Below are 113135 nucleotides of genomic sequence, written 5' to 3'. Positions count from 1 at the left end.
CTCGGGATCGAACTGGCCACGACGTTCCTCGGCGCGATCGTGGTGGAGAGCGTCTTCAGCCTGCCCGGCCTCGGCAGCATGTTGCTGAAGGCCATCGCGCAGCACGACTACGCGAACATCCAGGGCATCTTGCTCGTCAGCACGTTTGCCGTGCTCATCATCGGCTTCGTCGCCGACATCGTGCAGCGCCTTGTCGACCCACGCCTGCGCACCAGTGTGGCGGTGAGCTGATGAGTATGACGTCGCCCATTGATCCCGTTATCGATCCCGCTGCCGGCACTCAGCTGGTGCGCCGCCGAACCAAGCGTTCGGTCACGCTCACCATCGGCCTCGTGCTGGTTGGCATCATCGTGCTGATGGCTCTCGTGTCGCTTTTCTGGCTGCCGTATGACCCGTCTGACACGTCTGGATCCCGTCTCGAGAGTCCGAGCCCCGAACACTGGCTCGGAACCGACAAGCTCGGCCGTGACCTGATGACCCAGCTCATGATCGGCGCGCGGATTGCACTCATCGTAGGGTCGGCATCCGTCGCGATCGCTGCAGCACTCGGCATCCTGCTCGGTTTGCTCGCCGCATTCGCGACAGACTGGCTGGATGACACGCTGTCGGCGTTCCTCGACATCCTGATCGCGTTCCCGACGCTGCTGCTGGCCATGCTTATCGTCGCAGCGCAGGGGGCTTCACTCTGGTCGGCGGTGCTGGCCATCGGCCTGGCCATGTCAGCCATCGTCGCCAGACTCACCAGGGTGCTGTCCAAGCGGGTGTTGGCTGAGCAGTACATCACCGCAGCCCGCACCTCGGGCACCGGCTGGCTGTCGATCATCCGCACGCACGTGATGCCCAATATCTGGCCGACTCTCTCGGTCAATCTCGCGTTGCAGTTCGGCGTGGCCGTGCTGGCCGAGGCCAGCCTCTCGTACCTCGGACTCGGTGCACCGCCGCCCAACTCGTCCTGGGGTCGGATGTTGCAGGAAGCCCAGGGCACGGTGGCGACGGCTCCCATCGGCGCGATTGCCCCCGGCCTTGCCCTCGTCGCCCTGGTGATCGGCGTGAACCTGGTCGCCGATGGTCTGCGTGACGTGGCCGACCCGATCAGGAGGAGGTCACGATGACGCTGCCCGTTGCACTGAACCCGCGTGCTACCCAGAACCTGCTTGATGTCACGAACCTGTCGGTTTCAACCGATGACGGTCGCGAACTGGTGCGCTCGCTCACCTTCGGTCTGGCTGCCGGCGAACGCCTCGGACTGATCGGGGAGTCGGGCTCGGGAAAGTCGCTGACCTCGTTGGCGATCACCGGGCTGCTCGCGGCTGGTCTGACATCGTCTGGCAGCGTGAAGCTGGCAGGGACCGAGGTCATAGGCGCCTCGGAGCGAGCACTCATGCCGCTGCGGGGCAGTACTGCCGCGATCGTCTTCCAGGAGCCGCTCAGCTCGCTCGACCCGTTGATGCGCCTCGGAAAGCAACTGGCGGAGCCACTGCGACGGCACCAGGGTTTGCAGGGAGCCGCGCTCAAGGCTGCAGTGCTCGACGCCTTCGCCGAAGTCAGCCTGCCCGACCCTGAGCGGATCGCCCGGTCGTATCCGTTCGAGGTGTCTGGTGGGCAGCGGCAGCGTGTGGCGATCGCCATGGCTCTGGCCTGCCGACCGAGCCTGCTCATCGCCGACGAACCGACGACAGCGCTCGACGTGACGGTGCAGGCCGACGTGCTCGATCTGCTCGATCGCGTGATTGCAGAGCGGGGCATGTCGCTGCTGTTCATCAGCCACGACCTCGCCGTCGTGTCGCGTATGACCGACTACGTAATCGTGCTCAAGAACGGTGAAGCTGTGGAGGCGGGATCGTTGGAGACCCTGCTCACGGCGCCACGGCATCCGTACACGGCTGAACTCGTGCGGAGTGCACGCATCCTCGACGCGGCACTGGAGGTCTCATGACGGCCATCCTGGAGCTTCAGAAGGTGGGTTACTCCTATCGGGGTGGCGCCGAGGCGCTGAGCGATGTCTCGTTCGCCGTTACAGAGGGTCGCAGCGTCGGCCTGGTGGGGGAGTCGGGCGCAGGCAAGACAACACTCGTGCGGCTGCTGCTCGGCCTGGCAGCCCCGTCAACTGGCGAGGTGCTGTTCGACGGAGTCCCGCTGGTGACGACCGACCGCGCCCAGATGCGTCGGTTCAGGCGGAGCGTGCAGACAGTTTTCCAAGATCCGTATTCGTCGCTCGATCCCCGCCAGCGTGTGGGCCGAATCGTGTCTGAGCCGCTGACGTCGCTGGGCATCGCCCGCGGCCGGGCAGCGGATGCCCTGGTAGCCCAGGCTCTCGAATCGGTGGGATTGCCTTCGGATTCCGCCGATCGCTACCCGCACGAATTCTCCGGTGGTCAGCGCCAGCGCATCGCCATCGCCCGCGCCATCGTGCCAGGTCCGCGGCTGATCCTGGCCGATGAGCCGCTCAGCGCGCTCGACGTGACGACGCGCATCCAGATCATGGACCTTCTGGCCGAGCTCGGCCAGAAGCGTGGATTGACGGTGCTCATGGTCTCGCACGACCTTGGCGTTGTCGCCTCGCTCTGCGCCGAGACGATCGTGTTGCAGAACGGGCGTGTGGTCGAGCAGGGTGACACGCCCCAGGTGCTCGGTGAGCCACGCGAGGAGTACACGAGGCGCCTGCTCGCCGCAGTGCCACGACTGCCGAAGGCATAACAGGAGCACCGCGCGATGTGCGGCGCTCCTGTCAGGTCGGGTGTCTTGCGGCTTGTGCCTTGGCGGCGAATCCCCGTTGAGGCTCGGCCCGCTACTTACTTGTCGAGGCCGAGCTTCTTGCGAAGGCTGGCCACGTGCCCCGTTGCCTTCACGTTGTAGAGCGCGAGCTGGATGGTTCCTGATGCGTCGATTACGAACGTCGATCGCAGCACACCGGTGACGAGCTTGCCGTAGAGGTTCTTCTCGCCCCATGCACCGTATGCGTTGTGCACGGTGAGGTCTTCGTCGCTGAGCAGCGGAAAATTGACGCCGTCGCGCTCCTGGAACTTTTTCAGCTTGGCCGGGGCGTCCTTTGAAATGCCGAGCACCTGGTATCCGGCGGATTTCAGCGACGACAGGTTGTCACGGAAGTCGCACGCCTCGGTCGTGCAGCCCGGGGTCATCGCGGCCGGGTAGAAGTAGACGACGACCTTCTGGCCGGAGAAATCCGAGAGCGAGACGTGGTTGCCGTCCTGGTCGGTCAGGGTGAACTGCGGGGCCGTGTCGCCAGCCGCGAGGCGTGTTGAATCCGTCATGGTTCAACGGTACCCGAGGCGTAGCGCTGAATTGCTGCGTTGCTGCGACGCTTGCCCGGCTGTACGCGCATAACTCCTGCTGAGCGGGCCCCGGCCCGGGCAGTTGCCCGTGTTTCCGGTGGGCGTGCCAGGCGGGTCGATGGTTCTGCAGGAGTTATGCAACTCGTGGGGGTCTGGGCAGGCCGCTGTCGTCAGCACGGCCCTGCCAGCTCCCAGTTGCTCAGCCCTGACTTGGCCAGCTCCGATTTGTTGCCGGGATAGGTGTCTACCGCCCGAGGGTCGCGCATAACTCCTGCAGATTGGTGACGGCCGTCGGCTGTTCCCCGTGTTTCCGGGGGTGTGCCAGGGCGGGTCGATGATTCTGCAGGAGTTATGCACATCAGCAGCACCGCATTGAGCTAGCAGCACCGCATGGATGCGGCCCATCCACACTGCGGTATGGCCCTGGCTGTGCGGCGGGCGCCTCCACCACAGCTCGTGCGGGGTCGCCCGAACTAGTGCGTGGAAGGCGCCTTCGCGAAGGTCAGCAGCAGGCGCTGCAGCGAGTCGAGGCGCGCAGCACCCGTCTCACCGAGCTCACCTGCTTCGACGGCCTCGATGATGGCGCAGTCGGGCGAATCGGGCAGGTGCGTGCAGCCGCGCGGACACTTCTCTGCGATTGTCGCCAGATCGGTGAACGCTTTGAGGATGTTGTCGGTATTGATATGACCGAGCCCGAACGAGCGTACGCCGGGCGTATCGATCACCCAGCCGCGTCCCTGTGGCGTCTCCAGTCGCAGCGATACCGTCGAAGACGACGTGTGCCGACCGCGACCCGTGACGGTGTTCACGACACCGACAGCGCGCTTGGCTGCGGGAACCAGGGCGTTGACCAGCGTCGACTTGCCCACCCCAGAGTGTCCGACGAACACGGTGTCGTGTCCGATCAGCGCCTCGGAGATCGCCTCGATCGGCAGGTCGTCTTCCCTGCTGGTGAAGACCGTGAGGTCGAGACCGGCGAAGTTGCTGAGGAACTCGGCCGGATCGGCGAGGTCGGTCTTCGTGATGCACAGGATCGGAGTGATTCCGGCATCGTACGCTGCGACCAGATAGCGGTCGACGAGACGGATGCGCGGTTCAGGGTTCGCCGCAGCGACAACGATGAGCATCTGGTCTGCATTGGCAACGATGACGCGCTCGACGGCATCCGTGTCATCAGCGCTGCGACGCAGCAGCGTCGTGCGCGGAACGATCCGAACGATGCGAGCCAGGCTGCCTTCGGCCCCAGTGGTGTCGCCGACGATGTCGACGCGGTCTCCGGTAACGACAGCGTGCTTGCGCAGTTCACTGGCGCGCGCAGCGGTCACCTTGCGTTCATCTGGCGTGTTCTCGTCGAGCATCACCGTGTAGCGTCCACGGTCGACAGCGAGAATGCGCCCGGTCAGGGCATCCTCGTGCTCAGGCCTCGTCTTCGTGCGCGGCTTGTTGCCCTTGCGGTTGGGGCGCACGCGCACGCTCGATTCGTCGTACTCAGGCTCGTCTTCGTCTTCGTCGGTTGACCACCAGGACATCAGAACAGAATCCACATCTAGTGAGCGACCCCGACAAACAGCGAGTGCCATAGTTCGGTGAACTGGGGGAGGGTCTTGGACGTCGTGCCGATGTTCTCGATCTCGACGCCGGGAACCGCCAGGCCGATGATCGCACCGGTCGTTGCCATCCGGTGGTCGTCGTAGCTGCGCCACGTTCCGCCGTGTAGTGGACGCGGCTCGATGCGCAAGCCGTCCTCGAGTTCGGTGACCGCGCCGCCGAGGCCGTTGATTTCGGCGACGAGGGCTGCGAGGCGGTCGGTCTCGTGGTGACGGATGTGACCGATCCCGGTGATCGTGCTCGGTGAGTCAGCCAGCGCAGCAAGCGCCACCAGGTTCGGAACCAGCTCGCCACTGGTCGAGAGTTCAAGCTCGACCCCGCGGATGCTCTCGCCAGCGGTCACGGTGACCCGGTCGCCGTTGCGGATGACAGTTGCACCGAACTGCGGAAGCAGATCGATCAGCTGGGCGCCCACCTGGGTCGTCGATTCGGGCCAGCCCGTGATCGTGACGCTGCCACCGGCGACGAGCGCTGCGGCCAGGAACGGCGCGGCGTTCGAGAGATCAGGTTCAATGTCGACCTCGCGGCCGGCGATGGCACCTGCACGAACGATCCACTCGCCGACTGCAGGAGTCTCGACCTCGACGCCGCGATTGGCCAGGGTCTCGATGGTCATCTCGATATGGGGCATGCTCGGCAGGCGTTCGCCGCTGTGGCGCAGGTGCAGTCCGTTGTCGAACCGGGCGGCCGCGAGCAGCAGGCCGGAGACGAACTGGCTCGACGTGGAGGCATCGATGGTGATCTCGCCACCGGCGAGGGATCCGGTGCCATGAACGGTGAACGGCAGCGCGAGGCGACCGTCGTCGTTGATGTCGGCGCCGAGGGCGCGCAGGGAGGTGATGGTGGTGGCCATCGGGCGCCGGCGTGCGCCTTCATCGCCATCGAACGTTGTCGGGCCGAGCGCGAGGGCTGCGACGGGCGGCAGGAAACGCATCACCGTTCCGGCGAGGCCGCAATCGATCGTCGTTGAGCCGAACAGCTCGCCTGGCGTGATCAGCAGATCGTCGCCGTAATCTCCATCGCCCGGAACCTTCTCGATGGTTGTGCCGAGCTGCCGAAGCGCTGCAACCATCAGTTCGCTGTCACGCGAGTGCAGGGGTGACCGCAGCAGCGAGGGAGAGTCGGCAAGTGCCGAGAGCGCGAGTTCGCGGTTGGTCAGGGATTTTGATCCGGGTAGCGCGAGAACTGCCTCGAGCGGTGACGTCGAAACGGGGGCCTGCCACAGTGTGGCCTGCTCGTCGGGCGCGGAATCGCCGTACGGATTGAATTCTGGCTTGGAATATCTGGAGATCAGCATCGGTTATCAGGATAGTCGGTGATCACAGGATGAGGGAGGTTCGCTTGGTAGGGTCAGCAGTCTTGGAGCGACCAGCCACGGTCGCAACTGACGGCTTAGTATTGCCGTTGATGACTTCACAAACGCCAGACGTGCGCGATCTGTTCGAAGAGCAGGCGATGCCGTTTATTGACCAGCTTTACGCAGCAGCGATGCGCATGACGCGCAATCCGTCTGACGCGCAAGATCTCGTGCAGGAAACATTCGTCAAGGCGTTCGCTGCGTTCTCGCAGTTCGAGCAGGGTACGAACCTCAAAGCATGGCTCTACCGCATCCTCACGAACACCTTCATCAACACCTACCGCAAGAAACAGCGGGAGCCGTATCAGGGAACGATCGACGACCTCGAAGACTGGCAGTTGGGCGGTGCGGAGTCGACGACCGCAACGTCAAGCAGGTCGGCCGAGGCTGAGGCCATCGATCACCTGCCAGACAGCGCGGTCAAAGATGCGCTGCAGGCGATTCCTGAAGACTTCAGGCTCGCCGTCTATTTTGCCGACGTCGAAGGCTTCTCCTACCAGGAGATTGCCGAAATTATGAAAACGCCAATTGGCACCGTGATGAGCCGTCTGCACCGTGGCAGGCGTCTCCTTCGCGAGATGCTGGCGGGCTATGCGGCCGAGCGTGGGCTCGGCGATGGTCAGCCAATGTCCGGCCAAAAGAAGTCTGGGAGTAACCGCGCATGAGCGACTGTGGATGCGAGAAGGCGAAAGCCGAACTCGAAGAGTATTTGCACAATGAGTTGTGTAAAGAGGATGCCGCTGACATCCGTGAGCACCTGGCCAGCTGCCCGGATTGCAGTAGCGAGCATCACGTGGGCGTCACGCTCACCGAAGTGATGCAGCGTGCCTGCAAAGAAAGCGCGCCGGAAGACTTGCGCGATTTGGTACTGCAGCGGCTGCGCGACGTTCAGGCGACGCACTAGCCTTTTCGGCTCAGCGGGTGTCGGCTTGTCGGGTGGGTGCACTATGCAACTCTTCTGTCGACGTCAATCAAACTTTCGATTGACGTACGCCTAACTAAGTTAGGTATATCTTCGATACGTGATGAAAAAGCCTCGCTCTACTCAACCGTCCCGGGTTCCGACCTGGCTGCGCGTCCTGATTCCGACAGTCCTGATCCTTGTCTGGTTCGTCATGTTCGGCGCCGGAGGCGCGTCATTCGGCAAGATCAGCGACGTGTCGAGCAACGACGCGGCACAGCAGTTGCCGGCCAGCGCCGACGCGACAAAGGTGCAGGCGCTTGAGTCAGAATTCCGCGGGGGCGACACGCTCCCGGGCATCTTGATCTTTGAGAGCGAAAATAGGCTGACAGATGCCGACACCACGGCCATCAACGAGACGGTCACCGCCCTCTCCACGCTGAACGGTGTCGTCACCGACTCCGTCTCTCCCGTCATCATCTCCGACGATGGCAAGGCCGCAGAAGTCTTCCTGCCACTCGATAGCGAGATCAAGCCGGCGGACACCGTCGAAGAGATCCGCGCATACCTCGACGCGCATCACATCGACGGGGTGACCACCTACGTCACCGGACCCGCTGGCCTCATCGCCGACCTGACCGGTGCGTTCGCCGGCATTGACGGCATCCTGCTGTTGACCGCACTGGGCGCGGTCTTCATCATTCTGATCATTGTCTATCGCTCACCGCTGCTGCCGTTGATCGTGCTCGGCACCAGTTTGGCCGCGCTCTGTGCATCGGTACTCGTTGTCGTCTCGCTTGCCCAGGCTGGGGTGATCACGCTGACCGGACAGACGCAGGGCATCCTGTTCATCCTTGTCATCGGTGCGGCCACTGACTATTCGTTGCTCTATGTCTCACGATTCAGAGAGGCATTGCGCGACAACGAGCGTAAGTGGGATGCCACCTGGGTGGCGCTGCGCGGCGGATTCGAGCCGATCGTCGCCTCGGGCGGAACCGTCATTGTCGCCCTTCTCTGCCTGCTGTTCAGCGACCTCAACTCGAACAAGTCCCTCGGTCCCGTCGCTGCGATCGGCATCGTCTTCGCGCTGCTGTCCGCACTGACTCTGCTGCCTGCTCTGCTCCTGTGGGCCGGCCGCACCGCATTCTGGCCGATCCGCCCGAAGTTCGGTTCAGTACACCCCGACCTCACCGGACCCGGCGCCCGCGGCGTCTGGCCGAAGGTCGCGAGGCTCATCTCCAAGCGTGCCCGTCTGGTCTGGATCGCCTCAACCCTGCTGCTTGTCGTTGCATCCATCGGGGTCTTCCAGTTCAAGGCCGACGGGGTGTCGCAGAGCGATTTTGTTCTCGGTACCTCTGAAGCTCGCGACGGCCAGGCCGTGCTCAGCGAGCACTTCCCCGGCGGTTCAGGCACGCCGGCGATCGTGATCGGCCCTGAATCCGAACTGCAGCAGATGGCAGACATCCTGCTGGCCAGCGACGGTGTCGACTCAGTGAGCGTCATTGCAGCCGACTCGGTGAGCGGTAGCGCACCCGTCACCACTGAAGGCCTGCAGCCCGTCGGCCCTCCCGGCACGCCGGCGGCAGAACCGACAGTGGTGAACAATGATGTGATGCTCCAGGCAACACTGACGGATGCCGGAGACTCGACTGCTGCAGAGAACACAGTCAGAGACCTGCGTACCGAACTGTCCGCGCTCGACGAGAGCATTCTTGTCGGTGGAACGACAGCAATTGCTGTCGACAGCAATGACACGGCTATTCACGACCGCAACCTGATCATCCCGATCATTCTCGGCGTCATCCTGATCATTCTGATGCTGTTGCTGCGGTCTATCCTCGCCCCCGTGCTCCTCGTGGCGACAGTTGTGCTGTCGTTCGCCGCAGCCCTCGGCGTCTCTGCCTGGGTCTTCAACGGAGTGCTGGGCTTCCCCGGTGCAGATCCTGTCGTTCCGCTGTTCGGCTTCGTGTTCCTGGTGGCACTCGGTATCGACTACAACATCTTCCTGATGAGTCGAGTGCGTGAAGAATCAATCCTGCATGGCACGAGAGAGGGAATCCTGCGTGGACTCGTTGCAACGGGCGGCGTGATCACCTCGGCCGGTATCGTGCTCGCCGCGACATTCGCCGCGCTCGGAGTGCTGCCGATCCTGTTCCTCGCACAGCTCGCATTCATCGTCGCCTTCGGCGTGCTGCTTGACACCTTCCTGGTGCGATCGTTGCTGGTGCCTGCACTGGCTTACGACATCGGACCGAAGATCTGGTGGCCGTCGAAGCTGTCGAAGAACGAGGTGCAGCACGAGGATTCGGTGCTGGAAGAGCTCGCCCACTCTAAGCCGGCGAAGCACTAGCCGACCCAGCACTGGCCGGCGACACCACGAAGCTAGTGCCCGGCTCCACCCTCGTCGAGGTACTGGAGCCGGGACTCTTCGGCGTCGAGCATCCGTTGCGCACGATCGAGGATGCGTGAGCTGTATGAGCCCGTCGTCCTCGCGTCGAGGAGAGCCGCGCGCTCTGCTTCGAGTACGCGAAGCCGGAGCGCGCGTTGTTGTTCGTGCGGGCCTGCATGACCGTTAGCGTGATCCTCAGAGAGCGCCTCCTGGACCTTCATGCTCGCGACGCGCACCTGCGCGATAACACCGGGATCGAATGGGGCTCCGTCATCCTGCGCCAGGTTCGGATTATCGAGCGTCGCGGCTCCGACCTGGCTGATCTCACTCACCAATGATGAGAATTCAGCGCGGTCGGCTGCTTCATCGGTGCCGACGATTCCGAGCCGCTTGATCAGCCACGGAAGTGTGCCGCCCTGAGCGAGAAGCGTGACGACAGCAACAGTAAACGCGATCAGGATCAGCTGCGGGCGGTATGGGATGTCGAGGGGGAGCGATTGGGCGGCAGCGAGCGTGACGACGCCGCGCATGCCGGACCACGCTAGTACGGCGCCGCCTCGCCAGCCCAGGCCCTCCTTGGCGAGTGAATCGAAGTCGGCCTGCTTGCGACTGAGGATGCGCCTGAACCTGTTCTGCACTCTGGCCGAGCGCTCGTCCTGAACAGGTCTGGCATCCAGGCGGTCGAGTGCCTGAGCGAGGAATGGGGCCTGGGCGATGGCTCGCCGCTGGTCACGGCGCAGGATCGCGATGAGCGGAACGACGAACGCGACCCTGATCACGATCAACAACACGGTAACGACGAGCCCGAGTGCCACAGCATGCCAGACCCCGAGATTGTCGTCCTTGACCTGGATGATCAGCGACTGCAGCTCGAAGCCCATCAGGAGAAAGACGCCGTTTTCCAGCAGGAACTGGATGGTGCGCCAGTTGAAGCGCTCATTGATTCGGTCTCTGGCGCTGAAGTACTTGGCGCTCCGGTGCCCGGTGATGAGACCGGCGACGACAACGGCAAGTACCCCTGACGCGTTGATCTCTTCGGCCGGGATGAACGCCAGGAACGGCACGGCGAACGAGATCGTGGTGTTCAATACCGGGTTGTCCAGCTTCGAACGCACCCAGACGGTGACGTATCCGATCACGATGCCGACAACGATGGCCCCGATGACGGCAAATATGAAGTCGCCTGCGACCTGCCAGAGCGAGACGGCTCCTGCGGTTGCCGCGACAGCTGAGCGCAGCAGAACAAGGGCAGAGGCGTCGTTGACGAGACCCTCGCCTTCGAGCACGGTTACCAGTCGAGGGGGAAGGCCGAGCCGCTTGCCGATCGAGGTCGCGGCAACGGCATCCGGGGGGCTGATGACAGCGCCCAGGGCGATGGCCGCGGCCAAGCTGAGATCGGGCAGCAGCCAGTAGAGCAGCAAGCCGCTCACGAGCGCCGAGACGATCACGAGCAGTACCGACAGGCTTGTGATGGCCTTCAGATTGCGCCGGAAGTCGACCAGGGGCACGTTGACCGCTGAGGAGTAGAGGATCGGCGGCAGCACCAGGGCGAGGATGAGCTCGGGTGGGAATTCGACGACCGGAACCCACGGGATGAAACTGCACGCGATGCCGACAACCACGAGCACCAGCGGTGCAGCAACGCCGAGTTTGGGAGCTATCGTCGCCACGGCGACGATGATCAGGAGGCTGGCGAGTCCGAGAACGGCGTATTCCACTCGGCCAGTCTAGAAGCGCTCGGTGGCTGCGGTCGCTGCGGTGGTTGCGGTGTTATGCGCATGAGGTGCTTTGGTCCGTCGTTCGACAGAAAAACGAAGGGGCTGCGCCATCCGGCACAGCCCCTTCAGGTTCAGCAGAGTTACTTAGTCGAGCGTGAGTGCCCGGGTGATCAGATCAGCCTGCTCGATGGCGTGACGCTTCGCCGATCCGGCGGCCGGTGAGGCCGATGCCGGGCGGGAGAAGACGCGCACGTTGCGCGGGCCGAGCTTGTTGGTCTCGACGTAGAAGAACGGCCATGCACCCTGGTTCTCCGGCTCATCCTGTACCCAGGCGAGTTCGGCGTTGGGGTACGCCGCGGCAACCGACTTCAGCTCCACTGCGGGGAGCGGATAGAACTGCTCCATGCGCACCAGGGCGATTTCGGGATTCGGGTTCTTGTCCAGCTCGTTAAGCAGGTCGTAGTAGAGCTTGCCTGCCATGAACAGCACGCGCTTGACTGCGGCCTTGTCGGTGATGCGGGCATCATCGATGATCGGCTCGAACTTGCCACTGGTGAAGTCAGACACGGCACTCGTCGCACCGCGCAGTCGCAGCATCGCCTTCGGGGTGAAGACGACGAGCGGGCGCCGCGGACGCTGGTAGGCCTGACGGCGCAGCAGGTGGAAGTACGACGCTGGCGTCGATGGGCGGGCCACCGTCATGTTGTTCTCTGCACACATCTGCAGGAAGCGCTCGATGCGGGCTGAGGAGTGGTCGGGGCCCTGGCCTTCGTAGCCGTGCGGCAGCAGCAGGACGACGGATGACCGCTGTCCCCACTTCTGCTCAGCCGACGAGATGAACTCGTCGATGATCGTCTGGGCGCCGTTGGCGAAGTCACCGAACTGGGCCTCCCAGAGTACGAGCGCATCTGCTCGCTCAACCGAGTAGCCGTATTCGAAGCCCATGGCCGCGTATTCGCTGAGCAGTGTGTCATAGATCCAGAAACGGGCCTGGTTGTCGCTGAGGTTGGACAGCGGCAGCCATTCCTGACCGTTGACCCTGTCGTGCAGCACAGCGTGGCGCTGTACGAACGTGCCACGGCGGGCATCCTGGCCGGCGAAACGCACCGGGGTGCCCTCGAGCAGCACAGAGCCGAGCGCCAGCAACTCACCGAAACTCCAGTCGATGTTGCCGTTGCGGCTCATGTCGAGGCGCTTCTGCAACAGCTGCTGCAGTTTGTTGTGCACAGTGAAGCCGGCTGGCTTGTTGTTGAATGCGTCACCGATGAGCTGGATGACGGCTTCCTGCACGCCGGTCGTCTCCGGCTCGCCGACGGCGTCTTCGACAGGTTCACCGTTGGTGCCGATTCCCCCTGCGCCGATGATGCTCATCGAGCCGGTCTGGGCAGCGTGCGTCTCCATGAACGCGCGCTCAAGGCGGTCCTGGAAGTCGTGGTGCGCTGCTTCGTACTCTTCTTCGGTGATGTCACCGCGGCCGACGAGGGCTTCGGTGTACAACTTGCGAACTGAGCGCTTGGCTTCGATCAGGTTGTACATCAGCGGCTGTGTCATCGAGGGGTCGTCGCCCTCGTTGTGGCCACGTCGGCGGTAGCAGACGAGGTCGATGACGACATCGCGCTTGAATTCCTGGCGGTAGGCGAACGCGAGCTCTGCAACGCGCACGACGGCCTCAGGGTCGTCACCGTTCACGTGGAACACCGGCGCCTGGATTGTCTTGGCGACATCGGTCGAGTAGATCGACGTGCGACCCTCACCCGGAGGCGTGGTGAAGCCGACCTGGTTGTTGATGACGATGTGGATGGTGCCACCGACGCGGTATCCGCGCAGCTGTGACATCTGCATCGTCTCAACGACGACGCCTTGACCGGCCATTGCCGCGTCACCGTGGACGAGCAGCGGCAGGGTGGAGAACGTACCGATCGGCTTGCGGTCCTGCTTGGCGCGCACGAGGCCCTCGACGACGCCATCGGCGGCTTCGAGGTGCGACGGGTTCGCTGCGATGGAGACCTGGACCTCTTCGCCGTTGGCACCACGGAAGGTGCCCTCGGTGCCGAGGTGGTACTTCACGTCACCGGAGCCCTGCACGCTGCGGGGATCCTGGGTGCCTTCGAACTCACGGAAGATCTGACCGTATGTCTTGCCCGCGATGTTGGTCAGCACGTTGAGGCGGCCACGGTGGGCCATGCCGATGACAACTCCGTCGAGGCCGGTCTCTGCTGCACCCTGCAGGATTGCGTCGAGCAACGCGATGGTCGACTCGCCACCCTCGAGGCTGAAGCGCTTCTGGCCGACGTACTTGGTCTGCAGGAAGGTCTCGAACGCCTCTGCTTCGTTGAGCTTGCCCAGGATGCGCATCTGCTCATCGTGGGTGGGCTTGACGTAGTTCTTCTCGATGCGGTCCTGCATCCACTTGCGCTGGGCAGGATCCTGGATGTGCATGTACTCGATGCCGATGGTGCGGCAGTATGTGTCGCGAAGCACGCCGAGGATCTCGCGCAGCTGCATCTGGCGCCTCTCGCCGAAGCCACCGGTGATGAACTCACGGTCGAGGTCCCAGAAGGTGAGCCCGTGGGTCGAGATCTCGAGGTCGGGGTGCGTGCGCTGGTTGTACTCGAGCGGGTCGATGTCTGCCATCAGGTGACCACGCACGCGGTACGAATTGATGAGTTCCTGAACGCGAGCCGTCTTGTCGATGGCGCTGGCCAGGTCAACGCTGATGTCTGGTGCCCAGTGGATCGGGTCGTACGGGATGCGGATCGCAGCGAAGATGTCTTCGTAGAAGTTGTGCTGACCGATCAACAGCTCGTGGACGAGCTTCAGGAACTCGCCTGAACCTGCACCCTGGATGACACGGTGGTCATAGGTGCTGGTGAGTGTGATGGTCTTGGAGATGGCCAGGCTGGTGAGCGTCTTCAGGCTCGCGCCCTGGAACTCGGCCGGGTAGTCAAGGGCGCCGGCGCCGATGATGCAGCCCTGCCCCTTCATGAGGCGCGGCACTGAGTGCACGGTGCCGATTCCGCCTGGGTTGGTGAGCGACACCGTCGCGCCGGAGAAGTCGTCGGCGGTGAGCTTGTTCTTGCGTGCCCGACCGATGAGGTCTTCGTAAGCCGACAGGTATTCGCTGAACGTCATCGTGTCTGCCCGCTTGATGGCGGGTACGAGCAATGCCCGGCTGCCGTCAGGCTTCGGGATGTCGATGGCGATGCCGAGGCCGACGTGTGCGGGAGCGATGACCGATGGCTTGCCATCAACCTCGTCGTAGTACACGTTCTGGCTCGGGAACATCTTGAGCGCACGGATCAGGGCCCAGCCGATGAGGTGGGTGAACGAGACCTTGCCACCGCGCGCACGCTTCATGTGGTTGTTGATGACGATGCGGTTGTCGATCAGCAGCTTTGCCGGGATCGTTCGAACGCTCGTCGCCGTCGGCACGGTGAGGCTCTGGGCCATGTTGGCTGCCAGGGACTTCGACATGCCCCGAAGCGGAGTGGTGACATCCTGCTTCACTTCCGCGTCGTCGGTCTTGATGACCGACTGCGGGCTGGTGACAGGTGCGTCGGCCGGCACGGGCTCAGGCTTGGGCGCAACGGAGGTGGTGCGCGCTGTGGGCTGCGCGCCGATCACAGGGATCGGTGCAGTCGCAGGAGCAGGCGCCGGTGCCGCGGGGGCAGCAGCCTCCTGTTGGGGAGGGGGTTCAGACGCGGCATCACCCGATGCTGCGTTCTGCGCGCTCTGGTGGTAACTCTCAAGAATCGGCCACCATGACTGGTCCACCGAGTTCTTGTCGACGAGGTACCTTTCGTACATCTCGTCAACGAGCCACTCATTCGCTCCGAATTCACCCGACGTCTTTTCGTCTGGTGTTCCACCGGTCAACTGGCTTGACACAGCCGATCGCCCACTCTCTCCGTTGATTCAGGAAGTCTCACGCGACATGAAATCGCTATGGTCAGTCTGCTGATCAAGCCTAATCCCATTGAGAGATGGCTGCGTTCAACACGACGGGGAGCTAGCTTTATTCCCATGGAGTTCTATGGAGCGCAACCCAGTTTTGATTTGACGTACTCCGACGTGTTCCTGGTGCCGAGCCAATCGTCTGTCACCAGTCGCCTCGACGTGTCACTTGCCCCGAACGACGGCACAGGTATGACCATCCCGATCGTGTCGGCAAACATGAACTCCGTGACAGGGCCACGCCTCGCTGCGACGCTGGCCAGGCGCGGCGGACTCGGCGTGCTGCCGCAGGACATGAATCTGCAGGAACTCGACGCTGCCATCCGCTGGGTCAAGGATCAGTCGGTGAATTTCGACACCCCGCTGATTCTTCCGCCTGAGGCGACGGTTGCCAGCGCACTCACCCTGGTGCCGCCGCTGGAGGGCCAGGGCATCGTCATTCGCGACACCGAAGGCACCTATCTCGGCTGCATCGCTGCATATGAGCTCGGCAACGTGCCGCTCGACACTCCGCTCGGTGATCTCTTGCTGGGTTCGCGCGTGGCTCTCGACGCCGACGACATCGAGAACGCCCGACACGCCTTCGACGTGATGGCCGCTGCCGATATCGACTTCGCCCCTGTCTTGCACCATGGCGCGATCGTCGGCACTCTCAGTCGTACCAGCGCGCTCCGCTCAACGCTGTACACCCCGACCCTTGACGCTTCGGGTCGAATCAAGGTGGCAGCAGCCGTCGGTATCAACGGGGATGTCGCCGCGAAGGCACAGGCGCTTGTCGCCGCCGGTGTCGACGTGCTCGTGGTCGACACGGCACATGGCCACCAGTCCGGCATGCTCAGGGCGCTTGAGATCATCGCGGACCTCGATTTCGGCATCCCGATCGTGGCCGGCAACGTGGTGACGGCTGATGGGGTCTCGGATCTCGTCGACGCTGGCGCGAACATCATCAAGGTCGGGGTTGGGCCAGGCGCCATGTGCACGACTCGCATGATGACAGCCGTCGGTCGCCCGCAATTCTCAGCAGTACTCGAAACCGCGGCCACGGCCAGGGAACTGGGCGCGCACGTCTGGGCTGATGGGGGAGTGCGTTACCCCCGCGACGTGGCGTTGGCGCTCGCCGCCGGTGCCGCATCGGTCATGGTCGGATCGTGGTTCGCCGGAACCGTTGAGGCGCCTGGCGCGCTCAACAGGGATGCAGACGGTCGGCTCTACAAGGAGAGCTGGGGCATGGCGTCGACCAAGGCAGTGCAGGAGCGCTTCGATCGTCTCGACGCATACGAACTCGCGCGCAAGACCCTGTTCGCCGAGGGTATTTCGAGCTCGAAGATCTACCTCGATCCGCTGCGACCGTCTGTAGAAGACCTGCTCGACATGATCACGTCAGGTGTGCGCAGCTCGTTCACCTATGCAGGAGCGTCAGATATCGCGAGCTTCCAGGAGAAGGCGCTTGTCGGTCTGCAGTCGGCGGCTGGCTACGACGAGGGCAAGGCGCTCCCAGTCTCCTGGTAGGTCGATTTCTCAGTCAATTCAGTGTGACGTGCCGGTATAGTCGAACCCACAATGGACGACCCCCCTCCTGCATCCGCTTCATCATCCGCCCCCGGTCATAAACCCTCGCCCGTGAACGTGAGGGGTGAGCGCCTTGTATGAGCTGATCATGCTCGGCTTCGGTCTCATCCTGACCGTCGGTACGGGCCTGTTCGTTGCCAGCGAGTTTGCGCTGGTGAATCTCGATCGCTCCGAGCTCGAAGCGCGCCAAAGCCGCGGAGAGACGCGACTCGGCATGACGATCGCCGCGTTGCGCATCACGTCGACGCATCTCTCGAGCGCTCAGCTCGGAATCACGCTGACGACGCTGCTCACCGGTTACACCATGGAGCCTGCGCTTAGTTCACTCCTGGCCGGACCGCTGACGAGCATTGGCTTGCCCACTGCAACAGTGGCGCCGATCGCCACTGTCATTGCTATCGTGCTTGCGACACTTATCTCGATGATCATCGGTGAGCTTGTGCCGAAGAACTTCGCGCTCGCGCTGCCTATTCAGACCGCGAAACTTGTTATTCCTTTCCAGACCGTCTTCACCGCAGTGTTCAAGCCGGCCATCGTGCTGCTGAACGGCAGTGCAAACGGATTGCTGCGTTCTGTCGGCATCGAACCGGTTGAAGAGCTCTCAGGTGCCCGCACAGCGGAGGAGCTCTCGTCGCTCGTACGCCGTTCGGCCAGCGCCGGATTGCTGGAGAAAGACACGGCGACTCTGCTGCACCGCACGTTGCTCTTCTCTGCCCACACGGCATCCGACGTGATGACGCCGCGTCCACGCGTGGCAAGCATTTCGCGCACAGACTCGGCACAAGCCGTGCTCGAGCTGGCGCAGCAGACCGGTTATTCGCGCTTCCCTGTCGTCGACGATGGCATCGATGATGTCTCAGGCGTGGTGCACGTGAAGCAGGCAGTGGCGGTGCCGCGGGAGCGTCGAGCAGATGTTCCGGTGTCTGCGCTGCAGTCTGATGCCGTCCGCGTGCCCGAAACGATGAAGCTCGACGACCTGCTCGTTGAACTGCGCGCTCGTGGCTACCAGATGGCGATCGTTGTCGACGAGTACGGCGGAACCGCGGGCGTCGCGACCCTCGAAGACCTCGTTGAAGAACTTGTCGGCGAAGTCGACGACGAGCACGACAGGGCAAGAGCCGGAGTTGTGCTCTCGAGCGGCTCTCTCACCTTCCCCGGCATGCTGCGCCCCGATGAGCTCCTGGAGCGCACGGGCATCGTCGTTCCGGAGGACGGGCCGTATGAGACCGTCGCCGGCTACGTGATGAGTGTTCTCGGTCGACTTCCCGTTGTCGGAGACGTCGTGCGCGTCGCGACCGGCGAGCTGAAGGTCGAGCGCCTCGATGGGCGCCGCATCGACCGCCTGCGGTACACGCCGGATCCCGTTCTCGAGATTGATGCTGAGACATCCGACGATTCTCGGGGTAACAAAGACACCAAGGAAGCCAGAGAACCTCGGGAACCTTCCCGACGTTCCAAGGCGCGAGCCGAACAGGCAGAACAGGCCGAGTTGGCCAAGCAGGCGACCCAGACCAAACGAACAGAGCAGACCGAGGGTGAGGTGAGCGACCGATGAGCGACTGGGCTGGACTTGCCTGGCTTGTGATCCTGTTGATCGCAAATGCCTTCTTTGTCGCGGCGGAGTTCGCCGTCATCTCTGCCAGGCGCTCCCAGATCGAGCCATTGGCCGAAGCTGGAAAACGCAGTGCCAAGACCGCGCTCTGGGCGATGGAACACGCAACCCTGATGCTGGCGACCAGCCAGCTGGGTATCACCATCTGTTCGCTGCTCATCCTGAACGTGTCAGAGCCGGCGATCCACCACCTGCTCGAGATCCCACTGCACCTGACGGGGTGGTCTGAAGAGGTCATTGGAACCATCTCGTTCCTCATGGCGCTGCTGATCGTCTCGTACCTGCACGTGGTATTCGGCGAAATGGTGCCGAAGAACCTGTCGTTCTCAATCCCAGACAAGGCTGTGCTGATCCTGGCGCCGCCGCTTGTGTTGTTCGGCCGCATCTTCAAGCCGGTGATCGTTGCCCTGAACTCGACGGCCAACGGCATCGTTCGCCTGTTCGGCGTGCAACCGAAGTCAGAGGCCACGAGTACGTACACCCTCGAAGAAGTCGCGACAATCGTGTCGCAGTCAACGAGGGAGGGTGTGCTCCAGGACAACACGGGTGCACTCACCGCCGCATTCGAGTTCACGAACCTCAAGGTTCGCGATGTCGCGGTGCGACAGGATGCGCTCATCAGCCTGCCAGAGGGAGCCACTCCGGCCGATGTCGAGAAGGCAGTCACCAAGTACGGATTCTCGCGCTACGTGATCGTCAACCCAGCAGGGGAGCCCACCGGTTACCTGCACCTGAAGGACGTCATCGACCTTGATCTGGCTGCGCCTGACGACAAGGGCCGGGCGTATGCCGAGCCCGTGCCAGCCAAGCGCATCCGTCAGCTGGTTTCGATCTTCGAGGGCACCGATCTGGAAGACGCCCTGGCGACCATGCGACGCTCTGGTGCCCACCTGGCTCGCGCGTTCGATGAAGAGGGTGAGACCACCGGAGTGCTGTTCCTCGAGGACATCCTCGAAGAGCTCGTCGGTGAAGTTCAGGATGCGACCAGGCGGCTATAGCGCCTAACACCGGCCGACTGCGCCGCCGGGCGGGACGAAGTTTCGACTTCGTCCCGCCCGTTTCGCTATGCGGTACTCAGCTAACTGTGGTTCTCCCTGCGCCTGTGCGGCGTATCTCTCTGCGTCTGCGCGGCGTAGCGTTGGCAGTGAGAGAAAGGAAAACTCATGTTAGATGAATTGGAGGTTGTTGCAGTACTTCCGGTGCAGGACATGACCAGGGCCCGTGCTTTTTACAAGGACGCGTTCGGTCTGGACGCCACAGGCGAAGACGAGACAGGAGTGTTGTTTCGGCTGAAGAGCGGGACGAGTTTCATGCTCTACGAGACGCCGAACGCCGGCTCGGCCAAGAACACCCAGCTGTGCTGGATGACACCTGACCTGGATCGGGACATGGCAGAACTACGGTCGAAAGGTGTCACCTTCGCCGATATCGACATGCCTGGATTGAAGACGGAGAACGGCGTGGCAACGCTCGGACCGTCGCGTAGCGCCTGGTTCAGCGACAGCGAGGGCAATGTGCTCTGCATCGGGGAACGGGCCTGAACCAATCGACGCGCAGCAATTCGGCGTGCTGACAGCTGACCGGATCCCTCAGGCTTCCGGCCAGCGCGCCCTGCGATACTGCGGCGGCCAATAGCCGACGTTGACGCCGAGTTCATGGGCGGCTCGCAACGCGAAGTGCGGATCCCGCAGCATCTCGCGGCCGAGCATGACGGCATCCGCTTGCCCGGTTGCCACGATGTGTTCGGCCTGGGTCGCAGTCGTGATGAGGCCCACTGCGCTCACCGGCACACCGGCTGTTGCCTTGACGAATGTGGCGAGCGGCACCTGGTAACCGGGGCTGAGCGGAATCGTCACGCCGGCGACATTGCCGCCACTTGAGATATCGAAGAAGTCGGCGCCTGCCTCGCGTGCCCAGCCGGCGACCTGCGCAGTCTGTTCTTCGTCCCAGCCATTCGGCGCGTAATCGGTGGCAGAGAACCGCACGAACAGGGGCAGCTCGTTGCCGATAGCTGCCCGAATGCGTTCGATCACTCGCAGCAGCAGCTTGGCCCTGCCAGCCAGATCGCCGCCGTACTCGTCGGTGCGCAGGTTGCTGAGCGGTGAGAGGAACTGGTGAAGCAGGTAGCCGTGGGCTGCATGGATTTCAAGCACCCTGAATCCCGCAGCGACCGCACGGCGGGCGGCGGCCTCGAAGTTGGCAACGACCTCGTCGATGCCGTCGATATCGAGAGCAACCGGAGCGGCAAGACCGGTGAACGGCACGGCAGAGGCCGAGACGGTCTGCCAGCCTCCATCGGCGTCGGCCATTGTGCCGCGCTTGTCGTAACCCCACTCTGGCCAGACGGACGCCTTACGGCCTGCGTGGGCGAGCTGGATGCCGGCGACAGAACCCTGACTGTGGATGAAGTCGACGACCCGTCGCCACGCCGTCGCCTGCTCGTCGTTCCAGATGCCGGTGTCCTGGTCGGAGATGCGGCCGTCGGGACTGACGGCCGTCGCCTCCGCGATCACGAGGCCAGCGCCGCCAGAGGCCATCGAGCCGAGGTGCATGAGGTGCCAATCGCGCGGGATGCCGTCTTTCTCGACGATCGTGTACTGGCACATCGGCGCAACCCAGATGCGGTTGCGGAACGTGACGTCCCTGATGGTCAACGGTTCGAACAGGGCTGATGCGGCCACGGGGCTCCTTGCTGACGACTGGTATTCACGCTGATCTCCACCGAGAGGCGGCTCTGACGCTGTGCGGGGTGACCTGAACAACCTATCGTGGGGTGCATGGCGAAGTCAGAGGAAGTTGACACTAGCGCCCACACTGCAGGCCGAAGCGCAGACCGCCGTGCCGGATGGGACCAATGGTCGTTCGAGGACGCTGCGGCGTGGATCCGGAGACCGATAAGCACCGACGACAAGTACAGCAGGGGCGTGCTCGGGGTGCAGACCGGCTCCGAGCTCTACCCGGGCGCTGCAGTGCTCGGTGTCGAGGCAGCGATGCGCACCGGTGTCGGCATGGTCCGATATCTGGGACCGACGCGGCCCACCGATCTGGTGCTGGCCAGACGGCCCGAGACGGTGACAGCGCCCGGCCGCGTGCAAGCCTGGTTGCTGGGATCGGGAATGGATGCCGCCCACCGGCCCGCCCAGACGACGCGGTCGCTTGAGGCGGCGCTGGCCGAGGGGGTTCCGTGTGTCGTCGACGCCGGGGCGCTTGACCTCGTGGGGCAGCTCAATGCCTCTGTGCTGCTGCATCCGCTCGTTGTGACGCCGCACTACCGCGAACTCGCTGCAATGCTCACACTGCGCGGTGTCACCGTGACCGCTGACGAAATAGCGGCAAGCCCAGGGGAGTGGGCGGTGCAGGCATCCGCTTCGCTGAATGTGACGGTGTTACTGAAGGGGGCAGCGACCTACATCGCGTCACCGGGTGGCGCACGGCTCAGCGTGTCGATCGGCACTCCGTGGCTGGCGACCGCAGGCACCGGGGATGTGCTGGGTGGCATGCTCGGGGCGCTGGTTGCCACCCACGCCGAACTGATCCGCACGGATGTCGACGTGCTGGCCCCATTGGCTGCAACCGCCGCGTTGCTCCACGCGCTCGCCGCGACGCGTGCATCGGGCGGTGGCCCGATCGCGGCGCTCGACGTTGCGGAGGCATTGCCGTCGGTGATCGCGAGTTTGCTCGCGGGGTGAGATGGGTGCAGGCATCCGTTGCGCTGAGTCGCACTGCGCTGAGTCTCGCCGTGCTGTCACGAAAACAGGACAGATCGCGACCACGTGTTCGGGTACAGGACGAATTGTGCCAGCTCGAGCGATGCGTCCTGTTTTCGGCGCAGTACGCCCATGGTGTGGGAAAGTGAACACGTGCGTGTAGACGAAGAATCGGGACCTGAATCCCGTCAGACTCCGGTGATTACGTCTGCTGGCCCGCGCTGGTTTCGGCGCTCTGTCTCACTCTGGGCCGGCTTTGTCATTGTGCACGTCGTGCTCATTTGGGTGACGTTCGTCGCACGGGGCTGGCCGCTCGGTGATGTGTCACGGGTGTATCTCGGGTGGGCGGAGGCCGCAGCATCCGGTGAATTCGTCGTGGGCATCACCACCGAATTCGTCTATCCGGTGCTCGCGTTCATCCCGATCATCGCCGCACTCGCCTTCGGGGCTGACAATTACGCATTGACCTGGCTGATCCTGGTGACGCTTTTGAACGCCGGCGCATTCGCCTGCCTACTCGGCAGCTGGCGAAAGCCCTCGAACGTCGGCGCAGCCTGGTGGTGGCTGGGATTCCTGCTGCTGCTTGGCCCGATCGGACTGGCCAGGATCGACTCGATCACCGTGCCTCTCGTGGTGATGGCATTGCTCTGGCTGCGCACCCAGCCGCTCTGGGCGACAGCGTTGCTCACGGTAGCAACCTGGGTGAAGGTGTGGCCGGCTGCAATACTCGCTGCGCTTTTTCTGACAACCAGAGATCGCTGGCGGGTGCTGGCCGTCATGGCCGGCTCCAGCTCGTTGATCGTGCTGGTCGCGCTGCTGCTCGGCAGCGGGACGAACGTATTCAGCTTTGTCTCTCAGCAGACCGACCGCGGCATCCAAATCGAATCACCCATCGCGAGCTGGTGGATGTGGCAGGCAGCATTCCGTGTTCCAGGCAGTTACGTGTATTACGACCGCGAGATCCTGACCTATCAGGTGACGGGCGCTGGAGTCGAGTCAGTAGCGGCAGTGATGACGCCGATACTGGCCGTCGCGGTCGTCGCTGTGCTGCTGCTCGGCTGGCTCGCGCAGCGCCGCGGTGCACGACCCGAAGACCTGTTTCCGCCGCTCGTGCTCGCTCTGGTCGTCTGCCTGATCGCGTTCAACAAGGTCGGCTCGCCGCAGTTCATCAGCTGGCTTGCCGCACCCGTGATCCTGGGTCTGACCCTGCGTTGGCGGGGCTGGAGCATTCCGGCATTCATCGTCGCCGTCCTCGCTGCCCTCACCCAACTCGTCTATCCGTACCTGTATGACTACCTGTTGGTGGCCGACCCGCTGCTGGTGCTGGTACTCACCCTGCGAAACCTTCTGGAGTTCATACTGCTTGGATGGGCAGTGGTGCAGATCTGGAAACTGCGGGATCCGCACCGGCAATTCGCCACACTCGCACTACCTCTGAAGGAGTAATCATGTTGGTTGCATTCTCGGTCGCCCCGTCTGGCACGGGCGAAACCGATGGCTCGGTTCACGACGCTGTTGCGGCTGCCGTGCGTATCGTGCGGGAGTCCGGCCTGCCGAACCATACCGACGCGATGTTCACCACGCTCGAGGGCGATTGGGATGAAGTGTTCGCCGTCATCAAGGCAGCGACGGATGCCGTGGGCGCCTACGGATCTAGGGTGTCGCTGGTGCTGAAGGCCGACATCCGCCCCGGCTTCTCCGGCGAACTCACCGGCAAGGTGGAGCGGCTCGAAGCTGCGCTTGGTCAGGGATAGCCGAGAAACCAGAGCAGCACAATCGCCACGGGCTGCAGCGCCATGCCGCCGATCAGCAGAGTGCGCCTGACGCGCGGTGAGCCGGCGATCGTCGGATCGCCGAGCAACGGAGCCAGCGGCATCAGTAGGCGGAACAGGCTCTGCTGCGGGAGGAAGACCGCAACAAGGTATAGGCCATAACTGGCGCTGTACGCCAACAACTCAGTGCCGAGGGCGCGAGGGCCCCGACGGGTGAGCCACCACACGAAACTGCCGATCACGACGAACACCAGCAGGATGCCGACGACACCGAGGTACTTGCCGGTGAGCAGGAACCAGGGTGTGAGCGGGATGAACTCCTGTCGACCGACAAAACCGGTCCACCACGACAGCTCGGTCTCGAGATAGGCGCCGGGATGGCCGGTGGCAGCCGAGGCAATCATCGGCCAGGCCAGGCCAGCAATCGAGATCGCTGCACCCGCGACGAGGATCCGGATGCGCGCAGACCACGGGAACGGTTCGCCCCGCCGCCGCCAACCGACGTAGCGCACGATGAAGATGATGCCGAGCGCCAGAGCGATAGCCAGCCCACCTGGGCGGGTGAACGCGGCGATGACGGCGAACGGGATCATCAGCAGATAGCGTTGCTTGACCATCGCCCAGAGACTGCAGAACAGCAGGAACAGAAATAGGCTCTCGGCATAGGCCACCTGTAGCACGAAGGCGAGCGGACCGAAGCTGAACAGGGCGACGGCCCAGAGTGCCGGAGTCGCACCGACGCGGGATTCGACGAGCCGAAACAGTACGTAGGCTGCCGCCGCACCGAACACGGTTGCCACGAGGACCCCGGCCACGTAGAAGTCCAGGCCCGTCACATTCATCACGCCCCGGGTAACAGCAGGGAAGACCGGCAGGAATGCCCAGGCGTTGGGCATGACATTGCCGTCGGCATCGGTGGGAAGGTCGGTCGGATAGCCGTGCAGGGCGATCTGCCGATAGAACCAGGTATCCCAGGAACCGGAGAACGTGAAGAACGTGGAGTTGTCGCGGTGGCTGGCGAACGTCCAGCCCCGGCTGGTAGCCACCGTATACAGCGTGCCGAGCAAGACAGTGGAGAAGACCCGCGACAGCGCGTAGAGCCCGAGTACTGTGCCCCAGGTCGGCCAGGTGCGCCACACACGCCACTGCGTAGGTGCAAGCGAGCGTGTCGTGACCATCCCTTGATCCTTTCACACTGATCGCAAGGCGACACGAATCAGGGCTTCGGGCACGCGCACGTAGCGGCTATACGCCACGGACTCAGCGGATGTGTGGCGACAATCTGCGGATACGTTCGGGCGCCCGAAACCTAGGCCAAACCCCGAGCGTTTAGGCTATAACCCATGCCTGTGACCTCCAACGGGCCGACGCAGTTGTCGTCGGCCCGTATTCGTTTTGCCCTGCTTGCCCTTGCCCTGGGTGGCTTCGCCATCGGCGCCACCGAGTTCGTGGCGATGGGCCTGCTGCCGAACCTGGCCAGCGACCTGCTGCCCGACGTGTTTGCGTCGAATCAGGAGCATGCGACTGCACAGGCCGGATGGTTGATTTCCGCCTACGCCCTTGGCGTGGTGGTCGGAGCCCCAACGATCGCGGCATCCGCTGCCCGCTGGCCGCGTAAAAAGCTGCTGCTGGTGCTCCTGACGGCCTTCACCGTCGGCACTATCGCATCGGCGCTCCTGCCGACATTCGGGCTGGTTCTGGTCGCACGCTTCATCTCGGCGCTGCCGCATGGCGCATACTTCGGCATCGCCTCGCTGGTCGCCGCCGATCTGATGGGCCCTGGCAAGCGTGCCCGTGGCGTTGCCTTCGTGCTGTCTGGCCTGACGATCTCGAACGTCATCGGCGTGCCGACTATCACCTGGCTAGGGCAGGTCGCCGGCTGGCGCATCGCCTACCTCGCCGTCGCACTGATCTTTGCGGCAACGTTTGTCGCCGTTCTGCTGGCCGTGCCATTCCAGGCCGGCAACCCGGCAGCATCGATGCGCAACGAGTTGCGGGCATTCGGCCGTGCACAGGTGTGGTTCGCCCTGTCGATCGGCGCCATCGGCTTCGGCGGCCTCTTCGCCGTCTACTCGTACATCTCACCCATGGTGACCGAGGTCACCGGGCTGTCCGTGGGCGCAGTGCCCCTGGTGCTGATCGTGATCGGACTCGGCATGACGGTCGGAAACTTTGTCGGAGGATGGGGAGCCGATCGCAGCGTTCGACGCAGCATGTACGCCTTCTTCGTTGTGCTCATCGTCGCCCTCGTGGCGCTCGGGCTGACGGCGCACACCGTGCCTGGCCTGCTGGTGAGCGTCTTCCTGATCGGCGGGGCCGCCTCAGCCCTGTCACCGACCATCCAGACCCGGCTGATGGATGTTGCACACGACAGCCAGTCGATCGCTGCAGCCCTCAACCATTCGGCGCTGAACATCGGCAACGCCCTCGGAGCATTCCTCGGCGGCATCGTGATCTCGGCCGGGTTCGGCTACGTCGCACCGGTCTGGGTCGGCGTCGGACTGAGCGTCCTCGGCAGCATTCTGGCGACGGCTTCGTTCCTGCTCGACCGCAAGCGTCGCCGGAACGGCGTACCGGTGCCATACGGAACGCAGGGCATCCGCACGATCACGGGCTAAGGACAGCATCGTTACCGTGCAGCGAGTCGGCCTTCAGCCACAGCCCGCCTACAGGCCACGTCGGCCTGAGGCTAGTCGGTCTGCAGCAGGATGCCGTCGTGGATCGCGCGCTTGCGCAGGGCGACCTTGGTGCCGACGTCGTAACCGGCCAGACGGTACTTCTCGCGAATGCGCTTGAGGTACGACTTGGCCGTCTCTTCTGAGATGCCGAGCTGGTACGCGACTGCCTTGACCGGTTCGCCCGCACCGTAGAGAGCCATCACGCGACGCTCCTGAGCGCTCAGGCGAGGAGACCCGCCATCGGCGCCGGCGTTCAATGCCACGTCGAGTTCGGCCGAGATATACGACTGGCCCTTGGCCGCGCCGCGGATCGCCTCGACGATCATGCTGGCTTCTTCGCTCTTGACCAGGTAGCCGAGAGCGCCGGCCGCGAGGGCTTCGCGCACGACTGCCGGTTCAGAGTACGTGCTCATGAGCACCGTCTTGACCCCGGTGGTCTTCAACGTCGAGATCTTCAGCGAGATCGGGATGTTGTCTTTGAGATCGAGATCGAGCAGCACCACATCGACGGGAAACTCCGGGTGGGTCAACAACTCGGGCCACGTGGTCACCGCCGCCACCATGTTAATATCTTCCGCCGCGCTGCGGATCCATTCTGTTAATGCGCCGAGGAGCATCCGATGGTCGTCAACGATGGCCAAACGGATGATGCTGTCGGGGTTTGTCACTACTGCCTCCTGTGCAAAACGCTAGGACACGTTTCCTTGCGCTTGTGTGTCGGCGGGATTATCGACGCTGCATTCGATATCAACTTGCAGGCTGCCGTCTCGAATCGAGTCGACATGCGGGCCCACCACACGGATAGCTTGCCACGTCTCGGGGTCTACCCTCCGACGTGGCACACCCGAGGTGCGCAATTCGATAGGAAAATGAACCTTCTTGCGCGATGCAGTGCTTCGCGACGGCAGAATCGGGCCGAGTGTGAGTGACACGCTGGCGGCAGGACGGACTGCATCGCTGATCAGCAACCAAATTGTCAGCAGCAGAGCGTCGCGCTGTACCGGAGCCATCAACCCGGCAAGGCCATTGGGGTCGTACAACTTCACCGACGGCCCGAGAAACTCCGACTCGGCGATCGCGTGGTGCAGCCAGGTCTCTTTTCGGCCCTTGATCAAATGCAGGCGCAGCTGGGTGGCAAGCGATGACGCGGTGCCGGCCACATCCGATGGCAGGGGCAGCACCGTACGGCCCGCTGCGACATCGTCAAGCAGCTCTTCGGCGCCGAGGTCGAGCCTGGCAAGTTCTTCTGAAGCCAGCATGCCGACGGAGAACCGTGACTGGGTCACTGTGCTCTGCACCAGCACCAGGTCCAGCTCGAGCTGCACCATGCGACGGAATGTGCGCACGACGAAGACGCCGAGCAACGGTGGGATAACGGCGAGTGCGACAACCACGATGTCGACCGCGATGCTGGATGCATCGACACGATCGTGCATGAGGCCGTAGACGGTGAGCGCCGCGGCGAGCACGCCGGTAGCGGCAAGGATGGGCCGTGTCTCAAAAACGGTGACAAAGCCCAGGAGCAGAGCGCCGACTGCGGGCGCGGCTGTCAGGAAGACGCTGTTGGCGCTGCCGTTCCAGCTGGCAACCATGTCGAGGGCGACAACGATTGCACCGGCGGCGAGGGTTGCAGGGAAGATCCACTGCGGCAGGCTGGATGGTCGGCGGGAACCGATGATGAGGGCGAAGGTGCCTGCGGCGAGGCAGAGCAGCCAGGCCAGCACGATGATGCCGTGCTGCGGGTAGCTTGACCATTGCGTGACGGCTCGCCACAGCAAAAAAAGTATGGTGAACGATGCGGTGAAGAGAACACCGGTACTGAGGTGTCGGCCGCCGAGGCCACTCTGATTAGCCCGTGCGGTGCGAACTGTTCGTTCTGCCCGCCGAAACGATTCCGTCGATTCCGAATTGCCACGACGTTTGTCGCGGCGATGCCGGCCCTCACGACCGACGGCGATGCCCAGCGTGTTCTCGGTGATCGTGACCTTGCTCATTTCGGAACCTCGAGTACAACTGTTGTGCCTGAACCTGGCGACGAGAACAACCGGGCATTGCCGCCGACGTCGCGAAGCCTGGCAACGACCGATTCGGCCAGGCCGAGGCGCTCCGCGGCGACCTCGCCGAGATCGAAGCCGATGCCGGCATCCGTCACCATCGCCCTGACTGTCTTCTCATCGTCGGTGATCGTGACATCGGCGCGAGTGACGCCGGAGTGGCGACGTACGTTCTCCAGACACTCGCCCAGCGCGAGCAAAAAGGAGTCGAGCACCTCGCTCGGCAACAGCACCTGGCCGCTGCCGTGCCAGTCGACGTCGAGTCCGATACGGCCGAATCGTTGTTTGACCGATTCAAGCGTGTTGCCAAGAGTGAACTCGGTCGCCGGTTCGAGCGTGTACACACCGGACGTGCGTGGCATGGGCAGCCCTCCGAGGCGCAGCTGACGCAGCAGCCTGGCGTCATCGCCTGCCTGCTGCTGGAGAGCTGTGGGCGAGACACCGACACCCGAGTGGGCCAGCAGGGTCAGTGTGGCAAGCACGGTGTCGTGCAGCAATCTGGCATCCTGGCGCCGTTGGGCTTCAAGTTCGCTGGCGTGACGCTCAGCCCGGTGAGCACGGCCGATGGCGGCGATGCGCTGCATGGCACGCGGAATGCTCTCGCTCAGCCACCAGCCGCCGACAGCCGTGGCCAGCCAGATGCACAGCGTGAGGATGAAGGCGGTTGCCGATGTGCCGTAGGTGAGCGTGACAGCCAACACGGTTGCACTGGTGACACCGAGCATCGCTCCCAGGAGGATCATGCGCTGGGGGTTGATGACCAGCACGGGAACGACACAGCTCATTGCGCCGGCGGCGACTAGCGCGATGACGCACTGCTCGACCAGGTTCAGGGGCTGGCCGACATGGCTGACGACACCGACGACGATGACAATGCCAAGGCCAGCGACACCGATCAACAGCACCCAGCGGATGGCACCCGTCCGGCCGAGCATGTATTGCGAGACTGCAATGGCGATCATGAGCGGTATGCACCAGATCAGTGCTTCAACGCCGATGCCCCCTGGGACGAGCATGCAGAGCAGGGCTGCCGACGACCAGGCGAGTCCGTCTGCACGTGCGGCCTTGCGAAGAAGACGATCGCGCTCTTTGAAGATGCGTTGCATGGGGGCTGGCGGGATTCCTGTCGAGCGGGTGCTGGGCTAATTCAGGTGTCAGAACAATATCCACCTCGAACCCTATCGGCAGTCCGTCATGCGCGGCGTCAATCGGCCAGCAACCGACGCAAATGAGTGCCGACATCGTCAAGTTCGATGAGGAAGCCGTCGTGGCCGAATGCCGATTCAAGGACAACGGGCGCGCTGCCGTCGATATTGTTCGGTAGCAGCCTGGCGATCTCACGCTGACCGGCGAGCGGAAAGAGCCTGTCGCTGTCGATTCCGAGCACGAGGGTATCTGCGCTGATGCGACCGATTGCGGCCGCGATACCACCTCTGCCTCGCCCGACATCATGTGAGTTCATCGCCTCGACCAGCGTGATGTACGAGTTCGCGTCAAAGCGACGGGTGAACTTGTTGCCGTGAAAGTCCAGGTATGACTCGACGGCAAACCGCCCACCAGAGCCCAGCGGGCTGATCTCGCTCTGCCAGCTGCGCTCGAATCGGGTGTTCAGCTCCCCGGGGCTGCGGTAGTTGATCAGGGCCATTCGCCTGGCCAGGGCCAGTCCTCTGGTCGGTCCGTCACCGTCAGGAGCGTCGTAGTATGCACCGGAACGGAAGAGCGGATCGGTGCGGATCGCCTCGATCTGCACCGAATTCTGCGCGACCTGGTCTGCGGTGGTGAGGGGCGGTGCGGCCAGCACGGCCAGCCGCTCGACGCGGTCGGGAACCTCGATCGCCCATTCAAGGGCATGCATACCGCCCATCGACCCGCCGATCACCGCGGCGAAACGATCGATGCCGAGCTTGTCTGCCAAAACGATCTGCGCCGCGACCTGGTCACGAATCGTGAGATATGGAAATCGGATGCCCCACTCAACACCGTCGGGCGCAGGGGTCGACGGTCCGGTGCTGCCCTGGCATCCGCCGAGCATGTTGGGGGCGATGACGAACCAGCGGTCGGTGTCGATAACCCGGCCAGGTCCGATCATGCCGTCCCACCAGCCTCCCGTCGCGTGACCGTTGCCAGGGTCGCCGATGACGTGGCTGTCCCCGGTGAGGGCATGCAGCACGAGGATGGCGTTGTCGGCAGCGGGGGAGAGCTCACCCCACGATTCGTATGCGAGTCGCACGTGTGGGAGAAACCCGCCGGCTTCAAAGCCGAGCGGCCCAATGTCAACGAAGCGACGGTTGCCGACAGGGTCGCCGTCGCGCCAGGCACCCGTTGCCGGGGGCTTGCCGAGGAGCGACCGCGCCTGCGCCTCAGAGATGAAGCTCGACGGGACCGTGTCTGCCGATGATTGCCAATCCATACCGACTCCATTGTGCCGCTGAAAAAGAAACCCCCGCCGATTGTTACGGCGGGGGTATCGGTCTGCAGTGTCGGAGCAGCTGCAGGGGCTGAACTATGCGTTGGCGCGGGCCGACAATGTGACGGCGCGGGCGGCTGCGAGTCCGGATTCGAGGTCTGCCTTCAGGTCATCGATGTTCTCGATGCCCACGGACAGACGCACGAGGCCAGGCGTGACGCCGGCGGTCAACTGCTGCTCTGGCGTGAGCTGGGCGTGGGTCGTTGATGCCGGGTGGATGATGAGCGATCGCACGTCGCCGATGTTCGCCAGGTGGCTGAACAGCGAGACGTTGTCGACCAGCGCGCGCCCGGCATCCACTCCACCCTTGAGCTCGAACGAAAGTACCGCGCCGACGCCCTTAGGGGCGTATTTGTTGGCCTTGGCGTACCAGGGGCTGGTGGGCAGACCTGCGTAGTTGACCGAGGCGATGTCCGGGTGGTTCTCCAGCCACTCTGCGATGTCCTGGGCGTTCTGCACGTGTCGCTCGATACGAAGGCTGAGCGTTTCGATGCCCTGGATCAGCTGCCAGGCGCTCGCCGGTGCGATTGCCGCACCGAGGTCGCGCAGCAGCTGCACCCGAGCCTTGATGATGTATGCCAGCCCATCGCCGACCGCTGCCGTGTAGCTTGCACCGTGGTACGACGGGTCTGGCTCGGTGAGGCCGGGGAACTTCTCGACGTTCTTCGACCACTCGAACGCGCCGCCGTCGACGATGATGCCGCCGATGACGGTGCCGTGTCCGCCCAGGAACTTGGTGGCGGAGTGCACGATGATGTCTGCGCCGTGCTCGAATGGACGGATCAGGTACGGGGTGGCGATCGTGTTGTCGACGATCAGCGGGATGCCGGATTCGTGGGCGACGTCAGCAACGAGAGAGATGTCGAGCACGTTGATCTTCGGGTTTCCGATGGTCTCTGCGAAGAACAGCTTGGTGTTCGGTCGCACGGCACGGCGCCACTCGTCGGCGTCATCCTGGTTCTCGACGAACGTTGTCTCGATGCCGAGCTTGGCCAGCGTGTATTTGAAGAGGTTATAGGTTCCGCCGTAGATCGAGCTTGACGAAACGATGTGGTCGCCCGCCTGCGCGATGTTGAGTACGGCGAAGGTGGATGCCGACTGGCCCGAGGCGAGAAGCAGTGCACCCGTGCCACCTTCAAGCGCTGCGACGCGCTCTTCGACGACGGCCTGGGTCGGGTTCTGGATGCGCGTGTAGATGTTTCCGAACTCGGCAAGCGCGAACAGATTCTGCGCGTGCTCTGCACTGTTGAAGACGTACGAGGTGGTCTGGTAGATCGGCGTCGCCCGAGCATTCGTCGTCGGGTCCGGCTGGGCACCCGTGTGGACCTGCTTGGTTTCGAACTTCCAGTTTTCGGAGTTTTCGCTCATGAGGGGGTCTTCCTTTTCCTCGACGAGCGTGGACCATCCAGCGCTCTGCAGCGAGCCTAGGCACGCGGCAGGCGTCGATCAATGGCCTCCGCAACACGGCGTCATGAACCAGTGCCGTCTGATTTCGACACCGACCTGGGAACACGGATTGCGCCGGTCTTCGGCGCGATCGGGTCACGGAACATCCACTTCGCCCGCGGCTGCACGATGGGCTGGAACCACCGCTTCACGAAGGGAAGCGAGAGCAGTATTGCGATGCCGAGGCTGAGCAGCAGCATGGCAGGAAGCACCCATGGCGGCTGCGGCCCGTCGAGGATGCCGGTCTCCCTGAAGGGGTACAGCAAGAAGGTGTGCAGCAGATAGATGTACATGGTCGCAGCACCGAACGCGGTGAACCAGGTGCGGCGACGGGGCACGAGCATCAGAAACGCGATCACCAGGGCACTCGAGAGCAGGATGAGGCCCAGACGGATGCCGCCGGCCCAGAACTCGGAATAGCCGAATGACGGGTACGTCTCGTTATAGAGCAAGAAGCGCCGGACCTTGACCTCCCTGAGCCAGTCGATATTCAGCACGATGTAAACGGCAAGTGCCGTGAAGAGCGCGAGCGAGCCGGCTCGCCAACGCCAGATCGATGCGGACCCGAGCTTGAGCCAGTTGCCGGTGATTCCGCACTGACGGAGCTTCCAACCGAGGACGAAGAATGGCAGCAGCCCGAGCGTGCGCGAGAGGGCGAAAGTGCTGTCGACGGTACTCAGGTACCCGGCGGCTACCGATATCACGATGCTGATCAGTAGCGGATAGCGGAGCAGCGCGAGATATGGCAGTGCGATGCGCCAGAGTGCGAGGGCGAGGAGAAACCACAGGGTCCACGAGGCCGTCGCGTAGTCCAGCCAGAACTTGTCGCCACGAGCCCAGCGGATTGTCGTCCAGATCGTTTCGAAGATCAGGTACGGAAAGATGACGTCGGTGAGTAGCCGGCGCATCTGACGCATGCCTGGCGGACCGGCCTTCACGAAGTATCCGCTCACGGCCACGAAGAGCGGAACGTGGAAGGCGTATATGAAGAGATACAGCTCGTACGCCGGATCGGATTCGCCGATCAGTTTGAGGATCGCGTGGCCAACGACGACAAGCACGATGGCGATCCATCGCGCATTGTCCCAGTAGGGAACACGCTGCTTCTGGGGTGCTGACACGCTGAGTGGAGGAGCAATCATCAGATCCATTCTCCCGGCAGAATGGAGAAATGGGTGCAAAGAGAGTTGTCGTCACTGGTGCTAGCTCCGGAATTGGGGCGGCAACTGTACGTCTTTTCAGGCTTCGGGGCTGGGATGTCGTCGGCGTGGCCAGGCGGGCTAATCGACTCGCTGCGCTCGCCGAAGAGACCGGCGCGGACGTGTTCACCGCCGACCTGACGGTGCAGGCCGACGTGGATGCCCTCCGCGACTATCTGGCATCCACCGGCGCGGTGCACGCCCTCGTCAACAACGCCGGCGGCGCCAAGGGCATGGACTCGGTCGAGGAATCGAGTATCGACGACTGGGCCTGGATGTTCGAGATCAACGTACTTGCCGTGAAGCGGGTCATCACGGCAGTGCTTCCTTTGCTGCGGCAGACGCTGAGCACAGAGGCAGCCGGGTCAACCGCAGTCGCCTCCGCCGACATCGTGAACGTCACCTCGATCGCCGGGCATGTCGCCTATCTCGGCGGCGGGGGATACAACGCCGCCAAATTCGCTGCCCACGCCGTGACCGAGGTGCTGCGCCTCGAGTTGAATGGGGAGCCCATCCGTGTGATCGAGATCGCGCCAGGCATGGTCAAGACCGATGAATTCGGACTTGTGCGCTTCGACGGCGACGTCGAGAAGGCTGCAGCAGCATACAAAGACGTACCGAACCCCCTGACTGCCGAAGATATCGCCCAGGCCATCGTGTCAAGCGTCGAGCTTCCCGCGCACGTGAACGTCGACCTCGTGACAATCAAGCCTGTCGCTCAGGCCGCCCCGACACGAGTGGCCAGGGGTGAGTTGAAACCGCGGAGCTGACGCAGCTGCGGCTGCGCCGCGGTTATTCGGCCGCGGTGAGCTCTTCGCTCGTGCCCACGAGCTCTTCGTCAGGCACGACATCGGCGAACGCCAGCTTCGGCACGAAGAACAGCAGCACTCCGGCGACCAGTGCGCCAGCACCGCAGATCGTCCAGACCAACATGTAGCCGAACAGGCTCGCTGCTGTTGCGGTGGCCGTCGTCGCGACGCCGGCCAGCAGCACGACGCCGAACACAGCCGAGGCGAACGAGCCGCCGATGGTTTTTGTGGTGTTGGTAAGCGCAGCGGCAATGCCGGTCTGGCCTCGGGGCGCTGCTGCAGCGGCCGCAGCCGGCAGGGCGCCGACGAGTGCGCCAGTGCCGATTCCGGCGATCGCCATGTTGGCGAGCACCTGCCACATCTCCTGATGGAACGGGATGAAGGCGAAGTAGCCGACAGCGACGGTGAACGTGGCAATGATGAGCGCGATGCGCGGGCTGGCCCATCTTGACACCGGTGGGAACAGCAGGGCGCCGACGATCATCGAGATGAGGTACGCACCGATGAGCGTCGAGATGTCTGTGGCCTCGAGCCCGAGTCCGTATCCGTTCACCGGATCGGTGCCAGCGAAGGTGGAGAGTGGCGCCTGCACGCCGAGCAGGCTGATGCCGACGAGTCCGGCGGTCAACATCACCGGCCACATGGTGGGCTGGCGCAGTACCCGCAGGTCGATTGCCGGATCCTTCTGCTTCAGCTCGAAACGACCGAACGGAATGAACGACGCGATACCAATGACGATGAGAACCCAGGCCCACCAGGCGCCTGGCCCGTTGAGACGCATGAACGTGAGACCCGAGGTGATGAGCAGCAGGGCCAGTGTGAGCAGGATGAAGCCGCGGCCGTCGAGAGACCTGCCCGCGAGCGGCTCTGACTCCGGAACGCCGAAGAGGATGGCGAAGAACACCAACGTCACGGCGATCGCGGGCAGCATCATCGTCAGTGTGATGTTCTCGCCGAGCGCGACGAACAGACGACCTGCGCTCAGCGCCCCGATGATGGCGCCGGCTTCGAGGGCGACGACGAGAAGCCCGGCAGCGCGCCTGGTCTGAGAGGCCCCCGTGTTGGTGCGTCGGCCGCGGTCGAAGATCAGCGCGACTTCAAGCGGAAGCCACACGACATAAAACCCCTGAAGGGTCCATGCTGCGAGAAAGCTCCAAAAATCACCGGCGAAAGCGAGCCACCAGGTTGCTCCAGCTGTCAACACCGTCGTGATGAGCAGGATGCGCTTGTGCCCGTGCATGTCGCCGAGCTTGGCGAGAAACGGCACGACGATCGCGGCGAGAAGCAACTGGGATGCCTCGAACCAGTTGAAGTCAGCGTCGTGAATACCCAGATGGCGCACCAGATCCGGGATGAGCGGAACGTAGAAACCCTGCAGGATTCCACTGGTGATCTCGACTAGAAAGAGGAAACCGATGAGGCCGGCTGTCACGCCGACGGCCGCACTCGTGCGCACACGGGGAGCCTGAGGGATAGACGTCATGGAGGGATGCTAGTGGTCAATGAGCAGGCGACTGGGATCCGCGCGGTGCACAGAGGCGAAATCTCACAACTACCATTGGTGAATGGCATTTGACGCAGACGACGCAGCAATCGGTACCCCTGACATCGAACGAGAGATCCTGCAGTGGTCTGAGTTCGATGACGCATCACGAATTCTGGCGACGCGGGTGCGCGAAAGCGGCTTTGACCCGGATGTCGTCATCGCCATCGCCCGCGGCGGCCTGCTCCTTGCTGGTGCGATTTCCTACGCGCTCGGCACCAAGAACTGTGGCAGCATCAACGTCGAGTTCTATACCGGAATCGACGAGCGTCTGCCCAAGCCCGTGCTGTCTGCCCCGATGCTGGATGCCCCCGCGCTCGCCGGCAAGAAGGTGCTGGTCGTCGACGATGTCTCTGACTCCGGTCACACCCTGGCCCTGGTCGTCGGCCTGCTTCAGGAAACAGCAGACGAGGTGCGCTCTGCCACGCTCTACACGAAGCCGCGCACCGTACTGGTTCCCGACTTCACCTGGCGTGAGACCGCCGGCTGGATCGTCTTCCCGTGGTCGGCGAAGCCGCCTGTCTCTGTGACCCCCGCCGGAACCGCGGCAACGGTCTAGCGATCCTGCCCGCTCGGTTCGACGTCGTCGCACGACAGGACGACTGCCCAGCCATCGGCGGGCGCGATGGGGATGCGCACGATCTGCGCTGTCGCATCGGCTTCACAGGCAATGGCACCCGATCGGATGCTGTCTGACCATTCGGGTCCCGTTGCCCGGGTTGTTGCCGCTGGGGCAAAGTGCGCCAACAGCACGAGTGCGGCGAGCGAGATGGCGACGATCGCCGCTGTCCTGCTCCCGCGTGCACCACGCCAGAGCACCATGGCTGCCGCCGGCAGCAACGCCAGCAGCAGCATTGAGGATGTCACGCCGTAGCGCAGCAGGATGATCGCGTGTAAGTCGTCGACGGCATCCGCAGCAATCGTGAATGTCGGGTTCGGGTTCAGCACATAACCGGCCGAAAACGTGACGAGTGAGCCGCCGAGCAGCGCCGCCCCGAGCACCCGATCGGAGGTCGAGCCTTTCATCGCGATCACAATGCAGGCGGCAACGAACGGCAGTACCAACAGGGACGCCGTCAGCCAGCCGAACTGCGCAATGAAGCTTCCGACTGCCTGGCCGGATTCCAGGAACAGTGGCAGCACTGAGTTGACGAGATAGCCACTGGTCATCACGTCGGGCAGCGGAGAGACAACGCCGTGCTGCGCTCGGGGAAAAAGCAGTGTGGTGATGCCCTGCGCGATGACTCCCAGGATGATGCCCACGCGGATGGGCCACCGGATGCCATCACGAAACTTCCAGAGGATCAGCGGCAGAAAGAGTGCCATCTGGATTTCGCTGAGTGCGGCGATCAGCCCGACGACACCGAGCAGCCAGGCCGCCCAGCGGGATGTCGGTCGATAAAGCAGCAACCACGGGGCGAGCCAGAGAAAATACCAGTGCAGGTTCGCGGTGTTCCCTGCCACCTCGAAGAGCGCTGTCGGCACGAGGACTGTAATTGCAGCGATGACGACACGGGCCGGGAGCCAGGCAACGACTGTGCGCGAGAGCACGAAGACCAACGCGGTGACAAGACCGACAACGAGGCAGGACGCCACCGTTACGGCTACCGCCCAGTCGTCGACGGGCACTGCCCAGACAACCACAGCGGCAATGCTGCGCGGCACGACATGAACGTAGCCGTCGTACGGCGCGAAAAGGTCGAGAAGGGTCGTTGAATTCGCGGCGCCGGCGATGAACACCTGGCCATCTTCTGCCCAGAGTGTTCCGCGGGTGATCGCGGGGATCCGCAGCAATCCAACGAGTGCGGCACTGGCAGTGATCAGCAGGAAGAGCATCGTGCGCTGGGTCGCAGTGACCCATCGGGCTCCGATCCAGTGAGCTCCGATCTGCGGAGCCGAAGCAGGGGTCACAACCGCGAGAGCATCGTCGGTCATGGGGCACCGCCTCTCTCGATCCTCGTGTGGCGGAACAGCCTTCTGAACCTCATTGCATACTCCCCGAGTGGGGGGTCTGTCGCAAATCGACCGTCGGCCGCCGCGCGTGTCTGAGAAGTTCCAGAAACTGCCGCACCGCTTATTGCGGAGATTAGCCCTCGGCTGAAATAATCGAACGTTCTGTTCCCTAGCCAGAGTTGAGACTGTGAAGACCTACATCGGTTCCGCGCCCCTGTTCTTGCGCTGATCGACGCCCCATCGGGGTTCTCCGTCAGTGCACCACTGACATTTCGGAGACCCGTGTGGCTTTTTCTTCATCCCCCTCTGTCGTCCTGACCGATCTCGGCCTCACCTGGCCAGACGGCACTGACGCGATTTCTGGCATCACCGCCACCTTTGGCCGCGGCCGAATCGGACTGATCGGAACAAACGGATCAGGCAAGTCAACTCTGCTCAAGATGATTGCGGGGCAGCTGCTGCCGACGACCGGCACTATCTCGGTGACCGGTGATGTCGGCGTACTCCCGCAGGATCTCACCCTCGGCGTGACAGACACCCTGGCCGATGTGCTCGGGATCGACGAGGTCAGGCGTGCCCTGCACTCGATTCTGGCTGGCGAAGCCACCCCCGCCGACTTCGAGACAGTCGGAGACGACTGGGACATCGAGGAACGCGCATTGGCGGTGTTGTCCGAGCTGGGATTCGGCGCCAAGGATACGGTGCTCGATCGACAGGTAGGTACTCTTTCAGGTGGCGAGGTCGTCCTCGCCGGGCTGGCACGACTTCGCCTGGCCGCGACGCCGATCACTCTGCTTGATGAACCGACGAACAACCTTGATCGTCGGGCACGCGCGCTCCTCGCCGGCTTGGTGCGCACCTGGCCGGGCGTTCTGATCGTGGTCAGCCATGATCGGGAACTGCTCGAGCAGATGGATGAGACGGCCGAGCTCCACGACAGCGGCCTTCGTCTCTTCGGAGGTGGGTACTCGTCGTACGCACTGCAGATCGCTGCAGAGCAGGAGGCAGCCGAACGGATGGTTTCTGCGGCGGCGAACGATCTCAAGGTTGAAAAGCGGCAGCGTATCGAGGCGGAAATCAAATTGGCCAGGCGGGCCCGAACCGGAAAGTCTGCCTATGAGAACAAGCGCGTGCCCAAGATTGTGATGAACCAGCGCAAGTCGGATTCGCAGGTGACGGCGGGGAAATACCGGGTGCTCACCAGCAAGAAGGTCGCAGCTGCCGGTGATTCGCTGGCCGGGGCCGAAGCTCGGGTGCGTCAGTCGCTGCAGATCAGGATCGACGTGCCAGGCAGCGCGGTTCCCGAGGGGCGCACGGTGCTCGAACTCGCCGGTGCGTCAGGACGGCTCACTGTCAGAGGGCCGGAGCGGATTGCCCTGGTCGGACCGAACGGCTCTGGCAAGACGACATTGCTTGAGGCAATCGCCGGTCAGCGGACATCAGCATCCAACTCGCCGGTGTTGTTTCGGATCGACGCGGTGAGCTATCTGCCGCAGCGACTCGACATCCTGAACGACGACACCAGCGTCATCGAAAACATCAGGGCGGCAGCACCGGGCAGAAGCCCGAATGAGATCAGGAGCCAGCTTGCTCGATTCTTGATCGGAGCATCCGCTATCGAGCAGCCCGTGGTGCAGCTCTCGGGAGGCGAACGCTTTCGGGTTGCACTCGCGAGCCTCTTGCTTGCCGATCAGCCCCCACAGCTGCTGTTGCTCGATGAGCCAACGAACAACCTCGATCTGGCCAGCATCGATCAACTTGCCGACGCTCTCAATGGCTGGGAGGGAGCGCTATTGGTCGTCAGCCACGACTACGACTTCCTGGGCAGGCTGGGTATCGAGCGCTGGTTCGAGATGAGCGAGAACGCCGCGGTGTGCGAGACGAGCCGACCAGACGGCGTGCTTTCGGCTTAGGCTCGACTCATGAGCGTGCACCTGGTTGGCGGAGGCTGGACCCCCGAACATGATGAGAGCGTCTTCGGACCATTCCTTGAAGAAGCGACTGAGCATGCGGTGGCCGCCGGGCGAAATTTCGGGCCGCGCATCGCCATCATTGTCGTCAGGGATGGCGACGGTGATGAGCACGCTGGCCGACTTGCTGCCGCAGTGGGCGCCGGGGGGCTCGGGGGAGTCTTCGAGCCGGTTGTCACCACCCTCGCACTCACCGACTTAGCGACATCGGATGCCGTTGCCGGCGTCGATGGCATCCTGATCGGAGGCGGGCTCACTCCCGCATACCTCGCGGCGCTCAGCCCAATTGCCGCCCAGATCCGTCAACTGGTAGCCGACGGCATGCCATACCTCGGATTCTCGGCCGGAGCTATGATCGCTGCAGAGCGGGCGCTCGTCGGTGGCTGGCGTATCGGCGGAGTCGAGGTGAGCCCCGAAGACGGCTCTGAAGGCTTGGATGAGGTCACGATCGAGCAGGGCATCGGCCTCATCGACGTGAGCATCGAAGTGCATGCTGCCCAGTGGGGCAACCTGTCGCGGCTGATCGCCGTGACCGAGGCCGGTGTGATCGACGGCGGCCTGGCCATCGACGAGAGTACAGCGCTCATTGTGGGCAACAACGCCATACGCGTGACGGGCGCCGGGAGCGTTTGGCGTGTGACGCAGGCGGATGGTGGCGTGCTCGTGAGTACGTTCGGCGCGTAGTGCCCGCTCTGCCCACCCCTCTTCCCGCTGTCGATCTGGCCGTGGGTGACATCGATCCCGGCTGGGCGCGTGCCCTCGAACCTGTGGCCGACAATTTGGCATCCGTCACTGAGTTTCTCGGGGGCGAGAGCACGGCAGGCCGAGCGTGGCTGCCCGCGCCTCACGCTGTGCTGCGCGCATTCCGCGCACCGCTTTCGGGCGTGCGGGTGCTCATCGTCGGGCAGGACCCCTATCCGACCCCCGGGCATCCGATCGGCTTGTCGTTCGCCGTCGACCGCCATGTGCGGCCGCTGCCGCGGAGTCTGGGCAACATCTACACCGAGCTGCGCGACGACCTGGGTGTCACGACGCCGGCCCACGGCGACCTCAGTCCCTGGACCGACCATGGCGTGATGCTGCTGAACCGTGTGCTGACAGTCGGCGCAGGGGATGCCGGGTCGCATCGGCGGCGCGGCTGGGAAGCGATCACCGATCATGCCATCAGGTCGCTCGTCGCGCGGGACGCGCCCCTCGTCGCGATTCTCTGGGGAAAGGATGCCCAGACACTACGACCGCTGCTCGGCGACACGCCGATCATCGAATCGGCGCACCCCAGCCCGTTGTCGGCCAGACGGGGATTCTTCGGATCCCGGCCGTTCAGCCGCGCCAATGAACTGTTGCTCGAGCAAGGCGCAGCCGACATTGACTGGTCGCTCGGTTAGCCTTATCTCCGTGGCGTCGTTCGGGCGTGCTGACCTGCCAGACCGGACCGCCGACAAGTGACCTGCCTGATGCGGCAGTTCGCGTGAGCGAAGGGAGAGCGGCGTGCTCGAGGAGGAATACCAGCAGAGGCGAACTCTGCCCAGACACCTGAGGCAAGTCCCGGCTCCCGAAGCTCCGTTCGAGTACTCATTACGGGATGCCACCCGTGCCGATCTTCCGCATATCCGTGAGATCTACAACTACTACGTCGCCAACAGCACAGTCACGTTTGACGAAGACCCGATGACGCTGGCTGAATGGCGCCAGAAGTTCGACTACCTCACGAAGTTCGGCATGCCGTTCATCGTCGCGGAATCCCCCAGCGGGCAGATCCTCGGGTATGCCTTGGTCTCGCCGTGGAAGCAGAAGAAGGCATACCGCTTCACCGTCGAGAACTCCATCTACCTCGGTGCGGCATCCACTGGTAAGGGGCTCGGTCGCGTGCTGCTCGCTGAGTTGCTCGAGCGGTCGAAGCAGGCCGGACTGAAAGAGGTCATTGCGGTCATCGCGGACCAGGGAGCCGACGCATCCATCAAGTTGCACAGCGACTTCGGTTTCGAAGAAATCGGTCGCATGGGCAAGGTTGGCTTCAAATTCGAGCGGTGGCTCGGAATCGTGATGATGCAGAAGAGCCTGAAGTAGGGCAGCGCGGGCGCGCGACGTGACGTGTTTGGGGACTGACGACCAGTAGGGCTTCACCGCTAGTTTCAGCGTGGAGGAATTGTGGCTCACCCTAATATGCGCGATGTGCTGTCGTCCGCGACGGCATCCGAGGTTCCCGCTCCACTGCTTCGGGCCAAAGGTCCCGTCTATACCGGGATTCAGGATTGCCTTCGAATTCAGGCGCATGCGGTGCCTCACGGATGGATGGCCAAGCTGTTCGGTCGCTGCCCGCTCGACGCCGCGGCCCGGACGAGTTATTCGACGGCGCTCGCCGAAGGGGCAGTCGCCCGAGTTCTCAGGACGCTCTCGCCGGAGTGGACTGTGCTGCAGGCCGAACCGGCGCGCTCTGGCCACAACGTCGTCGACCATATGCTCATCGGCCCGAGCGGGCTGTACGCGATCACGACGATTGATCACGGTGGGCGTCGGGTCATCATTGACGGTGAATCAATCTCCATCGGTCGGTCGACGAGCGATGTGCTCGGACGCAGCCGCAGGGAAGCCGCCCGGATGGCGCAACAGGTTTCGGTCAGGGTCAAGACCGCCGTCGAGGTCACGCCCGTTGTCGTTGTGGTCACTCCGGTGTCGATGAAGGTCGGTGCCGCCCACGGGGTCGTCGCTGTGCTGCCTTCGACCGAGATGCATGATTGGCTGGTCGCCCAGCCGCGGGTCCACACGGGCAGTGCACTGGCGACCTACGAACGTGTGGTGCTCGACCAGAGCGCATGGAAGCCCGTCGTGCGCGTCACCGACGACACCATCAGGCACATCAATCGTTTCGACAGGCTGCAACAGGATGTGAACTCGGCCGGTGTCCGCGCACGCGCCTGGTCTCGCGTTGCGATGGCCGGGATCGTTGCCGGAGTGGGTGGACTGGCTGCGGTGCTCGGCACCATGTACGTCTCGGTGACCGGATAGCAAGACGGGCGATCGTCGGAACGACGCCAGGCGGCGGCATCCGCTACTTGTGTGCAGCCCCGAGTTCCAAGAGGCCGACGCCGACGATGACCAGCGCCATGCCGGCCAGCTGCGTCCAGGTGAGGGTCTCTTTGAAGAACACCCAGCTGACCACCGAGACCAGGATCACGCCGATCGCCGACCAGATGGCGTAGCCGATGGCGAGGGGAACTCCGCGACTGAGCGATTGCGAGAGCATCGCGAACGAGATCACGTAGCCGACGACCACCACGGCGTACGCCCACCATTTGGGTTCGGGGCCTGAGACCAGTTTCAGGAAGCTGGTTGCAATCACTTCGGTGACGATCGCAATGGCGAGGAACAGATAGCCCATGGTCAGCTCTCCCGAATAGTCGTGATGGGCCGAGATGTGGTCGGCGTGCCGGGCGAGGTCAGCGCCTCGGTCGTTCAATCTTGAGGGTAGCGGGTGCGTAAGGTCGAAGTATGAACGACCTCCATTTAGATCTTCCGGCCAAGCACACTGTTCTGCGCTCGTTCGCCGGACACCTCGAGGCGCAACCGGATGACGTCTACGCGCTCCTCGTCGGCTGGCTCAAGCAGGCAGACGACGATGCCAGCCGCCACATCCGCATGCTGACCGATCCCGACGAGCGCTTCATCGTTGTCGAGGGCGACTGGTGGTACCGCGCCGAATATCGGGTGCGACCCGAAGCAGAGCAGGTGTCGGAGGTCGAGGCCGAGCAGGTATCAGAGTCGGAAGTCGTTGCCGGCTCTGTCGTCGAATTCGAGATCATCAATGTTGCCCAGACTGCCCACTGGGTGGCGGGGATCAAGGCCAGGTCGGTGGTACAGAACGCGCCGGCTGAATTCGGTCGGCTGCTCACGGAACTGAGTGATGAACTGGGCGCTGAAGAGTAGCGTTCTTCGTCAGACCCACTCGCTTGATACATTCCTCGTCCGGTAGCTCGGAACGAGGGCGAAACAGTAAGGCATTCACTCCACATGCGAGAATTCACCGCAGAACAGATTCAGGCATCATTCGTTAACGTGTCACTCAGGGAGCGGCAGGGAATCGTGCTGCCGACCGACACTGATATTGCTTGGGACAAGCTCGACTATCTCGGCTGGCGTGACCGCAAGTCGCCGAACCTCGGTTACGTGGTCGTTGAACTCGATGATGCGCCCGTCGGTATTCTGCTTCGTCAGGCCCAGGGCACGATTCGCACCAGGCCGCAGTGTTCCTGGTGCGAAGACGTACGTCTGCCCAATGACGTCGTGCTCTACAGCGTTAAGCGCTCAGGCCAGGCCGGCCGCAACGGCAACACGATCGGCACGCTGGCCTGTGCCAACTTCCAGTGCTCGGCGAATGTGCGCAAGCTGCCCCCGGTCGCCTACCTCGGCTTCGATGTCGAGGCGGCACGCCAACACCGGATCGAGGCACTGCAGCAGCACGTGCAGAACTTCGTTCGAGACGTGCGCGACGGGTTGTAGCCGGCGCGTTGCGTCGTCGCCAACGCGTTACGAGACGCTGCCGACGAACGGCGGCACCGGTGGCTAGGCTCGAGCCATGGCCGAACTGCATGAACTGACAGCGCTCGAACAATGGCAGCACCTGCAGCGAGGCGACGTCAGTCCCCTCGAGCTGACCGAGCACTACCTGGCCCGCATTGAGAGGCTTAATCCCGAGCTCGGCGCATTCGCCACTGTCACGCCGGAGGCGGCGCGGCAACGGGCGCTGTATGTCGAGGCCGAGGTGCCGAAGACAACTCCACTCTGGGGACTGCCGTTCGGCGACAAAGACCTGCAGCTGCGCGCCGGCGTGCCCGCGCAGTTCGGCTCTCGACTGATGGCCGGGTTCGTGCCCGAGGAGTCTGACGAGCTGACCCAGGATCTTGATGACGCCGGCGGAGTCAGCCTCGGCAAGACCGCAGCCCCGGAATTCGGGCTTCCCTCATACACAGAGGGGCTGGCATTTCCACCCGCCCGCAACCCGTGGAACCCAGCACTGGGTGCCGGTGGGTCCAGCGGTGGTGCGGCGGTCGCCGTCGCGGCGCGGATGCTGCCATTCGCGCCCGGCTCGGACGGCGGCGGATCAGTTCGTATTCCTGCAGCGGCCTGCGGGCTTGTAGGGCTGAAGCCCAGCCGGGGGAGAATCCCGTCAGCCTCCGGCATCGACAAGCTCGCCGGACTGCCGGTTGCCGGACCGCTGGCTCGAACTGTAGCGGATGCCGCCCTCCTGCTCGACGCCATGATCACGCCACGGGGCACTCACCCCGACCACCACTTCGCGCTGCGCTCGCCGGCAGACGATGCGCCCCTGCTCGCTGCCGCGGTGCGGGGGGAGGGGCGTTACCAGCTCGGCGTCATGACGACATCCGCGTGGGACGACGCCTACGACATCCGAATCTCCGCCGAGGCTCACGACGCCCTGCAGCTGGCCGTGCGTGAGTTCGCCGCTCTCGGTCATGGAATCGAAGAGAGCGCGTTGGCGCCTGACGCGAGCTATGCGCCGGCGTTCCGCACGATCTGGCAGGCCGGAGCGGCCGGAATCCCGGCCGAGACCGACGAACAGCTCGCGCTGCTCGAACCGTTGACGGCGTGGCTGCTCAGGCGCGGCCGGGAGCTGTCTGCCCGCGATCTGGGCGAAGCACTCGCCACGCTGGCGGCATACGAGCGGTCGTTCATTAGCCAGTTGTCTCGGTTCGACGCAGTTCTCACTCCCGCACTCGCCCTGCCCCCGAGGCCCGTCGGCTGGTACGACCAGCACGACGGTGAACGCAATTTCGAGCAGCAGGTGCAGTACACCCCGTTCACGTCCATGGTCAACGTATCCGGACTGCCGGCCATCGTTCTTCCCGTCGCTGTGACGGCTGAAGGACTGCCGATGGGCGTCCAGTTGATCGGTCGTCCGGGCGGCGAAGCAACACTGCTTGCTCTCGGTGCCCAGCTCGAACGACGCCTGCGCTGGCAGCTGCGCACCCCGCCCGTACTCTGAGAGTTATTTTGAATGACTCAAAACAAGTGGTAGACTCTCTGTATGACGACACGGGAACCGGCCAGCGCCGCAGCTACGAATGTCGCTCCATCGGATGCCACGTCAACCGATGTGGTCGACAGTCTGCGTGCTGCCGGACTGAAGGTCACGGCCCCACGCGCCGCGGTGATGACCGCACTGGTCAACATCCCGCACGCCGACGCTGAGCAGCTGTATTCAGCTGTGCGCACCGAGCTGCCAGGCACCTCCCTGCAGGCGATCTACGGAGTGCTCACCGCGCTGACCGGAGTCGGACTCGTGCGGCGCATCGAGCCGGCCGGATCCGCCGCGCTGTACGAACGCCGCATCGGTGACAACCACCACCACGCGGTGTGCACCAACTGCAAGTCGGTCACCGATATCGACTGCGTGATCGGTGAAGCACCCTGCCTGGTGCCCTCGGACACCTCCGGTTTCGCCGTTCAGTCGGCCGAGGTGACCTTCTGGGGGCTCTGCTCTGCCTGCCAGGCCGAGCTCGCGGCATCCGCTCTCGACTGACACCAGACCCCATGAACTTTATCTTTCCTGCCCATCACGAAGTACAAGGAGAAGCATGACAACTGTGCCAACTACTACCCAGACCGGTACCCCGGTTCCGAGCGACGAGCATTCCCTCACTGCTGGCGCCAACGGCGCAACCGCGCTCCACGACCGCTACCTGCTCGAAAAGCTGGCGCAGTTTGCTCGGGAGCGTATCCCTGAGCGCGTAGTCCACGCCAAGGGCGGCGGAGCTCACGGTACCTTCGAGGTCACCGGAGACGTATCGAAGTACACCCGTGCAGCTGTTTTCCAGCCTGGCGCCGTCACCGAAACCCTGCAGCGCTTCTCCAGCGTCGCCGGAGAGCAGGGCTCGCCTGACACCTGGCGCGACGTGCGTGGCTTCTCGGTCAAGTTCTACACGACCGAAGGCAACTACGACATCGTCGGAAACAACACCCCGGTGTTCTTCATCCGCGATGGCATCAAGTTCCCCGATTTCATCCACTCGCAGAAGCGCCTCCCTGGCAGTGGTCTCCGCGACGCCGACATGCAGTGGGACTTCTGGACCCTGTCACCGGAATCCGCACACCAGGTGACCTACCTCATGGGTGACCGTGGCCTGCCGCGCTCGTGGCGTGAAATGCCCGGCTTCGGCTCGCACACCTACCAGTGGATCAACGCTGAGGGCGAGCGCTTCTGGGTGAAGTACCACTTCACGTCCAACCAGGGCAACGTCGAAATCGACGGCAGTGATGCAGAGCTGATCGCCGGTGCTGATGCAGACCACTACCGCCGCGACCTCTATGAGGCCATTGCGGCCGGCAACTTCCCCTCGTGGGACGTCCACGTACAGGTCATGCCGTACGACGACGCCAAGAGCTACCGCTTTAACCCGTTCGACCTCACCAAGGTTTGGCCGCACGCCGACTACCCGCTGATCAAGGTGGGAACCCACACCCTGAACCGCAACCCGGAGAACTTCTTCGCCGAGATCGAGCAGGCTGCATTCTCGCCCGCCAACACGGTTCCCGGCATCGACATCAGCCCTGACAAGATGCTGATGGCGCGCGTGTTCTCGTACCCAGACGCTCAGCGCTACCGCGTCGGCACGAACTACAACCAGATCCCGGTGAACGCACCCAAGGCTCCCGTATACAACTACTCACAGGATGGCGCGGCTCGCCACGGCTTCAAGTCCGCAGAGGCTCCGGTGTACGCACCGAACTCGCTCGGCGGCCCGGTAGCTGATGTCGCCGCAGCCGGCGTTGGTGGCTGGGAGAGTGATGGTGCACTGATCCGCACAGCAGCGACCCTGCACTCGGAAGACAGCGACTTCGGCCAGGCCGGAACGCTCTACCGCGAGGTATTCGACGATGCGGCCAAGGCTCGCTTCCTCGACACCATCACCGACGCCATCAGTGGTGTCACACGTGCAGAGGTCAAGGAACGCGCAATTTGGTACTGGACGAACGTTGACGCCGACCTCGGCGCCAAGCTTCGTGTAGCCCTGACGGCTGTCTCGGACCTCTCGAACAGCATCACCGAATAATTCGGGCGGCATTTGCCGCTCATCCATCCTCGAGTTGCCACCTTGGCACCTCGAGCGGGGCATCCGGTCGCCACACCGGTACCGGATGCCCCACCGTACGCCGTCCAAAGAAGCTCTGCGTTCACATGAACCCGCATGCATCACGCATGTGGACAAGGAGAAGAAATGAACTCATATATCTCAGTACCCACCGCTAGTTTTGCCGCCGTCGACGTGTCATCGGCTGGCTATGTGAGCACGACCAACCAGCGTCGTTCAGTCGTAGGCAGTTACGTCGGCACCTCTGCGACGACCGCTGTTGTCGGCAGCTACATCGACAGCGACCTCGGAGCATCGGCATTCGACACCTCGCGGTACGAACTGGCGAGCTAGTACGCGATAGTCAGGGATTTTCCTGAAACGCCCGGTCTTCTGGCCGGGCGTTTTGTCGTATCGCCGTGCGATCGAGAAAACACAAACGACGTATTTTCGCCAGCTGCACAGGCCTTTCCTAGCAAGAACAAGGTTAGGCATGCCATACTTAGGCAATGCTTACTTCGACCGCAGCCCGCGAGAACACTCGCTCTGAGCCCCGCAAGCCGAAGCCAAGCTTCCGGCTCTTCGACGTGTCGGTCGCCCGGATGACAAAGCTCTCCGCGACGTTCATGCGGGTTACCTTCACCGGTGAAGACCTGCACGAGTTCGGCACTGTCGGTCTCGATCAGCGCGTGAAAGTAGTGCTCCCTCTCCCGGGAATCGGTATCTCAGAGCTGCCAGATGGCCAGGACTGGTACATCGCATGGCGCAACCTCCCCGAGGAAGCCCGCAACCCGATTCGTACGTACACGGTCCGCGCGGTTCGCCAGGCTGAGCGCGAGATCGACATCGATTTCGTGCTGCACGGCGATGCGGGCCCGGCATCCCGCTGGGTGTCATCCGCTGCCGTCGGCGACAAGCTCATGATCGTCGGCCCCGACGCGCTGGGTGAAGACCCCCGCTCCGGTGTCGAATGGCGGCCAGGAGATGCCGACACATTCTTGATCGCCGGCGACGAAACCGCAGCTCCGGCAATCTGCTCGATCCTCGCCTCGCTGCCGCGCAATGCGACCGGATGCGCGTTCATCGAAGTGCCAGAACCGTCCGACTTCCTCGAGACCGATTCGCCAGAGGGCGTTCAGGTGACGTGGCTGGCCCGCAGCGAATCGAAGGTGCACGACGCCGCTTTCGACGTGGGCAGCGGCCATGGCTCAGGACTCGCGCCAGCTGTGCGCGACTGGACCTCTCGCTACCTCTCCGCGCCGGCCGCCGGCCCCGAGCTCGTTGACGTCGACATTGACGCCGGCCTGCTCTGGGAGGTACCGACGGAGAACACCACCCCGAGCGGCAACGGGCTCTACGCCTGGCTCGCCGGCGAAGCCAGCGTCATCAAGTCGCTGCGCCGTTTTCTGGTGACCGAGTCGGGAATCGACCGCAAGCAGGTGGCCTTTATGGGCTACTGGCGCCAGGGTCGCTCAGAGCTCAACTAGATCCCCCCCAATTTTGCCGAGCACTCAGTGTCGGCAGGCCAGCTGCGGGTTGTACAACGCCCGCAACACATAAAAGTGAAAGGAATTCCTGTGCCCAGGAACACACTGCCCCGCCGGATGAAAGGCGCCGGCATCATCGCCGCTGCCGCAGCCTCAGCGCTGCTTCTGGCCGGTTGCTCAACCGCAGCCGGTTCAGACTCTGCGACGGATGCTTCGACCGACGGATCGTTCCCCGTCACCATCACCAGCGCCCTCGGCGACGCAGTGATTCCCGCAGCTCCCGAGCGCATCGTGACGATCGGCTGGGGCACGGCTGACACCGTCGTCGCCCTCGGCGAGACGCCCGTCGGCGTCGAAGCTGCAACCTGGGGCGGCGACGACGACCTCTACTTCCCGTGGGTGCGCGACGCCATCGAGAAGTCGGGCGCTGAGCTGCCCGAGACGTTCAACGTCTACCCGGAGGTCGACGTCGAAGCGATTCTCGCGCTCAAGCCCGACCTGATCCTGGCCCCGCAGTCCGGCATCACTGCCGAGGACTTCAGCACCCTCACAGCTATCGCCCCGACGGTGGCATACCCCGAAGAACCGTGGCAGACCGGCTGGGATGACCAGATTGAGATCATCGGTTCGGCGCTCGGCAAGAGCGACGAAGCTTCAGAGCTGATCGATGGCATCCAGGACCAGCTTGCGACAGCTGCCGCAGAGAACCCAGAGTTCGCCGACCTCAGCTTCGCCTACGTCTACACGGCAGAGCCCGGCCAGTTGGCGCTCTACCAGGCGGGCGACCCGCGCGTCGACCTGATTTCCGGTCTCGGCCTGACGCTTGACCCGACGGTTGCAGCGGTTCCGCTCAGCGCCGGCACCTTCGCATCGACTGTCGGCCTCGAGCAGGCCGACCTGCTGAACGACGTCGACGTGCTCTTCACCTGGTTCAACGACGCAGAGAACCAGGCATCGATCGAAGCTCAGCCGCTGTTCGCACAGATCCCGGCATTCGCCCGTGGCTCTTATGTTCCGAACGTCGACAACCAGCTCGCTATGGCATCCAGCCTGCTCACGCCGCTGAGCGTGCCGTGGGCACTCGACGCCTATGTCCCGATGATCAAGGATGCAGCGGCCAACGTCTCCAAGTAGTCGGTCTGGTCGTAGCCTTAATCCTGCAGGGATTCTCCCGCAGTCCTCAGGGCGCAGAGTCAGAAATTAGCAATGCAACACATCAGCAATGACTGATACGCAGTCACACAGATCGGGCGCAGGACTCCCTGCGCCCGATCGTCGTGCGTCCGGACGCGACGCGAAAACGCGCCGCCGCGGCCCTGTGCCGAAGCTCGGACTGGCCGGGGGTCTCGTTGCCCTGGTCGTGCTGCTCGTCGTTGTTGTGCTGCTCAGCCTGGCCATCGGTAACAAATACGTGCCACTGCCCGATGTAATCGGTGCACTGTTCAATCCGGGTGACAGCTACGCGGATGCCGTGATCGCCAGCCGGATCCCGCGCACATTGCTCGGCTTGTTGGCCGGTGCGAGCCTGGCCGTTGCCGGCGCAGTGATGCAGGGCATCACCAGAAATCCGCTGGCCGACCCGGGCCTGTTCGGCGTCAACGCCGGTGCAGCTGCGGCGATCGTGACGGCATCCGCTTTCTTTGGCATGGGGTCTGCGGCCGTCAGTGTCTGGGTGGCACTGCCCGGAGCCCTGATCGCCGTCGTTGTCGTTTATCTGCTCGGCTCGGTGCGAGGTACGGCCACCCCGGTGCGCCTGGTGCTTGCCGGTGTCGTCGTCGGTGCCGTGTTGGCCGCGTATATCCAAGCCATCACCCTGAGCTTTCCCAAGGTGTTCGACAGCTATCGATTCTGGGTGATCGGCTCGCTCGCCGGGCGCGACCCCGGACTGATTCTCGACGTGCTGCCGTTCGTGATCGTGGGGTTGGTACTGGCGCTCAGCCTGGCCGGCTCACTGAACGCCCTCGCTCTCGGTGACGACACGGCGAGTGCCCTCGGCGCACACGTCGGGCGCACGCGCATCCTCGGGGCCATCGCCACGACGCTGCTCTGTGCTGCGGCCACCGCAGCTGTCGGCCCGATCGCTTTCATCGGTCTCGCCGTTCCGCATATCGTGCGGCCGTTCACCGGCAGCGACCATCGCTGGTTGCTGCCCTATTGCCTGGTGGCCGGACCGGCGCTGCTGCTGCTTGCCGACATCCTGGGCCGTGTGATCGCCAGTCCCGCAGAGCTCATGGTCGGCATTATCACCGCGTTCGTCGGTGCGCCCATCCTGATTTTTGCCGTGCGCCGGATGAAGGTGCACGCGTGAGCGCGCGAACATCAACGCCGCGGCGAGAACTGACGCTGCGGGCCGGCGGTTGGCTGAGCTTCCGCGTGTACAGTCGCAGCCTGATCGTCGCGGGCCTCCTGGTGCTCGGCATTCTCATCGTCGGTGTGCTCGCACTCACCCTCGGCCAGCTCGGTGTCTCGCTGTCCGGCCTGGTCTCGGCGCTGTTCGGCAACGCGACGGGCACAGATCAGATCGTGCTTGGCGTCATCCGTGGGCCCAGGCTCGCGGTGGCCATCGCGGCCGGCGCCGCATTCGGTGTTGCAGGGACGCTCTTCCAGACAGTCACTCGCAATCCGCTGGGTAGCCCGGATGTCATCGGCCTGACCTCGGGCGCTGCGGCGGGCGCCGCGGCATTCGGCGTGATGTGGACTGGCATCCTGCCCTTGCCTGTCGGCGCATTGATCGGGGCGTTCGTGGCGATGGGCATCGTCTATTTCGCCACGGGCACCGGTTTCTCCTCACCCTCGCGGATGCTGCTTGTCGGCATCGGAGTCTCGGCGATGTCGCTGGCCTTCGTGCAGTTCGCCATCGCCAGGACCGGACTCGAGCAGGCGACCATGCTGGCCGCTTACCTCAACGGCAGTCTCGCCTCACGCTCGTGGGAAAACGCAGCGATCATCTGGGGCGCACTCGTCGTGTTGTTGCCGCTCGCGCTGCTGCTCAGCCGACGCCTGCAGCTGGCCGAGATGGGTGACGAGCAAGCCGATGCCCTGGGTGGCCGGAGCGACAGTACCCGGCTGCTCAGCATCCTGACGGGCATCGGACTCGCCACCGCTGGCGTGAGTGTTGCCGGCCCGATTGCCTTTATCGCCTTGATCGCACCCCAGGTGGCCAAACGACTCACCAGGGCACCGGGCCCGAACGTCGTCATGTCGGCTCTCACGGGAGCATTCCTGCTGGCCTTCGCCGACCTGCTCACCCAGCAATCCCCATTCCCCGTGCAGCTGCCCGTCGGCATCCTCACCGCTGCACTCGGTGGAATCTACCTCGGCTGGCTTCTGCTCGGCGAGTGGAAGAAAGGATCCGCCTAGTGGCATCCTCACAACCGGCATCACGGCTGGCCGCGGAGCACCTGCGCCTGTCGTACGACTCTCGGGTCGTCGCCGACAACCTGTCTGTCGCGATTCCCGACGGTGGTTTCACCGTCATCATCGGGCCGAATGCCTGCGGCAAGTCAACCCTGCTCAAAGCACTGTCCCGCACCCTCAAGCCGGAGTCCGGCACGGTGCTGCTCGACGGACAGCCGATCGGTTCCTATCGCAGCCGTACGGTGGCGCGCGAGCTCGCGATGCTGCCGCAGAGTCCGATCGCGCCAGAGGCGATGACAGTGAAAGACCTCGTCAGCCGCGGACGCTACCCGCACCAGGGGCTGCTTCGACAGTGGTCAGCGGATGACGAACGCGCGGTCGCGGCCGCACTGGCATCCACGGGCATCACCGATCTGGCTGCACGCTATGTCACGGAGCTCTCGGGCGGGCAGCGTCAGCGGGCGTGGATCGCCATGGTGCTCGCGCAGGAGACTGAGCTGCTGCTACTCGACGAGCCAACGACGTTCCTCGACATCGCGCACCAGTACGAGGTGCTCGAACTCTGCAGTGCCCTGCACGAAGAGGGCCGTACGCTCGTTGCCGTGCTGCACGACCTCAACCAGGCGGCGCGCTACGCCACGAATCTCATCGTCATGAAGGCGGGGCGGATCGTCGCGACCGGAGCGCCGCAGGATGTCGTGACGGCCGAGCTCATCGACGACGTCTTTGGCTTGCCCTGCGTGATCATGACCGATCCTGAAGCCGGAACGCCCATGGTCATCCCACGCGTGAAGGGTGCTGCCCGGGCGCTGTAGGTCGTCGCGAATACAGGAAGAATCGAGCACCTGTCACCGTATACAGGATGGATCGCGCTCTCTGCAGCAACGTTTCCGGTTTTGGCGATATCCGTAGGGATGGTCAGGCTTTGGCAGCTGGCTTGCGAATGTAGCCGCCCTTTTCGAGACCAGCCTCGATCTCGAAGCGATTCTTCAGCGGATTGCGCCCGGCCACCAGGTACAGCAGCGGAAAGACCATGCCGTAGCGCTGCCACTGGCGCTTATGGACGGCTTCGTGCTCAATCACGTCATCCGACACATTCTGGTTGGTCAGGTAGCAGCCGCCGACGCAGGAGCCGCCGCGACCGAATGCCCATTTCGGCATGCCCCTGAACACGATCAGGCCGCCGCGACGCTCAACGCGCCCTGTGCTCCAGATGGAGCCCCAGATGATCCCGACGGTGGTGGCATACAGGTAGCCGGCCCGGCTGAGGGGGGAGTCGAAGAGGATGCTGCGCACGGCTCTAGCGTAGGCGGTCGGCCGGGCGACCATACTCTTCGAGCAAGCGCAGCCAGATCTCGCTGATGGTCGGATAGCTGGGCACCGCGTGCCACAGTCGGTTGATCGGAACCTCGCCGACCACCGCGATGGTCGCCGAGTGCAACAGCTCGCCGACATCCTGCCCGACGAACGTCACACCGAGGATCACTTCCCGGTCGAGGTCGATCACAGCCCGGGCCTGGCCCACGTAGCCATCGGCCTGGATCGTCGCCCCGGCCGTCCAGCTCATGTCATAGTCGACGGCTTCGATGCGATACCCGGCCTTCGCGGCTGCCGACTTCGTGAGTCCGACGGATGCCACCTCAGGGTCGGTGAACGTCACCTGCGGCACGCTTGCATGATCGGCGGTCGCAACGTCGGCACCCCAGGGCGTGTCATCGACTGGCCTTCCAGCCGCGCGCGCTGCGATTACGTCGCCGGCCGCCCTGGCCTGGTATTTGCCCTGGTGGGTGAGGAGCGCGCGGTGATTCACGTCGCCGGTGGCGTAGAGCCAATCGCCCTCCAGTGCGGGGGAGTCACCCTGCACGAGCAGGGTGTCGTCGACCGTGACCCAGTCCCCGTCGGACAGCCCCACGGTTGCAAGACCGAGGTCCATCGTGCGGGGCACGCGACCTGTGGCAACAAGAACTTTGGATGCCGTCACAACGCTGTCGTCGTCAAGCGTGAGGGCGACGTCGCCGTTCTCGGTCAGCATCGCCTGGCTGGTGGTGCGGCCGATGAGTACCGTGGCGCCGTTGGCGCGGAGGGCATCCGTCACCAGTTCGCCGGCGAACGGCTCCTGCCCGCGCAGCAGTGCGCTCCGGGCGATGATCGTCACCGCAGAGCCGAGCGAGGCGTATGCGGTCGCTAGTTCGGCGGCGACCACGCCGCCGCCGATGACGGCCAGGCTGTCGGGAATATCCTGGGCGCTGGTGGCATCCCGGCTGGTCCATGGGTCGACGGTTCCGATCCCGGGAATGTCGGGCAGCAGTGCGGACGAACCGGTGCTGATCACGACAGCATGCCGCGCGGTGAGCACGCGATCGCCATCCGCTGTCGTGACAGTGACCTCGCGGATGCCGCTCAGGCGACCGTGTCCGCGAACCAGCGAAATACCTGTCTTATCAAGCCAATCGACTTGGCTGTCGTCGTTCCAGTCGTGTGCGATGGTGTTGCGGCGCTGCAGCGTTGCGCGGACATCCGTTGTGCCGGTAACGGCTTCGGCGGCGCCGGGCACGCGCTTCGCTGCTGCCACTGCTGCCCCGCTTCTGAGCAGCGCCTTCGAGGGCATGCAGGCCCAGTATGAGCAGTCGCCGCCGACAAGTTCGGCCTCGATGATGACGGTGCTCAGGCCGCCCTGCACCGCGCGGTCGGCGACATTCTCGCCGACTGCGCCGCCACCAATGATGATGACGTCGTAGGTGTTCTGGTCGGTGTTGCCGGCGGTGTCGTGGGTTTCGGCGGCCATTGTTTCTCCCGTTCGCTTGGTGCCTTGGTGCCTTGGTGCCTTGGTGCTTGGTGCTTGGTGCTTGGTGCTTGGTGCTGGTGCTTGGTGCTGGTGCTGCCAATGGTGCTGCCAATGGTGCTGGTGTGGTCAGCGTTGCAGACGCTACGAGCGCTGCTGTGAGCGCTGCTGTGAGCACTTGCTACGAGCACTTCTATATTGCGCGACAGCCTACCCTCGCTGGCCGAGGCCTGGCGCGATTTTGGTAGGCCTCGCGCCACGCCTTCCCCGGCTGGGCGCGCGAAATTCCGTGGGGCGCGCGGAATATCCCGCGCCTGGCGGAATATCCGGCGCCCAGACTCGAGGAGTTCGTTCCTCCCGAGTTCTATGGTCCGGCGCTTGTCGGATTTGCGTACGAGTCAGCGGCCGACGCTCACTCAGCCTGTGGTAGCTGCAGCTCGATGCGTCGCCGAAGAATCGAACGCTCAATAAACGTCCAGGTCGTCGTGACGGCCAGATAGAGCGTCGCCGCCAGCGGCACTATTGCAGCGAAGATGACGGTGATGAACGGCATCCAGCTCAGGATGCCGTTCAGCTGCGGCAGGCTTCCTGGCTGGGCATCCGTTTGTGCATTCCCGGTGGCCAGGGGCGCGTTGGCCAGAGCCGCGCGCCGCGACATCCAGGCGACCAGCGCGATGAGCGTAAGCAGAACGGCGTACACCAGCAGGCCGGGCCAGGCCTGGCCGGCGCCAACCAGGTGCACAAGCGAGGTGCCGAGTGGAACCTGGAACAGGTGATCGGTAAGCAGCGAGTTCGGGTGGCCGTTGATCGCCGTGAGGATGAACAGTCCATACACAGTCGACAGAACGGGCGCTTGAGCGAGGGTGGGCAGACAACCGGCGAACGGAGACGCTTTCTCAGCGGCATACAACTCCGCAGTCTTTCGTTGCATCAGCTCGGGGTTCTTCTTATAGCGGCGCTGGATCTCCTGCAACTGCGGTGCAAGTCGGCGTCGGGTGTATTCGGCACGCACCTGGGAGCGGCCGACTGGGATGAGAGCCGCACGCACCAGCAGGGTGATCAGCACGATAGCGAGGGCGGTGGCGAATGTGCCAACAAAGGGCGAGAGGGATGACGCAAGTGCCGTGACGACCGCATAGGCGGCGTCAAGAATTGTCGCGATGGGCGCGAAGGTATAAATATCCACGGTGGGTGGTCCTCACAGTCAGAGGGAAGAGTGGTCGCGAGTGTGACTCGGGTGCCCTTCCGACCGACTGCTCAGGTCACTGAGCTGCTCGGAGCAAGGACTACGCGAGTACCTCTGACTGCGACGGCGCACGTGCTTGGGTGCGGCCGGGCGTGTTCGGATGCCGTGGAGCGGCAATCCGACTGAGCACCTCACGGTGCAGATGGGAACGGGCACCGATGGTGAGGGTGACCCAGGAAATGGCGATGGTGACGTGGCGAGCACCCGAGAATGCTGCGATAGCCAGCATGGCAACGCCGGTCACGATCACCGCGGCAGACGGATCGGATTGCGCAAGCGCGAGCACCAGGAACGACACGGTCATGACCATGACCAGCCTGGTGGTGAGAGATCTCACGAGTGTCCTCGGCTCAGCGGATGCGACGTGCGATAGGTGGGTGCTGCTGGCTCACATGCTAGCAACTAACGGGTGAGTGCTCCAATGATGCGCAGGATCACCGACAGGTCGTCGTTGGCCGCCTCCGGAGTGGATGGAGCGAAGCCGGCGATGGTGGCTCCGGCCAGGGTGAACTGTGATTTCAGTGCAGTAATCGCGGCGGTCAGCGCTTCGACGGTCAGCCCGAACGGCACAGCGTTGCCCAGCCCGGTCATCACCGACGGATCAAGAACATCGAGGTCGATGTGCACGTAGATCGCGGTGCTGCCCGTGGCGGTGACAGCGTCGATCAGGGCATCCGGAGTCTCAAGAGTGGCGACAGGGACTGCGGCGATCTCGCGGTCGCCGATCAAGTCAGCTTCGGCATCTTCGATGTCGCGCACCCCGGCGAGAACTATCCTCGAGAGCGGTACGGCGCCGTTTCCGGTCAGCGCAAGTCCTTCTGCGCCCTCGCCGCTGATTGCACGCAACACCATCCCGGTGAATGCACCAGACACCGAGGTCTGGGGAGTGTGCAGATCTGGATGGGCGTCGAACCAAACGACCGACAGGCCGTCAGGATGCTTGGCGGAGGCGTGTTCGACGGCGGTCAGCGACACTCCGCAGTCGCCCCCGATCGTCAGCGCCCAGTCGGACGTGGCGCGAAGCTCGTGCCCGAATCGCTCGCGCACCGTGTGCAGAGCTGAGTAACGGTGCACGCCGGTGTCGAGTGAATCGCCTGCCTCAACAGGGACGGCGACGTTGCGAGTGTGGGCTGCGGGCAGATCGCCGCTGATCGCCTCTGCTCCGTCGCTCAGCCGCATTGCGCGGGGGGAGACGGATCCTTGCCATTGCGGGACGACTATGAAGGTGGGAGGCACCTGACCAGTATCTCGTGTGAGGCCCTCCCGACTCTAGAGTCGCGTGGGTGTTCTGCTGCTGTTCGAGTACTGATCTCTGGCCGGGACGCAGTGATCGCCGACGGGAAATCCCGCCGGCGATCACTATGCGACAGACGGACTACTGCTCGAGCGACGCCGACGTGTTTGTCGAACCGGCCTTCAGCGCAGCCAGACGAGCATCGACCTCGGTGAGTTCACCGAGGTTCTCCAAGCTCTCGAACTGGGCGTCGAGGCTGGATGCCGCGAGCTCACTTGCGCCACGCACCTTCGCCTCTTCGCGACGGATCTTGTCTTCGAACCGGCTGACCTCACTGGTGGGGTCCATGATGTCGATGCTCTTGACGGCATCCATCACCTGAGCCTGAGCCTGGGCGGTCTTGGCGCGAGCGATCAGTTCATCGCGCTTGGACGAGAGCTGGTTCAGCTTCTGCTTCATGGCGTTCAGGCCATTCTTCAGCTGCTCCACAACCGCAGTCTGTGAGGCGATCTGCGGCTCGGCGGCCTTGGCTTCGTTCTCGGACTGCAGCTGACGGCCCAGTGCGACCTTGGCCAGGTTGTCGAACTTGTCGGCGTCGGCGGTGTTGCCGGATGCACGCAGTTCGTCTCCCTTGCGGCTGGCGGCCAGCGCCTTGTTGCCCCACTCCGCTGCGGCCTCGACGTCTTCGCGGTGGTCGTCTTCGAGCAGACGCAGGTTGCCGATCGTCTCTGCGATGGCGCTCTCGGCATCCGCGATGCTGTTGGTGTAGTCGCGGACCATCTGGTCGAGCATCATCTTGGGGTCTTCAGCGGAGTCCAGGAGTGCGTTGATGTTCGCCTTGGCGAGCTGGGAGATGCGGCCGAAGATTGATTGTTTTGCCATTTCGGTGTCCTTTCGGGAGGGGGCTGTCGTACTGGATGCGGTCAAGCGTGGTCAAGCGAGCTTTGGTAAGGCGGGGCGGGTCAGGCGGCCATGGCTGTTATTGCGGAGCCGAGATGTTCTGCACCGCGTGGACGGGCGCGGGCGCGGTCGTGGCGGTGGTCGATCAGAATCTGCCCCCGCCGCCGCGACGCGAGCGGGTTCCGCTTCCGCCGAAGCTACCGGCCGAGCGTCCGCCGCCGGAGCGCCCACCGCCTCCGCCACCGAACATGCCGCCGCCGCTGCGTCCGCCGCCACCTCCGCCGAGCATTGAATTGATCAGGATGCCGCCGAGGATCGCGCCCATTGCTCCGTTGCTACCGCCACCTGAACTGCCGCCGAACAGCCCGCCTCCGCCGCCATAGCCGGAGGGCTGGAAGCCATTCACATCGTTCTGGGCGAGGTTGATCGCCTCAGCGGCAAGCGAGTTCGCCCGTTGCGCGGTTGCCAGCGCGGTGGCCGGGTCTGAGGTCGACAACGATTCGGCCTGAACGACCAATCGGCCAGCCTCGGCCAGTCGGGTGCGGGCTTCTGCGCCTACAGCTCCGCGCCTGGCAGTGATGAAATCTTCGGCCGCCGACACCTGGCTCCGGGCCGAGAGCAACGTCTGGCTCAACGCGTCCCGCGCGCGCTGCGCCTGGATCTGGGCATCACGAACTCCCGCAAGCGCGGCGTCCATTTGCTGGTTGACGGCCTCAAGCGATTGCACAAGTTCGAGCGGATTGGTGCGCCCGCCGGCCAGACGTTGCTTGGCCTGGGCGACAGTTTGTTCAGTCGCCTGGACAACGCCGGGAAGCGGGCCGGCGGCGGGGGAACCAGCAGGCACGGCCTTGGCGGTGATGAGGTCGGACTCCAGATCGGCGATCGCCGAGTTCACCGTTGCAGCTGCCGTGTGCAGGTCGTTTCCGAGCCGGTCGACGGCGTCTATCAAGAGGCCAGCCTGTGACACGGCTTCTTCGGCAGCGCGGATGTCGACCGCCGCGCCCGCGGTATCGCCGGAGGTGATGCTCGTCTCCGCGTCGGCCAGGGTTGCCAGGGCGAATGCAATTCGATCGTCTGCCTGCGTGATGTTGTCTGCAACTGTCGCGATGGCGGCATCCGTGTATGCGTCGGCCAGAGACGCGAGCGACGCGGTGCCCTGGGCTGTGCGCTGAGTGAGTGCGTCGAGCTGGGACCTCAGCTCGGCAACGGCTTGAGGGGCACGCTTTTCTAGCTGGCGCAGTTCGTCGAACGCATCGGCCTGCTCGTCGAGGGTGGCATTGGCCTTGGTGCAGAGGTCGATGATCTCGCTGTACCAGGCACGTTGCTGCTCCTCGGTGTCTGGCTCGCTGTCGTCGAGCTTTTGCTGCAGCGTGAATGCCTGAGTGAGCCATGATTTGGCGTCGGCCAGTGCTGCGTGGAACGCAGTCGTTGCCTCAGTGCCGTACTGGGCGTCCGCGAAACCGACTTCTTGTTCGCTGGTCTTGACGGCGTCGTCGGTCTGAACCAGAGCGCTGCCCGCCCGCTGTTTGAGTGTGGCGGTTGGCACTGATTCAACACCGTCCGGCCCGCCAGCACTGCCGGTACCAGCGGTCATCCTGCGCCGACGTCTGACTACAAAGACGATGACGACGACAATCAGAATGGCGACGATGAGCACGCCCCAGAGCCAGCCCCAGCCGCTACCGGACGACGGCGAGGCGTCGCCGGGAGTGATGGCAGGGGCGACAACGGGCTCGCCTTTGCTCACCGCAGCGAGTCCGTCGGCCGCGCCGATGGCGGTAGCCGACCAATCGTTCTGGCGGAGGGCCGGTTCGATCGCCGTGGTCTCGACCTCACTCAGCTGGGCGTCAGTGAGGGGAAAATCGGGCGCGACGGAGAGCTGGTATTGCCGGTCGCCGGTGGCAATGGCCAACAGAACGTCATTCGTACCCAGGCCATTTTGGTCGGCGGTCTGGTCGGCCCACTGCTCTCTGTCTGAGACGCCGGTGAAGCTGTCGACGTATGCAACGAAGAGGTCGATGCGCGTGCTCGAATAGAGGGAATCGATCGCATCCTGCACCGCGGCGGTGTCGTTGCCGAGTGCGCCGACGGAGTCTTTGATATGGCTGGAACCAAAGGTGACAGGGCCCTCAGCGTGCGCCGCGGTCGGCATCCCGAGCATCAGCATTAACGCGACGAAGACAGTTCCTAGTGTCAACCGTGCGCGCATTGGCCTGCCTTTTCGCCTGTCTCGTCCTGTCCTGCCGAGCTTAGGGCCAGCCGCTGACACAGTCTAGGAATTCGCTGGGAGGTCACAGGTAGAACGGTGGCAGATCGCGGCCTCAGGCAGCACCCCTTTCGGTTGTGTTGCAGCCTGTTACGGCGGAGGTCGCATTGGCTCACAGTGCTTGGCACACTTGACTAACCGGCAGCCAGCACGATGTCACGAAAGGAGCGAGCATGAGCGAATACACCTCCCGCCCGCACCTCGCGATCATCGAAGTCACCGCGTCCAGGCCCGATCGTCCGGAGTACCACGCCAAGGTGCAGGTGCTCAATGGGCGAGTTGCGGCTGAGAGTATTGACGGCGGCTGGAATGTCTCCCGTCACGCCGCGGCCGACGTGACGCCGACTGAGTTGCTGGCTGCCACGGCATCCGCTGACGCCATCGTGCTCGTCGGAGGCGAAGACCTCACCCCACACTTCTACGGTGCGGCATCAGGTTACGAAGGCGAGACCGCGCACTTCGAGAATGCCGATGCCGGCCAGATCGCCGTGGTTCGGCGGGCGCTCGAACTCTCCACGCCGCTGCTCGGAATCTGCCGCGGCCTGCAGGTCATCAACGTCGCACTCGGTGGCACGCTCGTGCAGCACATCGAGGATGACGGCTTCCACAAGAACCTGAACGTGCCGATCGACCAGATCCTCGCCACTCACGGCGTGATGCTGGCTGACAATAGCGGTCTGGCCGCGAGCCTCGGTGCGACCGATGTACTCGTGCAGAGCGCTCACCACCAGAGTGTCGATGCGCTGGGTGCCGGTCTGGTTGCGGCCGCGGTTGCACCCGACGGACTCATCGAAGCTCTCGAGCACGTGAGTGCGCCGATTACCGGTGTGCAGTGGCACCCTGAGGCTCCGGATGCTCCGGCCGAGCAGCTCCCGCTGCTGCTCGGCGCACTGCAGCGCCAGGTTGTGCCTGCCCGCGTGCCGGTGTTCGCCTGATCTGAGCGCTTCGCGCCCCTTGGTTCGCGCCCCTTGGTTCGCGCCGCTGGTTCGCGCCTGATTTGTGCCTGCTCCGCGCTATTTCGCGGCTGGCCTGCGTTCGCCGCGCCCGTTGTGGCTCATTGCGCCCGCTATAGCGGGCGCGATTCGCCATAAGTGGCGCGGCGGTGGCCGCGACTGCACGCTGGAGAGCGGATGACGCAAGCCCGCAACCTCGCGAGAGCGGATGACGCGGTGCGACTGCACGCGCAACCAAGCGCCAGCGTTACGCGTTGATCTTCGCGACGCTCTCCAAAAGCTGATTGCGTACATCCACGACGAGTAGTTCTCGCGCCCCGGCGAGAATCGGGTTGCCCTTCACCGTGCTGGCCGCGACAGTCGGCGTCCATCGGGTTGTCTGGCGGATGCGATCGGACACGAGTCCGGCCAGTTGGTCGCCGCCGGCGATGCCGGTCGGTCCGCCGAGTACGACGAGGGCCGGGTCGAGCACAGCCAGCAGTGGGATGACGCCGAACGTCACCCGCCGGGCGAGCTCAGCGATCACGGCATCCCTGGCGGGACTCACGGCGAGAGCATTGAGAATGTCAGCGAGGGTACGACCATGGATATCGTGCTCGCGGGCCAGACGGATGACGGCCTTGGCGCCCATGACATCCTGGAGTTCCTTAGCCGGTCTGCCGTCCTGGCCGATGACCCCGCTCGGTGCTGGTAGGAAGCCGATCTCGCCCGCACCTCCGAACGTGCCGCGATAGACGGTGCCGTCAAGGTCCAGCGCTGCGCCCAGGCCGTTGCCCAGCCAGAACAGGGTGAAGCTCGACGCATCTGCCGCCACACCGCTGACGCGTTCGGCCACCGCAGCGAGGTTCACGTCGTTGTCGATCTGCACCTCAAGCTGGAGTTCATCTTCGAGCAGGCGGCGAACGCTGGTGCGTGGCCAGCCCGGCAGGGTCTCGCTGTCGAGGTGATCGTCATCCCGGGTGTCGAGATAGCCCTGCACGCCGATGCAGACCTTGCGCACCGCGGCCGGGTCGGCGCCGCTGACCGCGCAGGCCGCCTCGATCGCTTCACGAATCTCTCGCGGGGCATCACGCTTACCGGATGTCGCAGGAAGCGGGATTTCGATCGTCTCGTGATCGGTGCGGAGCGCGTCGACCAGGCAGGCCCGCATCCGCTTCGCGTCGATGTCGATGGCAACGCCGAGCACGCGGTCGGCGCGGGCAACATAGGTCATGGCGGGGCGGCCCTGGCCGGCCGTTCGTTCGCCGGCGACCGAAATGAGTCCGGCGGCTTCAAGTCGCGTGACGACGAGCGATGCCGTCGGCTTAGACATGTCGCCGAGCTCAGCGATGCGCACGCGCGAGAGCGGGCCGTGCTCGAGAAGGAGCGAGAGGGCCGTGCGATCGTTCCAGGCGCCTAGCCACGCGGGAGTGCCCGGGGCGGAAGTCGCTGCCATCGGCTCTCTTTCGTGTGGTGGTTCGTGCCGACATCAAACTTATCCGGAGCCCGGGTTCATGGCCGTGACGACACGGAAACACAGCGTCATCTGCATAAGAATCTCGGGTGAATGGGTTCGGCGCCCGGCTACATTGGCGGGAGAGAACGAGATCGACACGAGGCCAGAGATGCAACGGGCACAGAGAGCGGAGCGCAGATGCGGTTGACGATTGTTCCGGGTATCGGTGGGTCGGATTCAGCCCATTGGCAGTCGCTCTGGCAGGCACGGGATGCGACCGTCCAGCGGATCGCTCCCTCGTCGTGGGACGCGCCCGAGCTAGATGACTGGCTGCAGGCGCTGGATGTCGTGGTGGCCGACCGGGGTTTCGACACTGTCCTGGTTGCGCACAGCCTCGGAACGCTGGCCGCTGCCGAGTGGCTGGCCCGTAATCCAGGCAGCGTTGCCGGTGCGCTGCTCGTTGCACCTCCGGATCGCTTTGGCGCCGAGTTTCCTGCCGCGGCCCCGTCGTTCCGTGGCATCGAGCCGGTACCGCTCGGTGTGCCGGCTCTCGTCGTGGCCAGTGACGACGATCACTACTGCACGATTGACGTTGCCGGGCAGCTGGCACAGGCGTGGGGCGCAGAATTCGTGAACATCGGCAGCGCCGGGCACATCAACGTGGCAAGCAATCTGGGGGACTGGGCCGAGGGACACACTCTGCTTGACGGTCTCATTCGCCGAGTTCGCGGGGCGTAGCCGCTAAGCCACCAAGCCGCTGAGCCGCTGAACGGGGTGCTCCCAGACGTCGGTGCTACGTTGAGATTCCGCACCAATACTCCTGAAGGAGTGCTTTTCTCACGTGTCCTGGTTCCGACGTAAACGCACTACCCACGCCGACCTGGCACCTCACGATTCTTCCAGTCGCATCTCTGCATACGTCTACGGGAATGTGCTCATCCTTGCGGCACTTGTTGCCCTGCCACCGGGTGACCTGATATCCGGACGCGCAGCCGTCATCGTGATCGGTACGGGGATCACGACCTACCTTGCGCATCTGTTGGCTGAATCGGTGGGTCACCGCGCTCAACGCGCTGAGCGCCCCAGCCGGGCCGTCGTGCTCGCCGAATTGCGCAACGCGATGCCCATTGTGTCGTCGACGACGGCTCCAGCACTGTTTCTCGCCGCCGCATGGTTGGGCTGGATCACCCCGGTCATCGCCTTGAGCGGCGCAGTACTCGTGACAGTGGGGCGGATGGCGTTCCTCGGCGGGGTGCTCGCCCGGTTGCGCGGAGAGAAGAGTTCGCTCCGCATGATCTTTGCAGGAGTAGGCCTCGCCGTACTCTGTGCAGTCATTGCCGCGGTGAAGATGCTGCTGACTCACTGACTCACTAACTCACTACTCACTGACCCGCGGCCGTCACGCGCCGTTACATCCCGTAAGCGGGCGCAATTTTGTGGACCCGTAGCATCCGTTGACCTAGCGTAGAAGTCATCGCGGCGTGCCCGAGTGGTCGAAGGGGCCGGTTTCATATTCCGGTTGTCGCAGGTTCGAATCCTGCCGTCGTGTCTGAGCTGAATGTATGGCTAAAGACGCTACTGGGCAGCGCGCCAAGCCCGCGCGTGCTCGAGGATCAGCGTGACCACATCGGTCTTCGCATCGGCGTAGAGGTTCATATCGGCCCAGTCCTGCGTGGCCAGCCTGCGTTTCGTCGCGGCATAGAGTTCGCGATCATCGGAACTGACGCGAAGCCAGTCGCGGAGGTCCAGGTAATCCTGAATCTCAGTAGACCCGGGGCTCAGCACGTGCACGTGGACGTCTCTGTTGGGCGTCCGCAACAACCGATGCCCGGGTTCCCTCGCCCGCAACTCGAGGCCGGAATCTACGAGCTGCGGTACGAAGGTCGATTCGTCATCAACATCGGGCACAATAACCAGGATGTCGATGATCGGCTTGGCGGCAAGACCCGGAACTGACGTTGATCCGATGTGATCTATCGACAGCAGTAGCTGCGTGCCGAGCGCCGAGCTGATCAGTGTCGACATAGCGGCAAAGCGCGTCGCCCACTCCTCGTCGTAGTCGAGGATCTCAATTGTGCGCTTTTCTTTGCCGCCAATCAGTACTGAATCGAGGGTGTCATCCGGTGCGTTGTCCATGATCTCAGTCTGCCCGAACTGCCCTAGAGCAGCCGCAACCCAACCGACGTCGTGATCGGCTCCCTCTGGCCGCCGGAATGCACAATGTCGGTGCCGTGGACGGTCAGCTGCGTGGCGTGGCAGCGAAGTGCGGCGGTAACCGTACCCAGGTGGGCGCGGAGATCGAACCATTCGGCATCCGCTGCCTGGGTGCCACGCACCTCGGCGAATGGGACTGCGTTCTCGCGACAGGCCTGCACCGTGGCATCGTGCACCCTCACGTGATCGGGATGACCGTACCCGCCACCGTTGTCATAGCTGACGACAAGTGCTGGGCGCAGGTGGGCGATGAGTGCTGCAATATCGGCGGTAACCTCTGCCAGCGGGGCAACGGCCAGCGCGGCATCATCGCTGTCCGGGGCGGGCCCGGCGAGGCCGGGCCGAATCCAGGTCATGCCAGAGTCCAGGTAGCGCCGCGGCGCCTGAGCCGCGGCGCGGGCCGGTGGTTCACCCAACCAGAACTGGTCGGTGAGGCCGAGCGTTTCGATGGCACACCGTAGCTCCCGGTCGCGCTCGATCGACAGCTCTGCGGTTCCCTCCAGAGCAGAGAGCGGGCCAGCCACGACTTCGCCTCGCTCACCACGCGTAGCCGTCAGCAGCCATACCGTCGCACCGCGGGCCACGAACTCGGCGATGAGTGCTCCGGTGGAGATCGTCTCGTCGTCGGGGTGGGCATGCACAAAGAGCACAGATGCCGAATCAAGAATGTTCAAGCTCACAACAGCTCTCGCTTCCACGTTCCTGCCTCGGCGGTGAGCAGCGACCGATAGACGTGCGCGAGGAGTTCGGCCGATTTCGTCCAGCTCATACTCTCTGCGTGCTCGCGTGCGGCAGTCGAGAGCCGAGCCGCCAGTTCGGGCTGCGTCAGTATGCCGGTGATGGCATCCGCCCATGCGGTCGGCTCACGTGACTCGAGAACAACGCCTGTCACTCCATCGAGCACCGCTTCGCGCAAGCCGCCGGATGCCGCCGCGACCACGGGAACACCGCTCGCGCCAGCCTCGAGCGCGACCAGGCCATACGTCTCGGAGTGGGACGGTACGAGCACCAGTCGTGCTTCGCGCATGAGCGTGGCCAGGTTAGACCGCGACTGCGGCCCGACGAAGTGCACCCGATCCTCGATGCCGTTACGGGCGGCAAGCGCCTTGAGTTCGCCGATGTAGCCATCAAAGTCGGCGGAGGCGTCACCCGAAATGACAAGTTCTGGCCGCACAGCTTCCGGCACCGCGGCGATCGCCTCGATGGCCAGATCGAGTCCCTTGAGCGGCTGCAGTCGAGCGGCGACGAGCGCATACGGGGCGGCTTCCGGCAGGTGGAGAGCGACCGGGTGGAACACAGCGCTGTCGACTCCCGGGGGCACGACAACGACGCGATCAACTGCTCCGCCCAGGCGTGTCACCACGGTCTCGGCTTCAGCCTCGCTGATCGCCACGATGGCATCCGACTCGTGGGCAAGCCAGGATTCGCCGGCCAACCGACCGGGTGATTCCGGGCGTTCGCCAAACGACAGCGGAGTCGACTCCTCGGCCGCGATGCTGTGGAAGCTCTGCACATGGGGAATTCCGAGGTCTTCCGCCAGCGGCAGTGCCGCCATGCCGGAGAACCAATGGTGGGAGTGCATTAGGTCGTATGGCCCGTGGGCGGCGATGCCCAGCCGGAACTCGTCGATGAAACCTTCGTGCTCGCCCTTGGTCACGGCAGCTGCTGGTCCGGCATCGAGAAAACGTAGTGTCACGCCAGGGGCCAGTTCGATTGTGGCGGGGGTAGCGGATGACGACCGCCGCGTAAGGATCTCCACCGTGTGTCCCAATGCGCCCAGCGCTTCAGCCTGGTGTCGCACCACCACATTCATTCCGCCGGCGTCACCGGATCCCGGTTCTGCCCCCGGTGAGGTGTGGAGGGAAATGAGGGCAATGCGAAGGGGCTGCGAAGAGGGAGACACGTCCAAATCTTAACGCAGCAGACTGTGAGTGGCTGCGCCCGTCGATGCGCGCGGACCCGGGGCCAGGAGGCCTGGGCCTCGGTGTGTGGGCGATGGTCGGGGTGCCGAGCCCCATCCTAGGATGCTGAGAGCGCCACCGTGACTGTCGTGCCATCCCAGTTGATCTGAGTAAGCCCGTCTGCCAGTGCGAGACCGGTCTTTTCGAATTGCGCCGGGTCTACGCAGGTGAGCGCGTAGCTATCTGGTTGCGACGAACTGACCATGCAATAGGCGCCATCGCCATTGCCGCGGGCGAGCCAGATCTTGACTTGCGTCCCTGACTCATGCACGAGCCGTGTGCTCGCGAGGTCAATTGTGTCGCCCAAGGTCGACGGAACCTCGTCGTCGGCAGTCTGGTCGACATCGAACCAGGAGTTGGCAGCATCGAGATCGCCCGGAGTCAACTCTGAGGATGCACCGATGAACACGCGCGTCAGACCGGTTCCGACGGCCCCGGCTCCGAGGACACCACCGATCAGGAGTGCGACGAGAGCAACGCCGCCGACGATCAATCGTGTGCGTGCAGGGCGTTGGCCGTGCCGTGCGGCAGTGGTCGCATGGGCAGTCTGCACAGAATTGGGATGTGATTGGTCAGGCTCTGCGCCAGCGCCGAGGTCGAAACCCGAGAAGGTAGACCCAGACCCAGCCCCGTGTTCACCAGAGGCAAAGCCAAAGAAATCTGCGCCCGCGCCCGAACTCATTCCCGCATTGGGCTCCGCTCCGGCCGAGTCGTGCATGGTTGCTAGAGACGTGAGCGCCCGGTCGAGTGCGCCATCGACATCGTCCGGAACGGATTCCAGATCGCGAAGCCGGCCGAGGGCATCCGCTGCTGCCTGATGTTCTCCGTCAGTCGTGGTGCGACCGAACGCGAGCTTTCGGAGCTGTTCAATTACGAGGCGATCTGCGGCGGCCGTACCGGGATCGGCGGCTCGACGCAGTGCCTCCAGAACATCACCCGGACCATCGTAGGCAGCCGCGACGTCAGCCCTGGCTCGCTCATTGTGGGAGACGAGGTCGAGTACCCGCTGCGCGCGCAGCATCCGCTCGTGATCGCCCCCGGCAATCGGTGCGATTGATTCATTCTCCGAAATTGTCATTCGATGAAGCCCCCACTTCTCATTGCACGTTCTCGTCGGCAGCGACGCATGCGCACATATTCGATCAGACTAGGGGACAAAATCCGTGGCGGATGACAAGGCTGGTCGTAGTCTCGATCGCATGGCACTCGTTTATTCGGCTGAGATCCGACCGTCCAAAATTGAGCTCATCACCGACTGGGCTCCGACGCAGCCCTGGTTTGAGGGTGATGCCGCTGCCGGCTTCACGAATGTGGCCGCGTATCGCTTCGACGATCCGGAGGGGGAAGTGGGCATCGAGACGCTCCTCGTACGGGTCGGTGACGGGCCGCTGCTGCAGGTGCCGCTTACGTACAGGGGCGCACCGCTGGACGGAGCGGATGCCTGGCTCATCACGACGATGGAGCATTCAGTGCTCGGGAATCGTTGGGTGTACGACGGCACTGGAGATCCTGCGTATCTTGCGGCAGTGGCGACGGCCGCACTGACCGGTGGACGGCAGGCTGATGTGATGGCGGAGAACGGCGGCGAACTCACTCGACGTGACCCGACGGCTGTCGTCGCGGGCAGCGGAACAAGAAGCGAGCCCGTGGACCCACCGGCCATCGGCAGCGTATCGACCCGGCACGAAGACGGCACGACGGTGGTGGATGCCGGCGCTTTGACAATCAGCGTGCCTCGGGTGATTGACGGGGGAGCAGCCGGAGCCGCGGCGACGGTGACGGTGACGGCGGCTAGCGACGGTGACGGCGCCGCAGTGCTGCGCGGAACCTGGCCTGACCAGCCGAATCCACGAACTCTGGCAGTGGTGGTTGCGCGCTAAAAACAGGATTTCAGTGATTCTGCGTCGGAGCACACAGTGTCCGAGCACACAGTGTCGGAGCACACAGGAGGAGAGCGTCGATGACTGATCTGTCCGTCAGCTTGATTGTTATTCCGCTCCTTGCTGTTCTCGCGCCGGTGTTGGCTGCAGCGCTCGGCAGCGTCGTGAAGATCCCTGTCGTCGTCTTTGAGATCGTGCTGGGTATCCTGATCGGACCGAGCCTGCTCGATTGGGTGAATCCCACTGAGTTCATTGACACCCTCGCCAATCTCGGCCTGGCGATGCTGTTCTTCATGGCCGGGAATGAGATCAACTTCGCTGCGATCAAAGGGCGGCCGTTGAAACGGGCGAGCCTCGGCTGGCTCATTTCGCTCGGTGCCGGCGTCGTCGTCGGTATTCTGTTCGCACCGACGCCGACGGCCGGTGTCTTCATCGGGGTCGCCCTGTGCTCCACCGCGCTGGGCACCATCCTGCCGATGCTGCGTGACGCCCAAGAGCTCGAGACGCCGTTCGGCCGCGCGGTCACGGCGATCGGTGCAGCGGGTGAGTTTGGACCACTCATCGCGATCTCCCTGTTTCTCAGCGGTCGCAATCCCGGTCCGTCGACACTCGTACTCATCCTGTTTGCCGTGATCACGGCAGCGGCGATCTGGCTGGCCTCCCGCGGATCGCATCAGGGTTTGCATCGCCTTGTCGCCGCCACCCTGCATACGACTGGTCAGTTCGCTGTGCGATTTGTCATCCTGATCATGGCTTTGCTCGCGGCGTTGAGCATTGCTCTCGGGCTCGACATGCTGCTCGGAGCATTTGCGGCGGGCGTGCTCTGGCGAGTGCTGGTCGCGACCGCCGAGCCGCGAGCACGCGAAGTCATCGAGATGAAACTGGATGCCGTTGCGTTCGGGTTTCTGGTTCCGGTGTTCTTCATCAACACCGGCATCGCCTTCAACCTGACAGCACTCATCAGCAATCCAGCGACGCTGGCTCTTGTGCCGCTCTTCCTCGTGCTATTCCTGGTGATTCGCGGGCTTCCGGGCCTCCTGGCCAGCCCACCCGGAGCGACCAAGGCAGACAAGCGGGCCATCGTGTTATTCAGCGCGACCGGACTGCCGATCATCGTCGCGGTGACCCAGATCGGTGTCGACCACGGTCAGCTCGACACCAGCATTGCCGCGGCGCTGGTCGGCGCTGGAATGCTCTCGGTCTTGTTGTTCCCGTTGATCGCGCTCGGCCACCGCAAACGGAGTTCGGAGATCCTCAGTCGGCCAACTCATGGGCCAAGCTCTGGTCGTTGATCGCCTGGCCTCGCAGTGTCGTGAGCACCAGCCGAGGTCGTCGTGTGAGCAACGGAAGAATCAGGAGGGCAAGCCCGACACCCTTGAAAAACATGCCAAGCAGCCTGAACGGCACAACGAGTGCAGAGATCGCCGAACTTACTGTGATGGTGCCCAGCTGATTGCCGCCGGCAACCTGGAGGGTAATCGATCCGCCGGCACCGATCAGTATCAGTGATGAACCCAGCACCAGGGCAAGTGCCCCGCCGCTCAGAGTGAGAATTGTGCGCGTCCTGTAGCGCCGCAGCCACACGTCAACTGCGCGGTCCGCCACGGCGACGGCCACGGGCTGACGGGCGTTAGCCCAGAGGGTCAGCACCGTAGCCAGCACGAGAGCAGCAGCCCCGATCAGAATCGGAACCCCGAAATACCAGCCCAGGAAGGTGCCGCTGGCAGTCGAGCTGCCGAGCTGCACCATCAACGCTGCAGAGCGGCCGTCCATTTCTGTGCTCGAGGACAGACCAGCGAGAACAACGGTCGCGATCAACAGCGTCACCAGCACGCCCCAGAGAATGAACCACCACCGCTCACCGAACGACCACAGGGAGCGAGAACTCAGGTCGACGGCATGCACGCGCTCGCCGGGGAGGGGCGGCAGCGTCGTGTGGGCAAGCATCACGACGCAAATGCTCACGATTGAGGTGACCAGCGGAAGCACGTATTCATGCAAGCTGTACGGGTCATAGAGCTCCGCGAGGCTGGGGAGCCAGCGGTCCAGGAAGACAATAGCGACGGCGACGGATATCCCGCTTGCGATTCGGGCATAGAGCACCTGGCGGGAAATCGTGTGCGACCAGTCGACCTCGTCCTGATTCATGGATGTCGACGCCAGGAGTACCTGGTCGGCCTTCCGCCAGTAGTGCAGCAGGATCCCGAGTGGTACCAGCGCGAATGTCACGAATGACAGTTGATGTAGTGCCGTAAACAATTCAATAGTCATTTTCGCCCCCGCCGTTCGCCGTCGAACCTTGTATCAATCGGCTGGCCCTCTCGGTACGTTTTCCGATCAGTCCGCGAGAGCTTTGCTCTTGAGCTGCTCATACTCGGTCTGGTTGATCGCGCCGGCGTCGAGGAGTGCCTTCGCGTGGGCAATCTGATCGGCTGCGGACGTGCTGACGAAGGCCGTGCCAGAGTCGCTTTCTTTGTCCCAATTGCCGGTCGACTGATTCATGCTGCGATTGGCCATGCCGGTTCCGCGAACAATGAGGTAGACCAGTGCGGTCAAGAATGGAACGAAGATCAGAAAAATGATCCAAATGGCTTTGAGGAAGCCATTCAGATTCCTGTCCTGAAAGATGTCTCTCAGTATCGAGAACAAGACCATCAGGTAGGCAATGAAGATGAATGCCGACAGGAACCAGCCCACCAGATCCCAGAAGTCGAACGAGAGATTCATGATTGTCTCCAATACAGCTTGTGACGCTCGAGTTGTGGGAGTGACGACGCCTGGCCACAAGCTAGCAGTCAGCACCGCATCCACATGAGTTTTTGTCGGAATTGCGTGTCGGGAATCGGCGTCGGCGACCGTCGGAACGTGCCGAATGTCGTTCGCAGCGTCTCGCAGCGTGTTGTGGTCTTGGGTCGCGCGTCGCCCGTGGGTGCTTACGAACCACAAACGATGTCCGATAGTTGAGATCAAAGTCCTGGTCGATCCAGCGGCCTGGCGTTGCGTACGGAACAGAGGACCAATGAAGGCATTCGCACGACGCAAGAAGTCGCTCATCGCTGCGATCGCGGGCCTGTCGCTCGTGCTGGGCACTGCCGGAATTGCGGTCGCCATTCCCGCCGCGGCAGCGACGCCCGGTGTCACGGTGACCTGGACCAACACCAACGAGTGGACGACCGGCTTCCAGGCCGAGGTCGGCATCAAGAACGGATCGCAGGCAGCGCTCGCCGCCTGGCAGATTCAATTCACCTGGGGCAACTCGGTCAACTCGCTGTGGAACGGCGTGCTCGTGGCGTCGCCCGATGGATTTGCCGTGAAAGGCCCAACCTGGGCAACATCGTTGGCTGCTGGCGCCTCCACCTCGTTTGGGTTGTCCGCGATCAAGAAGGCAGGTGCGGCATTGGTTCCCACGTCCTGCACCGTTGTTGGATCAGCGGTTCCGTGCTCGGTGAATGGCAGTGTGCCAGCACCTACCCCGACGCCAACGCCTACCCCTACCCCTACCCCTACCCCTACCCCTACCCCTACCCCTACCCCTACCCCGACTCCGACGCCGACCCCAACTGCGACCCCGACCCCAACTGCGACCCCGACCCCAACGCCAGCGCCGACTCCGACTCCCACGCCGACTCCCACAGAGGGTGCTGTCGAGACCACATGGACGCAGACCGGTGAGTGGACGACCGGGTTCCAGGCCGACGTGTCGATCAAGAACGGCTCGAAAACAAAGCTCGCACCGTGGCAGATCCGCTTCACATGGGAGAGCGCCGTCAACTCGCTGTGGGACGGTGTGCTCGTTCCCGCAGCTGACGGCTTCGCGGTGAAGGGACCAACTTGGGCCACCTCGCTGGGCGCAGGGGCCTCTACGTCATTCGGGCTCACGGTTATCAAGGCTGCAGGTGCTCCGCTGGTTCCCACGGCGTGCACGGTTGTCGGCGCTGATGTACCGTGCACGGTCAACGGATCGGCATCGACTCCGACGCCGGATCCCACGCCCACCCCAACGCCGGATCCCACACCCACCCCAGACCCGACGCCAATTCCATCGACCGGTGACACCCTGGTGTCTCCCTACGTGGACATGGGGGTCTGGCCGAGCGCCGACCTGTCGGCGTTCGCCGCGGCATCCGGACTCACGGCATTCACCGGATCGTTCGTCGTCACCGATAGGAACAAGGCCTGCAGCCCCACGTGGGCGGGATACACCGAGTACTCGATCGGCGGAGCCGGAGACTTCACGGCGACCATTGCTGCATTCCAGGCCAAGGGCGGCCGGTTCACCGTATCGTTCGGTGGCGTCGCGAATACGGAACTCGCCCGGTCCTGCACGGATGTCGCCTCGCTACAGAAGGCGTACGCGAGCGTCGTCGAGCGCTTCGGTGTCGACCGCATCGACTTCGACATCGAGGGTGCCGATGTGAGCGATTCCGCATCCAACAAGCGTCGTGCCGCAGCCGTCGCTGCACTGCAGGCTCAGTACGCCGCTGCAGGCAAGCCGCTGCAGGTGACACTGACGCTGCCCGTGATGCCGACCGGACTGGTCAGCACCGGATTGCGTACGGTGACGGAATTCGCGGCAGCCGGCGTGAAGCTCTCTGCAGTGAACATCATGGCTATGGACTACGGCCTCGGCACCACAGACATGGGTGCAGCAGCCATCGCCGCGGCGAAGTCGACAGCAGCGCAGCTCGCTACGGTTCCTGCATACGCCGGGCTCACCGCGGCCCAGCGACTGTCGCTCGTCGGCCTCACCCCGATGATCGGCGCGAATGACACGGCGGGGGAGACGTTCACACTGGCGGATGCCACAACCGTCGGCGCCTTCGCGAAGGCGTCGGGTCTCGCGCAGGTTGCCTGGTGGGAGATGACTCGCGACCAGCCCTGTACGGCCGGAATCCCCACCTACATGTGTTCAGGTGTCTCGGATGCGAAGTGGTCGTTCGCCAAGGCGTTCATCGCGGCGACCAACTGACGCCAAACTAGCGACGAACTGGGGTCGAAGTAGCGCCGAACCAGCTGACCGGCCGTGAGGCTGGGTGGGGCCACTCTGGGCGCGGGGTTTTACGTGGGGCGCGCGATATTCCGCGCGCCCCACCGTATTTTCGCGCGCCAGCCCTCCGGGCTCACCGAGCAGGCTCGCGAATCTGCCCGAGGGTGTGAGATTCTCAGCAGCGAGGTGCAACGCTCATGCCAGCTCCACGCTCATGACTCGGCATTGCCGCGACTAGGACGTCGCTGTAGCGCGCGCGTCGAGCCGGGCTGCGGTCTCTGCGGGAAATCCACCGGTCGAGATCGGGCTCCAGCGCGTCGGCGTGATCCGAATCAGCGACTTGTCTTGAATGGCCATTGCTTCGCGATATTCATCCCAGTCCGGGTGCTCGCCAGAGATGCTGCGGAAGTACTCGACGAGACCGTCGGCAGCTTCCGGCATGTGCAGCACTTCGGCGTCGCCATCAACCTGGATCCATCCGCCGTCCCAGTCGTCGGAGAGCACCAGCACGGATGCCAGTGGGTCGCGGTCGGCGTTGCGGGTCTTGGCCCTGGCCGGGTACGAGGAGATGACAATTCGGCCCTCGGCGTCGACGCCGCCACTGACCGGGGACATCTGCGGACGTCCGTCGGCACGCGTCGTCGCCAACAGCATCCGGTGTCGGGGGCGGATGAAATCGAGCATGCCGGATTTGTCGACGACGGTGCTGCTTGCGATGCTTCTGACCATGGGTCCAAGGCTACTGGCCGCACGTGGCGTGTTCCGGTGGCCGCTGAAACAGCGCTGCTCTCCCGCACAAGGTACGCGGGAGAGCAGCGAGATTCAGCTGATGAGGCCGGACGCAGTTAGCCAGCCAGCGCCGACAGGTTGACCTTGCCTGTCGCGACGGCGGCGACGGCGCCACCGTCGACCAAGAGGTCTGCGCCGGTGATGAAGGATGCGGCATCCGAGAGCAGGAACGCTGCGGCCGCGGCGATGTCGTCGGCTGAGCCGACGCGTCCGGTGCCCGACCCCTCAACCATGGCGCGCATGCCGGCACCTGACGGGCTGGCGAGTTCTTGCTGGCCCATCTTGGTTGAGATGACGCCGGGGCTGATCGAGTTGATGCGAGCACCCTTGGCACCCCACGTCGTGCTGGCTGCACGCACACGCAGCTGGTTCGCGCGCTTGGCGAACGAGTAGGCCGCCCCGGGGTTGGGGAAGTTCTCCGGTGCAGTTGCAGGGAGGCTCAGCAGCTGGTCAGTCGGGGCAAGTGCCAGCTGGCCCTCAAGCTCGCGATCCATCGGGGGCATGAAGTATCCGGCCATGCTGGCAATGACCACGCCGGCACCGCCCGGTGCGATGACCTCGGCGAATTCGTCGAGAACGAGAGCAACGCCGAGCAGATCGACGTTGAGGATGGCGACTGTCGGTGCCTGCACCGGGGAGAGGCCGGCCGTGTGCAGTACCTGGCGCACCGGGCCGAGTCCGGCTGCCGTGCGGGCGAGGGCGCGCACCGAGTCGCGCGATGAAACGTCGACGACCTGGGTCTGTACCTGCTGGCCTTCTTCGATGAGCATCTCGGCGACAGCGTTGAGCGCCGTCTCGTTGAAGTCGGCGAGCAACACCGTCTTGCCTGCGCCGATTCGACGGCTGGCGGCAATGCCCATGCCACCGGTACCAATGACAACCAGAACTTCGTTCGGCATCCGCCGACCTCCAAGAATTCGTTTTACGAGACAAAATGCCTTGTATTTGAAACCTACACGCGACTGATGCTTCCCGCGAGTCCATAGACTGAACAAATGGCAGCCGGACGCAAGCGAAGCGAATCTTCACGACTCGCAGCCCTTGACGCGACGCGCTCCCTGCTCTTGGAGCTTGGCTACGAGCGGCTCACCCTTGACGCGATCGCCGCGCGTGCCGGCGTCGGCCGGCAGACGCTTTACCGCTGGTGGGGCGCGAAAGGTGCGATCGTTGCCGAGGCCGCCCTCGATGACGGCGTCATACCGGCACTTGGTCCCGTGTCTGACACGGGTGATGTTGTGCGCGATGTGCGCGACTGGATGCGACTGTGGGTCGACCACGTGACCACCCCGGTTGGCACCAGCCTGACTCTGGCGCTCGCCGCAGCGGCGGCCGACGATCAGGCCGTCGCCGACCAGCTCTTCGAACACTTCACCGGGCCGCACGAGCAGTTGCTCAAGGATCGCCTCGAGCAGGCGGCCGCCGCCGGACATCTGCGAGCGGAAGCGGATGTCGACACCCTGGCATCCGTTCTGATCGGATTTATGGTCTACCGCGTTCTTGGTCGCCAGCAGCTGCCGACGGCGCGGGATGTCGACGCACTCGTCGACCTGGTGATCGCGGCACGATAGGGTGTGCCCATCGGCCGCGGTCGGTGCAGCTCCAGATTCCTGTCGACGAATCCGCCTCTGCGAATTCGTTTCTGCAAATCAGTCTCCGCAAATCCATCTCAACGAAGAGAGTGTGACATGTCAGGCAAGTATGAACTGAGTGCCGATCGATCCGGTGGATACGTCTTCAAGCTCAAGGCGCACAGCGGTGAGGTTCTGATGACCTCCGAGAGCTACCAAACCAAAGCGGCGGCGCTCAAGGGCATCGAGGTCGTCAAGTCCGACGCCAAGTCGCGCGTCGTTGACCTGACCGACCCGCACTAAGCGCGCCCGTCGCATCCGCCGCCTTCTTGTGCAGTGCCGCCGCACTCTTGTGCAGTGCCGGCGCGCGATATCCCGTGGGGCGCGGGATATTTCGCGCGCCCCACGGGATATCGCGCGCCCAGATAGTCTTCTCCCGTTGACATGACAAGATCCACGGTGCTCCCGCCTCGGGGCCGGATGCATCCAGGTGCTGGTGTCACGTCCGAATCGAAAGCCGGGCAGCGAATGAGCGATGCAGCACATGGTGACGCCGCAACAACTGACGCCGCAACAGCTGAAGGCGCAACGAGCGGCGCTGGCTCGCCCCTGACCCGCATATGGCAGGCACTCGGCGAAGACCCCGCCGATCTGTCGCTCGTAGCTCCCGGCGGATACCCGGTCCTGCCCGCACCCCTTGCTGCGGCCTCGCTCATTCGAGATGCCGTCGTCGCCGCTTCATTGGCTGCCGCCCTCATGACGCTTGAGGATGCCACGCTCGCGGCGGGCGAGCATCTGGTCACCCTCGACGCCGATCGCATCCACACCGCTGTCACGAGTGAGCGGCACTTTAGGCTTAACGGCGAGGCACCGGATGTCTGGGCCGAGTTCTCGGGATTCTGGCCGGGCGCAGATGACCGGGGGCGCGGCTGGGTGCGCACGCACGCGAACTACCCACACCATCGCGCGCGCCTGCTCGCGGCCCTGGACCTGCCAGCGGATGCCACGGTCGCCACGTTCACCGCCCGCCTCGCCGGGCTCTCTCCGTTCGAGGTAGAAGACCGGGTCACCGCGGCCGGTGGCATCGCCGTCGCTGTGCGCACGCCAGAGGAGTGGGCGAGCCACCCACAAGCAATCGCTCTGCACGACCAGCCGCTTATTGGCAAGCGGCGTTACGAAACCACTGATTTAGAGTCAGTGGGTTCGGGCCAGACCCGTGGCACCGGCCAGACCCGCGGCACCGGCCAAACCCGTGGCACCGGCCACCCCCTGCCGAAGCCGACGGACCCAGCCGCGCCCCTCGCCGGTCTGCGCGTACTCGACTTCACTCGGGTGATCGCCGGCCCCGTCGCCACCCGCACCCTTGCCCTGCTCGGGGCTGACGTGCTGCGGGTCGACACCCCGCAGCTGCCAGAGCCGGAATGGCAGCACCTCGACACCGGGGCAGGCAAACGCTCAACGCTGCTCGACCTGACCCACACCGGCGACCGCCGCACACTCGACGACCTGTTGCAGCACGCGGATGTCGTCATATCCGGCTATCGCCCCGGCGCGTTGGCGGCATTCGGCCTGGCTCCCGAGCAGCTGGCCGAACGGTATCCTGGCCTCATCATCGGCACTGTCAGTGCGTGGGGGAGCGTCGGACCGTGGGCAGGGCGGCGCGGCTTCGACAGCATCGTGCAGGCGGCCTCGGGGATCGCGGTGCTCGAGTCAGCGGATGGCATCCGCCCCGGAGCGCTCCCGGCCCAGGCGCTGGACCATTCGGCGGGCTACTTGCTCGCCGCGGGGGTGATGTCGGCGCTCCGCAGCCAGCGCCGCGACGGGGGCGCCTGGTCGGTCGACGTCTCACTCGCGCGCCTAGCGCAGGAGTTATTGTCGCTCGTTCCGCAGGCGCAGGCGGGCACTGAAACCTCCGGCGAGCCGCAGACGTGCACACTCGAAGCCCCGAGCGGCCTGCTGACGACTGCCCTCCCAGCGCTGTCTTACATCGGCGGCCCGACCGAGTGGCCGGCGCCGAGTCGCCCGTGGGGTGCTGACCGTCCGGAGTGGCTTGAGCGACCGGTGAGCTAATCGATTTCGATGTCGTCCAGGTGCGCGCCGTAATACGCCGATTGGTCGGCCATAAGTGACTGCATCGACGTACCGGCTGATGTGCCGTACACGGTGTCCACAAAATTCAGGTCGCGCTGGATCGCCCAGATCTCGTCGTGTTTGTCGGGCGGCAGAATCTGGGCGGGGTCGCCGACCGCCACCCAGCCGATCGGTACCACGGCTCCGGCATCCAGTCGGGTATTGACCTGGACGACACCATTGATGCGCACCTCTGCGCCGTCACCGATGATCGAGCCGGGAAAGAGGGATGCGCCGGTCGCGATGAAAGCCCCGGAACCCACAGCGGCTCCGTTCACGTGTGCGTGCGGTCCGATCATCACGCTGTCGCCGACGACGACCGGGTGATTCGCGCGGCCGCGAATGAGGGCGTTCTCCATCACGATCACGTGTGCGCCCAGGCGGATATCGCCGTCTTCAGCCGTCACAACCGCACCGTGCAGGATGCGCGCTCCTGCGCCAACGACGACCGCTCCGCAGAGGACCGCCGACGGTGCGACATACGCTGATTCGTCGATGATCGGTCGTTTTCCGCGATGTTCAAGCAGCATTCCCACACTCTAGCGACGGAGGAACTCAGCCCGGAGGAGCGCGCTCCCACGCGCCGCAGAGCTGTGCGAGAAATGGAATGGTGTCGCGTGCCACGCTCGCCTCGATTCGACCTTCGTCATGCCAATCGCAAGAATGTTCTGATGGCTTCCGATGTCTCGAAGCGTGCTCTGCGCGTTCCCCGCGTTCCCCGCGTCCCCCTAAAAAAGTGGGTCACCCACTCCCGGGTGCTGCTGGCGGCCAAGACCGCCCTTGCCGTCGGCATCGCCTGGCTGATCGCCCCACTGGTTCCCGGCGTCGCCGATGATTACCCCTACTACGCGCCGCTCGGCGCCTTGGTGAGCATGACGCCGACCATGATGGGCTCGGTGCGCACGGGCCTGCAGACCCTGGTTGGTCTCGGTCTCGGCATCGTATTGGCTGGAGCCGTCCTCGTCCTCTGGGAACCGAACGTGTTCACGATCTCGCTCGTGGTTGGCATCGGCATGCTGATCGCCGGCAGTCGCTGGCTCACGGCTGGCGGAGAGTATGTGCCGACCGCAGCCCTGTTCGTGCTGATCATCGGCGGTGCGAACGCTGACAATTATTCAATTGGGTACCTCGTGCAGATGGCGGTGGGTATCGTGGTCGGTCTCGCCGTGAATCTGTTGATCTTCCCGCCCCTGACGGTGACGACCGCTGTGCTGCGCCTCAACGAGTTCCGAGAGCTGTTGGCCCGCCACCTGAACGAGATGGCGTCAGCACTGCAAGAGGAGTGGCCCCCGCAGACTGAGGATTGGGCCTCTCGAAACGACCTGCTCCGCGCTACGTCCGATGGAGTGCGCACTGCTCTGCACGAGGCGGATGAGTCGCGAAAAGCGAACCCGCGTGCGCAGCTGCACAAGCACGATCTCGGAGGTGACTACGCGGACCTCCGAGCTCTGGACGCGGTTACCTTCTACGTGCGAGACATGACCGAGGTGCTGGCCGCGTCCATCTGGGAGCGCGATTTCCCGGCGGTGCTGCCCGCCGATTTGCGCGAGCCCGTGAGCGAGGTGCTGAAAGCGGTAGCGGATGCGATTCTCGCCCGCAATGGCGGCGAGGGCGACCCCGATGCCAGCACCGTTGCTGACGAAGCTCTGACCATGTTGCTCGATCGCCTTGACCGCCTCGATTGGCTCGACGGTCGATCAGACACGGTGTCATCGACGCTGAGCGCTGCGCTGGCCGTTGCCATGAGTGCCCGCCGAGTGCTGGCCGCGCTCGCACCGAAAGAGCAGGACGCGCCAGCCCGCACGGAGTGATTCAGCTCTCTTGCTTCCAGCCGCGACGATTGGCGCGCACGAAAAGCACGACGCCGACGATCGGGAGCACGAAGTAGGGAATGAGGATCGCAAGATGCCAGCCGGCCAGACCCATGAACGACACCGCCGGGCCCGTGGACGCCGTTGAGGTCGCCTGCTGGGCAATGGCGGTCACGAAGTTAACCGCGGCGACAACGATCGCGACCGCTACAGGAACCAGCCAGGCGGCCAGCTTCTCCCGACGCGACCATGCGGTCGAGAACGAGACCCAGACGAGGCCGATGAGGGGGCCGATTATCGGGATGAGGAACGCACCAATGATCAGCACAAGCACGGCGACGATCGAGAGTGTGCGACCCGGGGGAGTGTCGCTTGGTCCAACGGTGGGCTCCGTGACGGGCGTGGCGGCCTTGGCTTCGGCGGCGATAAAGACAGGGTCGCCTAGATCGTTGATGCGCGCCGTGGCTGTTGCATCGTCTAGTTCGTCCAGTTCTTCGCGGATGCCGGCGACGATGTCCTCCCGCACCTCCGGTTGAACGTCGGCGAGAGCTGAGTCAAGCTGCGAGAGATAGTCGCGCACGGCCTGTGGGGTGGCTTCTGTCATGAGCTGTCCTTTCCGACAAGCTGGAGAACGGTGGCGGCGAACGGCTCCCACTGGAGCCGAAACGACTCGAGCTGCGCTGTGCCTGCGGCCGTCAGTCGGTAGTACTTGCGAACGGGCCCGGCTGTAGACGCCTGGTCAAAGGCTGTAACGAGGCCTTGGCTGCGCAGTCGTGCAAGCATCGGATAGAGCGTGCCGATGCTCGCGATCATGTCGGCGGCGACCAGCTGTTCCGAGAGCTGCCAGCCATACATTGGTTCGCGCGCGAGCAAGCCAAGCACGCAGTATTCGACCACGCCCTTGCGAAGCTGGGTGCCCACATCCGCTGTCATGCACTACAAGCTACCTTGCAATGCAAGCTATTGCAAGTAGTTCGGATGCTCGCGGCGGCACGGCCGTAGCCAGGCACGGAACCGGTGACATCCCGAATCGAGACCGCTAGAGTCGCATGCACAAGCTGATGAGGTAGCAACTGGCGAAGGGCGCCATGAGACGTACGAATTGGTTCGCGCGAAGTGGGCTGCTCGTTGCAGTCGCGCTGAGTATCGCCGTGACCGCGTGCAGCAGCCCAGGCGATCTCTCTATCAGCAACGAAAGTGACACGGACGTGACCGTCTCGATTGGCGACGACGAGGTCTCGATCTCAGCGTGGGGAGCGGCCAGCATCCTCGGTTCTGGCTGCAGCGAGGGTGACATCACCGTCGAGTTTGCTGCTGGCGACACAGTTGTGGTCGCAGGGCCGGTGTGCCCGGACCAGCGGATCATGATTCACGACGACTGGGTCGACCTGCAGCCGTCCTGATCAAGGGTCATTTCGCCTCGTTACGATTGAGCCATGACTACCGACGGGACCGCAGATACCGATCGCCTTCGCCTTCGGCCCGTCGACGGTAGTGACGCTGAGTCGATCTGGCTCATACACTCCGATTCGCGTACGAATCAATACAACCCGGCCGGCCCGATGACTGAGCGGCTGAGGGCGGTGGAACAGGCGCGGGAGTGGGCCGAGAACTGGGCGACCGACGGCCACGGATACTGGGCCATTGAAGAACTGCGCGCACCGGGCGTGGTCATCGGCTTCGGCGGCATCCGGATGGCACCCTGGCGCGGGCGACAGGTCTACAACCTGTATTACCGATTGTCGCCAGATGCCTGGGGCAAGGGCTTCGCCAGCGAGGTGGTTGCGGCGTCTGTCGAGCGGTGGCACGAACTCGGTGAACGCTTACCGCTCGTCGCGTACACGACGGCCGACAATGTGCCCTCACAAAAGACCGCAGTCGCAGGCGGTCTGGTTCGACGGCCAGACCAGGACAAGGTGAACAGCACGTACACCGACGTCGTCTTCGCTCTCGGTCTGGACTGACTCGCACGACGCTCGGTATCCAATAACCCGTCACCACCCTCCGCGCATCGGCGTGTGTCCCTTGCGCGCGTCATCCGGCATGGCCATTTCGGCACGCAGTCCCAGCAGCCGGATGGGGCGGCCGACCTCGATGACGCCAGCGAGGTCCAAGGCTCGGGCGAGGATGTCGTCCCGGTCGACGGTCGCAGGGATCTTCCGTGCGTGTGTCGTGGTCGTAAACGGCGCGTACCGCACCTTGAGGGTCAGCCCGATCACCGGCCGTCCTTCAGCCGCCACATCCGTCAAGACGTTTGCAACCAGCTCCCGTACGGCATCATCCACCTGGGCCGGGTCGGTTAGATCGGTTTGAAAAGTGGTCTCGCGGCTGTGCCCGCGAGCCACCCATGGGGTGTCATCCACGACGCTGGCGCCATCCCCGCGGCCGAGCTGCGCGTACCAGGGACCCATTTTGGGACCGAACTCCGGTACAAGATCGTTCGGATCACAGGCGGCGAGCTCGCCAACCGTGGTGATGCCGAGCGTTGCCAGTCGGCCAGACACCTTCGACCCGACACCCCACAGCTCTTTGGTGGGTCGGCTGCCCATCACATCCAGCCAGTTCTCGGCAGTGAGGCGGAAGATGCCGGCCGGCTTGCCCAAATCGGTGGCGTTCTTGGCCCGCACCAGCGTGTCTCCGATGCCCACGCTGCAGTGCAACCGTGTCTGCTCCAGCACGGCGGCCTGGATGTCCCGGGCATAGGCATCCGGATCGTCCGTCTGGATACCGACGAAGGCCTCATCCCATCCCAGCACCTGCACGACGGCGTCGGGCTGGCTGCGCAGGGTAGCCATCACCGTGTTGGATGCCGTGAGGTAGGCCTCGGAATCGACCGGCAGGATCACGGCGTCCGGCACCTTCCGGGCGGCGATCCGCAGGGGCATGCCGGAACCCACGCCGAATGCCCGAGCTTCGTAGGATGCCGTGGACACCACTGCCCGTTCAGTCGGGTCGCCCCGGCCGCCGACGATGATCGGTTTGCCCGCCAATTCGGGGCGCCGGAGCACTTCGACCGCAGCAATGAACTGGTCGAGATCGACGTGCAGCACCCACTGGTCTCCGCTCACGCCACCAGTGTGCCCCGAACGTGCATGCCAGGCACCGGCCTTCACTGAGCTGGGCTGTCGGTCATGACCTCTAGGTGGTCAGTCGCGGCGATGATTAGATAGCCGCATGCAAGCCGTGACGCCCGCCGACCCCGCGATTGGCTGGAGCGTCGACGGAACCACCCGCAGCAACGGTGCCCTGGATGAAGTCGTCATTACTGTGCACGCAACACCAGCTGCTCGTGAGTTCACCGCCCGAACCATGCTCAGGACCGGCGATCGCACGGGTCCGTATGGCTCGATCCTCGGCCAGATTACTGATCCTGCAACGATCGCGGCGCTCGCCGTTGGATCCTTGCTTCTCTCGGTCATCCCGGTGGGGCGGCCGGACAGCGAGACACGAGCCGCAATGCATACGGCGTTAGCGCGAGCTGCCGAACTGGGCGCTGACCGCGCGGGATGGGATGTCGGATCCATCGTGTTGGGCGGGGTCTCCTATGCGCTGTGGACACGCACACTGCCTGAGGGAGTAGCCGCGCACGCCGACCTCGGCTGGGCGACTCTGGCGATGTGGAGCGAAGGCGGCTTGCCCGACATCAACTTCCACGTGGATGCGCTGAACGACTACTTGTAGTTCGCTCCGCCGCGCCTCACATCCGTCAACGAGGCACGATGCAGTCGATAGAGATGATTTTCTGGGTCACAGTCCGAAGGATGTGATGCAGCCGGCCATGCCGGTCACTGTGACGTCGGGGTGCGGTCACGTCGGGGTGCGGTGCGCACAATTCGAGACTTCATGGGCAGAGCATCCCCATAGCCAGGTTAGAGAGACGGAAGTGATTCTGGGCGTGGGGTTTTCCGTTGGGCGCGCGATATATCGCACGCCCAACATCTTTTCGCGCGCCCAGCCTCGGGATGAGCATCGCCAGCCTGGGGATGAGCATCGTCAGCCTGGGGATGAGCATCGTCAGCCTCCGGATGAGCACCCGGCGCAGGTTGTGGCGCGGGGCGCAGGCTCGAACATGCGTCAGCTGCCACAACCTGCGCCAGGATCAAACGTCACTGACCGTTGGGTCCCTGACGGCGGCGAACCACAATCGAGATCGCGAATCCGATCAGCACCAAGCCAACAAGTAGAACAATGGGACCCACGGTGGCCCACAGTGACGAACCGCTCATCGCCGATCCGCCCAGAACGTTGAGACCCTGCAGGGTCCACACCAACCCGACACACGTCAGGATCACGCCGGGAACGAGGTACGGCCAGATTCGCTTCACGCACCCACCTTAGATCCGGAGCTGTCAATCAGGACAGGGGGAGTCGGCTCGTTCGCTGCCGCCTCTGCTGTGGTGAGAAGGCCTACATCGCGGCGGGGAGGGTGCGACCGCTGACGGCGGAGACGGCAGCGGCCGTGTCTTCCTCGATGAGCGAGACATTGACAGCGGATGCGGTCAGCAACCCAGCTGAGACAGACGCGGCTACCTGGGTGAACGGGTCGGTTGCATTGCCTGCCGCATACAGGCCCTGTACATCAGTGGCCCCCATCGGACCAGTCTCCAACCGGCTGCCGAAGACCGTGTCGCCCATCGTGAACGGCACCGGGTGCAGACCCAGCGGAGCCAGGAAATCTACTCGAGCATTCAAGGTGGTGCTGATTGCCAGCGCGTCGCAATCCACGACGTGGCCACTGGCCAGCCGCAGCCCGCTCAGCGCGTCATCGGTCACGACGAGCTCGCTCACGGTGCCCTCGACGACGCTGATCCCGCGCGCCGCGAATTGCTCCCACTGCTCATCGCTGGGCGAAACCCCCGGAGCGAGTACGACCGTCAACCGGTCGCTGAGCTGGCGCCACAACTGCACCGTGTGCAGACCCGCAGCTGCGGTGACGAACATGGCGAGATTGTGGTCACGAACCTCCCAACCGTGGCAGTACGGGCAATGCAGAACGTCACGCCCCCAGCGCTCGGCGATACCGGCGACGTCGGGAAGCTCATCCGTCAGTCCGCTGGCGACGAGTACCCGGCGAGCAGAAAGTGCGCGGCCATCGGCCAGCTCGACGGTGAACTGCAACGCCGGGCTATCGAGTGTCTTACGTACGGCAGTGACGGCGCCGTCGATCACGGCGGCGCCGTACTCGCGCAGGTCATCGCGACCGATACGCAACAGCTCGAGCGGCGGCAGCCCATCGCGAGACAAGTAGTTGTGGACCCCATGTGCCGGGGCGTTGCGGGGTGCGCCAGCATCAATCACGGTCACGTGGTGTCGGAACCGGGCCAGGGATGTCGCGGCAGCCAAGCCAGCAGCGCCACCGCCAATCACCACCACATCGAACACCTGGCTTCCGCCGATGCCGGCCGTTGAGTTCTGCGGTGCAGCGATTTGCTCGATCTCGTTGTTTTCGTACTGGGTCACGGTGACCACCTCCGGAATCGACGATAAGTACCTCCCTCCAAAACTGCAAAGATCTTTGCCAAATTGGCAAGAGTCATCACGTCGTCAGCGGATGATCTGACAGCGGACGTGTTCAATGGGCTTCCCGCCACCGTACGTTCCATCTGGTCTCGATCGCCTGCACACCTACTGCGCTGGGAGCAATCTTTCTCGCGCGACGACGGGAGCTTGCCGCTTCATGACGGCGACCGGTCAGACGCCCTCGCCTCTTATTGACCTCTGAGCTTTTTCGAAGCGGGCCTACGTGGCGACAGGGTGCGTGCGCGCATTGGTGGCGAGAGGTCTGAGTTGGGCTCTCTCAGAAGCGACGCTCAGTCGCGGCGAGACCCGTCTCACGTCGCGGAAGAGCTGGCAGGCCCGGGCCGGACCGGGGCGGATCGAAGCGACTAATCGTTCGAACTAGATGGCAGGAGTCCGAACTAGCGTGTCAGGTGACAAAATGTGCCCCCACGCAGATTCGAACTGCGGCCCCTGCCTCCGGAGGGCAGTGCTCTATCCCCTGAGCTATGGGGGCCAGGGTGTTCACTAGATTAGCAGCCTGCCCGGGGCAGCTTCGACACGCCTCCCGGCCCAGCCAGGCGCGCGCCTCACAAACAGGGGCGTCTCACGCCCGGGGATGCCTGCGGCTGCGGATGCCTACGGCAGGTGCGAAACGACAGCAGCCATGAGGGTCTGCGCGTCGCCAGGCTCACCGAAGTCAACGGAGCTGAGCGTCACCCAGTAGGCACCAGTGAACAGCTGAGCAGTACCGACACCCGAGTTCAGGCCGAAGAAGCCGAGCTCGCCATAGGTCGGGACTGCCTTGCTCGCACTGACCGCATCGGCCTTGAGTGCTGCCATCAACGTGTCGTTCGGCTGGGCAACTGAGACATCGAAGGTGTCACCGCTGGTCTGGTTGAGCCAGGAGCAAGCCACACCCTCATACTCAACCGCCGTCGCTGCCTTGCTTCCGTCAGCGGGCGTGTACTCGGGCGACGTGCCGAAGTTCGGGTTGAAGGCGTACACGTCGTCTGCCGTCAGGATCTGGTCGCAGGTCAGCGAAATCGGGGTGCCAGTCGGCACCGGCGCTTCCGTCGGTGCTGCGGTGTCTACCGGCGCTGATGTCTCGCCCGCGGTTGCGGTAGGCGTGGGAGTCGTCGTCGACGATGACTCTGGGGCGCATCCGGCGAGTGCGAAGAGTGCAAGTGTCGCTGTCGCGATGGCGACGCCGGCTCGCAGGCGAGAAGTACGGGTCACTGATGATGTCAAGGCAGGCACGCGTTTGACCCTATCAAGCGCGCCATGCCGAATCCGCCATTTTCGACGCACTTCGGCACCGGTTTTGGCCCGTTTCGACGGCCCATTGAGGAATAGCATGAGAACAGCGGCCACGTGCTCGCTCACTCACCTGCGTGGCCCTTGTCTTCTAAGGAGCTCCTCATGGCTGACAACGTCGTAACCCGACTTGAAGTCAAGTCCCATGATTCGCCAGACGAACGCCGCACGCCAGACAAAACCACTGTCGATCTCAACACCCTCGGTAATTACACCATCGGGCGTTTCACGTTCGAGCCAGGATGGCGCTGGTCCGAGTGCATCAAACCGGTGGTGAACACCGACTCGTGCCAGGTCAATCACGTCGGATACTGCATCTCCGGCACCCTCGACGTGACAACCAACGATGGCGCAACGGCCACAGTGATGGCGGGGGATTCGTACGCGATTCCGCCAGGCCACGACGCCCACGTCGTGGGAAACGAGCCGTTCGTTGGACTCGAACTCGTCGGTGCTCCCGACTATGCAAAACACGACGATCACCTGCAGCGACCGCGACTGCGGTAGTTCAGTCACCTCTGCTGCGTGCCCCTGGCCGACCCGCTTTCACAGCCACGCAGCGCACGCCCGTAAGATTAGGGGGTGACTCCAGCCGAACTTTCCCAGACCCTCTTCAACCTTGTGACCGATCTGGTGGATCGACGACGCCAGGCAGGCATCGAGGTCGCAGACCTGGGCCTCACTGTTGACGACGTGACCCTTGAGCGTCCGCGCAACCGTGACCACGGCGACTGGGCATCCAGCATCTCGATGAAGATCGCCAAGCCGCTCGGGTCGAACCCGCGCGAGATTGCCACTGAGCTGGCCGCCGGCCTCGAGCAGGTCGACGGTGTCGCATCCGTTGAGGTTGCCGGCCCCGGCTTCATCAACATCCGCCTCGACGCTGCAGCCGCTGGCGCCCTCGCCAAGACGATTGTCGAAGCCGGCGACAGCTACGGCACCGGCCACATGTACGACGGCATCAAGATCAACCTCGAGTTCGTCTCTGCCAACCCGACGGGCCCCATCCACATGGGTGGCGTGCGCTGGGCCGCCGTCGGCGACAGCCTCGCCCGCGTGCTGCAGGCCGAGGGAGCGGATGTCACGCGCGAGTACTACTTCAACGACCATGGCTCGCAGATCGACCGCTTCGCTCGCTCAGTGCTGGCCGCCTACCTCGGTGAGCCCACGCCGGAAGACGGCTATGGCGGAGCGTACATCGCCGACATCGCCGACCAGGTCGTCGCGCTCTACGACGGCGACATCGCCGCACTGCCGCGCGATGAGCAGCAGGAAGTCTTCCGCTCCATCGGCGTCGACCTGATGTTCAAGGAGATCAAGGAGAAGCTGCACAGCTTCGGCGTCGATTTCGACGTGTTCTTCCACGAAGACTCGCTGCACGAGTCCGGCGCGGTCGACCGCGCCATCGAGCGCCTGCGCGAACAGGGCCACATCTTCGAAGAAGACGGCGCCATCTGGCTGCGCACCACCACCTTCGGCGATGACCGCGACCGCGTCATCATCCGCTCCAACGGTGAGCCCGCCTACATCTCGGGTGACATCGGCTACTACCTCAACAAGCGTGAGCGCGGCTTCGACCAGAACATGATCATGCTGGGCGCTGACCACCACGGCTACGTCGGCCGCATGATGGCCATGGTTGCTGCATTCGGTGACGTTCCCGGTGTCAACCTGCAGATTCTCATCGGCCAGATGGTCAACCTGCTGCGCGACGGCGAACCGGTACGCATGTCCAAGCGCAATGGCACGATCGTCACGCTCGACGACCTCGTTGACGCCGTCGGAGTGGATGCCGGCCGCTACGCACTCGTTCGTTCATCGAGCGACTCGCAGCTCGACATCGACCTCGACCTGATGGGCAAGCAGACCAACGAGAACCCCGTGTTCTACGTGCAGTACGCCCACGCTCGCACCCGGTCGGTGGCGCGCAACGCCGCGGCTTCCGGTGTCGACCGCTCGGTCTTCCTGCCCGAACTGCTCACGCACGACAGCGAATCTGCACTGCTCGGTGTGCTGCAGGAGTTCCCTCGCGTCGTTGCTCAGGCTGCCGAGCTGCGCGAGCCGCACCGCATTGCGCGCTACATCGAAGAGGTCGCCGGCTACTACCACCGCTGGTACGACAACTGCCGCGTCATTCCGCAGGGCGAAGAACCTGTCACCGACGTGCACCGCACCCGCCTGTGGCTGAACGACGCCACCGGTCAGGTCATTCGCAACGGCCTCGGCCTGCTCGGCGTTTCAGCACCAGAACGGATGTAATCATGGCAGTCAAGCGCAAAGGGCTCACCGCACTCGTCGTCATCGGCTTGACGGTGGTTGCGCTGATCGCTGCCTACTTCATCGTCGACGCTGTGCTGCGCAACGTCGCCGAAAACAGGATCAAGCAGGAGATCACCAACAACCTGCCCGAGGGAGTCACCGGCGATGTGTCGGTCTCCATCGGCGGGATGTCGGTGATCGCCCAGTACCTCAGCGGCACCTTCGACAAGGTCGACCTAAGCGCACCGGCGCTGAGCGTGAACGGTGCGGATGCCGACGTGCGCATCGTCGCCATGGATGTTCCGCTCGACCAGAACAAGACTGTCGGGCACGTGCAGGGCACGGTACAGATCGATCAGGCCGCGCTGAACACGCTGATCCAGACATCCCCTGACGCACCTGACGGCGAAGTGGTGCTCGGCGACAACCAGATCTCGTACACGGGTGAAATCTCGGTGCTTGGCTTCCCGGTCGGCTACGAAGCGACGGCAACGCCAGAGGCGGCCGGTCCATTCGTGACGTTCACTCCGACCGGGGCGACGATCACGACAGGGCTCGGCACCCTCGATGCCAGCTCGCTCGTGCAGAAGGTGCTCGGCCAGTCACCGATCTCGGTATGTGTCGCGCAGTACCTGCCGAACGGCCTCGAGGTCACGGGCGTCAACGTCACGCCGGAGTACGCCCGCGTGACGGTGGCAGCGAACAACACGCTGAAGCTCAACTCGGAGTCGCTGAGCACCGTCGGTAGCTGCGGATAGCCGTGTCGGCCAGGTGCACCTGTCTCGTACTGCGGAGAATTTCTGTAATTCGCCTCTAACCGGCTCGTATCGGCCCGGTTTTGCGAGAATCTCCGCAGTACGAAACCCTGCAGGTTAGTTGGTGGCCATTCCGGGCGTGATGGGCACGAACTCGATGCTTTGCTTCGACTGCACAGTTTTCGCCGGGCGACGCGAGAAGCCCTTGGCGTCGAGGCCGTTCTCTGAGCGGAAGCTCGCGAGTGCGGCGTCATAGATCTCATTGAGGCGGCGGCCGGTGAACTGCTCAACTGTTCCGTCGTTGAACGTGACGGCGACGGCCGTATTCTGCGGGAAGTGCTTGTTCATGCGGATGTAGCCATCCGCGTCCTGCGTGAGAGTAATCATGGTGTGCTGCCTTCGTATGCGTGGGCCTCTAGTCTTGCGCATCCGTCCGCCCGCTGTTCCGGGCGGCGCTGCAGGCCGCACGGTGGGCCAGCAGACCGCACGGTGGGCCAGCAGATCACACGGTGGGGGAGTCAGCTTTCGGCAACGGGTCTACGCCGGTGATTTCGGCGCTGAGCGCCCACAGGCCGGCGGCCAGCTTGTCGTCTTTCGCCTGCTTGATGGTCCTGCCGTTTGGGCGTAGCCGATCGAAGTATGCGCCGCTCGCTGCCGGAACCTTGCGGGCGCTGGCAAGCTTGATCAGTGGTTCGGCCCCCGCCTTCGGCGTGAGGCTGAGCCCTGCATAGTGAACCTTTGACGCGAATTTCATGACGGGAGAGTCCGACCCGAAACTCGTGTTCACGAATCCGGGATGGAATGAGTATGCGTCGATTCCGGTGCCGGCCGTGCGCCTGGCCAGCTCACGCATGTAGAGGATCGTCGCTACCTTCGCGCTGCCGTACGGCCGCCATCCGCCGTTCCAGCGCCGCGTCGTCCAATCGAGGTCGTCGAGGCGCAGATCGCCCAACATGTTTGCACTGCTCGCCGTCGAAAGCACACGCACCCCTCGGCCAGCGGATGCCGTCTCGAGCAGCCGGGGCATCAGCAGGCTGGTGAGCAGAAACGGCGACAGGTGATTCGACTGGATGGTGAGCTCATGACCATCCTCGGTGAGCTGTCGAGTAGAGACCAGGCCGCCGGCATTGTTTGCGAGCACGTCGATGGTCTCATACCGAGCGAGCAGGGCGTCGGCGAGCGAACGCACCTGATCGAATGATGCGAAGTCCGCGAGGAATGGAGTGCCACCGACCTTCTCGGCGACATCCTTGGTGCGTTCAGGATTGCGCCCGACGACCGCGACATCTGCGCCCCTGTCGGCCAGCGCTAACGCGGCCTCCCGCCCCAGCCCTGAGCTGGATCCGGTGATGATGATGGTCTTGCCCTGAAGATCCGTTGCCATTTCGCCAGCGTACGTTGAGTTGACGTCAATCGAATGAATGCGTTGCTGTGGCGCACTATTTTTTACAATACTCCGGCGGTTTTGCGCGGCACAGGCCTTGAATTCGCCCCCGCACGGCGCGTAACTGGAGCAAGCCGATGCACGAGATTGCGGGGGATTGTCGTGACGCTACTTCGAATTCAACATCCGGTAGTCGACTTCGCTCGCTGGAAGGCCGCCTTTGATGCCGACCCGGCCGACCGACGTGGTTCAGGGGTGCGCCGCTACACGGTGCGGAGACTGGCCACTGATCCCAATTTCGTGATGGTCGACCTCGAATTCGATTCGGTTCGGGATGCCGAACTGATGCTGGGCAGCATGCATCGGATCTGGGCTGACCACGGCGGAATCCTGCTCAGCGATGCAGAGGCCTGGATCGTCGAAGACGTGGAAACTGTCGATCTCAGCTGAGTTCTCCCGGCCGAGGGCGGTTGTCCCGCCTGGCACATTGTCCTAGTTGCACTATGTTTAAGGTGGAACTTCGCGACAAGAGGAGACACGTGCTGCTGACGATCGACCTGGCGGGCAATACACCGCTGTTTGAGCAGATTGCTGCGGCCGTGCGTCGTGGCATCCTGGAGGGCACCATTCAGAGTGGTGAGCGGATGCCGCCGGCCGCTGAGCTTTCCGCATCGCTCGATGTCAATCGCAACACCGTGTTGCACGCCTATCAGCTGCTGCGCGATGAAGGGCTGCTTGAACTTCGGCGGGGCCGTGGCGCCACGATCACGCTCAAGGCAGACTCTCTCCGCGGGCTTTCGGCAGCGATGAGTCGTTTGGTTACCCAGGCGCGAGACCTCGGTGTCTCCGCCGACGCCCTCGCCAGCCTCGTTAAGGAGTCATACGCATGATCCGTCGCGCTATTCCCGGCTTTGCCACCGCCTCGCTCGTGCTGCCGACCGTGATCACGATTGTGGCCCTGGCCATCCAGGTCGTTGCCCTGCCCGCTGTGCCAGACACTATCGCCACCCACTGGGGAATCAACGGTGTACCCGATGGCTTCGCCCCGGCCTGGACGACATTGGTTCTTACTGCTGTGTTCGGGCTCGGTCTTCCTGGTCTGCTCGCGGCGACAACGCTTCCCGGTTTGCTGCGCGGGGAGCGTGGTCCGTCGTACAGGTTCATGGGTGCTGTGGCCACCGCCCTCTCTGCCGGCATCACGACGCTTGCCACGTGGATGATGGTTTCCCAGATCGGTCTGGCTGACCCGACGGATGCCCGCCTGTCAGCGCTGTCATTGCTGGCAATCGCTGGCGTGACGGCACTCGCAGGGGTCATCGGCTGGCTGATTCAGCCGAAACAACAGACCGTACGCAGCCCATCCGCTGCAGTCGTGTCGCATCCGCTGTCGCCCGGCCAGCGCGCCGTGTGGTCGGCAGAAACGTCCGTGCCATTGATCGGGCAGGTAGGCATAACCCTGCTCGTTGTGGCGGTGTGGGGTGGTGCGGTCTACATGTGGTTGTTGGGCGATCCCGCCTCTGCCGGCTGGCTCTTGGCAGCTGTCGGCCTGTTGCTGCTCGCGGCAGCCGCCACGACATTGGCGTTCAGGGTGCGCGTCGATAAAGGTGGCCTGAGCGTGACTTCGGTGTTCGGCATTCCACGCTTCCGGGTGCCGCTTGACGAGATCATCTCTGTTACGACGGTGCAGGTCGAGCCCGTGGGGCAGTTCGGCGGATACGGGCTGCGGATTGCGCCTGGCCGGTTCGGGGTCATCCTGCATCGAGGCGCGGCGATAGAGGTCGAACGCCGTTCAGGGCGACGATTCGTCGTTACCATCGATGACGCAGCGACCGGCGCGGCCCTCCTGCAGGGCCTGCTCGCCCAAAAGCCGGCCTAGGCGTTGAGGCCGCCGCCACCGCTCTGCTGAGCGCGGCGACATATGCCATTCGCGGCACGCGATGCGTAATAAACTGTGACCGCATCCTGACGCCTACGCAGTCCCACATCCCCGGGCCGGTGGCACACGGTTGGTTCGGCTCGCACACCACGCGTTCGCTAGAATTCCCGTATTCGTTTCGTTCAGACGACGATATTCATTCACTGGCTTCAGGGACCAATCCGGGTTCGCTCGCCACTCAGTGAGACACCCACTCGATCATCCCGTGAGGTTTTCACCCGTGGCCATCAATCCCCTTGCACCCGACTGGCTGAGCCTGCCCGCAGACGCCAACGCCCTGGCCGCCGGACTCTGGCCGGCAACAGCAACACGCACCGCGAGCGGTGAACTCAGTATCGGTGGCGTCACAGCCTCCGAACTCGCCAATACGTTCGGCACCCCGCTCTACGTCATCGACGAAGCGGATGCCCGTGCCCGCGCCAACACGTTGCGCACGGCGTTCGAGACCGAGTTCGCCCGCATCGGAACCACAGCGAAGGTCTACTACGCCGGCAAGGCGTTCCTCACCACTGAGATCGCACGCTGGATGGTGGCCGACGGTCTGAACATCGACATCTGCAGCGGGGGAGAACTCGCTGTCGCCCTGGCGGCCGGAGTCGACCCCGCCATCATGGGCTTCCATGGCAACAACAAGTCGCTGGCCGAGATCGACGAGGCAACCCGCATCGGCATTGGCACCATCGTCATCGACAGCCCGGCCGAGGTCGAGCGCGTCGCCGCAGCCGCTGCACGCCACGGCATCGTGCAGAACGTCCGACTGCGCGTCAACAGCGGCGTGCATGCCCACACCCACGAGTTTTTGGCGACGGCGCACGAAGACCAGAAGTTCGGCATCACGCTGGAGAATGCACCGACGCTTGTCGCCGCCATCCGCTCGCACGACTCGCTGCGCTTCCTCGGACTGCACTGCCACATCGGTTCGCAGATCTTCGGCGCAGACGGATTCGCCGAATCGGCAAGCCGCCTGCTTGCCCTGCACGCCGAGCTGTTGCTCACCGGCCCCGTGCCCGAACTCAACCTCGGTGGCGGATTCGGCATCGCGTACACCAGTGCCGATTCACCGACCCCGATCACCGAACTCGCGGCCCGCATCGCCGACATCGTCGCTGCCGAGTGCGCCAGCCGCGAGATCCCGCTGCCGGCCATCGCCGTCGAGCCAGGCCGCGCGATCATCGGCCCGGCTGGCGTCACCCTCTACGAGGTGGGAACCACCAAGCCCGTCGATGTTGGTGGCCACCCACGCCTGTACGTGAGCGTCGACGGCGGCATGAGCGACAACGCCCGCCCCGCCCTGTACGGCGCCGACTACTCAGTACGCATCGCCAGCCGTGTGACGGAGGCAGAGCCGGTACTCGTACGCGTTGCAGGCAAGCACTGCGAGAGCGGTGACATCGTCGTCGACGCCGATTACCTGCCCGGCGATGTCACCCCGGGTGACCTCGTAGCCGTGGCGGCAACCGGCGCATATTGCTGGTCGCTCTCCAACAACTACAACTACCTCGGACGCCCGCCGGTCGTCGCCGTCACCGACGGTGCTGCCCGACTCCTCGTTCGCGGTGAGACCATTTCAGACCTGCTCGCCCGCGACACCGGCATCACTCCCGCTTCCGCTTCTGCTTCTGAAACGAAGGAATCCGTTCGATGATCGAATACCGCAACCTGCGCGTCGCCCTGCTTGGTGGCGGTTCCGTCGGGGCCCAGGTCGCCCGGCTCCTGCTCGAGCAGAGTGAAGAGCTGGCCAACCGCGTCGGTGCCGGTCTTGAACTCATCGGTATCGCCGTCCGTGACGTCAATGCCGAGCGCACCGTCGACCTGCCCAAAGAGCTCTTCACGACCGACGCCGAATCCCTCATCCTGGGAGCGGATGTCGTCATCGAGCTGATGGGCGGCATCGAGCCCGCTCGCACCTACATCCTGCAGGCGATCAACTCGGGAGCGGATGTCGTCACAGCCAACAAGGCCCTGCTCGCCGCCCACGGCGCCGAGCTGTTCGAAGCAGCCGACCAGGTGGGTGCCCAGCTCAACTATGAGGCTGCCGTTGCCGGAGCCATCCCGATTGTGCGCCCGCTGCGCGACAGCCTCGCCGGTGACCGCGTCAACCGCATCCTCGGCATCGTGAACGGCACCACCAACTTCATCCTCGACCGCATGGACGTCGACGGCGCCACGCTCGAAGAGGCACTCGCCACCGCGACAGAGCTCGGTTACGCAGAATCAGACCCGACAGCAGACATCGGCGGATACGACGCGGCACAGAAGGCGGCCATCCTGGCCAGCCTGGCCTTCCACACCAAAGTCCCGCTCGAATCGGTGTACCGCGAGGGCATCACCGAGATCACGGCCGAACAGATCGCATCGGCTCGCAAAGCCGGCTATGTCGTGAAGCTTCTCGCGATCTGCGAGCGACTCACCGACCCTGCCACCGGTACCGAGGGCGTCTCGGCCCGTGTCTACCCGGCGATGGTTCCGCGCTCACATCCGCTGGCCGCCGTGCACGGTGCCAACAACGCAGTATTCGTCGAAGCTGAAGCAGCCGGCGACCTGATGTTCTACGGCGCAGGCGCCGGGGGAGTCGAAACCGCGTCGGCAGTGCTCGGCGACCTGGTGTCGCTCGCACGCAGGCACGTCGTCGGCGGGCCCGGATTTGCGGCATCGGTGCACGCCGAGCTGCCGATCCTCGACATCGGCCAGATCCTCACCAGGTACACGGTTTCGCTCGAAGTGACGGATGAACCCGGCGCGCTGGCCAGAATTGCCAACGTGTTTGGCGATCACCATGTTTCACTTGAACTCGTCGAGCAGTCGATCGTTCCCGCCCAGGCCCAGACAGCCAGTCATGAAGCAGTTCGCTCGACGGCTACCCTTGTTATAGGAACCCACCAAGCTACGGAAGCCGCGCTCGCTGCCACCGTTCGGGACCTCGCCACCAACAGCGTTGTCACCAAAATCGCATCCGTTTTGAGAGTTGAAGGAGCCTGATGCCCAGCCAAAACGAGACACTGACCCCCGTTCGTCGCGAGTCACGACAGTGGCGCGGGGTGTTGCGTGAATACGCAGACCGCTTGAATATCTCGGATGCCACTCCGATCATCACGCTCGGCGAGGGTGGCACGCCGCTGATTCCGGCACCGGCACTGTCAGCACGCACCGGCGCCAAGGTCTGGGTCAAGTTCGAGGGCATGAACCCGACTGGCTCGTTCAAGGACCGCGGCATGACCATGGCCATCTCGAAGGCTGTCGAAGCTGGGGCCAAGGCTGTCATCTGTGCATCCACCGGAAACACCAGCGCCTCGGCTGCCGCATACGCGACGCACGCCGGTATCACTGCTGCCGTGCTCGTGCCAGAAGGCAAGATCGCTATGGGCAAGCTCAGCCAGGCCATCGCACACAACGCTCAGCTGCTTCAGGTGCAGGGCAACTTCGACGACTGCCTCGACCTCGCTCGCGACCTGTCGGCCAATTACCCTGTGCACCTCGTCAACTCGGTCAATCCCGACCGCATCGACGGCCAGAAGACCGCGGCATTCGAGGTCGTCGAGGTGCTCGAAGATGCACCCGACTTCCACATCGTTCCCGTCGGTAACGCCGGAAACTACACCGCATACTTCCGCGGCTACAGCGAAGAACTCGAGCGCGGCGCGACCACCAAGCTGCCCCGCATGTTCGGCTTCCAGGCCGCGGGTAGCGCCCCCATTGTTCTCGGTCACCGTGTCGACAATCCAGACACCATTGCCAGCGCCATCCGCATCGGCAACCCGGCATCGTGGGATCTCGCGCTGAACGCCCGCGAGGTGAGCGACGGATACTTTGGAGCCATCTCAGACGAGAAGATCCTTGAGGCGTACCGTATCCTCTCGGCCGAGGTCGGCATCTTCGTCGAGCCCGCGTCTGCCATCAGCGTCGCCGGTCTGCTTGAGCGTGCTGAAGCCGGTCAGATTCCGGCCGGTGCCACCGTCGTGCTTACCGTCACCGGTCACGGACTGAAGGACCCGCAGTGGGCCCTCCGTACGGCAGACGGCAGCGACGTGCAGCCCGTCAGCGTCGGCATCGACGCAGCAGAGATCGCTGGAGTGCTCGGGTTGGCCAAGGCATGAGCGTGCCCTCGGCCATGGCTGGTCGTTCTGTGACCGTCCAGGTGCCGGCCACCAGCGCCAACCTGGGCCCGGGCTTCGATACCCTCGGTCTCGCACTTGCCTTGTACGACACCCTTCACGTCACCGCGCGTGACGAGCCGGGTGTTCACGTCGAGGTACACGGAATCGGTGAGGGAGAAGTGCCGACCGACGAGTCCAACCTCGTCGTTCGTGCCATTGCGCACACCTTTGACGCCTTCGATCTGCCGCTTCCTGGCCTCGATCTCGTCGCCCACAACTCGATTCCGCACGGTCGTGGCCTTGGCTCATCCGGTGCGGCTATCGTGTCGGGCATCATGGCCGCCAAGGGCCTGCTTGAGGGAATCGTCGAGATCGATTCCGAAAAGCTTCTTGCGCTGGCGACCGACATGGAGGGCCACCCGGACAACGTGGCTCCTGCACTGTTCGGCGGTCTCACGATCGCCTGGACCACGCCTGAGGGCCCCAAGCACAAGAAGCTGATCGTGCACCGCGGCGTGTCCCCGCTGGTCTTCGTTCCTGAGCACGTCATGTCGACGGCGCTGGCACGCAGCCTGCAGCCTGAGTCCGTGCCGCACGAGGATGCAGTCTTCAACGTCTCGCGTTCTGCACTGCTCATCGCTGCACTCATCCAGAGCCCCGAGCTGCTGCTTGCCGCAACAGAAGACAAGCTGCACCAGAGCTACCGGGCCGCAGCGATGCCCGAAACGAACAAGCTCATCACGCTGTTGCGCGAGCAGGGCTTCGCCGCTGTTGTCTCAGGGGCAGGTCCGTCGCTCCTCGTGCTCGCAAGCGATCCTGGCCAGCGCCTCGTTGCTGCCGATCTCGTCGCTCGTGAATCCGACACCCCGTGGCAGGCACTCATGCTTGCTGTCGATTTTCAGGGCGCTTCGGTTTCAGTAACCGAGCCAGCAGCCCTGGTCTAATCACCTCCACAGCAGTGGAAAGTTACAGGGAACACGCCGGAGCGCACGCGTCAAAAGCGCAACGCCAACGGTGCTAGACTTGCTTCGCACCCGATAGAAAACCGCCTAACGTGCGAATCTCTTCTCCGGTGTATTCCCTGTAACTCACTGCTACCGCTGTTTGCATGCGTGGCTGTGTGTGTTCACCCCGATCCACGTCTTTTATGTGGGATTGGGTCACCCGCAGCGCATAGATCGCTGCACCAGCTCTCCTGGCACAGCAATCAGGCTCCCAGGGGGAAGGAACAATCTTAGTGACTGATGTCAATCTCCGCGCCGCAGGCGTGGACTCATCACGCCTCACCACTCTTCGCGTCGCCGAGCTTCAGGCTCTGGCCGGCGAGCTGGGTATTCAGGGCGCGTCCAAACTTCGTAAAGGAGAACTCGTGGAGGCAATCTCCGAGGTCCAGGCAAAGTCTGCTGCGGCTGACGCTCCCGTAAGCGCCGAAGCTGCCGTTGCAGCCCCGGTCGCTGACGTTGCTGTCACCGCGCCGGCCGCTGAAGCACCGGTTGCAGATGCACCCGTTGCCGATGCAGCACCCGCTGTTCGCAAGCGTGCACCGCGACGTGCAAGCACCGCGACCGCAGCGCCCGCTGTTGCCCACATCAACGTCGAAGCCGGTTCGGGGCTTGAGTCCCTTATCCCCGCGCTCGATGCAGTTGCACCGCGCACCCGCTCAGGCCGCGGCACCCGCACCACTCAGGCTCCCGTAGCGGATGCCGCACCCACCGAAGCAGCATCCGCTGTTGACGGCGCACAGGCCGCAGGCACCGACGCTCCCGCAGTCGAGGCCGGCGAGAAGCCGGCCCGCCGCAACTCACGCAACCGCCGTGCCAGCTCTGCTTCAACGCAGGCGCCGACGCAGGATGCCGCGAGCACCGAGCAGGCCGCAACCTCCGATGAGGCATCAACCGAGGCGCCCAGCGATTCAGAGAACACCTCTGCTGAGCAGTCGGAGCAGCCGCGTCAGGGTCGCAACCGCAACCGCAACCGTGGCGAGCGTAACCAGGACCGCGCCCAGGGCGGCGACCGCGCTGCGGCTGCCGGTCAGGACCGCGCTCAGGGCGGCAACGACCGCAACCAGCAGGCTGCAGAGCGCACGGAAGACGGCAACCGCCAGTCAAACCAGCGCCAGGGCCGCAACCAGAACCAGAACCAGAGCGAGCGCGCTCAGGGCGGCAACGATCGCAACCAGGGCGAGCGCGCCCAGGGCGGCAACGAGCGCAACCAGAACGACCGCAACGAGCGTAACCAGGGCGACCGTAACCAGGGCGGCAATGACCGTCAGGGTGGCGACCGCAACCAGGGTGGCAACATCCTCGATGACGAGCTCGGTGGCCGCGGCAACCGTAGCCGTTACCGTGACCGCAAGCGTCGCGGATCCGTCGCAGGCGACGACTTCGAGCCCGAGCTGACCGATGATGACGTCCTGATCCCGGTTGCCGGCATCCTCGACGTTCTCGACAACTACGCCTTCGTGCGCACCTCTGGCTACCTGCCAGGCGCGAGCGACGTGTACGTTTCGCTCGGCCAGGTCAAGAAGTACAACCTGCGCAAGGGTGACGCCGTCGTCGGCGCCATCCGCCAGCCGCGTGAGGGTGACGCAAACGGTCGCCAGAAGTACAACGCGATCGTCAAGGTCGACTCCATCAACGGCCTGACCGTCGAAGAGGCAGCCAGCCGCGTCGAGTTCCAGAAGCTCACGCCCCTCTACCCGCAGGAGCGCCTGCGCCTCGAGACCGAGTCCGGCAAGCTGACCCAGCGCATCATCGACCTCGTCGCGCCGATCGGCAAGGGACAGCGTGGCCTCATCGTCGCACCGCCCAAGGCCGGCAAGACGATCGTCATGCAGCAGATCGCCAACGCGATCAGCACCAACAACCCCGAGGTTCACCTCATGGTTGTGCTTGTCGACGAGCGCCCTGAAGAAGTTACCGACATGCAGCGCACCGTCAAGGGTGAGGTCATCGCCTCCACCTTCGACCGTCCCGCTGAAGACCACACCACTGTCGCTGAGCTGGCCATCGAGCGCGCCAAGCGTCTCGTTGAGCTCGGCCACGATGTCGTCGTGCTGCTCGACTCGATCACGCGCCTCGGCCGTGCATACAACCTGGCGACTCCGCCGTCTGGCCGTGTGCTGTCCGGTGGCGTCGACGCTGCTGCTCTCTACCCGCCGAAGCGTTTCTTTGGTGCAGCGCGCAACATCGAGAACGGTGGCTCGCTCACCATCCTCGCGTCTGCACTCGTCGAGACCGGGTCCAAGATGGACGAGGTTATCTTCGAAGAGTTCAAGGGCACTGGAAACATGGAGCTTCGTCTGTCGCGCCAGCTGGCCGACAAGCGCATCTTCCCGGCCGTCGATGTCAACGCATCAGGTACTCGCCGTGAAGAAATGCTGATGAGCGCCGACGAGGTCAAGATCACCTGGAAGCTGCGTCGCGCACTTGCCGGTCTCGACCAGCAGGCTGCACTCGAGGCTATCCTCGGTCGTCTCAAGGAGACGTCGTCCAACGTCGAGTTCCTGATGCAGGTTCAGAAGTCGATGCCGGCTACGAACGGGTCAGACAAGGACCACTGATGTTCGAGTCTGTTACAACACTGCTGGCAGAGCACGACGACCTGCAGAGCCAGCTGGCCGACCCCGAGTTGCACTCCAACCCGGCCAGGTCAAAGAAAGTAAACCGACGTTACGCCGAGCTCAGCCGCATCATCGCGGCATACAACGAGTGGAAAGAGGTTGGCGACAACCTTGACGCCGCTCGTGAGCTCGCCGACGAAGACGAAGCGTTCGCCGAAGAGATTCCGGGTCTCGAGGAGCAGCTGGATGCGACGGCCGAAAAGCTGCGTCGCCTGCTGATTCCGCGTGACCCCAATGACAGCCGCGACGTGATCATGGAAATCAAGATGGGTGAGGGCGGCGCTGAGTCAGCGCTGTTCGCCGCCGATCTGCTTCGTATGTACCTGCACTACGCAGAGTCCAAGAAGTGGAAGACCGAGATCATCGAGCAGACCTCGAGCGACCTCGGTGGCATCAAGGATGTTCAGCTCGCGATCAAGGGCAACTCAAGCGACCCTGCAGAGGGCGTCTGGGCGCACCTGAAGTACGAAGGTGGCGTGCACCGCGTTCAGCGCGTTCCCGCCACCGAGTCGCAGGGACGCATCCACACCTCGGCTGCCGGAGTGCTGGTGTTCCCTGAGGTCGATGAGCCTGAAGAGGTCGAGATCCACCCGAACGACCTCAAGATCGATGTGTACCGGTCGAGTGGCCCAGGCGGCCAGTCGGTCAACACGACCGACTCCGCTGTGCGCATCACTCACTTGCCGACAGGCATCGTGGTTGCCATGCAGAATGAGAAGAGCCAGCTGCAGAACCGTGAAGCCGGCATGCGCGTGCTGCGTGCCCGCGTTCTGGCGCGTCAGCAGGAAGAGATCGACGCTGCGGCATCGCTCGTCCGCAAGGGCCAGATCCGCACGATGGACCGCTCTGAGCGCATCCGTACGTACAACTTCCCGGAGAACCGCATTGCGGATCACCGCACGGGGTACAAGGCGTACAACCTGGATGCAGTCATGAACGGTGCTCTCGAGCCCGTTGTTGAGTCCTGCATCATGGCAGACGAAGAAACCCGTCTCGCCGAGATCGGTGACCACGAGTAATTAGCGTGCCCTGATAAAGGCCCGGTCAGCGTTCGCGCTGGTCGGGCCTTCGTTGTTAAATCGTCGGGAGGAGGCGGTCTCGCCGTCATTGCTCAGTGAGTAGCGCAGAGAGCAGCGATTCCTGCAGGCCACCGAGCCAGAAGTACACCGTCTGCAAAGGCTCGGCGTCTTCGTCTGTGCGGCCTTCTTCGTTCTCATTGTCGATCTCAAGGCGGACCGCGAGGGTGAGCCTCAGGTCGGTCAGCGTCCGTAGCCACGACTGCACTTCGGCCTCGTCGAGCTCAAAGAAGTCTTCACCTTCTTCTGGGGCGCCCAGTGACGCGATCACCGTTCTTGCATGTTCGATCTTGCGCGTGGTGAGGCTCTCGGACGTGAATCGTCGAAACTCAGCGGATGCAGACGGGTCATCCGGGTATGCCTGGGGGAGTAGCCGTTCGACGGCGGGATCTGTGCCCTCCGCCTCGAGTACCTCAACGAGCTGGGCAGCGAGGTCAGCCAGGAAGAGGCGCTCGTTATCGTCGAAATCGGCGACGATCGTCTGTGGCGTCTGCCGACGAAACGGAATCATGCGCCGTCCTTGTCGATGGTCGCCCACAAGCCGAACTCATGCATGGCAAGCACGTGCACTTCCATTGCCTCCCTGTTGCCCTTCGCCACAATCGCCCTGCCGTCGTTGTGTACCTGCAGCATCAACCGCTCCGCCTCTGCCGGGCTGAAGCCGAAGTAGCTGCGGAACACGTAAACGACGTACGACATGAGGTTCACGGGATCGTTCCAGACGATGACGCGCCATGGCACATCGAACGCCGCTACAGCATCCAATGCTGCCTGTGCGTCGGCTTCGTGACGGGTCTGTTCCACAATTTGCACCACCACTCCAGCCTGACACGTTCTGGCCCGCTGATGTAGCCTCAGCTTTCGGCAGGCGCGTGATTCGGCCCCATGGCCTGCGGATTGCTGCAGTTCAGGAGCGATGCCTGCTGGGCTACTGAGGTTCTGAATGGGTGATGCCGCCCCTGGCGGCCTCGGTCGTCTCAGCGCGTGCTGGTCTGATGGCGGCCGGAACCCCGAGCAACAGAGAGTTGGCCGGTGCTTCCTTCGTGACGACGGCATTTGCTCCGATGGTGCTCCACTCGCCAATGGTGATGGGGCCGAGCACTTTTGCCCCGGCACCGACTGTCACGCCGTTCTCAAGCGTCGGGTGCCGTTTGGAGCCACGCACAACGCCGTGCCTGCTCTTACCGCCGAGCGTCACGCCGTGGTACAGCATGACGTCGTCGCCGATCTCGGCCGTCTCGCCGATGACCACGCCCATTCCATGGTCAATGAACAGTCGACGTCCGATGCGTGCACCGGGATGAATCTCGATGCCGGTGAGGAACCGGGTGAACTGTGAGAGCAGCCGGGCTGGCAATCGCCAGCCCGCTACCCACATCTTGTTCGCGACTCTGTATGACCACACAGCGTGCAGGCCGCTGTAGGCCAGAAAGACCTCAGCGGTGCTCTGGGCGGCAGGATCGTGGGCTCGCGCAGTGACGATGTCTTCTCGAATGCGTGCGAGAACGCCCATGGTATGTCCAGCCGATCAGGTGTGGATGGTTCTAGTCGAGCAGGTCTTCGTACAAGACCGTCGAGATGTATCGCTCACCGAAGTCGGGAACGACGACGACGATCGTCTTACCTTCATTCTCCGGCAATTTCGCCTGCTCGAGTGCTGCCCATACTGCCGCACCGCCTGAGATGCCGGCAAGAATTCCCTCTTCGGTGGCGAGCGCGCGCGCGGTGGCCACTGAATCGGCCAGGGTGACATCGGTCACCGAGTCGTAGATCTCGCGGTCGAGGATGTCGGGAACGAAGTTGGCGCCGAGGCCCTGGATCTTGTGGGGGCCGGGTGATCCACCTGAGAGGATCGGGGAGTCGATGGGCTCGACCGCAACAACGGTGAGGCCGGGCTTCTGCTCCTTGAGGAAGCGTCCGGCGCCCGTGACGGTGCCACCGGTGCCGACACCGGCAACGAAGACATCGACGGCGCCATCCGTGTCTGCCCAGATCTCCGGACCGGTCGTCGCGTAGTGCACAGCGGGGTTGGCCGGGTTCTGGAACTGGCTGGCCAGGATGGCGCCGTCGGTTTTGGCCACGATTTCGCGGGCCGTTTCCACAGCGCCACGCATGCCGTCTGCGCCGGGGGTCAGCACGATTTCGGCGCCGTATGCGCGCAGGAGTACCCGGCGCTCCTTGCTCATGGTTTCGGGCATCGTGAGGATGACGTTGTAGCCACGTGCTGCACCGACGAGCGCGAGGGCGATTCCGGTGTTGCCGCTGGTTCCTTCAACGATGGTGCCGCCAGGCTTCAGCGCACCAGACTTCTCTGCAGCGTTGATGATCGAAACGCCGATGCGGTCTTTTACGCTGCCGGCGGGGTTATAGAACTCGAGCTTGGCCAGCACAGTCGCGCCGGTGCCTTCGGTGAGCCTGTTGAGTCTCACCAGGGGCGTGCGCCCGACTGTTTCGGTAATGTCGGAGTAGATCTGTGCAGCCATCGGGAAAGACCTTTCGCTCGTTGTCAGGAACCGTAGTCAGCCTAGGGCCACGGTTCAATCGCGGTGGGTACGTTACATTTCATTATGTGCCTGAGACTCCGCGTGACCCGATTTCCCCATCGTCTGGGCAGCAAAGCCCCACCCCACTCTCACTCGCTGACCTTCGCAGTCGGGTGATCTCCACCCTCTCGGATGCCGGTGTGCCAGACCCGGAGGTCGACGCCGACCTGCTCATCGGTCACGTTCTCACGCTCAGCCGTGGCGAGGTGCAGTCAGCGGTGATCATGGGCAGCGCCATCGCCGAAGAGGATGCGACCCGTGTCCTCGAACTGGCAGCCAGGCGAGCAATGCGCGAGCCGCTCCAGCACATCACGGGCACTGCTCCATTCAGGCAGCTCGAACTCTCGGTCGGGCCCGGCGTCTTCGTGCCGCGTCCGGAGACCGAGCAGGTTGTCCAGTTTGCGATCGATGCGCTCAGCTCGATGCCGGATGCCGAGCCCATCGGCGTCGATCTCGGTACCGGCAGCGGCGCGATCGCCCTCGCGATGGCCACCGAAGTTCCGCACGCCAGGATCTTCGCCTGCGAGAACTCGCCAGAGGCCTTCCCCTGGACATCGAAGAACTTCGAAGACGTCGGTGCACAGAACGCGACGCTGGTGTTCAGCGACCTGGCTGAAGCATTCCCCGAATTGAACGGCACAGTCGCCGTCGTCATCTCAAATCCGCCTTATATTCCGGCCGCGGCGATTCCGCGCGATCCAGAGGTGCGCCTGTTCGACCCGGCACACGCGTTGTATGGCGGCGAAGACGGCCTGGATGTCGTGCGCCACGTCTCGCAGACAGCGCTCAGGCTTCTCCGCAGTGGCGGCACCCTGGTAATCGAGCACGGCGAACTGCAGGGAGCAGACATCCGAGCGCTGCTCGAAGCAGACGGATGGCGAGCAACCGCAACGCACCGCGACTACACGACGCGCGATCGCACAACGACCGCCATCCGCCCGTAGCACTGCGCGCGCGTCGATTTCATCTGGGCGCGGTATATCCCGCTCGGCGCGCAATAAGTCGCGCGCCAGCCGGATTATCGCGCGCCAGAGCCGGTCAATCGGACTTCGGCATTCGGCGTCCGGCGTCCGGTACCCGGCATCCGGTACCCGGTACCCGGCATCCGTCATCGTCGGGCAATTACGCCTGTGCGCTCAGCGCTGTGCGCTCAGCGCTGGCGGTTCGCGAACGCGTCGATGGCGGCGTTGAGGCCGTCGACGTCGTAGACGCCGTTCTTCTCGGTGAACTGCCACGCGTGCATCCCGGCAGCGCGGGCGCCCTCGACGTTGGCCGCACTGTCGTCGAACAGGATCGCATTCTCAGCAGCAACCCCGTAAACGCCGAGCGCCCTCGTATAAATACGACGCTCAGGCTTCTCGGCTCCGAGCACCGCAGAGGTGAGGTCATTGCCATTCAGGATGTCTGACACCTCGGGCGCCAAGATCGGCAGCGAATCCCTGAACGGGATCGGGTTGTTCGAGAGCAGCGAGACGGTACCGAACGTTGCAGCTCGTCGAAGTGCGGCAATGGCCCCGGGAATCGGTGTCATGGCAGCTGACCTGGCCTCCTGCCACTGCTCAAGCGTCAGGGGAACTCCCGTCACGACTTCCCAGGCGGCGAGGTATTCATCGCTTGAGCGATATTCGCCCTCGTCCGCTGCTGTTTCATGCCCGCCGACCCACCAGGTTCGCGCGAGGTGGTACTCACTGACGCCTGTTAAACGGGCCAGTGCAGGCAGCCTTTTACGGAAGTCGTATTCGTACAGAGTTTTGTCGCAGTCGAAGAAGTAGACGTCAGAAGCCATCCCCCCAGTATCTCCCAAGGCGGCTGCACTAGAATTATGGCCAAATGACACGCATTTATGACTGCTCGGTCGAATCTGAACATACGGCCGGCATGAGACTCGCACGCACCGCAATCGGCAGGGGGGCGCTGGTCGTCATCCCCACAGACACCGTTTACGGCATTGCCGCCGACGCATTCAACCCTGAGGCAGTCAAGCGCCTGCTCGAAGCGAAGGGCCGCGACCGCCAGTCGCCGCCCCCGGTGCTGATCCCGAGCGTCGCAACACTCCAGGCTCTGGCCACAAACATCCCCGCGCCGGTCAACGACCTGGTTGAGGCATTCTGGCCAGGCGGACTCACCATTCTGCTGCACGCCCAGCCTTCGCTCTCGTGGGACCTCGGTGAAACCAAGGGCACGGTTGCCCTGCGGATGCCGCGCAACGAGATCGCGCTTGAACTCTTGTCTGAGACAGGCCCGCTCGCAGTGTCGTCGGCAAACCGCACAGGGATGCCGTCTGCCATCGACGCAGCCGGCGCCGAAGACATGCTCGATACTTCGGTCGCGATTTACCTCGATGGGGGAGTGGCCGGACTCGCTTACGAGGCCATCGGTGACCGCCCAGGCGACACATCGTCGACGATCATCGATGCGACCCGCTTCGATTCGAATGGCGGCACACTCGTGATTGTCCGCAACGGTGTCATCTCGCGCGATGAGATCGCTGCGGTGATCGGTGACGCGTTGGCGCCAGAGGCCACAGCGCCGGAGCTCACAGCAGCAGAGGCGTCGGCAGTAGAGGCGTCGGCAGGGTCGGCCTCAGAAACGACAACAGCAACTGCCGAGACAGACAGCCTGTCGCCGGCATCCGCTGCGTCAGAGACGTCAACCGACTAGCCCGATGACCCTCTTTATTCTCATCGCCCTGGTCGCAGCACTCGTGACCTTCGGGCTCTCGCTCATTGTGCTGAAACTCAGCCACCGGTACCGGCTGTACCCGAAGATTCGTGACCGCGACGTGCACACCAGGCCGACGCCGCGGCTCGGCGGTATCGCGATGTTCATCGGCATCCTGGCGGCTTTTGGGTTCGCCTATCTCATCTCGGCCCAGTTCGCCCCACTCAAACTGGTGTTCTCCAATCCGCAACAGATCTTGGCGATCCTCGGGGCGGCCCTGCTAATCGTGTTGATCGGTGTCGCAGACGACATCTGGGACCTCGACTGGATGACGAAGCTTGCCGGCCAGTTCATTGCCGCCGGGCTCATCGCCTGGCAGGGCGGCGTGCAGATCTACTCGTTGCCGATCGGTGGTCTCAGCGTCGGCTCCGGCTGGATGTCGATCTTCATCTCGGTCTTCGCCATCGTGCTCGTTATGAACATGATCAACTTCATCGATGGTCTTGACGGTCTGGTCGCCGGGGTCGCTCTCATCGCCAACGGCGTGTTCTTCCTCTACAGCTATTTACTGGTGCGCGAAACGTCACCGACCAACTACTTCAACCTGGCCTCACTCATCGCCGCGATCCTCGTCGGCGCCTGTGTTGGCTTCCTGCCCGTGAACTGGCATCCGGCCAAGATGTTCATGGGGGATGCCGGAGCCCTGCTCGTCGGTCTGCTGATGGCCACCTCGGCGATTGCGATCACCGGACAGGTCGACCCTGGAGCGATCAATCGCTCGCAGCTTTTCCCCGCGTTCATCCCGATCCTGTTGCCTGTCGCGATCCTGATCATTCCGTTGCTTGACTTCGGACTTGCTGTGTTTAGGCGGGTGCGAGCAGGTAAATCGCCCTTCAGTGCCGACCGCAAGCATCTGCACCACCGACTGCTCGACATGGGGCACTCGCACCTGCACGCGGTCCTGATCTTCTACGGCTGGACAGCCGCTGCGTCGATCGGATGCCTGCTGTACTTCGTGCTGCCGGTCTATTTCCAGCTGTCCAACTGGTACGCAACCATCTTCCTGGTGCTTTCTCTTCTCATCTGCACTGTCGTGACGCTCGCCCCCCTCAGTCGCCGCAAGGCGATCGAGGCGGCCAGCCAGCTCACCCCTGAGAGAGCCGCCACCAAACCCATTGCCAGACTCGATCCACTCGACGAGGCTTCAGAAATCGTCGAGGAGACCACATGACGTCCACCCCGCCCGCAGCTTCGACCAGAGGGCCAGAGCCCACCTCCCTTCCCGTTTTCCGCAAGACGCTGATCTACGGCTCGTACCTCGCGCTGGGCATCGCGATTGTCGGTGCCATCCTCGGCTGGATCTTCGCGGGTGGCCCAGGGGTCATCAGCGCCCTGATCGGCACTGCTATGGCGCTTGTGTTCATGGGCGTCACAGCAGGCAGCCTGCTGGTAGCTAACCGTTACGCGGGCAGTGAGGCAGCGATCGGTGGGTTCTTCGGCATCGTTATGGGTGGCTGGCTGCTCAAGTTCATCGTTTTCATCGTTCTGGTCTTTCTGCTCAAGGACCAGGCGTGGCTCAACAACGTTGTGTTGTTCCTCAGCATCATTGCCGGCGTCGTTGGATCCCTGGTCGTTGACGTCGTCGTGCTGGCGAAGAGCCGAGTGCCCTATGTGAGTGATGTCAAGCTCCCAGAGGCCCCTCAGCACGACTGAACCTGAAAAAACCCGCATCTCGATTGGGTGGATCCTCAGTTATTTGCTAGAGTCATAAGCGATTCCCCCCGGCTTACCCATGCATTTGCATGTCGTAATCCAGTCATTCGTTCGTCGCTCGGAGAGCAGAGCTCACCGCCCCGAAACAGGAGATAGCGCTGCTAGAAACCGCTGTGAACCTGCTGCTTCCGTCTGCAACTGACGACGGGGGCTTCCATGGTCCCACCATCAATGAATTCTTTCCCGAAATTGTGCTCTTTGCGGATACACCATTCGCAATGAACCGCATCATGATGATCCGCGTTCTCGCGGTCGTCGTGCTCATGCTCTTCTTCTGGCTCACCACACGGCGCATGAAGGTCATTCCGACTCGCATGCAGAGTGTGGCCGAAATGGGTCTCGACTTCGTTCGAGTCAACATTGCAGAAGACCTCCTTGGCAAGAAGGACGGCAAGCGTTTCCTGCCGCTTCTGACCGCGATCTTCTTCATGGTCTTGTTCATGAACATCACGGGTGTCATCCCTGGTCTGAACATCGCCGGAACATCGGTTATCGGCGTCCCGCTGGTGCTTGGTCTGACTGCATACGCCACATTCATCTACGCCGGTGTGAAGAAGAACCCCAAGAACTTCTTCCGTAACGCACTGTTCCCACCCGGAGTTCCGCCGGCGCTGTACATCATCGTCACGCCGATCGAATTCGTCTCGACCTTCATCATTCGTCCGGTCACGCTGACCCTTCGACTCCTGATGAACATGGTTGTCGGTCACCTTTTGCTGGTGCTGTTCTTCAGCGCAACGCAGTTCTTCTTCTTCACCGCAGACGGCGGCTTCAAGCTGTTCGGTGCAGGCACCCTGGTCTTCGGTTTCGCCTTCACCCTCTTCGAGGTCTTGATCGCACTGCTCCAGGCCTACATCTTCTCTCTGCTCACCGCTGTCTACATCCAGCTTGCGCTGGCTGAGGAACACTAAACAACGAATTCGACATCCGTCTAATTCGCTCATCACGGAAGGAAACACACGTGGACGCAACTACCGTTCTCGCGGCACTCTCGGGAAACATCGCGACTGTCGGTTACGGCCTCGCAGCAATCGGCCCGGCAATCGGCGTTGGTATCGTCGTTGGCAAGACCATCGAGGGCGTGGCTCGTCAGCCTGAACTCGCTGGCCGCCTCCAGGTCCTCATGTACATCGGTATCGCATTCACCGAGGCACTCGCCTTCATCGGTATCGCAACGTACTTCATCTTCACCTCATAGTCCTCTTTTCACTCTAGTTAGGAGGCATGATGCTTCACGCAGTGATTGCAGCTGCCGCTGAGGGTGAGACGCGTAATCCGCTCATCCCAGAGACATACGACATTGTTTGGTCGTTGGTCTGCTTCGTCGTGATCCTGTTCTTCTTCTGGAAGCTCGTGCTTCCGAAGGTGCAGAAGATGCTTGACGACCGTGCAGAGGCCATCGAGGGCAACATCGCTAAGGCAGACGATGCCCAGCGCAAGGCCGAGGCTGCTCTTGAGCAGTACACGGCTCAGCTTGCTGAGGCACGCGTCGAAGCTGGACAGATTCGCGAGCAGGCTCGTGCCGACGGTCAGAAGATCGTCGCCGAGCAGAAGGATGCGGCCTCGGCCGAAGCCGCTCGTATTACCGCAACCGCACAGGCTCAGATCGAAGCAGAGCGCCAGGCGGCCGTTGTGTCGCTTCGCTCCGAAGTCGGCACCCTGGCAATCGACCTCGCATCGGGTGTCATTGGCGAAAGCCTGACTGACGACGCGAAGGCCGCAGCCATTGTCGACCGCTTCCTGGCTGACCTTGAGGCGTCGGAGAAGGCAACGCCTTCAGCAGGGAAGAACTAACAGCATGGGAAGCGCCACCAGAGAAGCTTTGGCCCTGACGCGGGCGGCATTGGCTGCCAGTGGCAGCTCGGCCGATCTGGCGACGGGCGAAAGCCTTTTCAACGCCGGCCGAGTCGTCGGCGACTCGCCTCAGCTGCTTTCGGCACTCGCAGATCCGTCTGCGGATGCTGCGGCCAAGACCGCGCTCGTCTCGAGCGTGTTCGGAAGCGCAGTAACGCCGACAGCTCTTTCGCTCTTGCAGAGCGTTGCAGCTGCCCGGTGGTCCAGCCATGACGACGTGCTCGCCGGGATCGAAGATCTCGGGCTGCGCACAGTCGCTCTGTCTGTCCCGGCCGGCACCTCGATCGAGGACGAACTGTTCTCGTTCGGTGTCGCGGTTTCTTCAGACGCAGAGCTCGAGCTGGCTTTGGCCAGCAAGTTGGGCAATGCAGATGCCAAGGCGCGCGTCGTTGACGCGCTGCTGTCCGGCAAGGTCTCTGCTCAGACACTCGCGATTGTTCGCCACCTGGTACGTCAGCCTCGCGGCCGTCGAATCGGCGAACTCCTTCGCTACGCGGCATCCGTTGTCGCGGACCAGTCAGGTCACTTCATCGCCACCGTCACCTCGGCGGCTCCGCTCGCCCAGGCGCAGCTCGATCGGCTTATCGCCGGCCTCGCTACTCGCTACGGTCGTTCGCTCCTGGTCAACCAGGTCGTCGACAAAGCGCTGATCGGTGGCGTACGTATCCAGATTGGTGACGACGTGATTGACGGCAGCGTCTCATCGCGTTTGAACGACTTGAGACTTCAGCTCGCTGGCTGATTCTCAGCCACAAGCACTTAGAAACCTCGAGACGGAAACGTCTCGCACAGACAGAACCTGTACACCCCGTACAGAAAAGGGAAGATGATGGCAGAACTAACGATCAGCCCCGATGAGATCCGCGACGCTCTCAAGGACTTCGTGAAGTCCTACGAGCCGAACAAGGCTTCGACCACCGAGGTTGGGTACGTCACCACCGCTGGCGACGGCATTGCTCACGTTGAGGGTCTTCCCGGCGTCATGGCAAACGAACTCATCAAGTTCGCCGATGGAACCCTGGGCCTGGCTCAGAACCTCGACGAAGATGAGATTGGTGTTGTCGTACTCGGTGAGTTCACCGGAATCGTCGAGGGCATGGAAGTTCACCGCACCGGTGAAGTTCTCTCGGTCCCCGTCGGTGACGGCTACCTCGGCCGTGTCGTTGACCCGCTGGGTGCTCCCATCGATGGTCTCGGCGAGATCAAGTCAGAAGGTCGTCGCGCCCTCGAACTGCAGGCGCCTGGCGTCATGCAGCGTAAGAGCGTGCACGAGCCGATG

The 113135-nt window shown here is 63.7% G+C and carries 113 protein-coding genes and 2 tRNA genes (2 of these 115 cut by a window edge); 68 read left to right on the top strand and 47 right to left on the bottom strand.

Annotated elements, in window-relative coordinates; translation table 11 throughout:
* The 4 genes in view from ACMT3I_RS14295 to ACMT3I_RS14280 are tightly spaced (at most 5 nt apart) and all read left to right on the top strand, a layout consistent with a single transcriptional unit that may run on beyond the window.
* Nucleotides 1–231: the final stretch of an ABC transporter permease gene (locus ACMT3I_RS14295; RefSeq protein ID WP_414805182.1), read on the top strand. 729 nt of this gene lie to the left of the window's left edge; the window shows 231 of its 960 coding nt (coding positions 730–960); the start codon falls outside the window, past its left edge; it ends in the stop codon at nt 229–231.
* A gap of 5 nt (nt 232–236) precedes the next feature.
* A complete protein-coding gene (locus ACMT3I_RS14290) occupies nt 237–1112 on the top strand; it encodes an ABC transporter permease (protein WP_414805181.1) in 876 nt (291 codons plus the stop codon).
* Nucleotides 1109–1936 carry an ATP-binding cassette domain-containing protein gene (locus ACMT3I_RS14285; protein ID WP_414805180.1) on the top strand — a complete coding sequence of 276 codons (828 nt, stop codon included), beginning with the start codon at nt 1109–1111 and terminating at the stop codon, nt 1934–1936. The genes ACMT3I_RS14290 and ACMT3I_RS14285 overlap by 4 nt, the downstream gene beginning before the upstream one ends.
* Nucleotides 1933–2697 (top strand): ABC transporter ATP-binding protein, encoded by a 765-nt coding sequence (locus ACMT3I_RS14280; protein WP_414805179.1) that lies wholly within the window; start codon nt 1933–1935, stop codon nt 2695–2697. Before ACMT3I_RS14285 ends, ACMT3I_RS14280 begins: the two co-directional genes overlap by 4 nt.
* 95 nt (nt 2698–2792) lie before the next feature.
* On the opposite strand, the gene bcp is transcribed toward ACMT3I_RS14280, so the two are convergent.
* The 3 genes from bcp to aroA all read right to left on the bottom strand — a co-directional run bounded on the left by bcp (nt 2793) and on the right by aroA (nt 6198).
* Nucleotides 2793–3272, bottom strand: a complete 480-nt coding sequence (bcp, locus tag ACMT3I_RS14275) for a thioredoxin-dependent thiol peroxidase (RefSeq protein WP_414805178.1) — start codon at nt 3270–3272, stop codon at nt 2793–2795.
* A gap of 494 nt (nt 3273–3766) precedes the next feature.
* Entirely contained in the window at nt 3767–4822 is a 1056-nt protein-coding gene (rsgA, locus tag ACMT3I_RS14270; RefSeq protein ID WP_414805177.1) for a ribosome small subunit-dependent GTPase A, read from the bottom strand.
* A gap of 17 nt (nt 4823–4839) precedes the next feature.
* On the bottom strand, nt 4840–6198 hold the full coding sequence (aroA, locus tag ACMT3I_RS14265; protein ID WP_414805176.1) for a 3-phosphoshikimate 1-carboxyvinyltransferase: 1359 nt from the start codon (nt 6196–6198) through the stop codon (nt 4840–4842).
* A gap of 110 nt (nt 6199–6308) precedes the next feature.
* On the opposite strand from aroA, the gene ACMT3I_RS14260 reads away from it, so the two are divergent.
* From ACMT3I_RS14260 to ACMT3I_RS14250, 3 genes are all read left to right on the top strand, one after another.
* The gene (locus ACMT3I_RS14260; RefSeq protein WP_414805175.1) at nt 6309–6923 is read left to right on the top strand and encodes a sigma-70 family RNA polymerase sigma factor; all 615 of its coding nucleotides are present in this window, start codon (nt 6309–6311) and stop codon (nt 6921–6923) included.
* Nucleotides 6920–7162, top strand: coding sequence for a zf-HC2 domain-containing protein (locus tag ACMT3I_RS14255; RefSeq protein WP_414805174.1), 243 nt, complete (start codon nt 6920–6922; stop codon nt 7160–7162). Before ACMT3I_RS14260 ends, ACMT3I_RS14255 begins: the two co-directional genes overlap by 4 nt.
* A 121-nt stretch (nt 7163–7283) precedes the next feature.
* Complete coding sequence (locus tag ACMT3I_RS14250; protein ID WP_414805199.1) at nt 7284–9509, top strand: MMPL family transporter; 2226 nt, start codon at nt 7284–7286, stop codon at nt 9507–9509.
* Between the two features lie 32 nt (nt 9510–9541).
* On the opposite strand, the gene ACMT3I_RS14245 is transcribed toward ACMT3I_RS14250, so the two are convergent.
* Both ACMT3I_RS14245 and ACMT3I_RS14240 read right to left on the bottom strand, forming a co-directional pair.
* The gene (locus ACMT3I_RS14245) at nt 9542–11266 is read right to left on the bottom strand and encodes a cation:proton antiporter (protein WP_414805173.1); all 1725 of its coding nucleotides are present in this window, start codon (nt 11264–11266) and stop codon (nt 9542–9544) included.
* Nucleotides 11267–11410: 144 nt separating this feature from the next.
* The gene (locus tag ACMT3I_RS14240; protein ID WP_414805172.1) at nt 11411–15154 is read right to left on the bottom strand and encodes a multifunctional oxoglutarate decarboxylase/oxoglutarate dehydrogenase thiamine pyrophosphate-binding subunit/dihydrolipoyllysine-residue succinyltransferase subunit; all 3744 of its coding nucleotides are present in this window, start codon (nt 15152–15154) and stop codon (nt 11411–11413) included.
* A gap of 135 nt (nt 15155–15289) precedes the next feature.
* Here ACMT3I_RS14240 and ACMT3I_RS14235 point away from each other — a divergent pair, with 135 nt between their 5' ends.
* The 4 genes from ACMT3I_RS14235 (at nt 15290) to ACMT3I_RS14220 (ending at nt 19942) form a co-directional block, all read left to right on the top strand.
* Nucleotides 15290–16729, top strand: coding sequence for a GuaB1 family IMP dehydrogenase-related protein (locus ACMT3I_RS14235; RefSeq protein WP_414805171.1), 1440 nt, complete (start codon nt 15290–15292; stop codon nt 16727–16729).
* A 148-nt stretch (nt 16730–16877) separates the two neighbouring features.
* Nucleotides 16878–18344, top strand: coding sequence for a hemolysin family protein (locus ACMT3I_RS14230; protein ID WP_414805198.1), 1467 nt, complete (start codon nt 16878–16880; stop codon nt 18342–18344).
* Entirely contained in the window at nt 18341–19399 is a 1059-nt protein-coding gene (locus ACMT3I_RS14225; protein ID WP_414805170.1) for a hemolysin family protein, read from the top strand. The genes ACMT3I_RS14230 and ACMT3I_RS14225 overlap by 4 nt, the downstream gene beginning before the upstream one ends.
* A 165-nt stretch (nt 19400–19564) precedes the next feature.
* A complete protein-coding gene (locus ACMT3I_RS14220; protein ID WP_414805169.1) occupies nt 19565–19942 on the top strand; it encodes a VOC family protein in 378 nt (125 codons plus the stop codon).
* 48 nt (nt 19943–19990) lie between these two features.
* Here ACMT3I_RS14220 and ACMT3I_RS14215 read toward each other — a convergent pair whose 3' ends face one another.
* The gene (locus ACMT3I_RS14215) at nt 19991–21082 is read right to left on the bottom strand and encodes an NADH:flavin oxidoreductase/NADH oxidase (protein WP_414805168.1); all 1092 of its coding nucleotides are present in this window, start codon (nt 21080–21082) and stop codon (nt 19991–19993) included.
* A gap of 96 nt (nt 21083–21178) precedes the next feature.
* Here ACMT3I_RS14215 and ACMT3I_RS14210 point away from each other — a divergent pair, with 96 nt between their 5' ends.
* The 3 genes from ACMT3I_RS14210 (at nt 21179) to ACMT3I_RS14200 (ending at nt 23862) form a co-directional block, all read left to right on the top strand.
* Nucleotides 21179–22090, top strand: a complete 912-nt coding sequence (locus ACMT3I_RS14210; protein WP_414805167.1) for an ADP-dependent NAD(P)H-hydrate dehydratase — start codon at nt 21179–21181, stop codon at nt 22088–22090.
* A 171-nt stretch (nt 22091–22261) separates the two neighbouring features.
* On the top strand, nt 22262–23554 hold the full coding sequence (locus tag ACMT3I_RS14205; protein WP_414805166.1) for a glycosyltransferase 87 family protein: 1293 nt from the start codon (nt 22262–22264) through the stop codon (nt 23552–23554).
* Between the two features lie 2 nt (nt 23555–23556).
* Entirely contained in the window at nt 23557–23862 is a 306-nt protein-coding gene (locus tag ACMT3I_RS14200) for an MTH1187 family thiamine-binding protein (RefSeq protein WP_414805165.1), read from the top strand.
* Here the strand turns inward: ACMT3I_RS14200 and ACMT3I_RS14195 are convergent.
* Nucleotides 23853–25058 carry a hypothetical protein gene (locus ACMT3I_RS14195; RefSeq protein WP_414805164.1) on the bottom strand — a complete coding sequence of 402 codons (1206 nt, stop codon included), beginning with the start codon at nt 25056–25058 and terminating at the stop codon, nt 23853–23855. The genes ACMT3I_RS14200 and ACMT3I_RS14195 overlap by 10 nt on opposite strands.
* 165 nt (nt 25059–25223) lie before the next feature.
* On the opposite strand from ACMT3I_RS14195, the gene ACMT3I_RS14190 reads away from it, so the two are divergent.
* Nucleotides 25224–26498, top strand: coding sequence for an MFS transporter (locus ACMT3I_RS14190; protein ID WP_414805163.1), 1275 nt, complete (start codon nt 25224–25226; stop codon nt 26496–26498).
* Between the two features lie 71 nt (nt 26499–26569).
* Here ACMT3I_RS14190 and ACMT3I_RS14185 read toward each other — a convergent pair whose 3' ends face one another.
* From ACMT3I_RS14185 to ACMT3I_RS14160, 6 genes are all read right to left on the bottom strand, one after another.
* Entirely contained in the window at nt 26570–27226 is a 657-nt protein-coding gene (locus ACMT3I_RS14185; protein WP_414805162.1) for a response regulator, read from the bottom strand.
* Between the two features lie 21 nt (nt 27227–27247).
* Nucleotides 27248–28552: a hypothetical protein gene (locus tag ACMT3I_RS14180; protein ID WP_414805161.1), complete on the bottom strand. Its 1305-nt coding sequence runs from the start codon at nt 28550–28552 to the stop codon at nt 27248–27250.
* A complete protein-coding gene (locus ACMT3I_RS14175) occupies nt 28549–29718 on the bottom strand; it encodes a sensor histidine kinase (RefSeq protein WP_414805160.1) in 1170 nt (389 codons plus the stop codon). The genes ACMT3I_RS14180 and ACMT3I_RS14175 overlap by 4 nt, the downstream gene beginning before the upstream one ends.
* A 98-nt stretch (nt 29719–29816) precedes the next feature.
* Nucleotides 29817–31022, bottom strand: coding sequence for a homoserine O-acetyltransferase MetX (metX, locus tag ACMT3I_RS14170; RefSeq protein WP_414805159.1), 1206 nt, complete (start codon nt 31020–31022; stop codon nt 29817–29819).
* 93 nt (nt 31023–31115) lie between these two features.
* Nucleotides 31116–32447 carry a bifunctional o-acetylhomoserine/o-acetylserine sulfhydrylase gene (locus tag ACMT3I_RS14165; RefSeq protein ID WP_414805158.1) on the bottom strand — a complete coding sequence of 444 codons (1332 nt, stop codon included), beginning with the start codon at nt 32445–32447 and terminating at the stop codon, nt 31116–31118.
* A gap of 101 nt (nt 32448–32548) precedes the next feature.
* Nucleotides 32549–33667, bottom strand: coding sequence for an acyltransferase family protein (locus ACMT3I_RS14160; RefSeq protein WP_414805157.1), 1119 nt, complete (start codon nt 33665–33667; stop codon nt 32549–32551).
* A 29-nt stretch (nt 33668–33696) separates the two neighbouring features.
* On the opposite strand from ACMT3I_RS14160, the gene ACMT3I_RS14155 reads away from it, so the two are divergent.
* Nucleotides 33697–34494, top strand: a complete 798-nt coding sequence (locus ACMT3I_RS14155; protein ID WP_414805156.1) for an SDR family NAD(P)-dependent oxidoreductase — start codon at nt 33697–33699, stop codon at nt 34492–34494.
* Between the two features lie 22 nt (nt 34495–34516).
* Here the strand turns inward: ACMT3I_RS14155 and ACMT3I_RS14150 are convergent, their stop codons facing one another.
* A complete protein-coding gene (locus tag ACMT3I_RS14150; RefSeq protein ID WP_414805155.1) occupies nt 34517–36016 on the bottom strand; it encodes an MFS transporter in 1500 nt (499 codons plus the stop codon).
* Between the two features lie 82 nt (nt 36017–36098).
* On the opposite strand from ACMT3I_RS14150, the gene ACMT3I_RS14145 reads away from it, so the two are divergent.
* Nucleotides 36099–36635, top strand: a complete 537-nt coding sequence (locus ACMT3I_RS14145) for a phosphoribosyltransferase (RefSeq protein ID WP_414805154.1) — start codon at nt 36099–36101, stop codon at nt 36633–36635.
* On the opposite strand, the gene ACMT3I_RS14140 is transcribed toward ACMT3I_RS14145, so the two are convergent.
* Nucleotides 36632–38011, bottom strand: a complete 1380-nt coding sequence (locus tag ACMT3I_RS14140; protein ID WP_414805153.1) for a hypothetical protein — start codon at nt 38009–38011, stop codon at nt 36632–36634. The genes ACMT3I_RS14145 and ACMT3I_RS14140 overlap by 4 nt on opposite strands.
* Nucleotides 38012–38313: 302 nt before the next feature.
* On the opposite strand from ACMT3I_RS14140, the gene ACMT3I_RS14135 reads away from it, so the two are divergent.
* The 5 genes from ACMT3I_RS14135 to ACMT3I_RS14115 all read left to right on the top strand — a co-directional run bounded on the left by ACMT3I_RS14135 (nt 38314) and on the right by ACMT3I_RS14115 (nt 43005).
* Nucleotides 38314–39942 carry an ABC-F family ATP-binding cassette domain-containing protein gene (locus ACMT3I_RS14135; protein WP_414805152.1) on the top strand — a complete coding sequence of 543 codons (1629 nt, stop codon included), beginning with the start codon at nt 38314–38316 and terminating at the stop codon, nt 39940–39942.
* Between the two features lie 9 nt (nt 39943–39951).
* Nucleotides 39952–40683, top strand: coding sequence for a Type 1 glutamine amidotransferase-like domain-containing protein (locus ACMT3I_RS14130; RefSeq protein WP_414805151.1), 732 nt, complete (start codon nt 39952–39954; stop codon nt 40681–40683).
* Nucleotides 40684–40691: 8 nt separating this feature from the next.
* Complete coding sequence (locus ACMT3I_RS14125) at nt 40692–41384, top strand: uracil-DNA glycosylase (protein WP_414805197.1); 693 nt, start codon at nt 40692–40694, stop codon at nt 41382–41384.
* A gap of 103 nt (nt 41385–41487) precedes the next feature.
* Nucleotides 41488–42066 (top strand): N-acetyltransferase family protein, encoded by a 579-nt coding sequence (locus ACMT3I_RS14120; protein WP_414805150.1) that lies wholly within the window; start codon nt 41488–41490, stop codon nt 42064–42066.
* An 81-nt stretch (nt 42067–42147) separates the two neighbouring features.
* Nucleotides 42148–43005 (top strand): hypothetical protein, encoded by an 858-nt coding sequence (locus ACMT3I_RS14115; protein WP_414805149.1) that lies wholly within the window; start codon nt 42148–42150, stop codon nt 43003–43005.
* 43 nt (nt 43006–43048) lie between these two features.
* On the opposite strand, the gene ACMT3I_RS14110 is transcribed toward ACMT3I_RS14115, so the two are convergent.
* Entirely contained in the window at nt 43049–43456 is a 408-nt protein-coding gene (locus ACMT3I_RS14110) for a DMT family transporter (RefSeq protein WP_414805148.1), read from the bottom strand.
* A gap of 32 nt (nt 43457–43488) precedes the next feature.
* Between ACMT3I_RS14110 and ACMT3I_RS14105 the strand changes: the two genes are divergently transcribed.
* The 11 genes from ACMT3I_RS14105 (at nt 43489) to ACMT3I_RS14055 (ending at nt 53745) form a co-directional block, all read left to right on the top strand.
* Nucleotides 43489–43923 carry a hypothetical protein gene (locus tag ACMT3I_RS14105; protein ID WP_414805147.1) on the top strand — a complete coding sequence of 145 codons (435 nt, stop codon included), beginning with the start codon at nt 43489–43491 and terminating at the stop codon, nt 43921–43923.
* Nucleotides 43924–44007: 84 nt separating this feature from the next.
* Nucleotides 44008–44496, top strand: coding sequence for an FBP domain-containing protein (locus tag ACMT3I_RS14100; protein WP_414805146.1), 489 nt, complete (start codon nt 44008–44010; stop codon nt 44494–44496).
* Nucleotides 44497–44572: 76 nt separating this feature from the next.
* A complete protein-coding gene (locus ACMT3I_RS14095) occupies nt 44573–46000 on the top strand; it encodes an amidase (protein ID WP_414805145.1) in 1428 nt (475 codons plus the stop codon).
* Between the two features lie 42 nt (nt 46001–46042).
* Entirely contained in the window at nt 46043–46537 is a 495-nt protein-coding gene (locus ACMT3I_RS14090; protein ID WP_414805144.1) for a Fur family transcriptional regulator, read from the top strand.
* A 55-nt stretch (nt 46538–46592) separates the two neighbouring features.
* Nucleotides 46593–48068 carry a catalase gene (locus ACMT3I_RS14085; protein ID WP_414805143.1) on the top strand — a complete coding sequence of 492 codons (1476 nt, stop codon included), beginning with the start codon at nt 46593–46595 and terminating at the stop codon, nt 48066–48068.
* Between the two features lie 165 nt (nt 48069–48233).
* Nucleotides 48234–48440 (top strand): hypothetical protein, encoded by a 207-nt coding sequence (locus ACMT3I_RS14080; protein WP_414805142.1) that lies wholly within the window; start codon nt 48234–48236, stop codon nt 48438–48440.
* A gap of 155 nt (nt 48441–48595) precedes the next feature.
* Nucleotides 48596–49573 (top strand): siderophore-interacting protein, encoded by a 978-nt coding sequence (locus ACMT3I_RS14075; RefSeq protein WP_414805141.1) that lies wholly within the window; start codon nt 48596–48598, stop codon nt 49571–49573.
* Between the two features lie 90 nt (nt 49574–49663).
* Entirely contained in the window at nt 49664–50707 is a 1044-nt protein-coding gene (locus ACMT3I_RS14070; protein ID WP_414805140.1) for an ABC transporter substrate-binding protein, read from the top strand.
* A gap of 88 nt (nt 50708–50795) precedes the next feature.
* Complete coding sequence (locus tag ACMT3I_RS14065; protein WP_414805139.1) at nt 50796–51881, top strand: FecCD family ABC transporter permease; 1086 nt, start codon at nt 50796–50798, stop codon at nt 51879–51881.
* Complete coding sequence (locus ACMT3I_RS14060; protein WP_414805138.1) at nt 51878–52933, top strand: FecCD family ABC transporter permease; 1056 nt, start codon at nt 51878–51880, stop codon at nt 52931–52933. The genes ACMT3I_RS14065 and ACMT3I_RS14060 overlap by 4 nt, the downstream gene beginning before the upstream one ends.
* Entirely contained in the window at nt 52933–53745 is an 813-nt protein-coding gene (locus ACMT3I_RS14055; protein WP_414805137.1) for an ABC transporter ATP-binding protein, read from the top strand. Before ACMT3I_RS14060 ends, ACMT3I_RS14055 begins: the two co-directional genes overlap by 1 nt.
* A 103-nt stretch (nt 53746–53848) precedes the next feature.
* Here ACMT3I_RS14055 and ACMT3I_RS14050 read toward each other — a convergent pair whose 3' ends face one another.
* From ACMT3I_RS14050 to ACMT3I_RS14020, 7 genes are all read right to left on the bottom strand, one after another.
* Complete coding sequence (locus ACMT3I_RS14050) at nt 53849–54259, bottom strand: Fe-S oxidoreductase (protein WP_414805136.1); 411 nt, start codon at nt 54257–54259, stop codon at nt 53849–53851.
* A complete protein-coding gene (locus tag ACMT3I_RS14045; protein ID WP_414805135.1) occupies nt 54231–55715 on the bottom strand; it encodes a dihydrolipoyl dehydrogenase family protein in 1485 nt (494 codons plus the stop codon). Before ACMT3I_RS14045 ends, ACMT3I_RS14050 begins: the two co-directional genes overlap by 29 nt.
* Nucleotides 55716–56124: 409 nt before the next feature.
* Nucleotides 56125–56898 carry a YidC/Oxa1 family membrane protein insertase gene (locus ACMT3I_RS14040; protein ID WP_414805134.1) on the bottom strand — a complete coding sequence of 258 codons (774 nt, stop codon included), beginning with the start codon at nt 56896–56898 and terminating at the stop codon, nt 56125–56127.
* Nucleotides 56899–56998: 100 nt separating this feature from the next.
* Nucleotides 56999–57295, bottom strand: a complete 297-nt coding sequence (locus ACMT3I_RS14035) for a hypothetical protein (protein WP_414805133.1) — start codon at nt 57293–57295, stop codon at nt 56999–57001.
* Between the two features lie 65 nt (nt 57296–57360).
* Nucleotides 57361–58194 carry an arginase family protein gene (locus ACMT3I_RS14030; protein WP_414805132.1) on the bottom strand — a complete coding sequence of 278 codons (834 nt, stop codon included), beginning with the start codon at nt 58192–58194 and terminating at the stop codon, nt 57361–57363.
* A 139-nt stretch (nt 58195–58333) separates the two neighbouring features.
* A complete protein-coding gene (locus ACMT3I_RS14025) occupies nt 58334–59074 on the bottom strand; it encodes a PspA/IM30 family protein (RefSeq protein WP_414805131.1) in 741 nt (246 codons plus the stop codon).
* Between the two features lie 163 nt (nt 59075–59237).
* Nucleotides 59238–61301 (bottom strand): TPM domain-containing protein, encoded by a 2064-nt coding sequence (locus ACMT3I_RS14020; protein ID WP_414805130.1) that lies wholly within the window; start codon nt 61299–61301, stop codon nt 59238–59240.
* Between the two features lie 230 nt (nt 61302–61531).
* Between ACMT3I_RS14020 and ACMT3I_RS14015 the strand changes: the two genes are divergently transcribed.
* On the top strand, nt 61532–62293 hold the full coding sequence (locus tag ACMT3I_RS14015; protein ID WP_414805129.1) for a gamma-glutamyl-gamma-aminobutyrate hydrolase family protein: 762 nt from the start codon (nt 61532–61534) through the stop codon (nt 62291–62293).
* Nucleotides 62294–62558: 265 nt separating this feature from the next.
* Here ACMT3I_RS14015 and ACMT3I_RS14010 read toward each other — a convergent pair whose 3' ends face one another.
* Nucleotides 62559–63746, bottom strand: coding sequence for an ROK family protein (locus ACMT3I_RS14010; RefSeq protein ID WP_414805128.1), 1188 nt, complete (start codon nt 63744–63746; stop codon nt 62559–62561).
* Between the two features lie 111 nt (nt 63747–63857).
* Here ACMT3I_RS14010 and ACMT3I_RS14005 point away from each other — a divergent pair, with 111 nt between their 5' ends.
* The 3 genes from ACMT3I_RS14005 to ACMT3I_RS13995 all read left to right on the top strand — a co-directional run bounded on the left by ACMT3I_RS14005 (nt 63858) and on the right by ACMT3I_RS13995 (nt 65295).
* Nucleotides 63858–64484, top strand: a complete 627-nt coding sequence (locus ACMT3I_RS14005) for an RBBP9/YdeN family alpha/beta hydrolase (RefSeq protein WP_414805127.1) — start codon at nt 63858–63860, stop codon at nt 64482–64484.
* A 103-nt stretch (nt 64485–64587) separates the two neighbouring features.
* A complete protein-coding gene (locus tag ACMT3I_RS14000) occupies nt 64588–65112 on the top strand; it encodes a hypothetical protein (protein ID WP_414805126.1) in 525 nt (174 codons plus the stop codon).
* Between the two features lie 109 nt (nt 65113–65221).
* Nucleotides 65222–65295: transfer RNA gene (locus ACMT3I_RS13995), tRNA-Met, on the top strand.
* A gap of 26 nt (nt 65296–65321) precedes the next feature.
* On the opposite strand, the gene ACMT3I_RS13990 is transcribed toward ACMT3I_RS13995, so the two are convergent.
* The 4 genes from ACMT3I_RS13990 to ACMT3I_RS13975 all read right to left on the bottom strand — a co-directional run bounded on the left by ACMT3I_RS13990 (nt 65322) and on the right by ACMT3I_RS13975 (nt 68999).
* On the bottom strand, nt 65322–65882 hold the full coding sequence (locus ACMT3I_RS13990) for a GrpB family protein (RefSeq protein WP_414805125.1): 561 nt from the start codon (nt 65880–65882) through the stop codon (nt 65322–65324).
* 23 nt (nt 65883–65905) lie between these two features.
* Entirely contained in the window at nt 65906–66640 is a 735-nt protein-coding gene (locus ACMT3I_RS13985) for a PIG-L family deacetylase (protein WP_414805124.1), read from the bottom strand.
* On the bottom strand, nt 66637–67863 hold the full coding sequence (locus ACMT3I_RS13980) for a glycosyltransferase (protein WP_414805123.1): 1227 nt from the start codon (nt 67861–67863) through the stop codon (nt 66637–66639). The genes ACMT3I_RS13985 and ACMT3I_RS13980 overlap by 4 nt, the downstream gene beginning before the upstream one ends.
* A gap of 116 nt (nt 67864–67979) precedes the next feature.
* Nucleotides 67980–68999 (bottom strand): hypothetical protein, encoded by a 1020-nt coding sequence (locus tag ACMT3I_RS13975; protein WP_414805122.1) that lies wholly within the window; start codon nt 68997–68999, stop codon nt 67980–67982.
* Nucleotides 69000–69120: 121 nt separating this feature from the next.
* On the opposite strand from ACMT3I_RS13975, the gene ACMT3I_RS13970 reads away from it, so the two are divergent.
* Both ACMT3I_RS13970 and ACMT3I_RS13965 read left to right on the top strand, forming a co-directional pair.
* Nucleotides 69121–69801 carry a CG0192-related protein gene (locus tag ACMT3I_RS13970; protein WP_414805121.1) on the top strand — a complete coding sequence of 227 codons (681 nt, stop codon included), beginning with the start codon at nt 69121–69123 and terminating at the stop codon, nt 69799–69801.
* An 80-nt stretch (nt 69802–69881) separates the two neighbouring features.
* Nucleotides 69882–71093, top strand: coding sequence for a cation:proton antiporter (locus ACMT3I_RS13965; protein ID WP_414805120.1), 1212 nt, complete (start codon nt 69882–69884; stop codon nt 71091–71093).
* Here ACMT3I_RS13965 and ACMT3I_RS13960 read toward each other — a convergent pair.
* Together ACMT3I_RS13960 and ACMT3I_RS13955 are read right to left on the bottom strand one after the other, a co-directional pair.
* Nucleotides 71056–72030, bottom strand: coding sequence for a hypothetical protein (locus ACMT3I_RS13960; protein WP_414805119.1), 975 nt, complete (start codon nt 72028–72030; stop codon nt 71056–71058). The genes ACMT3I_RS13965 and ACMT3I_RS13960 overlap by 38 nt on opposite strands.
* 108 nt (nt 72031–72138) lie before the next feature.
* The gene (locus tag ACMT3I_RS13955; protein ID WP_414805118.1) at nt 72139–72528 is read right to left on the bottom strand and encodes an SHOCT domain-containing protein; all 390 of its coding nucleotides are present in this window, start codon (nt 72526–72528) and stop codon (nt 72139–72141) included.
* 292 nt (nt 72529–72820) lie between these two features.
* On the opposite strand from ACMT3I_RS13955, the gene ACMT3I_RS13950 reads away from it, so the two are divergent.
* Nucleotides 72821–74770: a cellulose binding domain-containing protein gene (locus ACMT3I_RS13950; RefSeq protein ID WP_414805117.1), complete on the top strand. Its 1950-nt coding sequence runs from the start codon at nt 72821–72823 to the stop codon at nt 74768–74770.
* A gap of 252 nt (nt 74771–75022) precedes the next feature.
* On the opposite strand, the gene ACMT3I_RS13945 is transcribed toward ACMT3I_RS13950, so the two are convergent.
* Together ACMT3I_RS13945 and ACMT3I_RS13940 are read right to left on the bottom strand one after the other, a co-directional pair.
* Complete coding sequence (locus ACMT3I_RS13945; protein WP_414805116.1) at nt 75023–75517, bottom strand: PPOX class F420-dependent oxidoreductase; 495 nt, start codon at nt 75515–75517, stop codon at nt 75023–75025.
* Between the two features lie 116 nt (nt 75518–75633).
* The gene (locus ACMT3I_RS13940; RefSeq protein ID WP_414805115.1) at nt 75634–76476 is read right to left on the bottom strand and encodes an SDR family oxidoreductase; all 843 of its coding nucleotides are present in this window, start codon (nt 76474–76476) and stop codon (nt 75634–75636) included.
* Between the two features lie 96 nt (nt 76477–76572).
* Between ACMT3I_RS13940 and ACMT3I_RS13935 the strand changes: the two genes are divergently transcribed.
* The 3 genes from ACMT3I_RS13935 to ACMT3I_RS13925 all read left to right on the top strand — a co-directional run bounded on the left by ACMT3I_RS13935 (nt 76573) and on the right by ACMT3I_RS13925 (nt 79215).
* A complete protein-coding gene (locus tag ACMT3I_RS13935) occupies nt 76573–77145 on the top strand; it encodes a TetR/AcrR family transcriptional regulator (RefSeq protein WP_414805114.1) in 573 nt (190 codons plus the stop codon).
* Between the two features lie 117 nt (nt 77146–77262).
* Nucleotides 77263–77448: a YegP family protein gene (locus ACMT3I_RS13930; RefSeq protein WP_414805113.1), complete on the top strand. Its 186-nt coding sequence runs from the start codon at nt 77263–77265 to the stop codon at nt 77446–77448.
* Nucleotides 77449–77673: 225 nt separating this feature from the next.
* Nucleotides 77674–79215 (top strand): CoA transferase, encoded by a 1542-nt coding sequence (locus ACMT3I_RS13925; RefSeq protein WP_414805112.1) that lies wholly within the window; start codon nt 77674–77676, stop codon nt 79213–79215.
* Here ACMT3I_RS13925 and ACMT3I_RS13920 read toward each other — a convergent pair.
* Entirely contained in the window at nt 79212–79805 is a 594-nt protein-coding gene (locus ACMT3I_RS13920; protein ID WP_414805111.1) for a gamma carbonic anhydrase family protein, read from the bottom strand. The two genes, ACMT3I_RS13925 and ACMT3I_RS13920, sit on opposite strands and share 4 nt — an antisense overlap.
* A 141-nt stretch (nt 79806–79946) precedes the next feature.
* Between ACMT3I_RS13920 and ACMT3I_RS13915 the strand changes: the two genes are divergently transcribed.
* Nucleotides 79947–81086 (top strand): FUSC family protein, encoded by a 1140-nt coding sequence (locus tag ACMT3I_RS13915; RefSeq protein ID WP_414805110.1) that lies wholly within the window; start codon nt 79947–79949, stop codon nt 81084–81086.
* 1 nt (nt 81087) lies between these two features.
* Here ACMT3I_RS13915 and ACMT3I_RS13910 read toward each other — a convergent pair whose 3' ends face one another.
* Both ACMT3I_RS13910 and ACMT3I_RS13905 read right to left on the bottom strand, forming a co-directional pair.
* Entirely contained in the window at nt 81088–81690 is a 603-nt protein-coding gene (locus ACMT3I_RS13910) for an HAAS signaling domain-containing protein (RefSeq protein ID WP_414805109.1), read from the bottom strand.
* Nucleotides 81687–82019, bottom strand: a complete 333-nt coding sequence (locus ACMT3I_RS13905) for a PadR family transcriptional regulator (RefSeq protein WP_414805108.1) — start codon at nt 82017–82019, stop codon at nt 81687–81689. The genes ACMT3I_RS13910 and ACMT3I_RS13905 overlap by 4 nt, the downstream gene beginning before the upstream one ends.
* Nucleotides 82020–82174: 155 nt before the next feature.
* On the opposite strand from ACMT3I_RS13905, the gene ACMT3I_RS13900 reads away from it, so the two are divergent.
* Nucleotides 82175–82489: a hypothetical protein gene (locus ACMT3I_RS13900; protein ID WP_414805107.1), complete on the top strand. Its 315-nt coding sequence runs from the start codon at nt 82175–82177 to the stop codon at nt 82487–82489.
* Nucleotides 82490–82522: 33 nt separating this feature from the next.
* Nucleotides 82523–83050, top strand: a complete 528-nt coding sequence (locus tag ACMT3I_RS13895; RefSeq protein ID WP_414805106.1) for a GNAT family N-acetyltransferase — start codon at nt 82523–82525, stop codon at nt 83048–83050.
* A 30-nt stretch (nt 83051–83080) separates the two neighbouring features.
* On the opposite strand, the gene ACMT3I_RS13890 is transcribed toward ACMT3I_RS13895, so the two are convergent.
* Nucleotides 83081–84136: a DNA polymerase IV gene (locus ACMT3I_RS13890; RefSeq protein ID WP_414805196.1), complete on the bottom strand. Its 1056-nt coding sequence runs from the start codon at nt 84134–84136 to the stop codon at nt 83081–83083.
* A 124-nt stretch (nt 84137–84260) separates the two neighbouring features.
* Here ACMT3I_RS13890 and ACMT3I_RS13885 point away from each other — a divergent pair, with 124 nt between their 5' ends.
* Nucleotides 84261–84767 (top strand): hypothetical protein, encoded by a 507-nt coding sequence (locus ACMT3I_RS13885; RefSeq protein WP_414805105.1) that lies wholly within the window; start codon nt 84261–84263, stop codon nt 84765–84767.
* Between the two features lie 425 nt (nt 84768–85192).
* Here the strand turns inward: ACMT3I_RS13885 and ACMT3I_RS13880 are convergent, their stop codons facing one another.
* The 4 genes from ACMT3I_RS13880 to ACMT3I_RS13865 form a co-directional block, all read right to left on the bottom strand.
* Nucleotides 85193–85411: a hypothetical protein gene (locus ACMT3I_RS13880; protein ID WP_414805104.1), complete on the bottom strand. Its 219-nt coding sequence runs from the start codon at nt 85409–85411 to the stop codon at nt 85193–85195.
* Between the two features lie 82 nt (nt 85412–85493).
* Nucleotides 85494–86546 (bottom strand): NAD(P)/FAD-dependent oxidoreductase, encoded by a 1053-nt coding sequence (locus tag ACMT3I_RS13875; protein ID WP_414805103.1) that lies wholly within the window; start codon nt 86544–86546, stop codon nt 85494–85496.
* Between the two features lie 481 nt (nt 86547–87027).
* Nucleotides 87028–87099, bottom strand: a tRNA-Arg gene (locus tag ACMT3I_RS13870).
* Nucleotides 87100–87221: 122 nt separating this feature from the next.
* Nucleotides 87222–87821, bottom strand: a complete 600-nt coding sequence (locus tag ACMT3I_RS13865; RefSeq protein ID WP_414805102.1) for an iron ABC transporter ATP-binding protein — start codon at nt 87819–87821, stop codon at nt 87222–87224.
* A gap of 183 nt (nt 87822–88004) precedes the next feature.
* Between ACMT3I_RS13865 and ACMT3I_RS13860 the strand changes: the two genes are divergently transcribed.
* The 3 genes from ACMT3I_RS13860 (at nt 88005) to ACMT3I_RS13850 (ending at nt 90916) form a co-directional block, all read left to right on the top strand.
* Nucleotides 88005–88406 (top strand): cupin domain-containing protein, encoded by a 402-nt coding sequence (locus tag ACMT3I_RS13860; RefSeq protein WP_414805101.1) that lies wholly within the window; start codon nt 88005–88007, stop codon nt 88404–88406.
* A gap of 75 nt (nt 88407–88481) precedes the next feature.
* Nucleotides 88482–90158 (top strand): arginine--tRNA ligase, encoded by a 1677-nt coding sequence (argS, locus tag ACMT3I_RS13855; RefSeq protein WP_414805100.1) that lies wholly within the window; start codon nt 88482–88484, stop codon nt 90156–90158.
* Between the two features lie 2 nt (nt 90159–90160).
* Nucleotides 90161–90916: a DUF2993 domain-containing protein gene (locus ACMT3I_RS13850; RefSeq protein ID WP_414805099.1), complete on the top strand. Its 756-nt coding sequence runs from the start codon at nt 90161–90163 to the stop codon at nt 90914–90916.
* Nucleotides 90917–91030: 114 nt separating this feature from the next.
* On the opposite strand, the gene ACMT3I_RS13845 is transcribed toward ACMT3I_RS13850, so the two are convergent.
* Nucleotides 91031–91300, bottom strand: a complete 270-nt coding sequence (locus ACMT3I_RS13845; protein ID WP_414805098.1) for a hypothetical protein — start codon at nt 91298–91300, stop codon at nt 91031–91033.
* Nucleotides 91301–91415: 115 nt separating this feature from the next.
* Nucleotides 91416–92297: an SDR family NAD(P)-dependent oxidoreductase gene (locus ACMT3I_RS13840; protein ID WP_414805097.1), complete on the bottom strand. Its 882-nt coding sequence runs from the start codon at nt 92295–92297 to the stop codon at nt 91416–91418.
* Nucleotides 92298–92459: 162 nt separating this feature from the next.
* Here ACMT3I_RS13840 and ACMT3I_RS13835 point away from each other — a divergent pair, with 162 nt between their 5' ends.
* The 9 genes from ACMT3I_RS13835 (at nt 92460) to prfA (ending at nt 102968) form a co-directional block, all read left to right on the top strand.
* Nucleotides 92460–92747: a hypothetical protein gene (locus ACMT3I_RS13835; RefSeq protein WP_414805096.1), complete on the top strand. Its 288-nt coding sequence runs from the start codon at nt 92460–92462 to the stop codon at nt 92745–92747.
* A 53-nt stretch (nt 92748–92800) separates the two neighbouring features.
* The gene (locus tag ACMT3I_RS13830) at nt 92801–93187 is read left to right on the top strand and encodes a GntR family transcriptional regulator (protein ID WP_414805095.1); all 387 of its coding nucleotides are present in this window, start codon (nt 92801–92803) and stop codon (nt 93185–93187) included.
* Nucleotides 93184–94173: a DUF1648 domain-containing protein gene (locus ACMT3I_RS13825; protein WP_414805094.1), complete on the top strand. Its 990-nt coding sequence runs from the start codon at nt 93184–93186 to the stop codon at nt 94171–94173. The genes ACMT3I_RS13830 and ACMT3I_RS13825 overlap by 4 nt, the downstream gene beginning before the upstream one ends.
* 280 nt (nt 94174–94453) lie before the next feature.
* A complete protein-coding gene (lysA, locus tag ACMT3I_RS13820; RefSeq protein ID WP_414805093.1) occupies nt 94454–95878 on the top strand; it encodes a diaminopimelate decarboxylase in 1425 nt (474 codons plus the stop codon).
* On the top strand, nt 95875–97212 hold the full coding sequence (locus ACMT3I_RS13815) for a homoserine dehydrogenase (protein WP_414805092.1): 1338 nt from the start codon (nt 95875–95877) through the stop codon (nt 97210–97212). Before lysA ends, ACMT3I_RS13815 begins: the two co-directional genes overlap by 4 nt.
* Nucleotides 97212–98327 (top strand): threonine synthase, encoded by a 1116-nt coding sequence (thrC, locus tag ACMT3I_RS13810; RefSeq protein WP_414805091.1) that lies wholly within the window; start codon nt 97212–97214, stop codon nt 98325–98327. The genes ACMT3I_RS13815 and thrC overlap by 1 nt, the downstream gene beginning before the upstream one ends.
* On the top strand, nt 98324–99271 hold the full coding sequence (thrB, locus tag ACMT3I_RS13805; RefSeq protein ID WP_414805090.1) for a homoserine kinase: 948 nt from the start codon (nt 98324–98326) through the stop codon (nt 99269–99271). Before thrC ends, thrB begins: the two co-directional genes overlap by 4 nt.
* Nucleotides 99272–99564: 293 nt before the next feature.
* Entirely contained in the window at nt 99565–101889 is a 2325-nt protein-coding gene (gene rho / locus ACMT3I_RS13800; RefSeq protein WP_414805089.1) for a transcription termination factor Rho, read from the top strand.
* Nucleotides 101889–102968, top strand: a complete 1080-nt coding sequence (gene prfA, locus ACMT3I_RS13795; RefSeq protein WP_414805088.1) for a peptide chain release factor 1 — start codon at nt 101889–101891, stop codon at nt 102966–102968. Before rho ends, prfA begins: the two co-directional genes overlap by 1 nt.
* Nucleotides 102969–103053: 85 nt before the next feature.
* Here prfA and ACMT3I_RS13790 read toward each other — a convergent pair whose 3' ends face one another.
* The 4 genes from ACMT3I_RS13790 to cysK form a co-directional block, all read right to left on the bottom strand.
* Nucleotides 103054–103536 (bottom strand): DUF2017 domain-containing protein, encoded by a 483-nt coding sequence (locus ACMT3I_RS13790; protein WP_414805087.1) that lies wholly within the window; start codon nt 103534–103536, stop codon nt 103054–103056.
* Nucleotides 103533–103829 carry an ATP-dependent Clp protease adapter ClpS gene (gene clpS, locus ACMT3I_RS13785; RefSeq protein ID WP_414805086.1) on the bottom strand — a complete coding sequence of 99 codons (297 nt, stop codon included), beginning with the start codon at nt 103827–103829 and terminating at the stop codon, nt 103533–103535. Before clpS ends, ACMT3I_RS13790 begins: the two co-directional genes overlap by 4 nt.
* A gap of 124 nt (nt 103830–103953) precedes the next feature.
* Nucleotides 103954–104538: a serine O-acetyltransferase EpsC gene (gene epsC, locus ACMT3I_RS13780; protein WP_414805085.1), complete on the bottom strand. Its 585-nt coding sequence runs from the start codon at nt 104536–104538 to the stop codon at nt 103954–103956.
* Between the two features lie 31 nt (nt 104539–104569).
* Complete coding sequence (gene cysK, locus ACMT3I_RS13775) at nt 104570–105508, bottom strand: cysteine synthase A (protein ID WP_414805084.1); 939 nt, start codon at nt 105506–105508, stop codon at nt 104570–104572.
* Between the two features lie 110 nt (nt 105509–105618).
* Between cysK and prmC the strand changes: the two genes are divergently transcribed.
* Nucleotides 105619–106512 (top strand): peptide chain release factor N(5)-glutamine methyltransferase, encoded by an 894-nt coding sequence (gene prmC, locus ACMT3I_RS13770; RefSeq protein ID WP_414805195.1) that lies wholly within the window; start codon nt 105619–105621, stop codon nt 106510–106512.
* Between the two features lie 206 nt (nt 106513–106718).
* Here the strand turns inward: prmC and ACMT3I_RS13765 are convergent, their stop codons facing one another.
* Nucleotides 106719–107354: an HAD-IA family hydrolase gene (locus tag ACMT3I_RS13765; RefSeq protein ID WP_414805083.1), complete on the bottom strand. Its 636-nt coding sequence runs from the start codon at nt 107352–107354 to the stop codon at nt 106719–106721.
* 44 nt (nt 107355–107398) lie between these two features.
* On the opposite strand from ACMT3I_RS13765, the gene ACMT3I_RS13760 reads away from it, so the two are divergent.
* The 8 genes from ACMT3I_RS13760 to atpA form a co-directional block, all read left to right on the top strand.
* Complete coding sequence (locus tag ACMT3I_RS13760) at nt 107399–108229, top strand: L-threonylcarbamoyladenylate synthase (RefSeq protein WP_414805082.1); 831 nt, start codon at nt 107399–107401, stop codon at nt 108227–108229.
* Between the two features lie 4 nt (nt 108230–108233).
* A complete protein-coding gene (locus tag ACMT3I_RS13755; RefSeq protein ID WP_414805081.1) occupies nt 108234–109460 on the top strand; it encodes an MraY family glycosyltransferase in 1227 nt (408 codons plus the stop codon).
* Nucleotides 109457–109942: a hypothetical protein gene (locus ACMT3I_RS13750; RefSeq protein WP_414805080.1), complete on the top strand. Its 486-nt coding sequence runs from the start codon at nt 109457–109459 to the stop codon at nt 109940–109942. The genes ACMT3I_RS13755 and ACMT3I_RS13750 overlap by 4 nt, the downstream gene beginning before the upstream one ends.
* 173 nt (nt 109943–110115) lie before the next feature.
* Nucleotides 110116–110913: a F0F1 ATP synthase subunit A gene (gene atpB, locus ACMT3I_RS13745; protein WP_414805079.1), complete on the top strand. Its 798-nt coding sequence runs from the start codon at nt 110116–110118 to the stop codon at nt 110911–110913.
* 50 nt (nt 110914–110963) lie between these two features.
* A complete protein-coding gene (atpE, locus tag ACMT3I_RS13740) occupies nt 110964–111200 on the top strand; it encodes an ATP synthase F0 subunit C (protein WP_414805078.1) in 237 nt (78 codons plus the stop codon).
* A gap of 29 nt (nt 111201–111229) precedes the next feature.
* Nucleotides 111230–111796, top strand: a complete 567-nt coding sequence (locus tag ACMT3I_RS13735; RefSeq protein WP_414805194.1) for a F0F1 ATP synthase subunit B — start codon at nt 111230–111232, stop codon at nt 111794–111796.
* A 4-nt stretch (nt 111797–111800) separates the two neighbouring features.
* Nucleotides 111801–112598 (top strand): F0F1 ATP synthase subunit delta, encoded by a 798-nt coding sequence (locus tag ACMT3I_RS13730; RefSeq protein ID WP_414805077.1) that lies wholly within the window; start codon nt 111801–111803, stop codon nt 112596–112598.
* An 87-nt stretch (nt 112599–112685) separates the two neighbouring features.
* A protein-coding gene (gene atpA, locus ACMT3I_RS13725) for a F0F1 ATP synthase subunit alpha (RefSeq protein WP_414805076.1) crosses the window boundary here: on the top strand, nt 112686–113135 show its 5' portion. The gene runs 1188 nt beyond the window's last position; only the first 450 of its 1638 coding nucleotides appear in the window; it begins with the start codon at nt 112686–112688; the stop codon falls past the right edge of the window.

The organism is Leifsonia sp. A12D58 (genome assembly GCF_047530025.1).
In the GTDB taxonomy this organism is placed as follows: Bacteria; Actinomycetota; Actinomycetes; order Actinomycetales; family Microbacteriaceae; genus Cryobacterium.
Note: the sequence above shows the minus strand (reverse complement) of the source record. Positions and strands in the feature narration are given on the sequence as shown.

Bases quoted from the DNA above. Each gene is read 5' to 3' on its own strand.
- ACMT3I_RS14180 (WP_414805161.1), bottom strand. From the start codon at position 28,552: ATGAGCAAGGTCACGATCACCGAGAACACGCTGGGCATCGCCGTCGGT.
- metX (WP_414805159.1), bottom strand. From the start codon at position 31,022: ATGGATTGGCAATCATCGGCAGACACGGTCCCGTCGAGCTTCATCTCT.
- ACMT3I_RS13945 (WP_414805116.1), bottom strand. From the start codon at position 75,517: ATGGTCAGAAGCATCGCAAGCAGCACCGTCGTCGACAAATCCGGCATG.
- ACMT3I_RS14085 (WP_414805143.1), top strand. From the start codon at position 46,593: ATGACAACTGTGCCAACTACTACCCAGACCGGTACCCCGGTTCCGAGC.
- ACMT3I_RS14150 (WP_414805155.1), bottom strand. From the start codon at position 36,016: ATGACGTCTATCCCTCAGGCTCCCCGTGTGCGCACGAGTGCGGCCGTC.
- ACMT3I_RS14015 (WP_414805129.1), top strand. From the start codon at position 61,532: ATGAGCGAATACACCTCCCGCCCGCACCTCGCGATCATCGAAGTCACC.
- ACMT3I_RS14140 (WP_414805153.1), bottom strand. From the start codon at position 38,011: ATGACCGACGATGCTCTCGCGGTTGTGACCCCTGCTTCGGCTCCGCAG.
- ACMT3I_RS13750 (WP_414805080.1), top strand. From the start codon at position 109,457: ATGACGTCCACCCCGCCCGCAGCTTCGACCAGAGGGCCAGAGCCCACC.
- ACMT3I_RS13840 (WP_414805097.1), bottom strand. From the start codon at position 92,297: ATGGCAACGGATCTTCAGGGCAAGACCATCATCATCACCGGATCCAGC.
- ACMT3I_RS13910 (WP_414805109.1), bottom strand. From the start codon at position 81,690: ATGACAGAAGCCACCCCACAGGCCGTGCGCGACTATCTCTCGCAGCTT.
- ACMT3I_RS14290 (WP_414805181.1), top strand. From the start codon at position 237: ATGACGTCGCCCATTGATCCCGTTATCGATCCCGCTGCCGGCACTCAG.
- ACMT3I_RS13845 (WP_414805098.1), bottom strand. From the start codon at position 91,300: ATGATTACTCTCACGCAGGACGCGGATGGCTACATCCGCATGAACAAG.
- ACMT3I_RS13860 (WP_414805101.1), top strand. From the start codon at position 88,005: ATGGCTGACAACGTCGTAACCCGACTTGAAGTCAAGTCCCATGATTCG.
- ACMT3I_RS14155 (WP_414805156.1), top strand. From the start codon at position 33,697: ATGGGTGCAAAGAGAGTTGTCGTCACTGGTGCTAGCTCCGGAATTGGG.
- ACMT3I_RS14230 (WP_414805198.1), top strand. From the start codon at position 16,878: ATGCTCGGCTTCGGTCTCATCCTGACCGTCGGTACGGGCCTGTTCGTT.
- ACMT3I_RS13760 (WP_414805082.1), top strand. From the start codon at position 107,399: ATGACACGCATTTATGACTGCTCGGTCGAATCTGAACATACGGCCGGC.
- ACMT3I_RS13850 (WP_414805099.1), top strand. From the start codon at position 90,161: ATGGCAGTCAAGCGCAAAGGGCTCACCGCACTCGTCGTCATCGGCTTG.
- ACMT3I_RS14050 (WP_414805136.1), bottom strand. From the start codon at position 54,259: ATGGTCGCCCGGCCGACCGCCTACGCTAGAGCCGTGCGCAGCATCCTC.
- ACMT3I_RS13935 (WP_414805114.1), top strand. From the start codon at position 76,573: ATGGCAGCCGGACGCAAGCGAAGCGAATCTTCACGACTCGCAGCCCTT.
- ACMT3I_RS14005 (WP_414805127.1), top strand. From the start codon at position 63,858: ATGGGTTCGGCGCCCGGCTACATTGGCGGGAGAGAACGAGATCGACAC.
- ACMT3I_RS13735 (WP_414805194.1), top strand. From the start codon at position 111,230: ATGCTTCACGCAGTGATTGCAGCTGCCGCTGAGGGTGAGACGCGTAAT.
- ACMT3I_RS14100 (WP_414805146.1), top strand. From the start codon at position 44,008: ATGCGAGAATTCACCGCAGAACAGATTCAGGCATCATTCGTTAACGTG.
- ACMT3I_RS13895 (WP_414805106.1), top strand. From the start codon at position 82,523: ATGACTACCGACGGGACCGCAGATACCGATCGCCTTCGCCTTCGGCCC.
- ACMT3I_RS13825 (WP_414805094.1), top strand. From the start codon at position 93,184: ATGATCCGTCGCGCTATTCCCGGCTTTGCCACCGCCTCGCTCGTGCTG.
- ACMT3I_RS14105 (WP_414805147.1), top strand. From the start codon at position 43,489: ATGAACGACCTCCATTTAGATCTTCCGGCCAAGCACACTGTTCTGCGC.
- ACMT3I_RS13940 (WP_414805115.1), bottom strand. From the start codon at position 76,476: ATGCCGAACGAAGTTCTGGTTGTCATTGGTACCGGTGGCATGGGCATT.
- ACMT3I_RS13755 (WP_414805081.1), top strand. From the start codon at position 108,234: ATGACCCTCTTTATTCTCATCGCCCTGGTCGCAGCACTCGTGACCTTC.
- prfA (WP_414805088.1), top strand. From the start codon at position 101,889: ATGTTCGAGTCTGTTACAACACTGCTGGCAGAGCACGACGACCTGCAG.
- ACMT3I_RS14090 (WP_414805144.1), top strand. From the start codon at position 46,043: ATGACGACACGGGAACCGGCCAGCGCCGCAGCTACGAATGTCGCTCCA.
- bcp (WP_414805178.1), bottom strand. From the start codon at position 3,272: ATGACGGATTCAACACGCCTCGCGGCTGGCGACACGGCCCCGCAGTTC.
- ACMT3I_RS14025 (WP_414805131.1), bottom strand. From the start codon at position 59,074: ATGGCAAAACAATCAATCTTCGGCCGCATCTCCCAGCTCGCCAAGGCG.
- ACMT3I_RS13950 (WP_414805117.1), top strand. From the start codon at position 72,821: ATGAAGGCATTCGCACGACGCAAGAAGTCGCTCATCGCTGCGATCGCG.
- ACMT3I_RS13970 (WP_414805121.1), top strand. From the start codon at position 69,121: ATGGCACTCGTTTATTCGGCTGAGATCCGACCGTCCAAAATTGAGCTC.
- ACMT3I_RS13730 (WP_414805077.1), top strand. From the start codon at position 111,801: ATGGGAAGCGCCACCAGAGAAGCTTTGGCCCTGACGCGGGCGGCATTG.
- ACMT3I_RS14235 (WP_414805171.1), top strand. From the start codon at position 15,290: ATGGAGTTCTATGGAGCGCAACCCAGTTTTGATTTGACGTACTCCGAC.
- cysK (WP_414805084.1), bottom strand. From the start codon at position 105,508: ATGGCTGCACAGATCTACTCCGACATTACCGAAACAGTCGGGCGCACG.
- ACMT3I_RS14165 (WP_414805158.1), bottom strand. From the start codon at position 32,447: ATGAGCGAAAACTCCGAAAACTGGAAGTTCGAAACCAAGCAGGTCCAC.
- ACMT3I_RS13815 (WP_414805092.1), top strand. From the start codon at position 95,875: ATGATCGAATACCGCAACCTGCGCGTCGCCCTGCTTGGTGGCGGTTCC.
- ACMT3I_RS13925 (WP_414805112.1), top strand. From the start codon at position 77,674: ATGAGCGATGCAGCACATGGTGACGCCGCAACAACTGACGCCGCAACA.
- ACMT3I_RS14280 (WP_414805179.1), top strand. From the start codon at position 1,933: ATGACGGCCATCCTGGAGCTTCAGAAGGTGGGTTACTCCTATCGGGGT.
- ACMT3I_RS14225 (WP_414805170.1), top strand. From the start codon at position 18,341: ATGAGCGACTGGGCTGGACTTGCCTGGCTTGTGATCCTGTTGATCGCA.
- ACMT3I_RS14045 (WP_414805135.1), bottom strand. From the start codon at position 55,715: ATGGCCGCCGAAACCCACGACACCGCCGGCAACACCGACCAGAACACC.
- ACMT3I_RS13905 (WP_414805108.1), bottom strand. From the start codon at position 82,019: ATGACAGCGGATGTGGGCACCCAGCTTCGCAAGGGCGTGGTCGAATAC.
- ACMT3I_RS14260 (WP_414805175.1), top strand. From the start codon at position 6,309: ATGACTTCACAAACGCCAGACGTGCGCGATCTGTTCGAAGAGCAGGCG.
- ACMT3I_RS14160 (WP_414805157.1), bottom strand. From the start codon at position 33,667: ATGATTGCTCCTCCACTCAGCGTGTCAGCACCCCAGAAGCAGCGTGTT.
- ACMT3I_RS13830 (WP_414805095.1), top strand. From the start codon at position 92,801: ATGTTTAAGGTGGAACTTCGCGACAAGAGGAGACACGTGCTGCTGACG.
- ACMT3I_RS14010 (WP_414805128.1), bottom strand. From the start codon at position 63,746: ATGGCAGCGACTTCCGCCCCGGGCACTCCCGCGTGGCTAGGCGCCTGG.
- ACMT3I_RS14220 (WP_414805169.1), top strand. From the start codon at position 19,565: ATGTTAGATGAATTGGAGGTTGTTGCAGTACTTCCGGTGCAGGACATG.
- ACMT3I_RS14255 (WP_414805174.1), top strand. From the start codon at position 6,920: ATGAGCGACTGTGGATGCGAGAAGGCGAAAGCCGAACTCGAAGAGTAT.
- ACMT3I_RS14210 (WP_414805167.1), top strand. From the start codon at position 21,179: ATGGCGAAGTCAGAGGAAGTTGACACTAGCGCCCACACTGCAGGCCGA.
- ACMT3I_RS14130 (WP_414805151.1), top strand. From the start codon at position 39,952: ATGAGCGTGCACCTGGTTGGCGGAGGCTGGACCCCCGAACATGATGAG.
- ACMT3I_RS14175 (WP_414805160.1), bottom strand. From the start codon at position 29,718: ATGCAACGCATCTTCAAAGAGCGCGATCGTCTTCTTCGCAAGGCCGCA.
- aroA (WP_414805176.1), bottom strand. From the start codon at position 6,198: ATGCTGATCTCCAGATATTCCAAGCCAGAATTCAATCCGTACGGCGAT.
- thrB (WP_414805090.1), top strand. From the start codon at position 98,324: ATGAGCGTGCCCTCGGCCATGGCTGGTCGTTCTGTGACCGTCCAGGTG.
- ACMT3I_RS14145 (WP_414805154.1), top strand. From the start codon at position 36,099: ATGGCATTTGACGCAGACGACGCAGCAATCGGTACCCCTGACATCGAA.
- ACMT3I_RS14020 (WP_414805130.1), bottom strand. From the start codon at position 61,301: ATGCGCGCACGGTTGACACTAGGAACTGTCTTCGTCGCGTTAATGCTG.
- ACMT3I_RS13975 (WP_414805122.1), bottom strand. From the start codon at position 68,999: ATGACAATTTCGGAGAATGAATCAATCGCACCGATTGCCGGGGGCGAT.
- ACMT3I_RS13930 (WP_414805113.1), top strand. From the start codon at position 77,263: ATGTCAGGCAAGTATGAACTGAGTGCCGATCGATCCGGTGGATACGTC.
- ACMT3I_RS13885 (WP_414805105.1), top strand. From the start codon at position 84,261: ATGCAAGCCGTGACGCCCGCCGACCCCGCGATTGGCTGGAGCGTCGAC.
- ACMT3I_RS14095 (WP_414805145.1), top strand. From the start codon at position 44,573: ATGGCCGAACTGCATGAACTGACAGCGCTCGAACAATGGCAGCACCTG.
- ACMT3I_RS14080 (WP_414805142.1), top strand. From the start codon at position 48,234: ATGAACTCATATATCTCAGTACCCACCGCTAGTTTTGCCGCCGTCGAC.
- ACMT3I_RS14285 (WP_414805180.1), top strand. From the start codon at position 1,109: ATGACGCTGCCCGTTGCACTGAACCCGCGTGCTACCCAGAACCTGCTT.
- ACMT3I_RS14190 (WP_414805163.1), top strand. From the start codon at position 25,224: ATGCCTGTGACCTCCAACGGGCCGACGCAGTTGTCGTCGGCCCGTATT.
- ACMT3I_RS13915 (WP_414805110.1), top strand. From the start codon at position 79,947: ATGGCTTCCGATGTCTCGAAGCGTGCTCTGCGCGTTCCCCGCGTTCCC.
- ACMT3I_RS13790 (WP_414805087.1), bottom strand. From the start codon at position 103,536: ATGATTCCGTTTCGTCGGCAGACGCCACAGACGATCGTCGCCGATTTC.
- ACMT3I_RS13765 (WP_414805083.1), bottom strand. From the start codon at position 107,354: ATGGCTTCTGACGTCTACTTCTTCGACTGCGACAAAACTCTGTACGAA.
- ACMT3I_RS13900 (WP_414805107.1), top strand. From the start codon at position 82,175: ATGAGACGTACGAATTGGTTCGCGCGAAGTGGGCTGCTCGTTGCAGTC.
- ACMT3I_RS14065 (WP_414805139.1), top strand. From the start codon at position 50,796: ATGACTGATACGCAGTCACACAGATCGGGCGCAGGACTCCCTGCGCCC.
- rsgA (WP_414805177.1), bottom strand. From the start codon at position 4,822: ATGTCCTGGTGGTCAACCGACGAAGACGAAGACGAGCCTGAGTACGAC.
- ACMT3I_RS14200 (WP_414805165.1), top strand. From the start codon at position 23,557: ATGTTGGTTGCATTCTCGGTCGCCCCGTCTGGCACGGGCGAAACCGAT.
- ACMT3I_RS13920 (WP_414805111.1), bottom strand. From the start codon at position 79,805: ATGCTGCTTGAACATCGCGGAAAACGACCGATCATCGACGAATCAGCG.
- epsC (WP_414805085.1), bottom strand. From the start codon at position 104,538: ATGGGCGTTCTCGCACGCATTCGAGAAGACATCGTCACTGCGCGAGCC.
- ACMT3I_RS14250 (WP_414805199.1), top strand. From the start codon at position 7,284: ATGAAAAAGCCTCGCTCTACTCAACCGTCCCGGGTTCCGACCTGGCTG.
- thrC (WP_414805091.1), top strand. From the start codon at position 97,212: ATGCCCAGCCAAAACGAGACACTGACCCCCGTTCGTCGCGAGTCACGA.
- ACMT3I_RS14075 (WP_414805141.1), top strand. From the start codon at position 48,596: ATGCTTACTTCGACCGCAGCCCGCGAGAACACTCGCTCTGAGCCCCGC.
- ACMT3I_RS13965 (WP_414805120.1), top strand. From the start codon at position 69,882: ATGACTGATCTGTCCGTCAGCTTGATTGTTATTCCGCTCCTTGCTGTT.
- ACMT3I_RS13955 (WP_414805118.1), bottom strand. From the start codon at position 72,528: ATGAATCTCTCGTTCGACTTCTGGGATCTGGTGGGCTGGTTCCTGTCG.
- ACMT3I_RS14195 (WP_414805164.1), bottom strand. From the start codon at position 25,058: ATGGTCACGACACGCTCGCTTGCACCTACGCAGTGGCGTGTGTGGCGC.
- ACMT3I_RS13990 (WP_414805125.1), bottom strand. From the start codon at position 65,882: ATGGACAACGCACCGGATGACACCCTCGATTCAGTACTGATTGGCGGC.